At 63.1% G+C, this 113596-nt stretch carries 108 protein-coding genes, 1 tRNA gene and 1 pseudogene; 57 read left to right on the top strand and 53 right to left on the bottom strand.

Annotation, left to right across the window (positions count from 1 at the left end; genetic code table 11):
* Window positions 1–95: 95 nt before the first annotated feature.
* The 10 genes from DOM36_RS15965 (at window position 96) to DOM36_RS20340 (ending at window position 9795) form a co-directional block, all read left to right on the top strand.
* Window positions 96–172, top strand: a tRNA-Met gene (locus DOM36_RS15965).
* 173 nt (window positions 173–345) lie between these two features.
* The gene (rimP, locus tag DOM36_RS15960; RefSeq protein ID WP_075568549.1) at window positions 346–807 is read left to right on the top strand and encodes a ribosome maturation factor RimP; all 462 of its coding nucleotides are present in this window, start codon (window positions 346–348) and stop codon (window positions 805–807) included.
* Window positions 808–914: 107 nt separating this feature from the next.
* Complete coding sequence (gene nusA / locus DOM36_RS15955) at window positions 915–2408, top strand: transcription termination factor NusA (RefSeq protein ID WP_075568550.1); 1494 nt, start codon at window positions 915–917, stop codon at window positions 2406–2408.
* A 27-nt stretch (window positions 2409–2435) separates the two neighbouring features.
* The gene (gene infB / locus DOM36_RS15950) at window positions 2436–4958 is read left to right on the top strand and encodes a translation initiation factor IF-2 (RefSeq protein ID WP_075568551.1); all 2523 of its coding nucleotides are present in this window, start codon (window positions 2436–2438) and stop codon (window positions 4956–4958) included.
* Window positions 4959–5026: 68 nt separating this feature from the next.
* A complete protein-coding gene (gene rbfA, locus DOM36_RS15945) occupies window positions 5027–5479 on the top strand; it encodes a 30S ribosome-binding factor RbfA (RefSeq protein WP_075568552.1) in 453 nt (150 codons plus the stop codon).
* On the top strand, window positions 5479–6411 hold the full coding sequence (truB, locus tag DOM36_RS15940; RefSeq protein WP_110643689.1) for a tRNA pseudouridine(55) synthase TruB: 933 nt from the start codon (window positions 5479–5481) through the stop codon (window positions 6409–6411). The genes rbfA and truB overlap by 1 nt, the downstream gene beginning before the upstream one ends.
* Window positions 6412–6559: 148 nt before the next feature.
* Entirely contained in the window at window positions 6560–6829 is a 270-nt protein-coding gene (rpsO, locus tag DOM36_RS15935) for a 30S ribosomal protein S15 (protein ID WP_075568554.1), read from the top strand.
* A 196-nt stretch (window positions 6830–7025) separates the two neighbouring features.
* Window positions 7026–8447 carry an ethanolamine ammonia-lyase subunit EutB gene (locus tag DOM36_RS15930; RefSeq protein ID WP_075568555.1) on the top strand — a complete coding sequence of 474 codons (1422 nt, stop codon included), beginning with the start codon at window positions 7026–7028 and terminating at the stop codon, window positions 8445–8447.
* Window positions 8444–9265 (top strand): ethanolamine ammonia-lyase subunit EutC, encoded by an 822-nt coding sequence (eutC, locus tag DOM36_RS15925; RefSeq protein WP_075568556.1) that lies wholly within the window; start codon window positions 8444–8446, stop codon window positions 9263–9265. The genes DOM36_RS15930 and eutC overlap by 4 nt, the downstream gene beginning before the upstream one ends.
* Before the next feature lie 149 nt (window positions 9266–9414).
* Complete coding sequence (locus tag DOM36_RS20340; protein WP_198651310.1) at window positions 9415–9795, top strand: hypothetical protein; 381 nt, start codon at window positions 9415–9417, stop codon at window positions 9793–9795.
* A 185-nt stretch (window positions 9796–9980) separates the two neighbouring features.
* Here the strand turns inward: DOM36_RS20340 and DOM36_RS15915 are convergent, their stop codons facing one another.
* The 8 genes from DOM36_RS15915 to DOM36_RS15880 form a co-directional block, all read right to left on the bottom strand.
* Window positions 9981–10616, bottom strand: coding sequence for a response regulator transcription factor (locus DOM36_RS15915; protein WP_110643687.1), 636 nt, complete (start codon window positions 10614–10616; stop codon window positions 9981–9983).
* Between the two features lie 2 nt (window positions 10617–10618).
* On the bottom strand, window positions 10619–13756 hold the full coding sequence (locus DOM36_RS15910; protein ID WP_110643686.1) for a two-component regulator propeller domain-containing protein: 3138 nt from the start codon (window positions 13754–13756) through the stop codon (window positions 10619–10621).
* A gap of 138 nt (window positions 13757–13894) precedes the next feature.
* Entirely contained in the window at window positions 13895–14605 is a 711-nt protein-coding gene (locus DOM36_RS15905; protein ID WP_110643685.1) for an alpha/beta fold hydrolase, read from the bottom strand.
* A gap of 124 nt (window positions 14606–14729) precedes the next feature.
* On the bottom strand, window positions 14730–15551 hold the full coding sequence (locus DOM36_RS15900; RefSeq protein ID WP_110643684.1) for an alpha/beta hydrolase: 822 nt from the start codon (window positions 15549–15551) through the stop codon (window positions 14730–14732).
* A 113-nt stretch (window positions 15552–15664) separates the two neighbouring features.
* Window positions 15665–16369: a YoaK family protein gene (locus DOM36_RS15895; RefSeq protein ID WP_110643683.1), complete on the bottom strand. Its 705-nt coding sequence runs from the start codon at window positions 16367–16369 to the stop codon at window positions 15665–15667.
* 40 nt (window positions 16370–16409) lie between these two features.
* On the bottom strand, window positions 16410–18317 hold the full coding sequence (locus tag DOM36_RS15890; protein ID WP_110643682.1) for an amidohydrolase: 1908 nt from the start codon (window positions 18315–18317) through the stop codon (window positions 16410–16412).
* The gene (locus DOM36_RS15885) at window positions 18314–18640 is read right to left on the bottom strand and encodes a XapX domain-containing protein (protein ID WP_110643681.1); all 327 of its coding nucleotides are present in this window, start codon (window positions 18638–18640) and stop codon (window positions 18314–18316) included. The genes DOM36_RS15890 and DOM36_RS15885 overlap by 4 nt, the downstream gene beginning before the upstream one ends.
* Before the next feature lie 155 nt (window positions 18641–18795).
* A complete protein-coding gene (locus DOM36_RS15880) occupies window positions 18796–19476 on the bottom strand; it encodes a hydrolase (RefSeq protein ID WP_198651306.1) in 681 nt (226 codons plus the stop codon).
* 356 nt (window positions 19477–19832) lie between these two features.
* Between DOM36_RS15880 and betC the strand changes: the two genes are divergently transcribed.
* The 5 genes from betC (at window position 19833) to hemG (ending at window position 26972) form a co-directional block, all read left to right on the top strand.
* Entirely contained in the window at window positions 19833–21347 is a 1515-nt protein-coding gene (betC, locus tag DOM36_RS15875; protein WP_075568565.1) for a choline-sulfatase, read from the top strand.
* Between the two features lie 183 nt (window positions 21348–21530).
* Window positions 21531–23120 carry an ABC-F family ATPase gene (locus DOM36_RS15870; RefSeq protein WP_075568566.1) on the top strand — a complete coding sequence of 530 codons (1590 nt, stop codon included), beginning with the start codon at window positions 21531–21533 and terminating at the stop codon, window positions 23118–23120.
* 83 nt (window positions 23121–23203) lie between these two features.
* A complete protein-coding gene (locus DOM36_RS15865; RefSeq protein WP_110643679.1) occupies window positions 23204–23845 on the top strand; it encodes a cysteine hydrolase in 642 nt (213 codons plus the stop codon).
* Between the two features lie 252 nt (window positions 23846–24097).
* Window positions 24098–25441 carry an aryl-sulfate sulfotransferase gene (locus tag DOM36_RS15860; RefSeq protein WP_198651305.1) on the top strand — a complete coding sequence of 448 codons (1344 nt, stop codon included), beginning with the start codon at window positions 24098–24100 and terminating at the stop codon, window positions 25439–25441.
* A gap of 103 nt (window positions 25442–25544) precedes the next feature.
* Window positions 25545–26972, top strand: coding sequence for a protoporphyrinogen oxidase (hemG, locus tag DOM36_RS15855; protein ID WP_110643677.1), 1428 nt, complete (start codon window positions 25545–25547; stop codon window positions 26970–26972).
* A gap of 95 nt (window positions 26973–27067) precedes the next feature.
* On the opposite strand, the gene DOM36_RS15850 is transcribed toward hemG, so the two are convergent.
* The 5 genes from DOM36_RS15850 to DOM36_RS15830 form a co-directional block, all read right to left on the bottom strand.
* A complete protein-coding gene (locus DOM36_RS15850) occupies window positions 27068–27880 on the bottom strand; it encodes an HAD-IIA family hydrolase (protein WP_075568569.1) in 813 nt (270 codons plus the stop codon).
* Between the two features lie 123 nt (window positions 27881–28003).
* The gene (locus tag DOM36_RS15845; protein WP_110643676.1) at window positions 28004–28936 is read right to left on the bottom strand and encodes a glyoxylate/hydroxypyruvate reductase A; all 933 of its coding nucleotides are present in this window, start codon (window positions 28934–28936) and stop codon (window positions 28004–28006) included.
* 20 nt (window positions 28937–28956) lie between these two features.
* Complete coding sequence (locus DOM36_RS15840; protein WP_110643675.1) at window positions 28957–30564, bottom strand: gamma-glutamyltransferase; 1608 nt, start codon at window positions 30562–30564, stop codon at window positions 28957–28959.
* Entirely contained in the window at window positions 30561–31661 is a 1101-nt protein-coding gene (locus DOM36_RS15835) for a serine hydrolase (RefSeq protein WP_232823885.1), read from the bottom strand. Before DOM36_RS15835 ends, DOM36_RS15840 begins: the two co-directional genes overlap by 4 nt.
* Before the next feature lie 54 nt (window positions 31662–31715).
* On the bottom strand, window positions 31716–32693 hold the full coding sequence (locus DOM36_RS15830) for a TDT family transporter (RefSeq protein ID WP_110643674.1): 978 nt from the start codon (window positions 32691–32693) through the stop codon (window positions 31716–31718).
* 108 nt (window positions 32694–32801) lie between these two features.
* Here DOM36_RS15830 and DOM36_RS15825 point away from each other — a divergent pair, with 108 nt between their 5' ends.
* On the top strand, window positions 32802–33695 hold the full coding sequence (locus tag DOM36_RS15825) for a LysR substrate-binding domain-containing protein (RefSeq protein WP_110643673.1): 894 nt from the start codon (window positions 32802–32804) through the stop codon (window positions 33693–33695).
* Window positions 33696–33797: 102 nt separating this feature from the next.
* On the opposite strand, the gene DOM36_RS15820 is transcribed toward DOM36_RS15825, so the two are convergent.
* The gene (locus DOM36_RS15820; RefSeq protein WP_110643672.1) at window positions 33798–34262 is read right to left on the bottom strand and encodes a DUF2501 domain-containing protein; all 465 of its coding nucleotides are present in this window, start codon (window positions 34260–34262) and stop codon (window positions 33798–33800) included.
* 328 nt (window positions 34263–34590) lie between these two features.
* Here DOM36_RS15820 and DOM36_RS15815 point away from each other — a divergent pair, with 328 nt between their 5' ends.
* The 10 genes from DOM36_RS15815 (at window position 34591) to DOM36_RS15770 (ending at window position 44059) form a co-directional block, all read left to right on the top strand.
* On the top strand, window positions 34591–34779 hold the full coding sequence (locus DOM36_RS15815) for a hypothetical protein (RefSeq protein ID WP_075568575.1): 189 nt from the start codon (window positions 34591–34593) through the stop codon (window positions 34777–34779).
* An 89-nt stretch (window positions 34780–34868) separates the two neighbouring features.
* On the top strand, window positions 34869–36077 hold the full coding sequence (gene ubiM, locus DOM36_RS15810; protein ID WP_075568576.1) for a 5-demethoxyubiquinol-8 5-hydroxylase UbiM: 1209 nt from the start codon (window positions 34869–34871) through the stop codon (window positions 36075–36077).
* Between the two features lie 124 nt (window positions 36078–36201).
* On the top strand, window positions 36202–37104 hold the full coding sequence (gnd, locus tag DOM36_RS15805) for a phosphogluconate dehydrogenase (NAD(+)-dependent, decarboxylating) (RefSeq protein ID WP_075568577.1): 903 nt from the start codon (window positions 36202–36204) through the stop codon (window positions 37102–37104).
* A gap of 410 nt (window positions 37105–37514) precedes the next feature.
* Window positions 37515–37739 carry a glutaredoxin-like protein NrdH gene (nrdH, locus tag DOM36_RS15800; protein WP_071230919.1) on the top strand — a complete coding sequence of 75 codons (225 nt, stop codon included), beginning with the start codon at window positions 37515–37517 and terminating at the stop codon, window positions 37737–37739.
* Between the two features lie 79 nt (window positions 37740–37818).
* Window positions 37819–38223 (top strand): class Ib ribonucleoside-diphosphate reductase assembly flavoprotein NrdI, encoded by a 405-nt coding sequence (gene nrdI, locus DOM36_RS15795; RefSeq protein WP_075568578.1) that lies wholly within the window; start codon window positions 37819–37821, stop codon window positions 38221–38223.
* Window positions 38205–40382: a class 1b ribonucleoside-diphosphate reductase subunit alpha gene (gene nrdE, locus DOM36_RS15790; protein WP_075568579.1), complete on the top strand. Its 2178-nt coding sequence runs from the start codon at window positions 38205–38207 to the stop codon at window positions 40380–40382. Before nrdI ends, nrdE begins: the two co-directional genes overlap by 19 nt.
* A gap of 66 nt (window positions 40383–40448) precedes the next feature.
* Window positions 40449–41426, top strand: coding sequence for a class 1b ribonucleoside-diphosphate reductase subunit beta (gene nrdF, locus DOM36_RS15785; protein WP_110643697.1), 978 nt, complete (start codon window positions 40449–40451; stop codon window positions 41424–41426).
* Between the two features lie 371 nt (window positions 41427–41797).
* Window positions 41798–42562 carry a hypothetical protein gene (locus DOM36_RS15780; protein WP_110643671.1) on the top strand — a complete coding sequence of 255 codons (765 nt, stop codon included), beginning with the start codon at window positions 41798–41800 and terminating at the stop codon, window positions 42560–42562.
* A gap of 136 nt (window positions 42563–42698) precedes the next feature.
* Entirely contained in the window at window positions 42699–43319 is a 621-nt protein-coding gene (locus DOM36_RS15775; protein ID WP_110643670.1) for an NUDIX hydrolase, read from the top strand.
* A gap of 86 nt (window positions 43320–43405) precedes the next feature.
* Complete coding sequence (locus DOM36_RS15770) at window positions 43406–44059, top strand: tellurite resistance TerB family protein (RefSeq protein ID WP_075568582.1); 654 nt, start codon at window positions 43406–43408, stop codon at window positions 44057–44059.
* On the opposite strand, the gene DOM36_RS15765 is transcribed toward DOM36_RS15770, so the two are convergent.
* The gene (locus DOM36_RS15765) at window positions 44056–45291 is read right to left on the bottom strand and encodes an MFS transporter (RefSeq protein ID WP_110643669.1); all 1236 of its coding nucleotides are present in this window, start codon (window positions 45289–45291) and stop codon (window positions 44056–44058) included. The genes DOM36_RS15770 and DOM36_RS15765 overlap by 4 nt on opposite strands.
* 123 nt (window positions 45292–45414) lie before the next feature.
* On the opposite strand from DOM36_RS15765, the gene DOM36_RS15760 reads away from it, so the two are divergent.
* A complete protein-coding gene (locus DOM36_RS15760) occupies window positions 45415–45993 on the top strand; it encodes a TetR/AcrR family transcriptional regulator (RefSeq protein WP_110643668.1) in 579 nt (192 codons plus the stop codon).
* A gap of 3 nt (window positions 45994–45996) precedes the next feature.
* Here DOM36_RS15760 and DOM36_RS15755 read toward each other — a convergent pair whose 3' ends face one another.
* From DOM36_RS15755 to DOM36_RS15690, 14 genes are all read right to left on the bottom strand, one after another.
* Window positions 45997–47046: an EscU/YscU/HrcU family type III secretion system export apparatus switch protein gene (locus DOM36_RS15755; protein WP_075568585.1), complete on the bottom strand. Its 1050-nt coding sequence runs from the start codon at window positions 47044–47046 to the stop codon at window positions 45997–45999.
* Between the two features lie 26 nt (window positions 47047–47072).
* Window positions 47073–49949, bottom strand: coding sequence for a hypothetical protein (locus DOM36_RS15750; RefSeq protein ID WP_110643667.1), 2877 nt, complete (start codon window positions 49947–49949; stop codon window positions 47073–47075).
* A 137-nt stretch (window positions 49950–50086) separates the two neighbouring features.
* Window positions 50087–50905 (bottom strand): type III secretion system export apparatus subunit SctT, encoded by an 819-nt coding sequence (gene sctT, locus DOM36_RS15745; RefSeq protein ID WP_075568587.1) that lies wholly within the window; start codon window positions 50903–50905, stop codon window positions 50087–50089.
* A 76-nt stretch (window positions 50906–50981) separates the two neighbouring features.
* Window positions 50982–51251 (bottom strand): type III secretion system export apparatus subunit SctS, encoded by a 270-nt coding sequence (gene sctS, locus DOM36_RS15740; protein ID WP_075560538.1) that lies wholly within the window; start codon window positions 51249–51251, stop codon window positions 50982–50984.
* A gap of 1 nt (window position 51252) precedes the next feature.
* Window positions 51253–51912: a type III secretion system export apparatus subunit SctR gene (gene sctR / locus DOM36_RS15735; RefSeq protein ID WP_075568588.1), complete on the bottom strand. Its 660-nt coding sequence runs from the start codon at window positions 51910–51912 to the stop codon at window positions 51253–51255.
* The gene (sctQ, locus tag DOM36_RS15730; RefSeq protein ID WP_110643666.1) at window positions 51905–53188 is read right to left on the bottom strand and encodes a type III secretion system cytoplasmic ring protein SctQ; all 1284 of its coding nucleotides are present in this window, start codon (window positions 53186–53188) and stop codon (window positions 51905–51907) included. The genes sctR and sctQ overlap by 8 nt, the downstream gene beginning before the upstream one ends.
* Window positions 53185–53667, bottom strand: a complete 483-nt coding sequence (locus DOM36_RS15725; RefSeq protein WP_110643665.1) for a hypothetical protein — start codon at window positions 53665–53667, stop codon at window positions 53185–53187. The genes sctQ and DOM36_RS15725 overlap by 4 nt, the downstream gene beginning before the upstream one ends.
* Window positions 53664–55049 (bottom strand): FliI/YscN family ATPase, encoded by a 1386-nt coding sequence (locus DOM36_RS15720; protein ID WP_232823884.1) that lies wholly within the window; start codon window positions 55047–55049, stop codon window positions 53664–53666. Before DOM36_RS15720 ends, DOM36_RS15725 begins: the two co-directional genes overlap by 4 nt.
* Window positions 55046–55633, bottom strand: coding sequence for a type III secretion system stator protein SctL (gene sctL / locus DOM36_RS15715; RefSeq protein ID WP_110643664.1), 588 nt, complete (start codon window positions 55631–55633; stop codon window positions 55046–55048). The genes DOM36_RS15720 and sctL overlap by 4 nt, the downstream gene beginning before the upstream one ends.
* Window positions 55630–56403 carry a hypothetical protein gene (locus DOM36_RS15710; RefSeq protein ID WP_110643663.1) on the bottom strand — a complete coding sequence of 258 codons (774 nt, stop codon included), beginning with the start codon at window positions 56401–56403 and terminating at the stop codon, window positions 55630–55632. The genes sctL and DOM36_RS15710 overlap by 4 nt, the downstream gene beginning before the upstream one ends.
* On the bottom strand, window positions 56400–57164 hold the full coding sequence (gene sctJ / locus DOM36_RS15705; protein ID WP_075568593.1) for a type III secretion inner membrane ring lipoprotein SctJ: 765 nt from the start codon (window positions 57162–57164) through the stop codon (window positions 56400–56402). The genes DOM36_RS15710 and sctJ overlap by 4 nt, the downstream gene beginning before the upstream one ends.
* 60 nt (window positions 57165–57224) lie before the next feature.
* Window positions 57225–57680 carry a hypothetical protein gene (locus DOM36_RS15700; RefSeq protein WP_198651303.1) on the bottom strand — a complete coding sequence of 152 codons (456 nt, stop codon included), beginning with the start codon at window positions 57678–57680 and terminating at the stop codon, window positions 57225–57227.
* 91 nt (window positions 57681–57771) lie between these two features.
* On the bottom strand, window positions 57772–57969 hold the full coding sequence (locus tag DOM36_RS15695; protein WP_075568594.1) for a hypothetical protein: 198 nt from the start codon (window positions 57967–57969) through the stop codon (window positions 57772–57774).
* Between the two features lie 201 nt (window positions 57970–58170).
* Window positions 58171–58737, bottom strand: a complete 567-nt coding sequence (locus tag DOM36_RS15690; protein WP_075568595.1) for a hypothetical protein — start codon at window positions 58735–58737, stop codon at window positions 58171–58173.
* A gap of 236 nt (window positions 58738–58973) precedes the next feature.
* Between DOM36_RS15690 and DOM36_RS15685 the strand changes: the two genes are divergently transcribed.
* Window positions 58974–59756 (top strand): tetratricopeptide repeat protein, encoded by a 783-nt coding sequence (locus tag DOM36_RS15685; protein WP_158025848.1) that lies wholly within the window; start codon window positions 58974–58976, stop codon window positions 59754–59756.
* 47 nt (window positions 59757–59803) lie between these two features.
* Here the strand turns inward: DOM36_RS15685 and DOM36_RS15680 are convergent, their stop codons facing one another.
* From DOM36_RS15680 to DOM36_RS20335, 7 genes are all read right to left on the bottom strand, one after another.
* Window positions 59804–60253 carry a hypothetical protein gene (locus DOM36_RS15680; protein WP_075568596.1) on the bottom strand — a complete coding sequence of 150 codons (450 nt, stop codon included), beginning with the start codon at window positions 60251–60253 and terminating at the stop codon, window positions 59804–59806.
* A gap of 61 nt (window positions 60254–60314) precedes the next feature.
* On the bottom strand, window positions 60315–61637 hold the full coding sequence (locus DOM36_RS15675; RefSeq protein WP_083941440.1) for a type II and III secretion system protein family protein: 1323 nt from the start codon (window positions 61635–61637) through the stop codon (window positions 60315–60317).
* 188 nt (window positions 61638–61825) lie between these two features.
* Window positions 61826–63994, bottom strand: a complete 2169-nt coding sequence (gene sctV, locus DOM36_RS15670; RefSeq protein ID WP_110643662.1) for a type III secretion system export apparatus subunit SctV — start codon at window positions 63992–63994, stop codon at window positions 61826–61828.
* Window positions 63991–64365: a hypothetical protein gene (locus DOM36_RS15665; protein ID WP_083941442.1), complete on the bottom strand. Its 375-nt coding sequence runs from the start codon at window positions 64363–64365 to the stop codon at window positions 63991–63993. The genes sctV and DOM36_RS15665 overlap by 4 nt, the downstream gene beginning before the upstream one ends.
* The gene (locus tag DOM36_RS15660; protein WP_110643661.1) at window positions 64362–64775 is read right to left on the bottom strand and encodes a hypothetical protein; all 414 of its coding nucleotides are present in this window, start codon (window positions 64773–64775) and stop codon (window positions 64362–64364) included. Before DOM36_RS15660 ends, DOM36_RS15665 begins: the two co-directional genes overlap by 4 nt.
* 40 nt (window positions 64776–64815) lie before the next feature.
* Window positions 64816–65769 carry an FHA domain-containing protein gene (locus DOM36_RS15655; protein WP_110643660.1) on the bottom strand — a complete coding sequence of 318 codons (954 nt, stop codon included), beginning with the start codon at window positions 65767–65769 and terminating at the stop codon, window positions 64816–64818.
* A gap of 205 nt (window positions 65770–65974) precedes the next feature.
* Window positions 65975–66148: a hypothetical protein gene (locus DOM36_RS20335; RefSeq protein ID WP_167369271.1), complete on the bottom strand. Its 174-nt coding sequence runs from the start codon at window positions 66146–66148 to the stop codon at window positions 65975–65977.
* A gap of 957 nt (window positions 66149–67105) precedes the next feature.
* Between DOM36_RS20335 and mntP the strand changes: the two genes are divergently transcribed.
* Complete coding sequence (gene mntP / locus DOM36_RS15650; RefSeq protein ID WP_075568600.1) at window positions 67106–67687, top strand: manganese efflux pump MntP; 582 nt, start codon at window positions 67106–67108, stop codon at window positions 67685–67687.
* A gap of 132 nt (window positions 67688–67819) precedes the next feature.
* Window positions 67820–68422 (top strand): cyclodeaminase/cyclohydrolase family protein, encoded by a 603-nt coding sequence (locus tag DOM36_RS15645; RefSeq protein WP_110643659.1) that lies wholly within the window; start codon window positions 67820–67822, stop codon window positions 68420–68422.
* 23 nt (window positions 68423–68445) lie between these two features.
* Here DOM36_RS15645 and rhtA read toward each other — a convergent pair whose 3' ends face one another.
* On the bottom strand, window positions 68446–69339 hold the full coding sequence (gene rhtA, locus DOM36_RS15640) for a threonine/homoserine exporter RhtA (RefSeq protein ID WP_232823883.1): 894 nt from the start codon (window positions 69337–69339) through the stop codon (window positions 68446–68448).
* Between rhtA and DOM36_RS15635 the strand changes: the two genes are divergently transcribed.
* From DOM36_RS15635 to DOM36_RS15580, 12 genes are all read left to right on the top strand, one after another.
* A complete protein-coding gene (locus DOM36_RS15635) occupies window positions 69338–70006 on the top strand; it encodes an XRE family transcriptional regulator (RefSeq protein ID WP_232823882.1) in 669 nt (222 codons plus the stop codon). The two genes, rhtA and DOM36_RS15635, sit on opposite strands and share 2 nt — an antisense overlap.
* Window positions 70007–70239: 233 nt before the next feature.
* Window positions 70240–71562, top strand: a complete 1323-nt coding sequence (locus DOM36_RS15630) for an NAD(P)/FAD-dependent oxidoreductase (RefSeq protein WP_110643657.1) — start codon at window positions 70240–70242, stop codon at window positions 71560–71562.
* Window positions 71562–71981, top strand: coding sequence for a RidA family protein (locus DOM36_RS15625; protein WP_110643656.1), 420 nt, complete (start codon window positions 71562–71564; stop codon window positions 71979–71981). Before DOM36_RS15630 ends, DOM36_RS15625 begins: the two co-directional genes overlap by 1 nt.
* Complete coding sequence (locus DOM36_RS15620) at window positions 71978–72649, top strand: DUF1028 domain-containing protein (protein ID WP_110643655.1); 672 nt, start codon at window positions 71978–71980, stop codon at window positions 72647–72649. Before DOM36_RS15625 ends, DOM36_RS15620 begins: the two co-directional genes overlap by 4 nt.
* 47 nt (window positions 72650–72696) lie before the next feature.
* Complete coding sequence (locus DOM36_RS15615) at window positions 72697–73566, top strand: phytanoyl-CoA dioxygenase family protein (RefSeq protein ID WP_110643695.1); 870 nt, start codon at window positions 72697–72699, stop codon at window positions 73564–73566.
* Between the two features lie 65 nt (window positions 73567–73631).
* On the top strand, window positions 73632–74447 hold the full coding sequence (locus DOM36_RS15610; protein WP_075568610.1) for a transporter substrate-binding domain-containing protein: 816 nt from the start codon (window positions 73632–73634) through the stop codon (window positions 74445–74447).
* A gap of 12 nt (window positions 74448–74459) precedes the next feature.
* Window positions 74460–75116, top strand: a complete 657-nt coding sequence (locus DOM36_RS15605) for an amino acid ABC transporter permease (protein WP_110643654.1) — start codon at window positions 74460–74462, stop codon at window positions 75114–75116.
* The gene (locus DOM36_RS15600; RefSeq protein ID WP_075568612.1) at window positions 75116–75817 is read left to right on the top strand and encodes an amino acid ABC transporter permease; all 702 of its coding nucleotides are present in this window, start codon (window positions 75116–75118) and stop codon (window positions 75815–75817) included. Before DOM36_RS15605 ends, DOM36_RS15600 begins: the two co-directional genes overlap by 1 nt.
* The gene (locus DOM36_RS15595) at window positions 75814–76659 is read left to right on the top strand and encodes an amino acid ABC transporter ATP-binding protein (RefSeq protein WP_083941445.1); all 846 of its coding nucleotides are present in this window, start codon (window positions 75814–75816) and stop codon (window positions 76657–76659) included. The genes DOM36_RS15600 and DOM36_RS15595 overlap by 4 nt, the downstream gene beginning before the upstream one ends.
* A gap of 45 nt (window positions 76660–76704) precedes the next feature.
* Complete coding sequence (locus tag DOM36_RS15590) at window positions 76705–77691, top strand: LysR family transcriptional regulator (protein ID WP_110643653.1); 987 nt, start codon at window positions 76705–76707, stop codon at window positions 77689–77691.
* A gap of 147 nt (window positions 77692–77838) precedes the next feature.
* Entirely contained in the window at window positions 77839–78579 is a 741-nt protein-coding gene (locus tag DOM36_RS15585; RefSeq protein ID WP_075568614.1) for a class II aldolase and adducin N-terminal domain-containing protein, read from the top strand.
* A gap of 55 nt (window positions 78580–78634) precedes the next feature.
* Entirely contained in the window at window positions 78635–79633 is a 999-nt protein-coding gene (locus tag DOM36_RS15580) for a dienelactone hydrolase family protein (protein ID WP_110643652.1), read from the top strand.
* A 157-nt stretch (window positions 79634–79790) separates the two neighbouring features.
* Here DOM36_RS15580 and DOM36_RS20160 read toward each other — a convergent pair.
* A pseudogene (locus DOM36_RS20160) lies at window positions 79791–80003 on the bottom strand (hypothetical protein); the annotation flags it as partial.
* 178 nt (window positions 80004–80181) lie between these two features.
* Here DOM36_RS20160 and ampC point away from each other — a divergent pair.
* Window positions 80182–81369, top strand: a complete 1188-nt coding sequence (gene ampC, locus DOM36_RS15570) for a class C beta-lactamase (RefSeq protein WP_110643694.1) — start codon at window positions 80182–80184, stop codon at window positions 81367–81369.
* 81 nt (window positions 81370–81450) lie between these two features.
* On the opposite strand, the gene DOM36_RS15565 is transcribed toward ampC, so the two are convergent.
* A complete protein-coding gene (locus DOM36_RS15565) occupies window positions 81451–82533 on the bottom strand; it encodes an SMP-30/gluconolactonase/LRE family protein (protein ID WP_110643650.1) in 1083 nt (360 codons plus the stop codon).
* A 395-nt stretch (window positions 82534–82928) separates the two neighbouring features.
* Window positions 82929–84533 (bottom strand): malate dehydrogenase (quinone), encoded by a 1605-nt coding sequence (mqo, locus tag DOM36_RS15560; protein WP_075568619.1) that lies wholly within the window; start codon window positions 84531–84533, stop codon window positions 82929–82931.
* 369 nt (window positions 84534–84902) lie between these two features.
* Between mqo and DOM36_RS15555 the strand changes: the two genes are divergently transcribed.
* The 5 genes from DOM36_RS15555 (at window position 84903) to DOM36_RS15540 (ending at window position 88070) form a co-directional block, all read left to right on the top strand.
* Window positions 84903–85412, top strand: coding sequence for a DUF6438 domain-containing protein (locus DOM36_RS15555; protein WP_110643649.1), 510 nt, complete (start codon window positions 84903–84905; stop codon window positions 85410–85412).
* Window positions 85413–85543: 131 nt separating this feature from the next.
* Window positions 85544–85717 (top strand): hypothetical protein, encoded by a 174-nt coding sequence (locus tag DOM36_RS20155; RefSeq protein WP_157958664.1) that lies wholly within the window; start codon window positions 85544–85546, stop codon window positions 85715–85717.
* A gap of 246 nt (window positions 85718–85963) precedes the next feature.
* Window positions 85964–86500: a gamma carbonic anhydrase family protein gene (locus tag DOM36_RS15550; RefSeq protein WP_110643648.1), complete on the top strand. Its 537-nt coding sequence runs from the start codon at window positions 85964–85966 to the stop codon at window positions 86498–86500.
* Window positions 86501–86750: 250 nt separating this feature from the next.
* A complete protein-coding gene (locus DOM36_RS15545) occupies window positions 86751–87077 on the top strand; it encodes a thioredoxin family protein (protein WP_110643647.1) in 327 nt (108 codons plus the stop codon).
* Window positions 87078–87137: 60 nt separating this feature from the next.
* A complete protein-coding gene (locus DOM36_RS15540; protein ID WP_110643646.1) occupies window positions 87138–88070 on the top strand; it encodes a DUF808 domain-containing protein in 933 nt (310 codons plus the stop codon).
* A gap of 44 nt (window positions 88071–88114) precedes the next feature.
* Here DOM36_RS15540 and DOM36_RS15535 read toward each other — a convergent pair whose 3' ends face one another.
* Window positions 88115–88690: a gamma-glutamylcyclotransferase gene (locus tag DOM36_RS15535; RefSeq protein WP_075568624.1), complete on the bottom strand. Its 576-nt coding sequence runs from the start codon at window positions 88688–88690 to the stop codon at window positions 88115–88117.
* A 214-nt stretch (window positions 88691–88904) separates the two neighbouring features.
* Between DOM36_RS15535 and DOM36_RS15530 the strand changes: the two genes are divergently transcribed.
* Window positions 88905–89555, top strand: coding sequence for a hypothetical protein (locus DOM36_RS15530; protein ID WP_198651302.1), 651 nt, complete (start codon window positions 88905–88907; stop codon window positions 89553–89555).
* Between the two features lie 4 nt (window positions 89556–89559).
* Here DOM36_RS15530 and DOM36_RS15525 read toward each other — a convergent pair whose 3' ends face one another.
* The 3 genes from DOM36_RS15525 to DOM36_RS15515 all read right to left on the bottom strand — a co-directional run bounded on the left by DOM36_RS15525 (window position 89560) and on the right by DOM36_RS15515 (window position 91945).
* Window positions 89560–89832 (bottom strand): hypothetical protein, encoded by a 273-nt coding sequence (locus tag DOM36_RS15525; RefSeq protein WP_075568626.1) that lies wholly within the window; start codon window positions 89830–89832, stop codon window positions 89560–89562.
* Between the two features lie 120 nt (window positions 89833–89952).
* A complete protein-coding gene (locus DOM36_RS15520) occupies window positions 89953–91332 on the bottom strand; it encodes a nucleobase:cation symporter-2 family protein (RefSeq protein ID WP_110643645.1) in 1380 nt (459 codons plus the stop codon).
* Window positions 91333–91438: 106 nt separating this feature from the next.
* Window positions 91439–91945 (bottom strand): YkvA family protein, encoded by a 507-nt coding sequence (locus DOM36_RS15515; RefSeq protein ID WP_110643644.1) that lies wholly within the window; start codon window positions 91943–91945, stop codon window positions 91439–91441.
* Window positions 91946–92180: 235 nt separating this feature from the next.
* On the opposite strand from DOM36_RS15515, the gene DOM36_RS15510 reads away from it, so the two are divergent.
* A complete protein-coding gene (locus DOM36_RS15510) occupies window positions 92181–93446 on the top strand; it encodes a Zn-dependent hydrolase (protein WP_110643643.1) in 1266 nt (421 codons plus the stop codon).
* Between the two features lie 17 nt (window positions 93447–93463).
* A complete protein-coding gene (locus DOM36_RS15505; protein ID WP_232823881.1) occupies window positions 93464–94879 on the top strand; it encodes an amidase in 1416 nt (471 codons plus the stop codon).
* Window positions 94880–94896: 17 nt separating this feature from the next.
* Here DOM36_RS15505 and DOM36_RS15500 read toward each other — a convergent pair whose 3' ends face one another.
* Window positions 94897–95874: an AraC family transcriptional regulator gene (locus DOM36_RS15500; RefSeq protein ID WP_110643642.1), complete on the bottom strand. Its 978-nt coding sequence runs from the start codon at window positions 95872–95874 to the stop codon at window positions 94897–94899.
* A gap of 80 nt (window positions 95875–95954) precedes the next feature.
* On the opposite strand from DOM36_RS15500, the gene DOM36_RS15495 reads away from it, so the two are divergent.
* From DOM36_RS15495 to DOM36_RS15485, 3 genes are all read left to right on the top strand, one after another.
* The gene (locus DOM36_RS15495) at window positions 95955–97205 is read left to right on the top strand and encodes an MFS transporter (RefSeq protein WP_075568629.1); all 1251 of its coding nucleotides are present in this window, start codon (window positions 95955–95957) and stop codon (window positions 97203–97205) included.
* Window positions 97206–97369: 164 nt separating this feature from the next.
* Window positions 97370–99034 carry a phosphoglucomutase (alpha-D-glucose-1,6-bisphosphate-dependent) gene (gene pgm / locus DOM36_RS15490; RefSeq protein WP_110643641.1) on the top strand — a complete coding sequence of 555 codons (1665 nt, stop codon included), beginning with the start codon at window positions 97370–97372 and terminating at the stop codon, window positions 99032–99034.
* A gap of 221 nt (window positions 99035–99255) precedes the next feature.
* On the top strand, window positions 99256–101394 hold the full coding sequence (locus DOM36_RS15485) for a methyl-accepting chemotaxis protein (RefSeq protein WP_110643640.1): 2139 nt from the start codon (window positions 99256–99258) through the stop codon (window positions 101392–101394).
* On the opposite strand, the gene stpA is transcribed toward DOM36_RS15485, so the two are convergent.
* Window positions 101395–102672 (bottom strand): glucosylglycerol 3-phosphatase, encoded by a 1278-nt coding sequence (gene stpA / locus DOM36_RS15480; protein WP_110643639.1) that lies wholly within the window; start codon window positions 102670–102672, stop codon window positions 101395–101397.
* Window positions 102673–102917: 245 nt separating this feature from the next.
* Between stpA and DOM36_RS15475 the strand changes: the two genes are divergently transcribed.
* Together DOM36_RS15475 and DOM36_RS15470 are read left to right on the top strand one after the other, a co-directional pair.
* The gene (locus DOM36_RS15475) at window positions 102918–103406 is read left to right on the top strand and encodes a pyridoxamine 5'-phosphate oxidase family protein (RefSeq protein ID WP_075568633.1); all 489 of its coding nucleotides are present in this window, start codon (window positions 102918–102920) and stop codon (window positions 103404–103406) included.
* Window positions 103407–103574: 168 nt separating this feature from the next.
* Window positions 103575–104612: a CNNM domain-containing protein gene (locus DOM36_RS15470; protein ID WP_075568634.1), complete on the top strand. Its 1038-nt coding sequence runs from the start codon at window positions 103575–103577 to the stop codon at window positions 104610–104612.
* 94 nt (window positions 104613–104706) lie between these two features.
* On the opposite strand, the gene phnE (DOM36_RS15465) is transcribed toward DOM36_RS15470, so the two are convergent.
* The 4 genes from phnE (DOM36_RS15465) to phnD form a co-directional block, all read right to left on the bottom strand.
* Window positions 104707–105519: a phosphonate ABC transporter, permease protein PhnE gene (gene phnE / locus DOM36_RS15465; RefSeq protein WP_075568635.1), complete on the bottom strand. Its 813-nt coding sequence runs from the start codon at window positions 105517–105519 to the stop codon at window positions 104707–104709.
* The gene (gene phnE, locus DOM36_RS15460; RefSeq protein WP_075568636.1) at window positions 105516–106334 is read right to left on the bottom strand and encodes a phosphonate ABC transporter, permease protein PhnE; all 819 of its coding nucleotides are present in this window, start codon (window positions 106332–106334) and stop codon (window positions 105516–105518) included. The genes phnE (DOM36_RS15465) and phnE (DOM36_RS15460) overlap by 4 nt, the downstream gene beginning before the upstream one ends.
* A complete protein-coding gene (phnC, locus tag DOM36_RS15455; RefSeq protein WP_075568637.1) occupies window positions 106331–107128 on the bottom strand; it encodes a phosphonate ABC transporter ATP-binding protein in 798 nt (265 codons plus the stop codon). Before phnC ends, phnE (DOM36_RS15460) begins: the two co-directional genes overlap by 4 nt.
* Window positions 107129–107196: 68 nt before the next feature.
* On the bottom strand, window positions 107197–108207 hold the full coding sequence (phnD, locus tag DOM36_RS15450) for a phosphate/phosphite/phosphonate ABC transporter substrate-binding protein (protein WP_075568638.1): 1011 nt from the start codon (window positions 108205–108207) through the stop codon (window positions 107197–107199).
* A gap of 322 nt (window positions 108208–108529) precedes the next feature.
* On the opposite strand from phnD, the gene zigA reads away from it, so the two are divergent.
* Window positions 108530–109729 (top strand): zinc metallochaperone GTPase ZigA, encoded by a 1200-nt coding sequence (gene zigA, locus DOM36_RS15445; RefSeq protein ID WP_110643638.1) that lies wholly within the window; start codon window positions 108530–108532, stop codon window positions 109727–109729.
* 195 nt (window positions 109730–109924) lie between these two features.
* On the opposite strand, the gene DOM36_RS15440 is transcribed toward zigA, so the two are convergent.
* From DOM36_RS15440 to DOM36_RS15430, 3 genes are all read right to left on the bottom strand, one after another.
* On the bottom strand, window positions 109925–110869 hold the full coding sequence (locus tag DOM36_RS15440) for a T6SS immunity protein Tli4 family protein (RefSeq protein WP_232823886.1): 945 nt from the start codon (window positions 110867–110869) through the stop codon (window positions 109925–109927).
* Window positions 110823–112634 (bottom strand): hypothetical protein, encoded by a 1812-nt coding sequence (locus DOM36_RS20505; protein ID WP_110643636.1) that lies wholly within the window; start codon window positions 112632–112634, stop codon window positions 110823–110825. The genes DOM36_RS15440 and DOM36_RS20505 overlap by 47 nt, the downstream gene beginning before the upstream one ends.
* Window positions 112631–113596 (bottom strand): DUF2345 domain-containing protein (locus tag DOM36_RS15430; RefSeq protein WP_232823880.1); only part of this gene is annotated, 966 nt, incomplete at its 5' end. The genes DOM36_RS15430 and DOM36_RS20505, both read right to left, overlap by 4 nt.

The following is a 113596-nucleotide window of genomic DNA, read 5'->3' as shown; positions in this document are numbered from 1 at the left end:
AGCGATAGCATGACGATTCTTGCGAAAGAATCCGGCGATATCACGGCCTTCCTTGACCCATCTCAAGGACGTTCCTATAATCGCCAACCTGATGTTGCGGGGTGGAGCAGTCTGGTAGCTCGTCGGGCTCATAACCCGAAGGTCATCGGTTCAAATCCGGTCCCCGCTACCAAGTTTCTTGAAAGGCCCCTTCCTGAGAAGGGGCTTTTTGTTAGTAGCTTTGTCGTTTCAACGTTGGCCGTTGTCGACGTCGCTGCTGACGTCAATGCCAGTCAGCCACCTAGCACCTTGCATGTCTCTCAACTCCCGGTCAGGTGCCTGATGCAACTGCTGTAGGAGTCGTTTGTGGTCACCAAGGATGCAGCACTTTATGCGATCATCGAGCCGGTGGTAACCGCCATGGGCTTCGAGTTGTGGGGCCTCGATTATCTGGCTCAGGGCAAGCATTCCAAGTTGATGATCTACATCGACAGCCCTAACGGCATCTCGGTCGACGATTGCGCCGGCGTCAGTCGCCAGGTCAGCGGCATCATGGATGTCGAAGACCCGATCTCGGGCAACTACAGTCTGGAAGTTTCCTCTCCCGGACTCGATCGCCCACTTTATACGCTCGATCACTTTTCGCGCTTCAGCGGCCATGTGGTGCAGCTCAAGTTGCGCACCGCGTTCGATGGTCGGCGCAAGTTCCAGGGGCGTCTGGCCGGTATCGACGGCGATGAAGTGCTGTTGCATATCGACTCGGAAGAGTACTGCTTTCCTATAGAAAGCATCGATCAGGCTCGCGTCGTCCCGCAATTCGACGACTGATTCGACTCCCTGTTATTCGATGACCCAGTCATTCGAGGCTGACTCGGCTATTCGAGATCGATTCAGTTATTCGAGACAAAGAACCGGTTTTTCGGCGAGGCATAGGCATGAGCAAAGAGATACTGCTGGTCGTTGACGCCATCTCCAACGAGAAGAGCGTGCCCCGAGATGTGATTTTCGAGGCTGTCGAAGCGGCGCTGGCCAGCGCATCGCGCAAGCGTTTCGAGGGGCAGGACGTCAGCGTTCGCGTTCAGATTGATCGCCGCACCGGCGAGTACGATACTTTCCGTCGCTGGACTGTGGTCGAAGACGAAGAGTATCTCAGCGAAGATCGTGAAATTCCGGTCTCCGAGGCGGAGAAGCGTGACCCGCCGTTGGCGGCAGGGGATGTCGTCGAGGAGCAGGTCGAATCGGTCGCCTTCGGTCGCATCGCGGCACAGACCGCCAAGCAGGTCATCGTGCAGAAGGTGCGTGAAGCCGAACGCGCCCAGATCGTCAAGCATTACTCCGAGCGGGAAGGTGAACTTGTCGCCGGTATCGTCAAGAAAACGACACGTGACGGGCTGATCATTGACCTGGGCGAGAATGCCGAGGGGTTCCTGCCGCGTGGCGAGATGCTTCCCGGCGAACGCTACCGCATGAACGAGCGCGTGCGCGCGCTGCTGTGGAAGGTCGATGCCGAGGCTCGCGGTTCCCAGCTGATTCTGTCGCGAACGAAGCCGGGCATGCTGGTCGAGCTTTTCAAGATCGAAGTGCCGGAGATCGCCGAACAGCTGATCGAGATCAAGGGGGCCGCCCGTGATCCGGGGGCTCGCGCCAAGATCGCGGTCAAAACCAATGACAGGCGCATCGACCCCGTCGGTGCCTGTGTCGGCATGCGTGGTTCACGCGTGCAAGCGGTGTCCAACGAGCTGCGTAATGAGCGCGTGGACATCATTTTATGGGACGATAACCCCGCGCAACTGGTCATCAATGCCATGGCGCCGGCGGAAGTCGCTTCCATTCTCGTCGACGAGGACGCCCATTCGATGGATGTCGCCGTCGGCGAAGACAACCTCGCTCAGGCCATCGGTCGTAGCGGCCAGAACGTCAGACTCGCCAGCGAGTTGACGGGATGGACGCTCAACGTGATGACCGTTGACGAGGCCGAGGGTAAACGCGAGCAGGAAGTCGACAGCCTGGTCGAATATTTCATCAACCATCTTGAGATCGACGAAGACGTCGCCCGTATCCTGGTCGAGGAAGGGTTCACGACGATCGAAGAGCTGGCCTATGTGCCGCTCGAAGAGATGCTGGAGATCGAAGAGTTCGATGAGGATCTGGTCGAGGAACTTCGTGCAAGAGCCAAGGATGAGCTGCTCAACTTGGCCATCGCGACGGAAGAGCAATTGGATGGCGCTCAGCCCGCCGAAGACCTTCTCACGATGGACGGCATGGACCGCCACCTGGCTTTCATTTTCGCCAGCCGTGGCATCGTCACCATGGAGGACCTCGCAGAACAGTCCATCGAGGATTTGAAGGATATCGACGACGTGGACGAGGAGCGCGCAGCGGTACTGATCATGACTGCCCGTGCGCCTTGGTTTCAGAGCGAAGAGTAACGTGGTCACGGGTTCAGGAGGGTCGTAATGTCAGACATGACCGTAAAAGAGTTTGCCGGCAAGGTGGGACGCGATGTGTCTCGCCTGCTTGAACAGATGAAGGATGCGGGTCTGCCGCATCAGAAAGAAAGCGACGCGGTCTCCGAAGAGGACAAGCAGCGTCTGCTCGATCACCTGACCAAAAGTCACGGTGGCGGACGGGGTCCGCGTAACCGCATCACCTTGACGCGCAATACCCGCAGCAAGATTCGGTCGGGCGAGCGCGGCAAGACCATCGAGGTGCAGGTGCGCAAGAAGCGTACCTACGTCAAGCGGGATGCGGAGCCGGTCGAAGAAGTCGTGGCCGAGGAAACGGGGCCGCGGCAACTGGTCGGCGACATGGCCGACCAGGCGCAGCAGTCCGAGCAGGCAGCTGCCGAAGCGGCGAGCGCAGCGGCGCAAAGCCAGACCGCCGGGCAGGAAAGCTCCAACAAGGCTGCCGCACCGGCGCCCGAACCCCAGGCGCCGGGGAGCGACATTCCCCAGGAGCCTCAGGTCGAGGACAACGAGCCGACTTCCAACAGTCAGCCGTTCGTCGAGCCGCCGCCCAAGGAGCAGCGCACCGAAAATCGTCGCGCCCATCCCAAGAAGGACAAGGAGCGTGATCAGGGTCGTCGCGGCCGTCGTGACGACAATGACGATCGTTCCGAGCGTCGTCGCGGTAGCGGCGCCAAGAAGGTCAAGCGTGCCGAGCGTCGGGGTAGTCGTCGCGGTCGCGGTGACAACGAGCATGGCTTCCAGAAGCCGACGCAGCCGATCGTGCGTGAAGTCGCGCTGCCGGAATCGATCAGCGTTGCCGAACTGGCGGACAAGATGTCGGTCAAGGCCAACGAAGTGATCAAGGCCATGTTCAACATGGGCGCGGCGGTCACCATCAACCAGACCATCGATCAGGATACGGCTGCCATCGTGGTCGAGGAGATGGGGCACAAGCCCAAGCTGGTCAAGGAAGATGCGCTCGAGACCGAAGTGCTCGAAGGCATCTCCTATGAAGGCGACGAGATCACCCGCTCACCGGTCGTCACCGTCATGGGTCACGTCGACCATGGCAAGACGTCGCTGCTCGACTTCATTCGTCGCACCAAGGTCGCGACTGGCGAAGCCGGCGGTATCACCCAGCATATCGGCGCGTATCACGTCGAAGGCGAACATGGTGGCGTCACCTTCCTGGATACACCGGGTCACGCGGCCTTTACCGCCATGCGTGCTCGTGGTGCCCAGGCGACCGACGTCGTCATCCTGGTGGTTGCCGCCGACGATGGCGTCATGCCGCAGACGGTCGAGGCGGTAGAACACGCCAAGGCTGCCGGCGTACAGCTGGTCGTCGCGATCAACAAGATCGACAAGGAAGGCGCCGATCTCGACCGGATCCGCAACGAGCTGTCTCAGCACGGTGTGATTTCCGAAGAGTGGGGCGGCGATACGCAGTTCGTGCAGGTCTCGGCGAAAACCGGCGAGGGTATCGATCAGCTGCTGGAATCGGTATTGCTGGTTTCCGAAGTGCTCGAGCTCAAGGCCGTTCCCGAAGCTCCCGCGAAAGGCGTGGTCGTCGAATCGCGCCTCGACAAGGGCCGCGGGCCGGTAGCGACCGTGCTGGTACAGAACGGTACGCTCAAGCGTGGCGACATCGTCCTTGCCGGCCTGCATTACGGCCGTGTCCGGGCGCTGACCAACGAGCTCGGCAAGCAGGTCGAGTCGGTCGGCCCGTCCATGCCGGTCGAGATCCAGGGTCTCGACGGCACGCCGGAAGCCGGTGAAGACTTCATGGTCCTGACCGACGAGAAGAAGGCACGCGAAATCGCCAACTTCCGTCAGGGCAAATACCGCGAAGTCCGTCTGGCACGTCAGCAGAAGGCCAAGCTGGAGAACATGTTCAGCCAGATGGGCCAGGACGAGGTTGCCAAGGTCAACGTTGTGCTCAAGGTCGACGTGCAGGGCTCGTTGGAAGCGATCCGTGGCGCGCTGGAAGAACTCTCTACCGACGAAGTTCAGGTCGCTGTGGTCTCTTCCGGGGTCGGCGGCATCACCGGTACCGATGCCAACCTGGCACTGGCCAGTGAAGCGATTCTGGTCGGCTTCAACGTCCGTGCCGACGCCTCTGCCCGGGAAATCGTCGAGCGTGAAGGTCTGGATCTGCGCTACTACAGCGTCATCTACCAGCTCATCGACGAGGTCAAGCAGGCCATGAGTGGCATGCTGGCGCCCGAGTGGAAAGAAGAGATCGTCGGCATCGCCGAAGTGCGCGATGTGTTCAAGGCACCGAAGATCGGCGCTATCGCGGGCTGCATGGTCGTCGAGGGCTCCGTTCACCGCAACAAGAAGATCCGTGTCCTGCGTGACAACGTGGTCATCTATGAAGGCGAGCTGGAATCTCTGCGTCGCTTCAAGGATGACGTCAACGAAGTGCGTAACGGCATGGAGTGCGGTATCGGCGTCAAGAACTACAACGACGTCCAGGTCGGCGACAAGATCGAGGTCTTCGATCAGGTCAAGGTCGAGCGTACCCTGTAAGTGACTGGACCCCGCAGGCGCCCAGATTGTCTACGACATAGGCGCCTGCGGGATCTCGAGAGGCAACGATGCGCGAATTCAAACGAACCGATCGGGTCGCCGACCAGCTGCAGCAAGAGCTGGCCGTACTGATCCAGCGCGAGATCAAGGATCCGCGCCTGGGGATGGTCACGGTCAGCTCGGTCACGGTCAGTCGGGATCTCGGCTACGCCGATATCCACGTGACGCTGCTGGGCGAAAACGATCCGGCTCGGGTCAAGGAAAACCTGGCCGTGCTCAAGCGGGCCGCCGGCTTTCTGCGCTCGCAGATCGCGCGCCGCATCAAGCTCCGCCACGTTCCTGAACTGCGCTTCCACTACGATGAAAGCGTGGTACGCGGGCACAAGCTGTCGGCGCTGATAGAAGAAGCCGTCGCCAGCAACCGGCCGCAGCAGAGTGACGAAGCGGAACTGGCAGACGAGGTTCAGAAAGACGAGCCTCGGTCAGACGGTACGCGGAGCGAGGACGGAGAGTCTCGCTGATGGCAAGGCGTCGCAAGGGGTTGCCCATCAACGGCGTGCTGCTGCTGGACAAGCCCAAGGGCGTGTCGAGCAATCACGCGCTGCAGCGCGTCCGACGGCTGTTTCAGGCGCGCAAGGCGGGCCACACCGGTACGCTCGATCCCATGGCGACCGGGCTGCTGCCGGTCTGCCTGGGTGAAGCGACCAAGTTCTCCGCCCACCTGCTCGAAGCCGACAAGGTCTACCGGACCCGAATCAAATTCGGTGAAGTGACCACGACCGGTGACGCCGAAGGTGACGTGGTGGAACGCCGTTCACTGCCGACAACGCTGGACCGGGATGCCGTCGAAGCCGTTCTCGAACGCTTCCGAGGTGAGATCGACCAGGTCCCGCCGATGTATTCGGCGCTCAAGCACCAAGGGCGCAAGCTCTATGAACTTGCGCGTGAGGGCGAAACGGTAGCGCGTGCGCCCAGGCGCGTGACGATATATGATATGCGCCCGCTCGGCTGGGAGCCCGATGGTGTCTGGTTGCAGGTGCGCTGCAGCAAAGGCACCTACATACGGACGCTGGCCGAGGATATCGGCGCAGCGCTAGGGCTTGGCGCTCATATCACGGCGCTGGAGCGGCTGGAAACGGGCCCTTTCGACAGTGAAAGACGACTCTCCCTCGAAGCCCTCGAGGCGATGAGTGACGAGGAGCGACTGGCACAGCTGCTGCCGGTCGACGTGATGCTCGAGCATCTGCCGACGCTCAGCGTGGCGGAGATCGTGGCCCAACGCCTGCTGCTGGGGCAGCGGGCGGAGTTGGCCGATAGCCAGCTGGCACCGGGCACCACCGCCAGACTGTATCGCGACGAATCCTTTCTGGGATTGGTCGAATTGACCGCGCAAGGGGAGGTTACTCCCCGGCGTCTGGTCGATACGACAGCCTTGAACTCGGGAGGCGCCTGAACCGGGACGAGTCCTGGCAGGTGCAATCGGTCAAGCTGTCAGCATCGATTCGATGCGCCCGTCCATGTGACGGTTAACCGGGAGGCTGCAAATATGCGTGGTCTCCGACATTCATCATTCAGGCATATTGCTTGCTGGAGAGTTTTTCATGGCACTAACTGCTGAAAAGAAAGCCGAGATCGTCAAAGAGTTTGGTCAAGGCGAAAGCGATACCGGTTCCCCGGAAGTCCAGGTTGCACTGCTGAGCGCCAACATCGACGGTCTGCAGAGCCACTTCAAGGATCACAAGCAGGATCACCACTCTCGTCGTGGCCTGATCCGCATGGTCAACCAGCGTCGTAAACTGCTGGACTACCTCAAGGGCAAGGACTTCGAGCGCTATCAGGCGCTGATCAAGAAGCTCGGCCTGCGTCGCTAAAACGCCGGGCTGCCGATGTCGGCGGCCTGGCACTAGCGATGATCGATGGCCTCGTGCCATCGGCGAAAGCCCTATCGACCTGGTCGGTAGGGCTTTTTCCTTGTCTGGCGCTCCGCATTTTCTTGTCGCAGGAGAAGTCTCTCTCATGGCATAAACTGAGACGACCGTATCACGACAATGATCCCGGGAGTGTGCCATGGCTGAACACGTCATCGACATCGGCGGTCGACGCTATCGCTTCGACACTCTTGGCGCGCTGATGGCTGCGGCTTCGCCCCGTCGTTCCGGGGACGAACTGGCCGGCGTCGCCGCCACCAGCGCCGAAGAGCGGGTCATTGCCCAGATGGCGCTGGCGGAGCTGCCGCTCACCGCCTTTCTGGAAGAGCCGCTCATTCCCTACGAGGAAGATGAGATCACCCGGCTGATTCTCGATCGCCACGACCGCGACGCGTTCGCGCCGATCGCCGCGCTGAGCGTCGGCGAGTTTCGCAACTGGCTGCTCTCCGAGCGTGCCGATAGCCGGTCACTGAAGGCGTTGGCACCCGGCCTGACGCCGGAGATGGTGGCGGCGGTTTCCAAGCTGATGCGCGTGCAGGATCTGGTGCTGGTCGGCCGAAAATGCGAGGTCGTCACGCGCTTCCGCAATACCATCGGCCTGCCGGGCCGGCTGTCGACGCGGTTGCAGCCCAATCATCCCACCGACGACGCTTCCGGCATCGCGGCCAGCATCCTCGATGGCCTGCTCTACGCCAGCGGCGACGCCGTGATCGGCATCAATCCCGCCACCGACAACACGTCCACGGTGGTGACGCTGTTGAAGATGCTCGACGAAATCATCTCCCGCTACGAAATCCCCACCCAGAGCTGCGTGTTGACCCATGTCACCACCGCCATCGAGGCGATCGAGCGCGGTGCGCCCACCGATCTGGTATTCCAGTCGATCGCCGGCACCGAAGCCGCCAATCGCGGCTTCGGCATCGATCTCGCGCTGCTGCGGGAGGGGCGCGAGGCGGCACTGTCGCTGAATCGCGGACCGCTCGGCAACAACGTGATGTACTTCGAGACCGGCCAGGGGAGCGCGCTTTCCGCCGACGCCCATCATGGGCTCGACCAGCAGACCCTGGAAGCACGCGCCTACGCGGTCGCGCGCGAGTTCGAACCGCTGCTGGTCAATACCGTGGTCGGCTTCATCGGCCCCGAGTATCTGTTCGACGGCAAGCAGATCATCCGCGCCGGGCTGGAAGATCACTTCTGCGGCAAGCTGCTCGGCGTGCCGATGGGTTGCGATGTCTGCTACACCAATCACGCCGAGGCCGACCAGGACGACATGGACATGCTGCTCACCCTGCTCGGTGCGGCGGGATGCAGCTACATCATGGGCATTCCCGGTTCCGACGACATCATGCTCAACTACCAGACCACCTCGTTTCACGATGCACTCTATCTGCGCCAGGTACTTGGCCTGCGCCCGGCGCCGGAGTTCGAAGCCTGGCTGGAAACCAGCGGTATCTATCGTCACGATCGCGGCATCGCCTTTGATCGGGACTTGCCGTCACGCTTCCAGCACGTGTTGGGGGCGATGGGCTTGGGCACGGTTGATACGGGAACAGCACGATGAACGACGAGGATCTCCACGATGGCGATGCGGGTATCACCGTCATCAATCCCTGGCAGCGGTTGCGCGAGTTGACCGATGCCCGCATCGGGCTGGGGCGCGTCGGCGGCAGTCTGCCCACGGCAGCACAGCTGGCGTTTCAGCTGGACCATGCCCGGGCTCGCGATGCCGTGCACCTGGCGCTGGATACGGAGCGTCTGATGCCGGATCTGGACGCACGCTTTCCGCTGGCGCTGCGGCTGCAGAGCCGTGCCGTCGACCGCGACGAATATCTGCGTCGGCCGGATCTCGGGCGGCGGCTGTCGGAGCAAGCCGAGCAGGAACTTGCCGCCATCACCCCCGAACCCTGCGACGTCTCGATCTGTGTGGTCGATGGTCTTTCCGCCAGGGCGATTCATGAACAGGCGATAGCGTTTCTCGATGCGGCGCTGCCGGAGATCGAACGGCTCGGCTTGTCGCTGGGGCCGGTGGCCCTGGTGGAGCAGGGACGGGTCGCGATCGGCGACCCGATCGGTGAGGCGCTCAAGGCGCGCATGAGCGTGGTACTGATCGGCGAGCGTCCCGGTCTCAGCTCGCCGGACAGCCTGGGCCTCTACTTCACCTGGGCGCCTCAGAGTGGCCGGCGCGACAGCGAACGCAACTGTATCTCCAACATTCGCCCCCGCGGCTTGCGTTACGCCAACGCTGCCAGGCTGCTCGGCTATCTGATGCGCGAAGCGCAGGCGCTGGGTACCTCCGGCGTGGCGTTGAAGGATGACAGCGAAGTCGACTCCCGTCTCGGCGACGGTCGCCAAGGCAACTTTCTGCTGCCGCCCGCCTGAGCCTCGGCGGCGAATTCGAACGATGTCGGGCGCGTTACGGCGCCGATGACCGGTGCTGTAGGGGCAAGCTCCTGGACGGCATCGTTACCGAAGTGACGTCGCCACTCGCTCGGACTGGTACCGGTGACCCGGCGAAACAGTCGCGTGAAGTGAGACTGATCGCAAAAGCCACAGATCAGTGCAATGTCGGTCAACGGCGTCTGCTGATGCTGCATCAATGTTTGCGCCTGCCGAATACGCTGACGAAGGACGTAGTGACATGGGGTTTCGCCAAAAGTCATCTTGAAGGCATGGGTGAAGTGACCAACGCTCAGCCGGACGAGAGCCGCCAGATCCGCCGTGCGTATCCGGTCCTGAAGATGAGTCTCGACGTGAGCGGTAAGGCGCCGCGTTTGCCATCCTGCCAGTTTGCCAGGGTCGGTTTCATTCGAGAGCCGTTCTTGCAGCAGCGTCATGGCTCGGGAAAGACCGAGCTGCGCGGCAAGACGCTCGTCGTCGAGGCTATATACCGCCTGGGAGAGCAGGGATAGCACGAGCGCTACCCTTTCCGCCTTTACCGTTCGAGCAACCGGGGGTAGCGTCGATGCAGGGTGGGAACGCCTCATGGTCGAACTCCGGTTGTATCGGTGGCATCAATGATGAAACGCTCTCGTCGGGAAGTTAATCCTCTTTGGGCGAGGGCGCGCCTCCCCCTAAAGAGGGAGGCGCCGGTCTCTTACGCCATATCGATGATGCCGCGTCTCAGTGCAATGGCCACGGCATGGGTGCGATTGCCGGCGCTGAGCTTGGCAATCAGGTTCTTGACGTGTGCCTTGATCGTCTCCTCGGTAAGCCCGAGTCGACGCGCGATCGCCTTGTTGGAGTCTCCTTGTGCGATCCAGCGCAAGACCTCGACTTCGCGCCGGCTGAGTGGCTCGGCACCCAGGTGGCTGGCCAGGTCGGACGCAATTTCGGCGGGGAAATGAGTCTTCCCCATCGCCAGTGCCCGGATGGTGTCGATGAGCGACTTGCGTAGCGTGCTTTTCAATAGATAGCCGGTGGCGCCCGCCTGAATGGCGTGCAGGACCCGGACATCCCCTTGGTAAGTGGTCAGAATGGCGATTCGTGCCGCAGGGAACTCGTCGCGAATGGCACGAATGGCAGCGATGCCATCCAGCTCCGGCATCTGCAGATCCATCAGCGTGACATCGGGCTGCAGGCGGCGATAGCTGTCGATGGCCTCGATACCGTTGCTGGCTTCGCCGACCAGTTCGATATCCGGTTGACCCGCGATCACGGCGGCGATTCCCTCTATCAGTAGAGGATGATCGTCGACGACCAGAACACGGATCGGCAAATGGGCTGGGGGCATGCTCAGGTTCTCCCGAATCGCCAGCGGTGGCGTCGCGAGGGATGATGTCGCGAAGGGTGATATCGATAGGCTAGCGCTGCCGGAACGGTCAGTCGAACCGTGGTCCCGAGGCCGGCCTGGCTGTCCAGTTCGAGGTTTCCCCCTAACTGGCGGGCGCGCTCCTGCATATGGGGCAACCCCCAATGACCGGGGCGCCCCGACGGTGTCAGGTAGTGGCCGGGAATCCCCGTACCATCGTCGCTGACCGACAGGCTGAAGCCATCCGGCGCATGACACAGGGTGACGGTGATTCGCGTCGCATCGGCATGATGAAGCGCGTTGCACAGTGCTTCATGACCGATCCAGTAGGCTTCGTTTTCGACTCGGGTGCGGAGCGGTTTCGGATTGCCCTGAGTGGTGACGTGGCAGGTCGGGTATCGGGCGTCTGGCCGCTCCCGGGACGCCCGCGCCAAGCGTTCGGCGAGACCGGTGTCCGCCGAGGCACGATGCAGTGACATCACGCGATCACGGCCCTCATCGATTACCTCATCGGCACGGTCGAGCGCCCGCGCCATCGCCTGACGAGCCGGGTCGTCGATGGGCATTCTGTCGGCGGCGGCCTGAAAGTGCAGCACCAGTGCCTGGATGCTCTGAAGCAACGTGTCATGGAGCTCGCGGGCAATGCGTTCGCGTTCGGCGTGGCGCGCCTCGAGTCGTGCGCGCAGCTGAGCCGCCGCCAGGCGCATCCGGTAACGGTAACCGACCCACAGCAAGACGCTGATGATCAACAGGCACAGCCCGCGAAAGGTCCAGGTCTGGTAGAAGGCGGGAGCGATATGCAGGGACAAGCTGGCCGGCCGCGGATTCCAGACACCGCTGCTGCTGGAGGCTTCGACCTCGAAGCGGTAATCGCCAGGTCCCAGCCGAGTGTAGATGGCCTGACGTCGATGTCCGGCGTCGTGCCACCGGGTATCGTAGCCGCGCAGGCGGTAACGAAAGCGTACGCTCTCGGGCCGGGACAGATCGATCGCCGTATAGTCGATAGCGATTCTTCGCGGCCGTGCTGATAATGACGCTTGGGAGGCGATGGGCGAAGCCAGAGGATAGCTGCTGGTATCGGCCGAGAGTGCCGTGAGTCGAGGCTCGGGCGGAGGAGATCGAGCCTGGGTCCGGCTTGGGTCGACCGAGACCACGCCAGTGACGGTGGCGAACCAAAGTCGTCCATCCCGCCCCTGGATGGCACTGGGTACCGGGTGAATACGAAAAGCATCGTTGGGGAGATCATCATCCCCTTCGAAGCGGCGGAATCGAACGCGATAGCCGGGCTCCCCGAGCACTCTGGTGATTTCTCCCGCGGGTATCTGGAGAACGCCGGTTTGGGTGTGCAGCCAGAGATCCCCCCACGCCGGCGTTGAGCGCGGCGTTGAGCGCGGCGGCGAGTCGCCAAGGTGATCGTCGGCGATCTCGGCCGGAGTTTCGATGATGGCGTGAATGCCAGTGAACGGCCCTCCACTGGCGATGGCGTGAAACCGTTTACCATCGAACAGAGCCGCGCCGTTCGTGCCGCCCAGCCAGAGGTGCTGCCGGGTGGCCGAGATCGCCGCCACATTGCCGATATCCAGGCCGTCCTGCCGCCCCCACTGGCGCACGTCGTCTCCATCGCGCATGACCAGTAGATCATCCCGGTAGCCGAACCAGACCCGGCCTTGAGCATCGCTGGTCGCGCTGACGGGCATGGTCTGACTCGGATGGGTCGTCGGTGGAGACGTGAGTTGCCAGGCTTCCCCATACCAGCGGAACAGCCCCGACCGATTGATCGAAACCCACAGCGCGCCGTCGCCATCGCGGGCCATCGCGCGCACGCTCGCTTCGGCCTGGGCCGTTGGCGGCAACGCGGTGACGCGGCGCAACACGCCTCGATGTGCCCGCCAGATACCGTTCGGACCACCCAGCCAGACGTCGCCTTTCGCATCGCTGAAGGCGTTGGTGATGGGCGGCGGAACGTCGCTCGTGTGCCACCGCCCCGCGAACCGGTGCATGAGCGGGCGGTTGCTGGAGCCTGCCCACAGCATGCCGGATGCTTCCTCGGCCAGCGCGATGTTACGGGCGCCGCCGGGCAGATCCGCCGGCACCAGAGTGGCATGACGAAAGCGGTCCAGGCCGGCACTGGTGCCGACCCAGACATTACCGGCCGCGTCCTCGAAGACGGGTTCGATGTCATCGGCGCTGAGACCATCGAGATGACCGTAATGCTGCACTGCAGCGGCAAGCGAGTTGGTGGAGGTCGACAGGTTGTGCCCGGCATCGGGCAGCCGCAGCAGACCCTCGCCCTGGGTTCCGATCCACAGGTTGCCGTCGCGGTCAGCGGCCAAGCCCGCGGAGACGACGTCGAGGGGTTGCGGGGCTTCGCCCGAGAACAGGATCGGGCGCACCCGGCCGGGGTGAAGTTCGGCGATCCACAGCGTGCCGTCACGGGTCTGGGTGATCTGGCTGACCCAGCCCACCGGTTGATCGGCATCAAGGAATCGATGGCTGCCGCGGGGCAGATAGAAAAGCCGGCTCTCGCTGGCGGCCCATAGCGTACCGTTGCGGTCGACGAAGACGGCGCGGGCGTTGTTGCCGGGAAACCCCCAATCGGTCGAAACGGTATGCCAGCGAACCCCATCGAAACGCGCCAGGCCGTCGTTGGCGGCAGCCCAGACGTCGCCGTCGTGATCCTGCGCCAGCCCATAGACCGCTCCGGTCGGGAAGCCCGATCCCGGTCCATAATCGGTGAGTTCGCCGTCGCGAATCAGGCTGACACCGCCGCGGCGAAGACCGACCCAGAGCCCACCGCCCGGGATCGCCAGCAGGGAGGAGACGGTCGCCACGGTCTTCCCGTCAGTGGTGGCGTAGCGCTCGAAAGCATTGCCGTCGAAACGAAACAGCGAGTAGTGGGTGCCCAGCCAGAGATAGCCATCCGAGGTCTGGGCGATAGCGCCGACCTGGCCGGGTCCGTTCTCTTCGGCAGTACCGCTCCAGCTGCGATGATGGAGCTGCTGGAGCGTCAGGTTGGAATCCAGCGCCAGTGCCATCACGGGCATCAGCCAGATCCACCACAACCAGAGGGCGGCCGATCGTCCCATTGGCACGTTCAGCCAGGCCGATAAAGCAGGTTTCATGCAGGTATTCCCACGGCCAGGCACTAGCTTCGCCCTCACCGGTCGATTGTGTCGAGAGCCCGAGGAAACTCGATATTACACCGAGCGCCTGGCATTGGCGTCATCGGCGATTCCGGTCGTGATCGATGCATCAAGGTGTCAGAGACGAAGCGCTACCCGTTGTGCCCAGTCGAGCGTGGCGTCGGCCACGGCCTCCCAGCCGGGTTCGACGATCAACCCGTCGCCGTGTTGGGGGAACGCCAGCAGGGTAGTGGTGGCCATCGAGCGGCGATGGCGCCGGTAGCAGGCCTCGACCCGGGCACTCGATACTCGACGACTCCTGCCCGCGCTGACCAGTAGCAGCGGGCTCCGCTCGTCGTTGGCATAGTCGATGACGGTGCCGATCCCCAGCGCGGCTTCGAGCAACAGCCGGCGGGGCGTGACGGGCGCTTGGCGGCCGTCGTGGCTTGGCGCGATCGGCGAAGGCGGCGGTGGCGCAAGAAGCTGCCAACAACCCCGGCGCGGTGTCGGGCTCAGCGCGATGCCGGCGGCGCCCAGGCCGCGATCCAGTAACAGCTGGACGATGAGTCCACCGAGGCCGTGACCGACGAGCAGCGGCGGTGGCGGCCCTCGATCGAGTCCGTTGGCGTAGTGATCGACGACGTGTCGGATGTTGAGTCCACGCCATCCAGCGCTCGAGCAGGAAGCGGATGGCGCTGGCCGGGATGAGGCGTCGTCGGGCGCGGTCGAAAGAGGGGGCCAGGCCGGTGCCTGGCAGAGATAGCCACAGGCGCCATAGCGGCCGATGAAGGGGCTCCAGCAGGCGGGCGTCTGGCCGACATCGTGGATGAAGACGACGAGCCGCTTCACGCCGGGATCGCCCAGTGGATATGCATGATGCGAGGCTTCGCCCTTGCCGTGTCGGTCGCGCCGATGGTGGTCATCGCTACCAGTGGGAAGATCGGGGCCGGCGCCGTGGGGCGCCGGCCGGTCGTCAGGAACGAGCGAACGCCAGCAGGTCGGCGTTGAGCTGGTCCTTGTGAGTGTCCGCCAGCGCGTGGCTGCCGCCCTCGTAGACCGTCAACCGGGCGTCGGGGATCAGCTCCACGCTCAGGCGGGCGGCACCCTCGATGGGCACGATCTGATCGTCGTCGCCATGAATGATCAGCGTCGGCACGTCGAAGGCTCGCAGGTCCTCGGTGAAATCGGTCTCCGAGAACGCCTTGATGCAGTCGTACTCGTTTTTCAGACCGCCCATCATGCCCTGCTGCCAGAAGGCATCGCGCTGGCCCTGGCTGATCTCCGCCCCGTCGCGGTTGGCACCGAAGAACGGTGTGGTCAGATCCTGGAAGAACTGCGAGCGGTCCTTGGCCACGCCTTCCCGGATACCGTCGAAGACCGCCATCGGCAGGCCGTTGGGGTTATTGGGGCTCTCCACCATGATGGGGGGCACCGCGCCCATCAACACGGCCTTGGCGATGCGGCGGGTTCCGTGGCGTCCGATATAGCGCGCGACTTCGCCACCGCCGGTGGAGTGGCCGACCAGGATCGCCTCCTGCAGATCCAGCGATTCGATCAGTTCGGCCAGGTCATCGGCGTAGGTATCCATCTCGTTGCCGTGCCACGGTTGGCTGGAACGTCCATGGCCGCGGCGGTCGTGGGCGATGCAGCGAAAGCCGTGCTCGGCCAGGAACATCATCTGGCTCTCCCAGGCATCGGCGCACAGCGGCCAGCCGTGGCTGAAAACCACGGGCTGACCGGCCCCCCAGTCCTTGTAATAGATGTCGGTGCCATCGCGTGTCGTGATCGTTGTCATCGGAAGCACTCCTCTTGGCGTGTCGAGTTGTCTTGACGTCGGGTCGGAATTTCCAGCCCGGTGGCACTCGGTGACTTTGTCACCGAGAAGGGGGAACGCTGGTGCGTATCGCCTCAGCTTTCATTGACCGCCCCGGCTGAGTCGCGCTGGGCCAGTGGACGTCGGCGCCAGGCGACCATCGTCATCGCAGCGAGCAGCGCCACGGGCAGTAGCAGCGCGACGAACAGCATCTCGCGATAGGCGACGGCACCGGCGATGGCGCCGAGCCCGAATGCCGCCACCGCCGGCAGGGTCCTGGAGAGGCGACCTCTGGCCTTTTGCCGCACTTCCAGCGAGCAGCGCCGTCCGATCAGATCGACGATATCGAGCACGGCCTGGGTCACGTTGCCGGTCATCACGGTGTTGGGGACGCCGACTCGCACGATCAGTCGACTATGGGCGTTCTGTATGCCCATCGCCGTGGCGCCGGTCATGCCGCAGAGGATGACGCTCATGTCGTCGGGATCGACGACCGGTGAAACCTGAATGCCCATCAGGCAGAAGGCGAGCAGCAACATCGTCTGGGTGGCGTAGAGCACGCTGGGCGCCAGGGGCCGCGGCAGCCATCTGACCAGAAAACTGCTCAGCACGACGCCGGCCACGAAGGCAGGAAACGCTAGCAGCTTGATGAGCGCACCCTCGGCGAAGCCACCGGCCTGCGCCCCGATCAGCACGAAGTTGCCGGTCACGTGGGCCGTGAACAGCCCGAAGAGGGCAACGAAGCCGAGCGTGTCGACGTAGCCCGCGATGCCGGCGAGTATGGTGTCCTCGTGCTTCATGACCACCTCCGCGCGATGACCTGTGGCGAATGGGGATATCTCACACCGCCCAGCAGGCGCAGCCAAGCGCGCCCCAGAAGGCTTTCAGGTCCGAGGCCGGCGCCTGGCTGGCCCAGGCGCGCGCATGATCGTGGCCGTGGACGGCGCAACCGGAGGCGCAGCCGCATGCGCTGGCGGAGACGCGCATCACCGGTGTCGGGTTGGCGGCCGCTTCCGCCTCCTTCCAACCGGCGTAGCCTCCGTAACGGTTGACCGGCGACCAGTCCGGCATGGCCGGGGGCGGCGTGTCGTCCAGCCCTGCGAAACCCGCCGTTGCGTAGACCACGCGTCCGCCGACCACGGTCAGTTGCGAGCTGGCATGGGCGATCTCGTCTTCGGCGCAGGTAAAGAAGTCCCGGTCCGGAACGATCAGATCGGCCAGTTGGCCCGCAGCGATGCGCCCCTTGTTGCCCTCCTCGTTGGAGAACCAGGTGACCTTCTCGGTCCACATCCGCAGCGCCGTATCGCGATCCAGGCAGTGATGCCTTGGGTAGAGTCGCAGGCCGCCGACGGTCTTGCCGGTCACCAGCCAGGCCAGCGAGACCCAGGGGTTGTAGGAGGCGACACGCGTGGCGTCGGTGCCGGCCGAGGTGCGCACGCCCAGTTCCAGCATCCGCGCGATCGGCGGCGTCGCCTCGGCGCTCCCGGCGCCATAGCGCTCGACGAAATACTCGCCCTGATAGGCCATGCGATGCTGCACCGCAATGCCGCCCCCTAGCGCCGCGATCCGCTCCATGGAGCGCTCGGAGACGGTTTCGGCGTGATCGAAGAACCAGTGGATGCCCTCGAGCGGGATCTCCTGGTTGACCTTTTCGAACACGTCCAGGGCACGACTGATGGTCTCGTCGTAGGTGGCGTGCAACCGCCACGGCCAGCGATTCTGGGCGAGCACGCGGACCACTTCCTCGAGCTCGCCCTCCATCTCCGGCGGCATGTCGGGCCGGGGTTCGCGGAAATCCTCGAAATCGGCCGCGGAGTACACCAGCATCTCGCCGGCGCCGTTGTGACGGAAATAGTCGTCGCCCTGTTTGTAGGTGGTCGAGCGGGTCCAGTTCAGGAAGTCCTGCTTTTCCTCCTTGGGCTTCTGGGTAAACAGGTTGTAGGCGAGACGCACCGTCAACTGGCCATCGTCCGCCAGCTTTTGAATCACCGCGTAGTCTTCGGGGTAGTTCTGGAAGCCACCGCCGGCATCGATGACGCTGGTGACGCCGAGCCGGTTGAGGTCGCGCATGAAGTGACGCGTCGAGTTGAGCTGGTAGTCGAACGGCAGCTTGGGGCCCTTGGCCAACGTCGAGTAGAGAATGGTGGCGTTGGGACGCGCCAGCAGCAGGCCGGTGGGGTTGCCCTTGCCATCCCGCAGGATTTCGCCGCCCGGAGGTTCGGGCGTCTCCCGGGTGTAGCCCACGGCGCGTAGCGCGGCGGCATTGAGCAGCGCGCGGTCGTACAGATGCAGAATGAAAACCGGGGTGTCCGGTGCGACGGCATTGAGTTCGTCGAGCGTCGGCAGGCGTTTCTCGGCGAACTGGTTCTCGGTGAATCCGCCGACGACTCGCACCCACTGCGGTGGCGGGGTGATCGCGACCTGTTGTTTGAGCATGCGCATGGCATCGACCAATGACGGCACGCCGTCCCAGCGCAGCTCCATGTTGAAATTCAACCCGCCGCGCACGACGTGGGTGTGGTTGTCGATCAGTCCCGGCAGCGCCGGCTTGCCTTGCAGGTCGATGACCTGGGTGCTGGCATTGGCCAGCGCCGTGATGTCGCGGGTCGTGCCCACCCTCGAAAAGCGACCGCCCTGGATGGCGACGGCTTCCGCTTGCGGTTGGGAGGGATCCAGCGTGGTGATCCTTCCGTTGACCAGAATCAGATCGGGGACTGACGGAGAGGCGGTATTGCCTGATCGGTTCATGACGGACGTTCCTCCGAGGCTGACTGGTTGTCGTCGCTGTGGGCCGACGGTTCGCACGGCGTTGGCTCCAGCGGGCGCTGGCCGTTGTTTCTGCCTGGTAGCACGCCAAGGATGTGATTGCTGCAGTCGGACCGGTGCCAGGCCGAGGCCAGCGAGGTGCCCGCCAGAACGTGTTTGGCCACCGGAATCACCTGCTCGCCGCAGAGCATGCCCAGCAGCCCCAGGAGCGCCACGATCGGCGGGGCCGGTGAACGAACCTGCAGCAGGCTGTAGAGGATGCCGACCAGTACGCCGGCACCGATGGAGAGCAGATAGAGCTTCATGGCCGTGCTGACCTCGCGGGACGAATGGCGGAAGGTGGGACGCGCGAGCCGATCCGCTCTCGACCTCGCCTTCCAGGCGAGCGTCGAAAGAACGGGACTTGCCTGGCGTGAGCGCCGGATTGGTCGTTCTGGTTTTGTCTCAGTAGGGCGAGCGGTCAGCGCGCGGGAACCGGCTCCTCGGTCGGGCCATGTTTCACCCGCTCGTCTGCGCCGTGCACCATGGTGTAGGCGTAGTCGACCCCCATGCCGTAAGCGCCGGAGTGCTCCTTGACCAGTGCCATGACGGCGTCGTAGGTATCCTTGTGCGCCCAGTCGCGCTGCCACTCCAGCAGTACCTGCTGCCAGGTCATCGGTACGACGCCGGCCTGGATCATGCGCTGCATGGCGTAGTCGTGAGCGTCCTTCGAGGTACCGCCGGAGGCGTCAGCGACCATGTAGATCTCGTAGTCCGCGTCGTGCATGGCGGAGAGCGCGAAGGTGTTGTTGCAGACCTCCGTCCACAGACCGGCGACGACGACCTTGTTGCGGCCATTCCTGGCCAGGGCGTCGCGCACTTTCTGGTCGTCCCAGGAGTTCATGGACGTACGTTCGAGGATGGGAAGGTCTGGAAAGACGGCGAGCAGTTCGGGAAAGGTATGCCCGGAGAAACTGAGCGTTTCCACCGTGGTGATGGTGGTGGGAATGCCGAAGATGCTGGCGGCCTTGGCCAGCCCCACCACATTGTTCTTCAGCACCTGACGGTCGATGGACTGCACCCCGAAAGCCATCTGCGGCTGCTGGTCGATGAAAATGATCTGACAGTTGTTCGGCGTCAAGACTTCCAGTTTCGGTGACATGATCAGCCCCTTGTCGATGAGTGATGTTGAAAAGCCGCGATCGAATCGAGGGCGGACGGCACCTTGGCCCTTCCCGTGCCATGAGTCGCTCGACGCTTGGCGACCAGATTACGCAGTGGCGCCAGGCGAGAATTGGACGAAACGCCGACTTTTGGAACGACTCGGCGGTGTCGGGTCAAGATCCACTGACATCGAGGAGGTCTCTGTGGCAGGAGCGGGTGGCGATAGCGCGAGCGGAAACCAGCCCAAGCTTCGCTTGGCCTCAGGCGTCGAATTGATCGTTTGCGCCAGTCCTTGTCTGGCGCGCAAGCTGGGGCGTATCTCGAACGCCCAATCCAACGACGCAGGGAGGGAGCATGACGCGACCGAATATTCTGGTACTGATGGCCGATCAGGTGAACGGCACGCTATTTCAGGATGGGCCGGCGGACTTTCTGCACGCGCCCAATCTGAAGAAGCTGGCCAGGCGGGCGGTGAATTTCAATAACGCCTACACGCCGAGCTATCTGTGTGCGCCGGGTCGTGCGGCCTTCATGTCGGGCCAGTTGCCGTCGCGCACCGGCGTCTACGACAACGCCGCCGAATTCCGCTCCGCGGTGCCGACCTGGGCCCATCATCTGCGTCGCGCCGGCTACTCGACCTGTCTCTCCGGCAAGATGCACTTCGTGGGGCCGGACCAGTTGCACGGCTTCGAGACGCGCCTGACCACCGACGTCTATCCCGCCGACTTCGGCTGGACGCCGGACTATCGCAAGCCCGGCGAGCGCATCGACTGGTGGTATCACAATCTGGGCTCGGTCACCGGCGCCGGTGTCGCCGAGATCTCCAACCAGATGGAGTACGATGACGAAGTCGCCTTTCACGCCGAGCAGAAACTGTTCGATCTCTCTCGCGGGCATGACGCGCGCCCGTGGTCGATGTGCGTGAGCTTCACCCACCCCCACGATCCTTATGTCGCGCGGCGCAAATTCTGGGATCTGTACGAGGATTGCGAGCATCTCGACCCGGAGCAGGGCGTGGTGCCCTTCGACGAACTCGATCCGCACAGCCAGCGGGTCTTCGAGGCCAACGACTACACAAAATTCGATATCCAGCCCGAGCACGTGCGCCGGGCAAGGCGCGGTTATTTCGCCAATATTTCCTATATCGATGACAAGGTCGGTTCGATTCTGGACGTGCTGGAACGGACCCGGATGCTCGACGACACCATCATCGTGGTGACCTCGGATCACGGCGACATGATCGGCGAGAAGGGGCTGTGGTTCAAAATGAGCCCGTTCGAGGGCTCCTCGAGAGTGCCGCTGATGATCGCCGCGCCGGGACTGGAGCCGCGTTCGGTGGAGACGCCCGTGTCGACCATCGACATCAATGCCACGTTGGCCGATCTGGTGGGCATCGATCTCTCCGAAGTCGAACCCTGGACCGATGGCGAGTCGCTGCTGCCTCTGGCGCGTGGCGGCAGCCGCGAGACGCCGGTCTACATGGAGTACGCCGCCGAGGGCACCCAGGCGCCGCTGGTCACGATTCGCGAGGGCCAGTGGAAGTTCAATCACTGTGAGATCGATCCGCCGCAGCTGTTCGATCTCGAGGCCGATCCGCACGAGACCCGCAATCTGGCCGACGACCCGGACTATGCCGAGACGCTGGCGGAATTCCAGGCCAAGGTCCGCGAGCGCTGGGACATGCAGCGTTTCGACGCCGAGGTTCGGGAGAGCCAGGCGCAGCGCCTGATCGTCTACGAAGCGCTGCGCAACGGACACTACTATCCTTGGGATCACCAGCCGCTGCAGGATGCCTCCCAGCGTTACATGCGCAACCACATGGATCTCAACATCGTCGAGGAGTCCCAGCGCTTCCCGCGGGGCGAGTGAAACGGCGGCTGCATCAGACCGAGGCGGCAATCATTTCGCTCGCGCCGTATGAGCGGGCACTGCATCCGCGTATAATCCACCTATACGAACGTCCAAGACGCCAGTAGAGCTCGCCTCGGCTTGCGTCGTGCTATTCATCCTGTCGTCGTTTCATTCACGTCGTTTCCCGCGAGATTCCCCGCTGTGCTCTCTACTGCCAACATCACCATGCAGTTTGGCCCCAAGCCGCTGTTCGAGAACGTTTCCGTCAAATTCGGCGGTGGTCATCGCTACGGCTTGATCGGCGCCAACGGCTGCGGCAAGTCCACCTTCATGAAGATCCTGGGGGGCGACCTGGAGCCGTCCGGCGGTCAAGTGATGAAGGATGCCACCACGCGACTGGGCAAGCTGCGCCAGGACCAGTTCGCGTTCGAGAACGAGCGCGTGATCGATACCGTGATCATGGGGCATGAGGAGCTGTGGGAAGTCGCGGCGGAACGCGAGCGGATCTACTCCCAGGCGGAGATGAGCGACGAGGACGGCATGAAGGTCGCCGATCTCGAAGTGCGCTTCGCCGAACTCGAAGGGTATACCGCCGAATCCCGCGCCGGCGAGCTGCTGCTGGGGCTGGGCATTCCGCTCGAACAGCACACCCAGCCGATGAGCGTGGTGGCGCCGGGCTGGAAGCTGCGCGTGCTGCTGGCGCAGGCGCTGTTCTCGGACCCCGATGTACTGCTGCTCGACGAGCCCACCAACCATCTGGATATCAATACCATCCGCTGGCTGGAAGAGATCCTGCGGGCGCGCAGTTCGACGATGATCATCATCTCTCACGATCGTCACTTCCTGAACAGCGTCTGCACCCATATGGCGGATCTCGACTACGGCGAGCTGCGTCTTTTCCCGGGCAACTACGACGAGTACATGATCGCCGCGACCCAGGCTCGCGAGCGCCTGCACTCCGAGAACGCCAAGAAGAAGGCGGAGATCGCCGAGCTGCAGCAGTTCGTCAGCCGCTTCTCGGCCAATGCGTCCAAGGCCAAGCAGGCCACCTCGCGCCAGCGCAAGATCGACAAGATTCAGCTGGACGAAGTGAAGCCCTCTTCGCGAGTCAGCCCGTTCATTCGCTTCGAGCAGAGCAAGAAGATCCATCGGCACGCGCTGACGGCGGAAAAAATCTCCAAGGCGTGGGACGACAATGTGCTGTTCGACCGCCTGGGACTTCAGATCGAGGCCGGCGAGCGGGTCGCGATCATCGGCCCCAACGGGATCGGCAAGACCACGCTGCTCAACTGCCTGGTCGGCACGATGACGCCGGACGCCGGCGAGGTGAAGTGGACCGACGCCGCGGAAGTGGGTTACTTCGCTCAGGACCACGCCGCCGATTTCGAAAGCGGTGACACGCTGTTCGACTGGATGCGCCAGTGGACCACCGAAGGCGAGCAGACCGTACGCGGTGCGCTGGGGCGGATGCTGTTCTCCAACGATGACATCGGCAAGTCGGTCAAGGTGATCTCCGGTGGCGAGCAGGGTCGGATGCTGTTCGGCAAGCTGATCCTGCAGAAGCCCAACGTGCTGGTAATGGACGAGCCCACCAACCACCTCGACATGGAGTCGATCGAGGCGCTCAACCTGGCCCTGGACAACTATCCCGGCACGCTGATCTTCGTCAGTCACGATCGGGAGTTCGTCGGCTCGCTGGCGACGCGCATCATCGAGATGAAAGAGGACGGCATCGTCGATTTCAGCGGCAACTACGACGACTATCTGCGCAGTCAGGGCGTGTACGGCTAGCGTTCGTTTCGAGACCGCTCTCCGGCCGGGTATGGGCTACGCTGAATGACAGCGAGCCCATTCCCGTTCAGGAGCGCCCCGTCATGTCAGCCCATCCAGCCCACCCCGCCAGAACACTCGATGCCGCCAGGACTGCCCTGGTGCTGATCGAATTCCAGAACGATTTCACCTCCGAAGGCGGCGCGCTTCACGACGCCGTGAAAGAGGTCATGGCGCGCAATGACATGCTGGCCAAGACCCGGGATCTGGTCGCCAGAGCGCGTGCCGCGGGCGTCAGCATTCTCCATGCGCCGATTCAGTTCGCGCCGGGGTATGGCGAGATCACGGCCCGGCCCTACGGCATTCTGGCGGGGGTGGTGAAGGGCAGTGCATTCGTGAAAGGTGAATGGGGTGCCGAAATCTGCCAGGCACTCACGCCGCAGCCCGGTGACATCGTCATCGAAGGCAAGCGCGGGCTGGACACCTTCGCCTCGACCAATCTCGATTTCATCCTGCGCAGCAAGGGCATCGAAACGATTGCCCTGGCTGGCTTTTTGACCAACTGCTGTGTCGAATCGACCATGCGTTCCGGCTACGAGAAAGGTTTCGAGGTGTTGACGCTGACCGACGCCGTTGCCGCCACCAGCGAGGCCGAGCACGATGCTGCGATCGCCTACGATTATCCGATGTTCTCCAAGCCGATGACGACCGCCGAGTTCGCTGGACTGCTGCCCGGCGTCGCATAGCCGCGAATGTTCCGGGGCAGGGAGAGAAATGCCGTCGCCAGGGTCTTACGTAAAGGTCTATCGTAAAGGTCTATCGTAAAGGTCTAACGTAAAGGCCTATCTCAAAGGTCCACCGTAGAGCCGATGGCGATCAACGACTTTCATCATCGGCCAGGTGGATATCGCCGACACCGCAGTGCCGGCCAGACCCGCGCACGGCGGGACTCGACGAAGGAGCGACGAGCGATGATGTCACCGGCAAGATCCGTTTCGATGTTACTGGGTGCCCTGTTGACGGCAACGGCCACCACGGCGTTTGCCCTGCCCAGCAGCTTTCCCACCGGCACCACCTACTACGACCCCGAGCGGGCCTACAACGGCTTCGTGCTGTTCCCCGGCGGCGATCGCAAGACCCACCTGATCGATATGAACGGCAACGAAGTGCACCGTTGGGACTACGAGAGCTTCCCGCCCATTCCGCTCTCCGCCGACCAGGCCGACGGCGAAAAAGGCCATCTGCTGGTGCAGTTAGCCAGGGCCGACAAGCTCCCCGAGCACGCCAGTCCCGGCAACGGTCTCACCAATGCCTCCGTGGCGGAGGTTAACTGGGACGGCGAGGTCAAGTGGCAGTGGGGCAGCCAGCAGGATCCGGTCTACCAGCATCACGATATGCGCCGCCTGCCCAACGGCAACAACCTGGTGATGACCGCCGAGATGCGGGAACTCAACGGCTTCGATTATCCGATCATCGAGAACGGTATCGAGGAGGTCGATGACGAGGGCCGGGTGGTATGGGAGTGGAAGTCAGGCGATCATCTCGACGAGATGGGGTTTTCCGACGCCGGACTGCGCGCGCTCAAGGACTCCGAGGATCCCGACTTCCTGCATCTGAACACGGCCGTACCGGTGGGGCCCAACCGCTGGTACGACGCTGGCGACGAGCGCTTTGCGCCGGACAATATCCTGGTCAATTCGCGCAACGCCAACGTCACTTTCATCGTCGACAGGCAGAGCGGCGAGATCGTCTGGCGTATCGGCCCCGATCTGCCGGCCCTGCAGCTCAATGGCAAGCTTGGCCGCCCAGTGGATCAGACCGTGGGCTCGCATGACGCGCACTTCATCCCCGAGGGTCTGCCGGGCGCCGGCAATCTGCTGATCTTCGACAACCAGGGCAATGCCGGCTTTCCGCCCTCCAGGCAGGGGTTTTTCTCGTCCTCCCGCGTGATCGAGGTCGATCCGAGCAGCGACAAGATCGTGTGGCAGTACACCGGCAATATGTCGGGACGTTCGCCCTACACGTTCTACAGCTCGTTCATCTCGAGTGCGCGTCGGCTGCCCAACGGCAATACGCTGATCGACGAGGGCCAGAACGGCCGGCTGTTTCAGGTCACGCCGGAAGGCGATATCGTGTGGGAGTACGTGAGCCCGTTCTTCGGCAAGTCGATGCCGAGCGACGACTACGTCACCAATCAGGTCTACCGCGCGCAGTTGGTGGATTACGACTGGGCACCGGACGGGACGCCCCACACCGAGAACTCGGTGATGCCGGACTGCGACATCTATGTGGCGGCGCCCGGCTGTCATCCGGGCGAGTCTGACCAACCCGGCAACGAATAACCCCGGAGCGGCCAGCGTGACGGCAAGCTGTCGCACGTTGGCCGGATGCAGATGACGTGAGGTCTGCGTAGACTGCGTAACCCATTTCCTCGCACGAGCGACCATGTCCAGCCACGTCCCCGACGCCTTGAGCGCGCCCCCCCATGCCCGTCCCGAGACGCCACCCGCCACTTTGATCATTGGCGGCGGTGCGACCGGCCTGGCGGCGGCCTGGGCGCTGGCCAAGCGCGGCCGGAGCGTCACCGTGCTCGAGAGCAACGACCAGGTTGGCGGCAACCTGCATACCGAGCGCGATGGCGAATGGCAGATCGAGCACGGCCCCAATACCGTGATCATGAAGCCGCCGCTCCATGCGCTGCTGGACGAACTCGGTCTGCTCGGGGAGGCCCAGCCAGCCAACGCCATTGCCAACAAGCGTTACGTGGTACTGAACGGCCGCCCCGTTGCGCTGCCGATGACACCGCTCGAGGCATTGACCAGTCCACTCATCGGATGGCGTGGCTGGGCGCGCCTTGCGCGCGAACCCTTTCTGCCCCGGCGCAACGCCCGCGAAGAGACGCTGGCTGCTTTCGTCGAGCGGCGACTCGGCCCTCGGATCCTGGCGCGGATGGTCGATCCCTTCGTCTCCGGCGTCTACGCGGGAGATCCGGCCCAGCTGTCGGTGCAGGCCGCCATGCCGCGCCTGGCCGCTATCGAACAGGAACATCGCTCGCTGATCATCGGCGGGGTCAAGCGTCTGCGTCAGGCGCGCCGCGATCCCGCTGGCGTGCCGGCCGAATGGCGCGGCAAGCTGGTGAGTTTCCCCCGGGGCCTGCAGCATCTTGCCGATCGGCTGGCGGAGCGTATCGTGGCCCAGCCGACGGCCGCCATTCATACCGATTGCTCTGTACATAGCCTGCGCCGTGAAGGCGAGCAGTGGGTCGTGGTAGATGATCAGGGGGGGGAGTGGCGAGCCGAGTCGCTGGTGCTGGCGGTACCCGCGCCGGTGGCGGCGCAACTGCTGCGACCGCTGGACGAGTCGCTGGCCGATCCGTTGGCAGCGATCGCCTATCCGCCGGTCAACGCCATCGCGCTGGGTTTCCGCGAGCAGGATGTCGCGCATTCGCTGGACGGATTCGGCATGCTGATTCCACGCGACGAGCGCCGTCGCACCCTGGGGGCGCTGTTCTCGTCGACGCTGTTTCCGAATCGCGCACCGGCCGGCCACAAGCTGCTCAGCGTGTTCATCGGCGGGCGTCAGAGCCCGGAAGCGGCGGCCGGGGACGATGCGACGCAGGTGGCGCGGGTGCTTGACGATCTGCGTGACCTGCTGGGCATTCGCGACGAACCGGTGTGGCAGAAGGTGACGCGTTGGCCGCAGGCCATTCCGCAGTATGAGCTGGGGCATCTGGCGCGACTCGAGACGCTGGATCTCGCGCTCGAGACATATCCCGGACTGCATCTGGCCGGCAACTGGCGGGGCGGTATCGCAGTGGGGGACTGTCTCGAGAACGGCCGGCTGCTCGGTGAGCGGCTGTCGGCGCAGGGGTAAGCGGCAGAGGTAAGCGGCAGAGGTAAGCGGCAGAGGTAAGCGGCAGAGATGAGCGAGGGCGGTGCCGGTCGCCGCCCCGCTTCTTGTCTATCGGGCTACTTGTCTACCAGGTCGGCCACCGATGACATGATCTCCTTGGGCCGGAACGGATAGCGCTCGATCTCGGCCTTGTCGGCGATGCCGCTCAGCACCAGCACCGTGTGCATGCCCGCCTCGATACCGGCAACGATATCGGTGTCCATGCGGTCGCCGATCATGCCGGCACTGTCCGAGTGGACGCCGAGCTTGTTCAGCGCGGAACGAAACATCATCGGATTGGGCTTGCCGACGATGTAGGGTTTGCGACCGGTGGCTTCGGTGATCAGCGCCGCGATGGCACCGGTGGCCGGCAGCACGCCTTCCTGGCTGGGTCCGGTGGCGTCGGGGTTGGTACAGATGAAACGCGCGCCCTGAATGATCAGACGGATCGCCTTGGTGATCGCCTCGAAAGAATAAGAGCGAGTCTCGCCCAGCACGACATAATCCGGCTTGGTATCGGTCATGATGAAACCGGCTTCATGGATCGCCGTGGTCAATCCCGCCTCGCCGACGACGAAGGCCGAACCGCCCGGCGCCTGATCGCGTAGAAACGCCGCGGTGGCCAGCGCCGAGGTCCAGATCTTGTCCTCGGGAACCTCCAGGCCGTTCTGCCGCAGGCGAGCGCTGAGGTCGCGAGGCGTGTAGATCGAGTTGTTGGTCAGCACCAGGAACGGAATCTCCCGTTCTCGCCACTGATTGATCAGGTCCGCGGCGCCGGGGATGGCCTTGTTCTCGTGAACCAGGACGCCGTCCATGTCGGTCAACCAGGACTTGATGTTGCGGCGACTCGCGGTGTTGTCTTTCTTGCTGGCCTCTTTATGGCTGGACATGTGACCCCTTAGCGTGCGCGTGAAGAGAAGAACGATATCGAATCGCCTGTCCGATCAGTTTAGCAAGTTGTCGCCTCAGCGTGCGGACGAGGTGTACGACAACTCTTTATCCGTGTTGCCGACTCAATAGCCGCGCCCGGCATCGGCCAGATCCTCGACATGCCCGGTGGCCTCGAAGCGCTCGATATTGGCGGCGACGATGCGGCTGCCGGTAGGGGCATCGATCAGCGAGGCGATGTGCGGGGTCACCGTGACCTGGGGATGCGTCCAGAACGGATGCTCGCTCGGCAGCGGCTCGAGATGGAAGACGTCCAGCGTGGCGTGATACAGCTGTCCACTCTCCAGCGCGGCGAGCAGATCGTCGTCGACCAGGTGGGCGCCGCGCCCGGCATTGATCACGCTCGCGCCTCGGGGCAGACGGGCAAAGAGCCTGGCATCGAGTATGCCTGTCGTCGCCTCGGTCAGCGGCAGCAGGCAAACCAGGATCTCGCAGCGAGCGAGAAAAGCATCGAACTCGGCCTTCCCGGCGTGAGTCGTGACACCCTCGATATCGTGTCGGGTGCGCGACCAGCCCAGCGTCTCGAAACCGAGCGCGGCCAGCGTCGAGGCTGCCGTGCCACCGAGATTGCCCAGCCCCATGACGCCGACGGTGCGACCGGTGGCGGGCGGCACCACCAGCGGTTTCCAGCGCCGCTCGCGCTGATTGGCGGCGATCGTCGGCATATCGCGATGGTGACGCAGCACGTGCAGCGCCACGTACTCGCGCATGCGCTGGGTCAGGTCGGTGCCCACGGTGCGGATGATGGGCATCCGGCGCGGCAGCTCGGCATCGGCCAGCACGTGATCGATACCCGCTCCCAGCGAGACGATCGCCTTGAGATTGGGGAAGGCCAGAAAGGCGCCGGTCGCCGGTTTCCATACCACGGCATAGGTGACCGCTTCGGCGTCCCCCGGATCATCGATCGGGCGGATCGTCCAGTTCGGGAGCAGGACTTGAAGTTGCTCGATCCACCAGTGTGTTTTATCCACACCCGGTATTGATACGACGATAGACATGTCGAAATCCTGGTAGTGAATCAGGGGCGCACGGCCGGCTCGTCATCGCCGAGCGGTTCGAGCTGAAACGGTGCCGGCGTGGCGGCGCCGCCGACCGGCTGCGTCGGGTCGTTCAGGCCCACGCATTCGCCGGTGGCCGGGTCACGCGAGAGCGCCGAGACGCAGGCGTAGAGTTTGGGGAACACCCGTTGCGGGGCGATCTCCAGTTCGAAACGCTTGGCCAGTGTCGCCAGCGTCTCGGGACTGAAACGTGGATCGATACGCACAGAACCCCGGAAGCTGGCATCGAGACGCGGATGGTGTATCGCCTCTTCCACGGACATGCCGAAATCCATCATCAGCGCTGCGACCTGGGTCACCGCCGGCATGATCAGGTTGCCGCCGGAAGCGCCCACCGAGAATCGCGCCTCGCCGTCTTTCACGGCCACCGTGGGGCACATGTTCGACGAGTTGATACGCTTGCCGCCTTCCATGGTGGTGGGGTAGCCGGGGCGCGGGTCGAAGTAGCTGACGCTGTCGTTCATCAGCATGCCGGTCGAGGGCAGGGTGACGCCGGAACCGAAGCGGTTGAGCAGGGTGTAGGTGAGCGCCACCATGTTGCCTTCGGCGTCCACCGATGACATCGATGACGTGCAGGCGCCCTGCTCAGTGATGACACCGTTGCGAATCTTGTGCCGCTTCCAGCAGTGCTCCAGCGCTTCGGCGTAAACCCGCCAGGTCTCCGGTGTCGGCTTTTCCGGCGGGATCGGCATCGCCGCCAGCGCGTGCGCCAGCATCTCGCGCTGGCGCAGGCCGCCGGAGCGCGCTCCCGACGTGTAGAGCGTGTAGCCGCGATGCTCGGCGGCCATGGGGGCATATTCGAACACCTCGTAGGCAGCGAGATCCTGCCGCGAAATGCGCGAGCCGCCGGCCTGCAGATCGGCAACGATCTTCTCGGCCAGCGCGCCGCGATAGAAAGTCTCGCTGCCGCCTTCGGCGATCTCGCGCAGGGTCGCGGCCAGAATCGGAATGCGCAGCCGGCTCTCCGGCGTCGCCGGGTGTCCGCCGGGCAGATAGATCGAACTCGATACCGGGTCGCGGGCCAGCGTTCTGGCGCAGACGCCGATCTGCAGGCTGGTGAACCAGTCGACATCCAGACCCCGTTCGGCCAGCGCGATTGCGGGTGCCATCACTTCGGGACGCCGCTTCGTGCCATACCGGGTGAGCGCGTGATCGAGCCCGGCCACGGCGCCGGGCACGGTGATCGAGTGATAGCCTTCGATATTGGCGTTGTCGACCACGCCGGGGAACCCCATCGGCGTCGCCGGCAGCGACGGATCGACCGGGTAATCCTCGAGTCGCGTGTCGCCGGCCAGCACGCCCTGGAAATCCAGCGTCACGGCGCGCTGCGCCTTTGCCAGCCAGATCACCATGAAACCCGCGCCGCCAAGTCCGCTCATCCACGGTTCGACGGCATTCAGCGCATAGGCGGTGGCGACGATGGCATCGACGGCGTTGCCCCCGGCGTCGAGCTGGGCCGCTCCGGCCTGCGCGGCGATTCGATGCTGCGCCGCCACCACGCCATTGCGGGAGCGTGCGGCGGGCGTGGTGAGGGTCCAGTTGTCGCCCTCGCGATCGGAAAGTGTCATGGGGAAGGTTCCGGGTCGGACGGGTTCGTTGCCTCGATCAATTCTGCAATCAGTGCCTCGACGTCGTCCAGATAGTCGCTGCCGCGGGAAGGTGGCGTCGGATCCGAGGTCATCACCACGGTCATGGCACGGGAGGGGATGACGTAGAGCAGTTGGCCGCCGTATCCCCAGCCGTAATAGACGGGGCGGTCGGCGATGCGAGTGATGAACCAGCCGTAGCCGTAGTCGTCGCCGTTGAAGAACGAGCGGGTGCGCGGCTGCCAGGCGCGCTCGATCCAGTCGGCGGAGAGCACTGTCCGGTCGTCGCGCCGACCCCGTTGGCGGACCATTTCGCCGAAGCGCAACAGCGCCTGCGGGGTCAGGCCCATTTCGTTGCCGCCGAAGTAGATCCCCTGCGGATCCCTTGTCCACGGTGGAATGGCGATGCCGAGCGGAGCGCCCAGCCAGTCTCGCGCGAGCGCCAGCGTGCTGCGCCCGGTGACCTCGGTGAGCGCGGCGGAGAGCAGGTGGCTGTTGCCGGTGGAGTAGAGCATGCGACCGCCGGGTTCGGCGACGAAGGGTCGCTCTAGCGCATCGGCGACCCAGTTCGAGCTCGCCACCCAGGCGCCGTAGTTACCGCCGGAGGTGCGTTCCAGCCCAGCCTGCATCGACAGCAGGTTGCCGACGGTGATGTCGCTGACGCGTGGGTCGACGTCCGCGGGAACCCGGTCGCCCAGCAGCTCGACCACCGGCTGATCGACGCTCTCGATCACGCCACGGTCGATGGCGGCACCCACCAGGGCGGAGATCAGCGTCTTGGAAAGCGACTTGATGTTGGCCGTCTCGTCGGTCGCGTGGCTGCGAAAGCCTTCGTCGATCACGGTTTCGCCGTCGATGGCGACCAGCAGGGTGTGGCTGCGCGACAGGTCACGCGCGCGTGTCGTGACGTCATCGCGAGTGGCCTTGGGCAGAGCGTCTTCGGACAACGTGTCTGCCGTGACCAGCGGCGACAGCGCCGTCAGCATCAGGCTGATGGCAACAAGCCGCCAGCGAAACCGGGCGGCGACGGAAAAGGGGCGGAGAGAGCGGGAAATCGGCATGCGTTGAGTCTGGCGCATGCAACCGGGTTCTTCCATGCCGTCAGGTTCTTCCATGCCGTCATGCAGTGCGCGTCACACGGTGCCGGGCGTGGCGCGTTCGCGTCCGGCGTAGAGATGGAAATCGAGATAACGCAGGGCCACGTAACCGACGATGACGCTGGCGACGATGACCTCCAGCGTCGCCAGGCCGTGGACGATGGCGACATCGTGCGCGCTGAAACCTTCCTTCTGCATCCACGCAGCGGTCTTCGAAAGCGCCGTGGCACCGATCACCATGGGGAAGGTGAACGCCGCGTAGCCCGGGCTGTAGGGCAGGCGCAGCAGCTTGAAAAAGGCCAGATAGATGATCAGGGTCATCAGCACCGCGATGCCGCCCAGCAGCGCGATCATCAGCGGCGACGGTTCGGCCATCACGGTGAGATAACCGGCCAGCGACAGGCTGGCCGGTGCCGCCATGATGGCGATGGTCGGCTTCGCTGGATCGGGGATCTCGCCGGCGAAGATCAGCCGATAGATCATCACCGGCAGCAGGATGGCGTAGAGCCCCATGCCCAGGTAGAGCAGGCCGACGGCCAGCGGGTGCAGCGCCGCGACGCCGGGAACAGCCACATCGGCGACGATGATCCCTACCGGCGGTACGAACCAGGCCGGCACCATGTGGTGAAGCTCGAAGGCTTTGGCGCGGTGCGCCACGAAAGCAACGAGAAAACTCAGATGCAGCGCCACCGCCACCAGCCAGAGCGTGACCCCGGCGGCTGGCATCAGCCACTCCCCGGCGGCTTTCGACAACACCATCAGCGCCATGGCGAACGTCGGCACGACGCTGCCGACCACGGGGTGCGCCAGGTCTGCCCACAGCAGGCGAGGATGGAGGATGAACTTGGCGCCGAGAAGCAGCAGCAGGAAGGAGGCGACGGTCGCGCCGGCAAGCTGGGCGAACCCGCCGAAAGAGGCGAAGCTCTCCCAGCTCCAGCCCAGGCTGGAGATACCCAGCGCCAGGCCGGCCATCGGAGTGGGGGCAGTCTGAAGCCGCTGGCACAGGGGAATCATTGGCGTTCTCCTCGAGATCGGTGGAGACACCTTATGGCATTTAGCGCTATCGTTATATTTTAACTTTTTTCACCATTCGTTTTACGAAATTTAACCTCGGCGAGAGCGATGGCAATCACGTTTCGGCAACTACAGGTCTTCGTCGCGGTGTCGCGGGAGCGGACGCTGACGGCAGCGGCGGCGAGGCTGTTTCTGACCAAGCCGGCGGTCAGCATCGCGCTGGCAGAGCTGGAGAAGCAGTGCGGCCGCACTCTCTTCGATCGTCACCGTAACCGGCTTTACCTCAACGATCAGGGGCGGCGGCTGCTGCCAATGGCGGACGAACTGTTGGCCCGCAACGCCGCAATCGAACAGCTGTTCGACAACGACGCGCTCGGCGGGCGTCTCCATATCGGTGCCAGTTACACGATCGGCCATCAGCTGTTGCCGACGCTGCTGCGGGACTTCCGTCTCGACACCGGGCATCGGGATCAACGGGTCACCATCGCCAACAGCGCGGCGATCTGCGCGTCACTGGAGGCGTTCGAGCTGGACGTCGGGATGATCGAAGGCCGCGTCGCGGGAGAGCGTTTCCATGTGCTGCCGTGGCGTCGCGACCGGATGTTGGTGGCGGCTTCCCGCGACCATCCGCTGGCGCAGCAGGCCCGCGTTGAGATCGGCACCTTGGACGAGTTCGGCTGGTTGCTGCGTGAACCGGGATCCGGCACGCGCGAGCAGTTCATGCGTTTCATCGCGCCACGACTGCCGCAGTGGGAGCTGAGTCTGGAGGTCAACTCGGCGGAGGCGATCATCAATGCCGCCGCGGCCGGACTCGGGCTGACCTGCCTGTCGGCGCTGGAAGCGCATCACGCGCTGAAGGACGGTCGCCTGGTCGAGATCGATCTGGATCTGGAAATGACGCGGGAATTCAGCCTGGTGCTGCATCGCGATAAGTATCGCAGCCCGCTGCTCGAACGATTCATCGCGTTCTGTCTGGCGCGTGGCGACAGGCGCGATGACTGAAGGATCGAGCAACGACAGGCATGGCCCCTCGACGGACGTCCCGGGTGCATGACGCCATGAGCTCGGGGGCCGGTTCTACAAAAGGCGATCCGACGCCAGGTATCAGCCGCCGAGGAAAGAGGACATGGCTTTGTCGGCGACCATGCCGCAAGCCTTCTTGCCTACCTGCTCCTTGAGGTTGGTCAGGCTGAAGGTTTGGCCATTGCCGCCCTGCAGCAGTCCACTCAGGCCCTGCTGATAGCCGTCACTTTTCTCGGCCTGACGCTGGCCGCCGATCTTGTCGAGCAGGCTGCTTTTGACCTTGTCGGTGGTGCTTTCGGCATAGCCCTGATCCTGGCAGTAGCCGAGAACACCGGCCACGTTCTGCATGCTACCGAGGTTCATGGAGCCGGAGCCCAGCGAGCTGAGCAGTGAGGCGCCACCGGCGGTACCGGTGCTCTGCGAGGACTGCCCGGACATCATTTCGCCAGCGTTTTTCTTGACGCTGTCGAAGCTGAAGGCCGAGGCCATCGGTGAAGCGGCTATCGAGGCGGTCAACAGGGCGGCGGACAGAAAACGAAAATTCATGGACTAAACACTCCTGGCTGAAAAAGAGACCCTGCAGACGAGGGTTCGGTGAAACGATCCGCGGATGTCGCCACTGGGCGATGGGACGCCACCCTAGCGATGTCCTACGCTAGGCACTGTTTGAAAACTGTTAGCTACGCGTCCCGGTCTTGCCTTCGCTCGTCGACTTTTCAGACAGCGCCCAGGGTAACCATGAGTGGCAGTGACGGACCTGGCGAGACGATTTTCGGCAGATCACATTGGCCGAAGACGACATCCCAAACCGGCGTCATGGTCTAGGCTTGGAGTGTCGGAAGGACTTCGACGTTCCCTCGATAAAGGAGATGTCATGATTATTACCGTTGGCGAATTCAGAAAATTGCTCGAGGAGTACGACGATGAGCTGGAGCTGAGCTTCAGCGGTCTGGAGTACCATCGCCTTGGGCGCAGGGGTGACAAGCACCTGGAAGTGGAATTCGAGGAAAAAATCTTCAAGGATAAGCTGGGTCACACCAAGATTTTCGACGAGAAGCATTGAGCGTGTGCGTCAAGTGCCATGGGCGGTGCTTCGCCGTGACCCCTTTTTCCGTTACGGTTACGCCCCATTGACGCTAGGGAGCGGCACGAATGGATGATTCAACCCCCACCACCCGGGTCGATGTGGTCATCGTCGGGGCCGGGCCGATCGGTCTGTGTTTCGCCAATGCGCTGTCGCGACAGGGTGTGAGTTCGATGCTGATCGATCGCCAGCCGCGATCGGCGATGGCGGAACCGGCCAGCGACGGGCGAGAGATCGCGCTGACTCGCGCCTCTCAGCAGATTCTCGATCAGCTCGACGTGTGGTCGCGGGTCGGTCCCGCCGAACGCGCCCGCATGCGTGCCGCCAAGGTCTTCGATGGTCAGTCGCTGTTCGCGATGCAGATCGCGCCGCAGGCGTCTCTTGAAGAGCCGCTAGGCTGTCTGGTGCCCAACCAGGTGATCCGGCGGGCCGCCCATGCGGCACTGCAGAATACCTCGACGGGCGCCGGCGCAGTGCTGTGGCGCGACCAGCAACAGATAGCGCGCTTTCAGGCCAACGATGGCGAGGTCGACATCGTTCTCGCCAGCGGCGAGCGGATTCAGACTTCGCTGCTGGTGGCAGCTGACAGTCGCTTTTCCACCACGCGTCGCGCCATGGGCATTCCCGCCCATATCCATCAGCATGGTCAGCAGATGCTGGTATGCCGAATGCATCACGACCAACCTCACGATCAGACGGCATGGGAGTGGTTCGGCTACGGTCAGACGCTGGCGCTGTTGCCGGTCGACACCCACTGTTCGTCGCTGGTGCTGACACTGTCCCCTGCGGCAATGGAGCAACAGCTGGCGTTGAGCGACGAGGCATTCGATGCCGACATCACCCGTCGCTTCGGCGGTCGGCTGGGTGCGATGCGCCGTATCGCAGAGCCGCATCGCTATCCGCTGGTCAGCGTCTACGCCGAACGCTTCATCGGCCATCGTCAGGCGCTGATCGGCGATGCCGCGGTGGGCATGCATCCGGTCACCGCGCATGGCTTCAACCTCGGACTGCAGGGGTTGTCACGGCTGGCGGAGCTGATCGGCGAGGCGCGCACCGCAGGACAGGATATCGCCTCGCCCACGCTGCTCAGGCGCTATCAGCGCGAGCAGCGTCTGGCGACGGCGCCGCTGTTTGCCGCGACGTTGGCCATTGTCGGGCTCTATACCGACGATCGAACGCCAGCCAAATGGTTGCGAAAGGCAGTGTTGCGGGCTGGTGAAGCGGCCTGGCCGGCCAAGCGCCTGATCGCGAGTCACCTGACCCGATCGATCGGCTAGCGGCAATCCTGCCTTACGCAGTACCCTCAGGCGCCGAGCGCGGGGCGAATCTCGGCACACGACGCCTTCTCAAACGACGCCGTTCTCTCTCAAACGACGCCTATCTCTCTCAAGAGGAGTTCGTATGGATCTTGCAATGGTGGGACTCGGGCGCATGGGCGCCAACATGGCCGAGCGTCTGGTGCGCGGCGGGCACCGCGTGGTAGGTCACGATCCCAGCGAGGAAGCGATGACGAAAGCGGCGGAGAAAGGTATCGAGCCGTCTGCATCGCTGGCGGCGGCCATCGACGCATTGCCATCGCCTCGAATCGTCTGGCTAATGGTGCCGGCCGGGACGCTGGTCGACAAGCTCATCGCTGAACTCGAACCGCTGCTGTCGAAGGATGACATCGTGATCGACGGCGGCAATTCGATGTACAAGGACAGCGTGCGTCGGGCCGAAGCGTTGCGCCAACACAGGATTCATGCCGTCGATGTCGGCACCAGCGGCGGCGTCTGGGGTCTGCAGGAGGGCTACAGCATGATGGTCGGCGGCGAGACGGCGATCGTCGAATCGCTCAAGCCTCTGTTCGAGAGTCTGGCGCCAGCGGCCGACAAGGGGTGGGGGCATGTCGGTCCCAACGGCGCGGGCCACTTCACCAAGATGGTCCACAACGGCATCGAGTACGGCATGATGCAGGCCTATGCCGAAGGCTTTGCGATCATGGAGCGCAAGGATTTCGATCTCGATCTGCACCAGATTGCCGACATCTGGCGTCATGGCAGTGTGGTTCGTTCCTGGCTGCTCGATCTGACCGCCGACGCGCTGGCGAAGAATCCGTCGCTCGAAGGCATCGCCCCTTTCGTGTCGGATTCCGGCGAGGGGCGCTGGACCGTGGCCGAGGCGATCGAGCTCGACGTCAGCGCCCCGGTGATCACGCTGTCGCTGCTCGAGCGCCTGCGATCCCGCGAGCAGGATTCCTACGGCGATAAGCTGCTGTCTGCCATGCGCAACGAGTTTGGTGGGCACGCGATCAAGAAGGGCTGATCCGCGATCCGCGGTGGCTGGCGCATCGTCGTTTTGCCACTTCCCTGTCGATCCTCTGTCGCTATCAGATCGACTTTTTTCACTACCAGGCCGGTCTGCCTTTTCTACCAGATGGTGTGTTGCGACGCGTCGATCGGCACAAGCCATCGGCGCGTTTTCGCGCCTCGGGGTAGCACCTTTTTACCCTTGACAGGGCGGGAGGCCGGCTACCATGCGGGCTCTACGAGGGTACAAAATTATCCACAGGATGTTTACAGAAAAAGAGCACATCTATGCTTGGAAAATCGCATGGCTACCATATATAGTGTTTTCCAGAAGCGGCGGGCACGGTCAGAAAGCGTGATTCCCACGTCGCCCAAGCCTGCACCATCGGTCATCGATGGCGTCTTTTTCTGTGAAGGATGGTTACCATGAGCATCACGATTTATAGCAAGCCTGCCTGTGTTCAGTGCAACGCCACTTATCGCGCTTTGGACAAGCAGGGCATCGACTATACCGTGGTCGACCTGACACAGGACGCCGATGCGATGCAGCGCGTCCAGAATCTGGGCTATCGCCAGGTGCCGGTCGTGGTCGCGGGTGAAGATCACTGGGCCGGGTTCCGCCCGGACAAGATCAGCACGCTGGTTGCCTGATCGGATCCTTTTGAAATTCTCCGGCTAGCGCGGTTCTCGATCCGCGCTGTCGATATCGCGCAGGGCGCAGGAGACCGTCATGGCTGAACTGGTCTATTTCTCGACCAAATCAGGCAATACGCGTCGCTTCGTCGAAAAGCTGGGTTTATCGGCAAGCCGGATTCCGCTGAACCGAAGCGACCCACCCCTGCGGGTTGAAGCACCCTATATTCTCGTTGTACCGACCTATGGTGACGGCGATCCGCGTTCTGCGGTGCCGGCGCCTGTCATTCGCTTCTTGAATGACGAACACAATCGGTCCCTGATTCGCGGCGTGATCGCCGGCGGCAACACCAACTTCGGCGAGTCCTTCGGCCTGGCCGGGCGAGTCGTTGCGCAAAAGTGTCAGGTACCGCTTCTCTATCGCTTTGAACTGATGGGCACCGTCGAAGATGTCCATCGAGTCCTCGCAGGAGTGACCGAATTTTGGAAACGCTCAGCCTAGATACCGGTACGGTAGCGCGACCCGCCGCCGGCGCCGAACATAACGCCAAGGCGCTCGACTATCACGCGCTCAACGCCATGTTGAACCTGTATGACGCCAACGGCCGTCTGCAGCTCGACCGCGATCGAGAAGCGGCGCGTCAGTATTTCCTGCAGCACGTGAACCAGAACACGGTGTTCTTTCACTCGCTGAAGGAAAAGCTCGACTACCTGGTGGAAGAGGGTTACTACGAGCAGCAGGTCCTGGATCAGTACGACTTCGGCTTCGTCTCGGCGCTGTTCGATCAGGCCTACGCAGCGAAGTTCCGCTTCCAGAGCTTCCTGGGCGCGTTCAAGTACTACACCAGCTACACGCTCAAGACGTTCGACGGCAAGCGTTATCTCGAACGCTTCGAGGACCGCGTCTGCATGGTCGCGCTGAGCCTGGCGCGTGGCGAGGAAACGCTGGCCAGGCAGCTGGTGGAAGAGATCATCCACGGCCGTTTCCAGCCGGCGACGCCGACTTTCCTCAACTGCGGCAAGCGTCAGCGCGGTGAGCTGGTGTCATGTTTCCTGCTGCGTATCGAAGACAACATGGAGTCGATCGGGCGCTCCATCAATTCGGCGCTGCAGCTCTCCAAGCGCGGCGGCGGCGTCGCGTTCTCGCTCTCCAACGTGCGGGAATCCGGCGCGCCGATCAAGCGCATCGAGAATCAGTCCTCCGGCATCATCCCGATCATGAAGATGCTGGAAGATGCCTTCTCCTACGCCAACCAGCTGGGCGCACGCCAGGGCGCGGGGGCGGTCTATCTCAATGCGCACCACCCGGACATCCTGCGGTTCCTCGACACCAAGCGCGAGAACGCCGACGAGAAGATCCGGATCAAGACGCTGTCGCTGGGCATCGTGATGCCGGACATCACTTTCGAGCTGGCCAAGCGCAACGAGGACATGTACCTGTTCTCGCCCTACGACGTGGAGCGCATCTACGGCGTGCCGTTCGGTGACATCAGCGTCACCGAGAAGTACGAGGAGATGGTCGCCGACGGGCGTATCCGCAAGAAGAAGATCAACGCCCGCGAGCTGTTCCAGACCATCGCCGAGCTGCAGTTCGAATCCGGCTATCCGTATCTGATGTTCGAAGACACGGTCAATCGTGCCAACCCGATTCACGGCCGGATCAACATGTCGAATCTTTGCTCGGAGATTCTGCAGGTCAACACGCCGACCGAGTACGACGACGATCTCGGCTATCGCCATATCGGCGAAGACATCTCCTGCAACCTGGGTTCGCTCAATATCGCCAAGGCCATGGATTCGCCGGACTTCGGCACCACGGTGGAAGCGGCCATTCGCGGGCTGACCGCGGTCTCCGAGATGAGCAACATCACCTCGGTGCCGTCGATCGCCGAAGGCAACGCCAAGTCTCACGCCATCGGCCTGGGACAGATGAACCTGCACGGTTATCTGGCGCGCGAGCACATTCTCTACGGTAGCGAGGAAGGGTTGGATTTCACCAACCTCTACTTCTATACCATCGCGTTTCATGCCATTCGGGCGTCCAATCGCATTGCCATCGAGCGCAATCAGCGTTTCGCCGGTTTCGAGCAGTCGACCTATGCCAGCGGCGAGTACTTCGACAAGTACACCGAGCAGGCGTGGGTGCCCAAGACCGAGAAGGTGCGTGGCCTGTTCGAAAAGAGTGGCATTGCCATTCCGACCCAGGACGACTGGCGCGAGCTGAAGGCCTCGGTCATGGCTCATGGCCTGTTCAACCGCAATCTGCAGGCGATCCCGCCGACCGGTTCGATCTCGTACATCAACAACTCGACCTCGAGCATTCACCCGGTGACGGCCAAGGTCGAGATCCGCAAGGAAGGCAAGCTGGGGCGCGTCTACTATCCGGCGCCGTACCTGACGGACGAGAACCAGGAATACTATCAGGACGCCTACGAGCTCGGTCCGGAGAAGATCATCGACACCTACGCCGAGGCGACGCAGCATGTCGATCAGGGCCTGTCGCTGACGCTGTTCTTCCGCGACACGGCGACCACCCGCGACGTCAACAAGGCGCAGATCTACGCCTGGCGCAAGGGTATCAAGACGATCTATTACATTCGTCTGCGTCAGGCCGCCCTCGAGGGGACGGAAGTCGAGGGCTGCGTTTCCTGCACGCTGTAAGCCTGAATCTGTTTGAACGCGCCGGGGCCACTCCGGCGCCAACCGAACGAGAGCACTCTCATGGATATGCCCACCTCTGCCGCCCGTCATCTGAACCGGGTCGACGCGATCAACTGGAACCGTCTTCAGGACGACAAGGACCTGGAGGTCTGGAATCGTCTCACCGGCAACTTCTGGCTGCCGGAGAAGATCCCGCTCTCCAACGACATTCCGGCCTGGAACACGCTGACCGAGCATGAACAGCAGCTGACCATCCGCGTCTTCACCGGTCTGACGCTGCTCGACACCATTCAGGGCACGGTCGGCGCGCCGGTGCTGATCGAGGATGCGATCACCCCGCACGAAGAGGCGGTGTTCACCAACATCAGCTTCATGGAGTCGGTTCACGCGCGCTCCTACAGCTCGATCTTCTCGACGCTGTGTACTACCCGCGATGTCGACGACGCCTATCGCTGGAGCGAAGAGAACCCGTTTCTGCAGAAGAAGGCGGAGCTGATTCTCGAGCGTTACCGCAGTGAGGACCCGCTGATGCGCAAGATCGCCAGCGTGTTCCTGGAGTCGTTCCTGTTCTACTCCGGCTTCTACCTGCCGATGTACTGGTCGAGCCGCGCCAAGCTGACCAACACGGCCGACCTGATCCGCCTGATCATTCGTGACGAGGCGATCCACGGCTACTACATCGGCTACAAGTTCCAGCGCCAACTGGCCCAGCTGCCGGCGGAGCGTCAGGAAGAGGTCAAGATCTACGCCTACGAGCTGCTCCACGAGCTCTACGACAACGAGGTCAAGTACACCGAAGCGCTCTACGACGACGTCGGTTTCACCGAAGACGTCAAGAAGTTCCTCCATTACAACGCCAACAAGGCGTTGATGAACCTGGGCTTCGAAGCGCTGTTCCCGGCCAGCGTCACCGACGTCAGCCCGGCGATTCTCGCCGCGCTCTCGCCCGGCTCCGACGAGAACCACGACTTCTTCTCCGGCTCCGGCTCCTCCTACGTCATCGGCAAGACGGTCAGCACGGAAGACGACGACTGGGCGTTCTGAGGGAAGCACTGACTAAATGTCTGCGCGGGAAAATCACTGCGTTGTGCGGTGCCGGGGCGCCGGTCCGATCGGAATCCTCACCTATACCCCATAGGCTCCGGATCCTGTGCTCCGTACGCCTTGTGCTTTAACCCGCTCGTCGATTTATTCAGCACTTCCCGAGCTATTGCAGCCATTCTCAATTGCGCCTTGAAGAACCGCTCCGACAGGAGCGGTTTTTTTATGCCTGTTGGCAGCGACGGTGCGAGTGGTGGATCTCATCACTTGCCGATTCGATGATTCACCCTTCCATGCTCACTGCACACTGCCTGCACGAAGCCACGAGATAGTGCTCCTGCACCGCGTCTCGGTGCGCAACCGGAGTCGAAGTCATGAAATTTCATCAAAAGTCACTCATCGCGCTGGCCATCGCCGCTTCCACCCTGTCACCGCTGGCCATGGCTGCCTCTACTGAACAATCCAGGCAGTCCGCGCCTCACGAGGCACGGATGACGCACGGCAATCCGCTCAAGGACGCCGTGGTCGCCAGCTGGCACCTCGATGAGGACAAGCTGGCCAGTCTGGCTCGGGCCGACAGCGAGTTCCGTGCCGGTCTTCAGCAACTGCGTGCAGACGCCGATGGTGCTGACAACAAGGTTGCGCCCGAGCAGCGCCGCGCCGCGATGGAATCCCTGCTCGAGCAGCAGCGTGAGCAGCTGGCGGATGTGCTGACCGACGAACAGTTGCACGCCTACCAGATGCTGGAGCGTCCGCTGCCTTCGATGATGCGTCATCACGGTGGTCCGCAGATGGACCCGGAGCGCATGACGGCGCAACTGGAGCAGCGCTATGCGCCGCTGTTCGCGACCTGGGATCTTAGCCAGGAGCAGAGTGCCAAGGTGCTGAATGCCGAGCGCACCTTCTTCGACGGGCTGCATCAGATGAAGCGCTCCGATATGAAGGGCGACGACCCATCACGGGATTTGCGCGGTGCGCAGTTCAAGCAACTTCTCGAACAGCGCCATAGCGCACTCGCCTCGGTGCTCGACGACGAACAGGTCACCGCTTTCGAAGCACTGACGAAGCCGCCGCGCGGCCCGAAGGGTGGCCCGCAGCATGGTCCGCAGTCGGAAGGCGAGGCACCCAAGGCTGGCTGATGCCGACTGTCCTGACGACACGAGCCCTTCTTCGGAAGGGCTTTTTCGTGCGCCGTAGCCTGACGTCTCCCGCAGCAGTTGTTAGTCTTTAGGTGGAGATACATCGTCATTCACCCTCTGCGATCGGAACCGTCTCATGGAAGATCAATGGCTCGCCTGGGCCAAGCGGCTGTCGGCCCTTGCCGATACCGGCCTGCATTACTGTCGCGACAAGTTCGATCGCGAACGCTATGAAGAGATCGCCGAGATATCGACATCGATGATGGCGGCGTTGGGCGATATCCCCATTGGCCGGGTGAATCTGGCGCTGGGCGAGGGGGAGGGGCACGTCACACCCAAGATCGACGTGCGCGCGGCGATCATCGACGACGGCAAGATCCTGCTGGTCAAAGAGAAGATGGACGGACGCTGGACGATGCCCGGCGGCTACGCCGAAATCGGGCTGTCGGCTGGCGAGAACACGGTCAAGGAGGTGTGGGAGGAAGCCGGGGTCAAGGTCGGGATCCAGCGCCTCTACGCCATCCGTCACAAGGCCAGGCATGCCTATCCGGCCGACGTGCTCGATTTCTACAAGCTGTTCTTTCTCTGCGAGCGGCTCGACGGGGCGCCGCTCGATCCCGGTCATGAAGTACACGATGCGGCCTACTTTTCTCCCCATGAACTGCCGCCGCTTTCCGAGCCCCGAGTCATCGCGCGGGACATCTTTGATGCCTTCGAATTTCACGCCGATCCCCGGCGCCCGGCGCTGATCGATTGAGAGAATCGGCGCTGGCGTTAAACCTCCTCGCTTCAAGGCGGTCTATTCTATGCAGGATGACATGCAACGGGGTGACGGGAGGGCCAATGAACGCACAGAAAATTCTTTCGCAAATCATGAAACAGGCCGGGGGCAGCGGGAAACCGTCCTCGAGCGGGGGCGGTGGTTTTGACGCCAAATCGCTGCTGGGCGGCGGCGCGCTGGGCATGCTGGTCGGCAGCAAGCGCGGTCGCAGCATGGGCGGCAAGGCGATCAAGTACGGCGCCCTGGCCGGACTGGGGGCGCTGGCCTGGAAAGCCTGGCAGGCCCATCAGCAAAAGTCGTCGGCACCGACCGCCGCGCCGAGCGGTGCCGATCAGCCGCTGGAACAGCTCTCCGGCGAGCGGCAGGAGACGCGCAGTCTGGTGATTCTGCGCGCGATGATCGCCGCCGCGCGTGCCGATGGCCACATCGATGCCGAAGAACGGGCGGCGCTGGCCGAGCAGATCGATGCCCTGGGCGCCGACGACGAACTGCATGCGTGGGTCGAGCAGCAGATGTCAGCCCCGCTGGACGCCGAGGCGATCGCCCGCGATACCGACTCGCCACAGGCGGCGCGGGAGGTCTATCTGGCCAGCGTGGCGATCGTCGACGAACAGAATCCGATGGAACGGGCCTGGCTCGATCAGTTGGCGGCCGCGCTCAAGCTCGACGGCGATCTCTGCCGCACGCTGGAGCGCCAGGCGGTAGCAGCTGTCTAGGCGGAGGCCTGACACCGAGCCCGGGGTTCGGCCTCGGGCTGGCGCTGCGTCAGGGTGCCGAGAAAGGCAGCGAGCGAGAGCAGCGCCACCAACGTGCCATAGGCGTAGGTGGTGGGGATCAGTCCCAGGTGCTGGGTCGCGATACCGCCGCACAGCGCCAGCGTGCTGGCCGACAGATAGCAGATCACGTAGAACGCCGCCATCAACGCCGAGCGTTCCGTGGGCGGCGCCAGCGGCATGACCACGCGCATGGCACCCATGAAAGCGGCGCCGAAGCCGATGCCGGCAATCGCCGTTCCCACCAGCAGGATCGCGACCGTCCTGTAGTAGACCCCCAGCAGCAGCCCGGTCATGCCGACGATGAGACAGGCGGTGCCGAGCAATACGGCCAGGCGTGGCGGCTTGGCGCGCAGAATCATGACGCTGATCCCGCCAATGAAGGGCAGCAAAAAGGTGATCAGGCAGCCGACCAGCGGGTTGTGAACGCCGCTGATCGTCTCTACCAGCGTCGGCCCCAGCGACAGCGAAAAGCCTCCCAGCGCCCACGATGAAACCACCGCCGGGATCACCCGGAACAATGGGTCACGCACGGCCGGCGGGATCGTCGCGCGGGGGCGGAGCGCTGCCAGCGCACCGGGGCGTGGCGTCACGCTCTCCGGGATCCGGCCAAGCCACAGCCCCATCACCACGAGCAGCACGATCAGTACGCCGTAGACCAGGCGCATGGGTGCCGGGGCGTACGTCACCAGAATGCCGGCGATCAGCGCACCGATGCCCATCCCGGACAGCGGCGCGATACTCGCCAGTACCGGGCCGCGGGTGTGGTCGCTGTCGAGCATCGCCGCGGCCAGTGCGCTGGTCACGATGCCGGTGGCCACCCCCTGCAGGATCCGGGCCGCCAATACCCACATCAGCCCGTCGGCGACCAGAAACAGTCCCAGCGACAGGATTTCGCCGACGATGGCGACGGCCACGACGGGGCGACGGCCGATGTAATCGGACAGCGAACCGGTCGTCAGCAGCGCCAGCAGCAGGGCAAACACGTAGCTGGCGAACACCAGCGTCAGCCAGGTGGTCGAGAAGTGCCAGGTGTTCTGGTAGATCCGATATAGCGGTGTGGGCGCGCTCGAGGCCGCGAGGAACGTCACCATCAGTACAGCGTAATAGACCAGCGAACCGAGCCGGGGAGCCGGATAGACATTGGTCGTCGACGAAGACGCGGAAGGTGACATGAGAGAATCCATTAATGCTAAAATTTAGCGTTAGTGAAGTCTGAGCTTAGCAGGCTCATAAAGCAAATATTTTGCGTTTGGGCTTTTTCGTTTCTCGTGCCGTTTTTCGTCTAGTGGATAGCCATGCCGATCAAGGAAGCCGTCAGACCGGGCGGACGTAGCGCCCGAGTACAGGAAGCGGTCCATCAGGCCGTGCGCGAGCTGCAGGCCGTAACGTCACGCGATGACCTGACGGTACCGCAGATTGCCGAGCGGGCCGGCGTCACGCCGTCGACGATCTATCGCCGCTGGGGCAATCTCGCGGAGCTGGTTGCCGACGTCTCCGTCGAGCGCATGCGCCCCGATGACGATCCCGTGGATACCGGCACCCTGACCGGCGATCTGCAGGCCTGGGGCGAACAGTATCTCGAGGAGATGACATCGGTGCCCGGGCAGCGCGCGCTCAACGACGTCATGGCCAGCGCCGACTGCGAGCGTCGGGAGCGCTGTTACCGCTACAGCGAGTCGCTCATGAACACGCTGCGGGAGCGTGCCCTGGCTCGCGGTGAATTCGCGCCATCGGTGTCGCAGCTCATCGATGGCGTGGTCGCGCCGATGACTTACCGCCTGCTCTACGATCGCGAGTCGGCGACTGTCGACAATCTGCGAGGTTGGATTGCCCACACCCTGAGCAGTGCGCACTTCAGGCAGCGCCAGGACTGAGGATCAAATCAGCCTGGCCGCCACCAGCAGGTCAGCCACCGACTGGAAGGTTCCGTCGGGTATCGGGTCGCCGTTGCCCGCACGAGTGGCGATGCGCTGGGCCAGCACCGCATCCGGCGCTCTCGGGATGTGGCGCGGATCTGCACTCGCCAGTAACCCGGCGGCCTGTTGCGGGTTGGCCTTGCAGGTAACCAGCGGCACCGGCGTTTCGCCGCGCACGTAGCGAATGCCGACGAGCCAGCCGTCTTCCGTCCCGATCATCATCGACGTGTGCTGCACGCCGACCTTGGCGTTGAGTTGATGCATCTCGCGGCGCCGCTTGCGACGCTCCTGATTCATGGTGGGATCGCCTTCCTGATCCTTGCGCTCACGTTTCTGCTCGGTCTTGGTCATGCGCTGATCGCGCCGAAATAGCCAGCGCTGAAGCATCACGTCGAAGCCCCCCACCAGCAGGAACGCGATCAGTGCGGTAATGACCAGCGGCTGCAACAGGTCGATGAAGGTGCCCTGAATGCAGCTGAAACCGCAGCTGGAAGACTCCATCAACGACTGCAGACCGAGTCGATAGACAACGATCAGCGCCACGCCCAGCGCCACCATCTTGAACAGCGACTTGAGAAATTCGGTCAGGCCGCGCACCGAGAAGATGCGCTTGAAACCCTGGACGGGATCGATCTTCTCGGGTTTGGGCAGCACCGGTTCCGTGGCGAAGACGAACCCTTGAGAAACCACGAGGTTGGTCAGCACGATGATCAGCAAGGTCAGAGCCACCAGCGGTACCACCGAGAGCAGCAGCACTTCACCGGCCTCGGCCACCAGGCGTGGCCACAGCGTGTCGAAAGGCTCGGTGTAAAGCCGGGCGGTCATGTCGAGCAGACCCCGCACGCGAGCGATGATGTCGCTGGCGCTGACGGCGATATAGAGCGTACACGCCAGCAGCACCATGGCAGTGACCAGGTCCGCGCTCTTGGAAACCTGGCCTTTCTTGCGCGCATCGCGAAGCTTCTTCGTCGACGGCGGTAGTGTCTTCTCTTCGCTGGGTTGGTCGCTCATGCGCTCAGGGTGTCGTGTCAGGCCCGTCAGGCCATCTGGGTATCGAGATTGCTGCCGTCACCGGCATAGTCCTCGTGGTCGAAATCGTCCCAGCCGTCTTCCGGGAGGTGCCCTTCCCGGACGTAAAATTGATACTCGTCGCTACGGTAGTCGAAGATGCTCTCGTCGTCGGGCGCATCGCGCTGGCCGTAGCTCCGGACGTACGCTTCGAGGAACTCATAGCGATTCAGGCCATCTTCGGCCAGTAGACCATCCTCATCGAGAGAGGTGAAGAGTTCCTTGAGGTCGGCTTCATGTCCTTCCAGCGCGTTGGTGCGCTTGATGTCCTGAACGATGGAGAACGGCAGCGTCGCCAGCGTCAGGCCGGCGGATATCCAGAACAGCGGCCCGGTGGCGGCGCGGGCGACGGCAATGCCCTTGAGCGCCGCCAGCGATGATGCGCCGCCGGCAAGGCCGAAGGCGCCCGCCGCAACGGTGACGGCACCCTGACCGATGGTAGCGCCGTCGCCGCTGTCCGCGCCGCGCTTGATCATCAGCCCGCCGAGGGCGATATCCAGTGCCCCGGCGGCGGCGTTGGCGGCCCCATCCAGCACCCGCAGGAATGAGCTGACGGTGCGCGTCGTGGTCGTGGCATCGGGTAGGGCCGGGTTCCTGGCGTATCCATCCTCGATGCCCTGTACGATCTTGCCTGTATCGGACTCGCTGAGATCCAGCTTCTGACTCAGTTTCTCGCGATCACCCACCGGGGCCTCGTCGATGATCTGCTCGATATTCTCGACGAACTTGAGGCCCTTGCCCTCGGTGAACGGGCTGCCGCCGGCGGTGTCCCTGCCCCAGATCTGCGGCAGTGTCTTGTCCAGACCCAGCATGGCGTTGACGTTGGTGCCTTTGACCTTGTCGACGATGTTGCTGCCGAGATTGACGAAGTGCTGACTGGCACCCAGGAAGCTGATGAACTCCTTGGCGATCGCCATGCGCTCTTCCATGGTGTCGGCGAGCGAGCCGCCCTTGCCGGCCAGTTGATAGATGCCCGAAGCGAGCGAGATCAGCCCGCCGGTCGAGCCCAGTGCGCCGTTGCTGTTCAGCGTGCCGATCAGCGACATCATGCCGCCGTTGGTCTGCTCGTTGAGCGCCTTGTAGACGCCGTTCTTCATCAGGCCGTCGATGTCCGACTGGGTGATGGCGCCATTCTTCTGGAAGCGATCACCGAGCTCCTGCAGCGCCTTTCCGAAATTCTTCGCCGTCTGCTGATCGTTGAGATACTCGTTGACGAACTTGTCGATCGACTCCGCCGTGCGTCGTGGAATATCGACACCGGCACGCTTGAGCGCCGTCAACACCATCTTGACCACGTCCTGTGTCGCGGTTGCGGTGTTGGCATCGTTGATCCGATCGGGATTGGCGATCAGGTCGTCGAGATCGGTGATCATCGAATCGAGCTGCAGGCTCTGGGCGAATTCGGCCGCCTTGTCGCTCTCTTCGGCCGCCTTGTCGCTCTCTTCGGTCGCCGGGAACAGCGCCGAGAGCGCATTGTAGGTCCGCGAGATATCCTGCTCGGCGAGTTCCCCCTGGCCGCTTTCGCGCAGGTCGTTGATGTAGTCGATGTATTCCTCGCCAAACGCGGTCTCTTCCAGTCGCGAAGCGATGCTGTCCTTGTCGGCGACCTTGTCGATCGCGCCTTCCTGGGCCGCCATGTAATCCTTCTGCACGGCATCGGAGGCGAACAGTTCGCCGAGACTGGCATCGAGTGCTTCGCCATCGATGATCGACGACAGATCACCGCCGGTAACGTGATCGAGGCTCAGCCCCTCCGAGATATCGAGGCCGACCAGATCCAGGCCGTTGTCGAGTGCGCCCTGGGCGCGCAGGGCGCGGTAGAACTGGGCGCGCTCGTCGTTCTTGTCGATGCTGCCGTCCTCGATGCCCGCTTTCCAGTCGGCTACCAGGTTTTGCCAGGTCAGTTCGCTGACGGTGAGCTTGCGCGAGCTGTCGTCCGGGTCGGTTTCGCTGGTTTCCATCGACTGGATGTCGACATCGCTGAAGGCCGGCAGATCGTGATCGCGACGCGCCGTATCCAGCTCCGCGTTGTCGGACAGACGCTGGACGTTGGTCTCGCCGCCGTGCCTCGACCAGTAACCGTCGAAGACATTCTGGACCGCCTTGCCGTCGTCCCCGGCCGCGCTCCCGATCCGAGCGCGCAGGTCATCGTTGACCTGGGCGGTGGCATCCTGGCGGGAGACACCGTCGCTTACCTTGCTGTCGATCAGATTCTGGTAGAGCTGCGACAGCGTTTCCGAGCTTTCAATGTGCAGAATCTGGCGCGTGTCGGTCAACGTGCCGCCGGCCATCCCCAGGGCCAGCGCGTTGAGATTGTCTTCGTAGTCGACGTTGTCGGTCAGCGTGGTCTCTGCCAGAAAGCTGTCGTAGGCGTCATAACCGGCGTCGATCGCGGCATCCTGCCCACCATGACGCTTCCAGTAACCCTCGAAGACATCGAGACCCTTGTCGGCATCGCGGCCGTCATTCGTCAGCGCGTTACCGATACGATCGAACAGGGCGTCCTTGGCCTTGTCGATGGCGGCACCCAGATCCGGCCCATCGCCTCGCTCGCGTTGGGCATTCAATTCGGCCGAGACGAGACGCTGGAACTGGCTGGCAGCCTCCCCCGTCAGCGGTCTCACGGTGCGCGTATCGGTATCGATCCCGCCGGCCATCGACACCGCCAGCTCGTTGAGTGCGTTCTCGTAGTCTTCGCTACCGGGCAGCAGCGGATCCTTGTTGCCGCCGTTGCTGGTGCTTTCGGCCAGACGGGTGGCGATACCCAGCGCGGAGGAGAAGGCGGTGCCGAAGCGAGACGACGGTGAATGCTGCTCGAGAGTGTCTGCGTCCTGACCAATGCGCATGGCTTTCTCCTTCCGACCGGGTTCGAGGATGGAAGGCCAGTGTGGAAAGCGGGTATGACGACCCGATGGCAACTTGGCAACGCCGTGTAACTCTGTGTGTGGATTCGATGCTCGCAGGGCCGGGGCGTGATCCGCCATCAGCGCATCGCACCAAGAATGGCTTCGAGTCGATCCATGTTGAGGCTGACGACGTCCAGCTGATCGATCATCAACGGGATCAGGAAGACTACGTAGATCAGCATCAGGAAGGCGAACAGCAGGTTCTTGATCGGCAGCGACAGGTCGAAGGCGTGAAGGTTCGGCGCCATCCTGGCGACGTAGGCCAGCATCAGATCGGCGATCAGCAGTGCGATGACGAGAGGAGCGATCATCAGCACGCCGATCTGCATCACCTGGTCGAGCAGACCGAGCACGGCCAGGGCGGAGGTTTGCGACAACAGCGGGACGAATTCCACGGCCGGCCACAGCGCGTAGCTACGATAGAACCCGTCGAGCAGCAGCATGAAGCCACCGGTCATGAAGAACAGTGCCAGCAGCGTGATCGTCATCAATGTCGAGGTCACCCCGGACTCGGTGGCCCCCATCGGGTCGACGATCTGGGCCATGGTCGAGCCGCGTTGCAGATCGATCAGTTCTCCGGCGACCTCGGCGGCCCAGAATGGCACACCGAAGACCAGCCCGATCGCCACGCCGATCAGCAGCTCCTTGATCACCATGCCAGCGACGGTGACGGAGGAGAGCGACTCCGCGTTCACCATGGCATCGAAGAGCGGCACGATCAGTGGAATCGAGATCGTCACTGCCACGGCGGAACGGATCATGCCGGTCAGCCCCAGACGATTGAAAGCTGGCGTCACCAGTACCATGCCCAGCGCCCGCGCCACGCCGATGGCCGCCGCCGCGATCATTGGATAGGCGAACTGGGTCAGGAACTGGGCAAAATCGTCGTAATTCATAAGGGTCGTTCACAGGGCGTCTGGTACAAGGCGCTATTTGAAAACCGGCGAGCGCAGCGAGTTTTCAAGGAGAGACTCAGCGCGACCAGGCGGCAAAATTGTCCAACACCTGATCAGTAATATTGACGATCTGCCCGGCCAGCAGCGGCCCTGAGACGATCAGCACCAGCAGCACCGCCACCAGCTTGACCGCCTGGGGCAGGGTCTGGTCCTGAATCTGGGTCAGCGCCTGCAGCAGGCCGACCCCGAATCCGACGGCGATCGCCACCAGCAGCGCGGGCGCCGATACCAGCAGCACCGTCCATAGCGCGTTCTTCATCAACGAGAGGAAGATGTCGTCCGTCATCCTAGCCGCCTCCGTAACTCAGAATCAGGCCGTGCATCAGTCGTGACCAGCCATCCACGGCCACGAACAGGAAGATCTTCAACGGGATCGAGATCAGCGTCGGCGACACCATCATCATGCCCATCGCCATCAGCACGTTGGAAACGATCAGGTCGATGATCAGAAACGGAATATAGAGCAGGAAGCCGATCTCGAAGGCACGGGTCAGCTCGGAGCTGACGAAGGCCGGGATCAGCACGATCAGATCGTCGCTCTGCAGGTCCTCGCGCGCCTCGTCCGACCACAGCGTGCGAGTGGCATCGATGAAAAAAGCGCGCTCGTGCTCGCTGGCGTAGCGCGACAGATACGCCTGCAGCGGCCCGCGTATCGCCTCGCCGGCCTGCTTGATCTCCTCGACGCTGGCCAGCCCCGCCGAGCGCTGTTCGAATTCATGCGCCATCTCGCCCACCAGCGGCGTGGTGATATAGACGGTGAGAATCAACGCGATGCCATAGAGCACGAGATTGGGGGGTGTCTGCTGAACGCCGAGGGCGTTGCGGATCAGGAACAGCACCACCGATATCTTGAGAAAGCCCGTCATCGTGACCACCGCCAGCGGTACCAGGCCGATGGTGGCGACCACGATGATGATCGCGATCAGGTTTGGCTGGAACTCAGTCATCCCCGGCGCGTCCTTCCCCGAGCGCGAGCCTCTCGATCTGTACACCGATGGCATCGCCGATCGCGACCAGACGTCCACGCCCCATCGTCCGGCCGTTGACGACAAGGTCAACAGCCTGATCGGGGCGACGCTGAAGCGGCAGTACGCTGCCTTCGCCGAGCTGGCGAAGTTCGCCGAGAGACATCTCCAGGCGACCCAGCTCACAGGTCAGCCGCACCGGCAGATCGTTCACGCCAGCACCATTGATGTCAGCACCGTTCATGTCAGCACCGTTGACGTTGGAACCGATCGCCGTCTCGTTCTTGAGGCTCGAGTCATTCCGATCCCGGTCGGCGAGTGTCGTCTTGTCCACATCCGGTTCGGGTGGGGCGGTTGAGGTTTCGTTATCCACAGTGTCTTCGTCCTCATGGGTTGCCGTGACGTCGGGAGTATCAATGGCGCGCGCTTCGCGTGGGGCGCTCGGGACCGGGCGTGGAGTCATCCGCTGCAGCGGCTCGCTCAGGCGCAGTCCGGTTTCGTGGAAACGAATGCGGCAACCGAATCGATCGGCCAGGTTCAAGCGTGCCTCATCGGCCGCCGCGGCCTCGAGCATGACCATGTCGCCGGGGCGCAGGCTGCGCCATTCGCCCAGCGTCAGCGTCTGTTCGCCAGTCTCGACCCGCAGGGTGGCAACGACGGCATTGGCCGGGGCTGGCTCGGCCACGAAAGCGCGATCGAATAGCGGCAGCAGCATCTCGGCGGCGGAAAGCGGCAGATCGAGCGCCAGCGGGTGGGACTCATCACCGAGTTGGAAGACGACGCTGACGCGCATCGTGGGTTCCGACAGCACCGGTGGCGAGGGCGCCAGACGGATATCGGCGCCCAGCGTCGCTTCCAGTGGCTCCAGCCACTCGAGCCAGACCACTTCGAGCCACATCGCGGCCAGCTCGGGATCGACCTCGTCCAGGGTGCGCCGCCGGTCGGGATGCTGGCCGAGCCGATCGAAAGCACGAGCGCTACCGCTCAGTACCACCGACGTCTTACCCACCCGGATGGCGATCTTGCACGCCTCGGGGATATCCGCCGTGTCCGGCAGCAGGTGCAGGCTGGCGGCGCGGCCGTACCAGTCGAACGCGAGCGGCCGACGCGCCACGTGCAAGGCATTGTGCAGTGCCAGCCGGGCGGGATCGATCGACGGCAGGTCCGAGAGCGAAAGCGGTGCCGAGCGCGAGGATAGCCAATGGCCTGCAGGAGCAAGGTCGGAAGTGGAAGGGTCCGAAGCGAAGTCGATCGTCATCTCCGGTCTCCTCGGCCCGGCGACATCTCTTCCATCTCCAGTTCCGCCAGGCGCTCGGCATCGACGATCCGAGCGTGATGACGGTCGTCCCCCAGTCGCTCCAGCGCTTGCTTAGCGCGCCGACGACGTGCCCAGTCGGCAGCCAGGCCGTCACGTTCCTGTTCGGCGGCGCGAAGGGTCTGTGCCTGGGTCCGGCGCTGCCGAATCAGCGATTCGCGACGCTCGGCGTCATCGGCCAGCGTCTGTTGCCACTCGGCCAGGGCGTTGGCATCGAGCGGCTGGTGCTGGCCGGCCTCGAAGTGGGTCTGTTCCCGTTGAGTGGATGTGCGCTGGTGTTCGATCAGAGATGCTTCCAGCCTCTGGCGTTGTGCGGCAAGGTCGTGGCAGTGACGCTGACCCGCCGCCAGTGCCTCCTCGGCCAGACGCGTGCGCTGGCGCCGCAGTCGAATCAGACGCTCGAGCTGATGCGACGAGGTCATTGGGCGAGCTCCTTCAACCGCTTGAGTGTCTCCGCAAAATCGCTGTGGTCGTCCCGGGGCTGGCGCAGGAAGGCATCGATGGCGGCGTGTTTGTGAATCGCCTCATCGGTAGCCTTGTCGCTGCCCTCGCGGTATTCGCCCACCTGCAGAAGCAGTTCGACATCGCGATAGCGTGCCATCAGATCACGAATCTTCGCGGCATCGCGGCGGTGCGCCTCATCGGCGACGCTCTCCATCAGGCGGCTGCGGCTGGCCAGTACGTCGATTGCCGGAAAGTGATCGCGGCGGGCGAGTTCGGCGCTCAATACGATATGGCCGTCGAGAATGGCGCGGGTCTCCTCGGCCACCGGGTCCAGCGTACCGTCGCCTTCGGTCAGCACCGTGTAGATCGCGGTGATGGTCCCGCCGACGACACCACCGGGGCCGGCACGCTCGAGCAGACGGGGCAGGGCGGCGAACAGCGACGGTGGGTAGCCGCGCCGGGTCGGCGGTTCGCCGGCAGCCAGACCGATCTCGCGCTGGGCGCGGGCAAAACGGGTGAGGCTGTCGACCAGCAGCAGCACGTCGCGACCCTGATCGCGGAAGTACTCCGCCACGCTGGTGGCGACCAGCGCGGCGCGGGCGCGTTCGATCGCCGGCCGGTCCGAGGTCGAGACGACGCACACCGTGCGGCTTCGGGCTTCGGCATCCAGCTGCACGTCGAGCAGTTCCCGGACTTCGCGCCCGCGCTCGCCGACGAGGCCGAGCACCACCACTTCCGCGCTGCTGCCTTTGACGATCGCCGAGAGCAGCGAGGATTTGCCCACTCCGGGCTCGCCGAACAGACCCACGCGCTGGCCTTTGGCGACGGTATTGAATGCATCGATGGCGCGCACGCCCAGCGCCAGTGGATGTTCGATCAACTGGCGGCTCAACGGAGCCGGCGGCTCGGCATGCACCGGATATTCGCGCAGGGACGCAGCGCAAGCGCCGGCGGGTTGTGTAGGGCCAGCGGGTGTCGCTGCGTCGTCCAGCCACTCGCCCAGCGGGCTGATGACACGTCCGAGCAGGGCTTCGCCAACGCCCACGCCTTGAGCGCGGCCGGTGGCGATCACTTCGCTGCGGGTCGACAGGCCCTGCAGCTCGCCGATCGGCGACAGCACGGCATCCTCTTCCTCGAATCCGATCACTTCGGCAGCGATACGGCGGCCGCTGACAGGATCGCGGAGATAGCAGAGCTCGCCGATGCTCACGCCTTCGATGCTGGCATGGATCAGCAGGCCCCGAATCCGGCGGACCCGGCCGTTGACCTGACGGGTTTCGGCGTGGGTGAGACGCGCACCGAGTTTCGGCAGCAGCCCCTCGAGTGTCGACAGCACGTCGTCAGGGGGGGCCATGCTCATGCCGGCTCCTGATCGCGCGACAGCGCCTGATGGAGGGCTTCCAACTGCGAGTCCACGCCGATATCCATCACCGCGATCGGGCTGACCAACAGGCACTGACTGGGTCCGAGCTGGGCATCCGCCTCGACCTGATAGTCGATCGCCGCCGGTGGCCGGTCGGCAAGCAGTGCGGCTACGCGGGTTTCCAGTGCCGGCGCGACCCGAATACGGAGACGGTGCTCGTGGCGCCATTCGCTCAAGGCGTGGCGCACGCAGCGGGCCAGCAGCTCGGCTTCATCGAATTCGCCGAGGAGCCGGCGAACCAGATTCAGCGATAGTTCGGTCAGGGCCGGCTCGAGACTCCCCAGATAACGTGCGACGTCGCCCTGGGTCGTCGCCAGCAGCGCCGCGGCCTCGATTTCCCCATCGCGGCGACCCGCCTCGAAGCCTGCGGCGTAGGCATCTTCCTGCGCTTTCTGAACGGTCTCTGTCTGCCTGGCCGCCTGCTGGCGAGCCTGTTCGAGAAAGGCGTAGCCATCGATCCAGGCCTGCGCTTCTTCGGCGCGGAGAATGATCTTGCCGGGGCGGGGTGGAAGCGAGTTCATGCCGGATCGCCCCCTTGTCGCTCAATCCCTTGCTGCGCAATTCTGTGTCGATCACCCTCTTGTCGATCTCGACCGGGTCGATCGCGCGAGGTATCCACTTCCTGATCCTCGGCGCGCGACTGCACGCAAGCTGCCGCCAGACGCGCGATCTCAACGGCGTCGTCGGCCGCGTCGGCATCGGCGCCGTCGTCCGCCAGTTGACCAAGCCAACTCAAGCGCAACCAGGCGCGCAGTTCGGCAGGCTGCGAATCGCCCCACGCCCGCAGGCAACGTCTGCCGTCGCGTTCGAGTCTGGCCTCGAACGCCTCGAGGTCGTCTCCCACCTTTTCGCCGACATGGCTGTGAGTGCGATGCGCCAGCGTCAGCGCGTAAAGATCATCACCGAGAAGCCGCTTGAGCGCTGCCACACGCGGGGCATGGATCTCCTGTGCCACGGCGTTGGCATGGGCGATGACGCCTGCGGTGCGGATACAGGCCGGCAAGGTATCGGCATCGAGCTGGCACAGCGTCCGATCGGCAGCATCCTGCCCAGGCAGGAGATCGATGGGCGCCAGGTCATGCCGGTAGCGCAGACGTTCTCGCAGACGGTGCTGGAAGCGCGGCTGGGACACCCATCGGTACAGTGTCGCTTCCGTAGCCATGCCGTCGAGGCTCTCGATCCAGACCGCCGGGTCGATGTTCACCGGCAGTGGCGCAGCGGGCGACGAACCGGCGATCGACTCGGGCGCGTTCGCTTTGCCAAGGTCGCGATGTTCGGCAGCCGCCGTCATGAGGGTGTCACCAGGGCGTACGGACGTTGACGACGCTGGCGCCAGATCAGCCAGCCCACCGCGCCGGACAGAATGACGACCGCCATGATCAGCAGACCGAAAAGCCAGCCGGCGCTGGCGACGCTGGCGGCCGGCATCGCGATGCCGAGGAAGGAGCTCATCACTGGCTGCGGCGCCGACCGCGTCTCTTCCGGTAAGTTGGAGACGACCGGCACCACCGAGACCTTGTCGTAGGAGAGCCCGGAGATGCCATTGGCGACCAGCGTCTTGATCTGAGGAATCAGCGGATCGATGTCCAGCGACGGAATGTAGCGCACGAAGACCGATGCCGAAGAAGGCGTGCTGTTCTGTTGCAGCAGGTCATTGTCCGGAAGCACCACATGGACCCGCGCCGACAGAACGCCATCGATCTGGGATACGGTGTGGGAGAGCTCCTGGCTCAGGGCGTAGATCATCTGAGCGCGCTCCTGAACCGGCGACGAGACCAGACCGTTGCCCTGGAACACCTCTCCGAGGTTGGCGAACTTGCGCTCGGGCAGGCCAGCGCGATCGAGCACATCGACCGCCTCGGCGAAGCGGTCCTCGTCGACCGTCACCTTCATCCGGCCTTCGTCTTCGGCCTGTCGACTGGCGGGGATGCCGTTGCGTGCCAGCGTTGCCACGATGACGTTGGCCTCGCGCTCGTCGAGACGGGTGTAGAGATCGGTATCACAGGCCTGCAGCAGCAGCGCCATGAGAACCAGCGTGATGGCCTGCAGCATGAGCCTTGAGCGGCCCGGAGGCCTACGCTTTCCGCTAGCGCGTCGATCGAGAGACAAGTGTCATTGACCTTTGAGCAGAGTGTTGGCCGAACCGGAAACCTGAGTGGCACCGCGCACCACCATGGTGGTTTCGATGGAGTGGTCGAAGACCTGGCTCAGCGAGTCGACGACCCGGGTCATCTTGTCGTCGCCGAGCGCGGAGGGGATATCACCGGCATCGGGGGCCGGCGACGCCTCTTGTGTCGTCACCTTGGCGAAGCGGTCTGGCGCCTGGGTGTCCGATACCCTGGCCTGCTGCGCAAACGTGTTGACCCGGTCGACGAAGCCGTCGAGGTTGTCGATCAGGTTGGAACCCAGTTCGCCGGGGCTCGCGCCGGCGGGAGCGGCACCGGCCTGACTGGCCATGTGCTCGAACAGATTCTGCGATGCCAGCGCCTTGGCGCTCGTATCGGATGTCGGTAGCGCGGGTGTCGGCGTCAGGGCCCCAGCACTCGGTGGTGTCACGGGAGTCATCATTCACCTCATCATCTGGCTCGTGGCGAACGGCGGCAACCGACAGTCGTGTCGATCTCGAATGACGGTTGCCGCCAGCGATGGCAATTTTGTGTCAGTCCTCACCGCCCGACATGGCCTCGCTTAGAAGATCCTTCATCATCGGCATGAGGATCAACTGCCCGCCGACCTGGACCATTCCCTCGCTCATCGCCTCCTGAAACTGGGCATTGTCGATGGCGTCGTCGAAAGCCTGGGAATCGGTCGTCGACTCGCCAGTAACGTTGCCGTTGCCTACTGCATCGATAGCCATGTGTTGTCTCCTTCGGGTTTCGCATTGACCGATCGGCAAGTGTGCCATCGGCGAGTCATCGCGCAGCTCCCAGGAACGGCGCTTCAGAAACGGCCAGCCATGATCGATAACGGCCGTCTACCGCGTTTTCATCTGTCCGCAATGCTCATTCGCTCATTCGCTCATTCGCTCATTCGCTCATTCGCTCATTCGCTCATTCGCTCATTCGCTCGCCGTCGGCGCTGCCACGCTGCCGCGAAAGACCCTGACCTCTCCCGGCGTCGAGGGCGAGGGTGTTCGACGAAGTGATTCGACGCGCTGCGCCACCTCCTCGAGCCAGGATGGCGGGCCCATCGCCTCCAGCCGATCGCGGCCGTCGAGAAAGTCGATACTCAACGGTGCGCCGATCGCTGCCGCCTCGAGGTCGTCTCTGAGAAGCGGTATTTCCACGTCATCGAGATCGAAGCTGCGCCGGGCCAGCTCTTCACGCGCGGCAACGTGCAGCACGTACCCATCGAAAAACCACGCCAGGCCGTTGGACTGGCAGACCTTCTCCAGAAACTCCCCGGCAGTGGTGGCATGGATATCGCCACGCACCTCGCCGTCCACGGCAGCGCTGACTTCGACCGGGAGCGACAGGTTGCGGCCGAATTCCTGAAGCACATCGCGCACGCTCTGGTCGATCACCACATAGCGGTAGCTGCGTTCCGCCCAAGGTGCCTGCGCTGCCAGCGCGCTGCCCCAGGGGGCCGTCAGCATCGTCAGTAGCAGCAGGATGGCGGCTGACATCGATCGACGACGCCGATTTTCTACCCTAGCAAGATCGCGGTGACCGTTTTGCGGCGGCTTGTATCTCTTTTCGTGGCTTTCGCTTATGTTTTGTAACGGTGCGTCACGGTTCATTGACATGCCGTCTCGCCCCAAGCGACGGGTTCTCGGGTACGCTGTCTTCCCCTCTCTCTTGCTGCTGGACTGACTCACGGATGAAGGCATTTTTGACGCATTCTCGGATTGATGATTCTCGCGTGAAGTGCACGCTGACGGCACTCTGCCTGAGCCTTGTGCTCTCTGCCTGTGCGTCGACGCCTACCGACAGCAGCGAAGCCCGTCTGCTCAAGCTGGCCGACGATATCGATCAACGTGGCGATCACGCCACGGCGGCGGCGATGTACCAACGCGCCCTGGCGCAGAACGGTGCCTCTCCCGACATTCAGATTCGTCTGGGCAACGCGCGCCTTGCTGCCGGTGAGCCCGCTGCGGCCGCAGAGGCCTTTCGCGCAGCGTTGAGCGACGATATCGATCTGGCGCCGGCACTGCTCGGTCTGGGGACGGCGCAATTGCGGCTTGGCGAGCCCGAAAGTGCGCTGCGAAGCCTGTCTCGCGCCGCTCCCGACGTCGACAGTGTGGCCGGATGGAGCCGGCTCGGCGCTGCGCAGGCCCTGGTGGGGCGCCCCTCGCAGGCCGTCGAGGCGTTCTCCAGAGCCCGGGCGCTCGCACCGCGAGACCTGGATGTGCTGGCCAATCTGGCGCTGGCCGAGTCGCTGGCCGGTGATCACGCCGAGGCGATTGCCGCGATGCGCCAGATCACCGACTCCCCGTTGGCCGAAGCGCGTCATTACCGCAACCTCATTCTGGTCCTGGTGCTCGCCGGCCAGACCGATCAGGCACGTCGGATCGAAATTCCCGACCTGGCGATCGCGAAGCGTGAATCGCTGATTGCCAGCGCCGAACGCCTCGCCGCACTGCCCGGCGCTGCCGAGCGTGCCCAGGCGCTGGGCATGGCCATGGCCTCCTTCAACGAGCCTTGAGCGGGGATCGGGGCGGCCATCCGTCGTGCAGCTCATGTCCCGAGCCTTCACAGGCCACCGGTCGTCGCGGTATTGCCCATGGCACTGCGGGCTTCGTTTTCCAGCATGGCGCGCCGCTCGTTGGCACGGGCGCGATCATCGAGGCGCTCGCTGGCGGCCTTGGCGACCGGTCCCGCCATCGCCGGTCCCATGTCTCGACCGTGGGTCAAGTCCCGGGGATCGGCGACCATCAACTGAAGATTGAGATCGTTGGCGCAGCCCGGAGGGAGCGTGATCAACCCCTCGTCCTCCGGCTGCGACTGGCAGAGATTGGGCAGCGTCGCCATCTGCCCGACCGTGACGTCAGCCGATTGTGGATTGGCCACGGCCACCTGGCGATAGCCGCTGGTCCAGCTCATCGGCCCCATCGAAGACTGGCAGCCGGCCAGTAGCGTCAGCACCAGCAGCGGTGCCAGGCGTCGGCTCACCTCGGCCGACAGGATCAATACTCGAGACATGAGGGGTTCTCCTCGGTCATTGCGGTGTCTCTCATCGCCACTCGCTGTATCGCCACTCGTCTCATCGCAGGTAGAAGCCGAAGGGATCGTCGGCGCCCGCCGACCTCGCGTGCTGCGCCGGGTCATCTCCCAATCGCGGATCACGACTGACCCGGGCCTGATCCAGCGGCGTTCTCGGGGCCGGCGAGGAGGAGGGGCGGACCAGGTACGGCGTGATCAGGATCACCAGTTCGGTCTCGTTGCGCTGGAAGCGGCGTGACCGGAACAGCTGGCCCAGAATCGGGATATCGCCCAGCACCGGGACGCGCTCGATCTCGTTGGAAGCCTGGCGCTGGAACAGCCCGGCGATGGCGAAGGTCTGGCCGCTGCCGACTTCGACCACGGTGTCGGCCCGCCGCACCTGCAACGATGGCACGTCGTAGCCGGCGATCTGGACATTGTCGCTGGTCAGGCTGCTGACCTCTGGCCGGACTTCCATCGAGATGCGGCCGTTAGGCAGCAGCGTCGGCGTGCTCAACAGAGAGACACCGAATTGCTTGTACTGGATGCCTACCAGATCACTGTTGACCGGTACCGGGATCGGCACCTCGCCGCCGGCCAGGAAACTCGCCGTCTGCCCCGAGACCGTGGTGATATTGGGTTCGGCGAGAATCTGCAGCAGATTGTTCTGCTGCAGAGCCTGCAGCAGGCCATCGACGCCCTCACTGGTCGGCGAGCTGGCGATATTGCTGGTCAGCACGCCGAACGAGAACGAACCGTTGTTGATCAGCGCATTCCAGCTGATGCCGTAGCTCAGCAGCTCCTCACGGGCGACCTCGGCAAAACGCACCCGGATATTGATCTGGTTGGCGCCCTCAAAGGTCGAGCGGTTGAGGGCGCCGCCGGCTGGCGACTGGGCGTCGAGCGTCGACTGTGTCGCCATGGCGCCATCGACCGAGGCGCTACTGCCATCGGCCACCAGCTGATTGCCGGCCATGTGTAGCCGGACCTGACTGTCGCCATCGAGCCCCCGCAAGGCCTGTCGGGCTTGCCCATCGCCGTCGCGGACCAGCAGGCGCAAAGACGCCTGGCTCTCGTCGTCGGCGCCGAGGGCGATCAGATTGGTATCGCCACTCTGCTTGCCGAACAGGTAGATCACACCGGGGGAGACCACCTGCACATCGGCGATTGCCGGGTTGGCGACGAACACCGAAGCGACCTGCCGATCGAATCGCAAGACACGCCCCTGGCCGGTCTCCAGCGTCATGGCTCCGCCCGCATCATCGATGGCGACGTCGCCGCTGGCGGGCAAGGCGACAACGGTGATCAGCAGGATCAACAATTGCGTGAGGAGGCGCACGCTCGTCTCGATGAAACTCGCGCCGGAGATTGCGCCTGCTTTCATGAAGCTTTCTGCCACTGTGTCACGAGCGTATTCCATCCCTGTCGTTGTCCATCGCTGTCGTTGTCCATCGCTAGTTGCGTTATCGCGGCTCGGCAACGCGCGCGTAGTCGAGCTTCGACACCGGAATCCAGAGTCCTGTCATCATGTTACGGCTTTGTCAGCGCTTTCTGTCACTTTGTCAGCGCTTTTTATCCCTTTGTCTGAGCCTCGGTCTCTCTTCTCGGCGTCGGCTTCGGCAGCCGTACCTGGGCGATGGCCTGAAGACTGAATTCGGGGGCGATTTCGGTCCAGGCCATGGCCGCGAGGTCGATCTCCTGTTGCTTGAGCCATTGTTGCAGCGACGCGCGGACGTCGCCGGCGACCACGACGACCGGCTGCAGGTCGTTATCGAGAGCCGCCAGCTGCTGTTGGAACCAGGCGCCTAGCGCTCGAGACAGCGGTGCCGGTAACCCGCTGCGCAGCGGCTGATCCTCGGCATGCCGTTGGGCGGCGCGCAGCGCTTCTTCCAGCGGTCGGGTGGCGACCCAGGCCGGTAGCACTCTGTCGCTCCGTGCATGGCGGTGACAGATTTGGCGCGCCATGGCAACGCGGATGCGATCGGCGAGCCTTGCGCTGCTGGATTCCTGCGGTCCCCAGGTCACCATCGCCTCGAGAATGGTGCGCATCGAGCGGACAGGGACCCCTTCGTTGACCAGGCGCCGCAGGATCTCCGCCATCTTCTGCAGCGAGACGACGCGAACCGCTTCGGTGACCAGTTCGGCGTAATCCGTTTCCATTCGGGCGAGCAGCGCACGCGCTTCCTGAATACCGACAAAGTCACCGGCGTAGCGCGTCAGCGTGCGCTCCAGGCAGTGCTCCAGTACCTGATCCGGCGTGCGATAGCGTATGCCAGCATCAAAGAGTGCGGTGCCAGCGGAGGCCGGTAGCCACTGCCAGGTGCCGCGGCCGACCAGCGCCGGCTCGGTTTCCGGCGTCAGCTCGAGGAGCTCCAGTGTGCTGGCGTCGTCATCCAGCAGCAGCCGAGATGCCGCCAGCTCGCCGTTGAGCACCGGCACTTCGTCCAGTTCGACGGCGAAGCGGCGGGCGGCAAGGCCCGGCTCGATTCTCAGTCCGACCGAGGGAATGGCAATTCCCAGGTCGCGCTCGACGCGCTCGCGGGCGGCCTGCACGCCTTCCCGCAGGACATCCAGCGATAGCGTGTCGGCCAGCCCGGCACCCAGGCACAGCATGACGCGATGTTGGCGGGGATCGTCATCGGCCTGCCGGGAAGAGGCGTCGCCCTGCGACTCGGCGGCGGCATCACCGGAGGTCGACGATGCGCCGTGGTCGGCATCGGTGTCGCTCTGATCGGCTTGCTCGGCCGCCTGCTCGCGCAGATGGCGTCGGCGCAGGAAGTAAGCGGCGCTGCCCAGCAACCCCGCCAGGGCCAGGAACACGCCGGTGGCGAAGCCCGGCACGAAAGCGGCGCAGAACAGTACCGCGGCGGTCAGGCCCAGCGCTCTGGCGTTGCTACCCAACTGGCCGACGATCTCGCTACCCAGGTCGCTGGCATTGTCGGAACTGACGCGGGTCACCACGGTGCCGGCGCCGATCGAGATCAGTAGCGCCGGGATCTGGGCGATCAAGCCATCGCCGACGGTCAGCAGCGAGTAGGTTTCCACCGCATCGCCGAATGGCATGTCGTGCTCCAGCATCCCGATCAGCAAGCCGCCGATCAGGTTGACGAAGAGAATCACCAGCCCGGCAATGGCGTCGCCCTTGACGAACTTCATCGCCCCGTCCATGGCCCCGTAGAGCTGGCTTTCGCTCTCCAGCAGCGAGCGTCGCCGGCGAGCCTCGACGTTGTCGATGTCGCCGTTGCGCAGTTCGTTGTCGATGCTCATCTGCTTGCCGGGCATGGCATCGAGGGTAAATCGGGCGGCGACCTCGGCGACGCGCTCCGAGCCTTTGGTGATGACCAGGAACTGGGCCACCGTGATGATCAAGAACACCACCATGCCGATGACGACTTCTCCGGCAATGACGAAGTTGCCGAAGGCGTTGACGATCTGGCCGGCATCGCCTTCGAGCAGGATCAGCCGGGTCGTGGTGATCGACAGGGCCAGACGAAACAGCGTCGCCAGCAGGATGATCGGCGGCAGCGAGGAGAACTCCACCGGGTGCGAGATGTAGAACGCCACGATCAGAATCAGCAGACTGAAACCGATGTTGATGCCGATCAGCGCATCCACCATGGCAGTGGGGAGCGGAATGATCATCATCACCACTGCCAGCACCATGAACGCGGCGATCACCACGTCGCTGCGCTGGGAGGCGCGGCGGGCCAAGGTGTTGAGGCGACCGAGAAACTTGTTCATGGCGCGGATTCTCCGCAGGCGGTGTCATCGTGACGGCGCTGTTCGAGGTAACGCTGGAAATGACGTCGGGCCAAAGCGCGCTCGCCGGTCAGCCATTCGGCACGGCTGCGCAGCAGGATCAGCGTGGCGTCGTGTTCGTGGTTCGCCTCGAGCCGCGCTATCACGTTGAGCGCGCGCGCGCCATTGCCGCTGGCCAGAAACCCCCGGCATAGCGCGCGCAGAACGCCGGCGTGATCCGGCGCCATGCGATTGGCGATCAGCAACATGACCATGCCGCGTCGAGTCTGGCCGCTTTTAAGATAGAGATGGCCCATCAGGTGCAGCAGATCGACGGCGTCGCGATCGTTGACCGAGCCAGGGGACTGGTTCAAGTGAAACGCTCCTCGTCGAGATCGTCGCCTGCCGGGGCGAGTGTGGCGTCGGTCAGGCGGCTCTCCCAGGCCTGACGCCAGTCGAGTTCTTCACCCATGATGATCCTGGCCGTGGAGACGGTGTCATCGTCTGCATCCATCGAGGGCAGGACACTATCGATCACATGCTGAAGGAGTTCGATGCTGCGCTGATTGTCGTAGCTGCGAGCATCGTTGGCCTCGGGGCTCGCCAGGGCATCGAGGCGCTCGGCCAGGGCGGGGCGGTCGGCGTCGCGTCCTCGGGCCTTGCTGGCCGCGCGGGTGAAAGCCTCATCGCGGGCCGCGATCCTGTCGGCGTGCCGAGTCGATGTGACCTCGACGCTCGTGGCGCGATGGCGATCATCGGGAATCGGTCGATCGGTGATCTTCATGAGGCGGTAGCCAGGTCAATGCATCAATCGTGGTTGTCGTTCAGAGCGTTAGCGCGAACTGGTCGTCACCGCGACGCAACAACACCTGCTCGGGTTGAATGGCGGAAATCACCCAGCCCGATGCCAGCGCCGCGCCGGGATAGAGCCGTTTTCCCCGGTTGTCGATGACGTAGGGGTTGGTTCCAAGCCAGACGGCTTGCAGTTTCAGGTCGGGCCGGGCAGGAGCCACTCGTGGCCGCGCGGTGTTGAGCAGCACCTGGTGGCTTCCGAAGTGCTGATCGAACCAGCGCTGCGTCTGATGCCAGGCGTCGACCTGATTCGCGGCGTAGTCACCGGACACGCTGAGATAGGCGCCGTGGTCGGTCACGGAGAGCGAGGCGAGACCGGCATCGGCCAGGTGCTGGCGCAGCGCTTCTGCCTGGCCCGGGCGCGCGTCGGCTACCATCTGGCTGACCCCCTCGAGCACCTGTGGATCCAGCTTGGCCCTGAGGGGGTAGCCGCCGATGTTGGCACCCGCCTGATTGACGTCGATGAATTCATAGACCGCCAGCACCCCCAGCGTCGCCACGAGAGCGAGCATCGTCGCGCCACGGTTAAGGGAGGTTCGCCAGCGTGGCGACAACGGCGGTAGCCTGGGCAGCGTCGGCATTATCGCGGGTGCCTCGGGTCGCGATAACGTCAGCGTCACGCCACCACAGCACAGTTCTGCGGGGAGCTCGCTACGCAGCCCAGTGCCTTGAGTGACGGTTCGACCGTTGATGACGATATCGCCGCCGACGGCCTCGACGGCCATTTGCCGGCCGTGAAAACGCAGCACCAGGTGCTCTGGCGCTATTCCGGCGTCGCTGAGCAGGACGTCGGCAGTGTCTTGGCTGCCGATCCGACAGACGGTGTCGGTCAGATCTACCGCGGCGCCACGATGCAAGCCGGCGGTAACGGTGAGCGTCGTAACGATTTCGCGTGCCGACGCCAGAGAGGAGGTGACGGATTCCATGCGGTTAACTCGCTAATGTCGTACGAAGCAGTGAGAGATCCCTTGGCTATTCGTGCCGCAATCACCGGGCGGATAGCCAAGAAAACTCCGAAGAACGGTATCCTTTTCGCCACTCGACCTGGTCGCCTCGATCGCGAGGGCCACGACGCAAGGTGTGGTCGATAGGGCGTCGCGGGCAGCGTGGCGCTCCCCGCGACTTTCCGCATCAGTTCTGCGGGCGCTGCTTGGTCGCGTCGAGCATGGTTTTCTTCTCGGTCGTGACCTTGGTGATTTCCGCGGATTTCTCGATTGCCTGATCGAAGACTGCCTTCAACTGACTGATGGAAGAGTCAGCGCTGTCATTCGAAGTTGACGGATCGATTGCAGGAGTATCAGCCATGGTATTTCTCCTAATAGCGTGAGATTCAAAGTCCGCAGTATCCGCGGCTCGACAAAGAACGCCAGAATGATTCCCAGCTCTCGGCGAATAATCAGGAATCCAATCTAACAGGATCAAGACTACTGGGTAGCCATGACATCGCAGCGGCCAGGAAGTAAAACTTTGATGTGTTGTGTGTTTTTGAGTAACCAAAAGAAATCCTAGGATATTCTTCAAGTGTCTGAAAATTAATATTTTTATCTTTTTTGAATGCTCGTTCAACTCCCGCTGGGTATGCAATAATTACAGGATATGACATTTAAATGAGCGTTTAAATTGCCTGTCGAGCCATCTATGCCGATTCCGATTTGTGGAATCGCTACCGAGTTTGTGCAGTAAAATGCGCAAATGGATGAATTCCTGGTGCGGGAAGTGACGGCTCATTTAAATAATCATAATTTTCTTAATTAGCAGAATTCATTTCTCGGATAGCTGTCTTTAATGGCAGACAATTGGCGATGGGGCGTGTCGTTCAATGGCGTCACTCGAGGATTTATGATCTGCACGAGTCGAGGGCAGGCGTAACGAGACATCCGTCTGAGGCCGTACCAATGCTCTCCCGTTGCCGCGTCGACCTATCGTTCTTGCCGGAGGCTTCCTGCCGATCGTCTGCAACCTCGTCATCAATGTCCAACCGACGTTAACTTGATTAACGTCAACGACACGAATTAACCGTGGTGAATTTTGTCTTTAAATTCAATCATTTATTGATGTTCGTGTGAGGCGTGTCTATAGTCGAACTCCTCCTTGGGGAGTAGCCGATCACCGCTGCGTCAAATGCTGGCGGTGATGCTCGTGTCAACAGACCCGGCAATGCCGTGGCACGAACGCCGAGTCCGGTTGGCGAGACCATGGACACCCGCAGCGCAAAGTCGGTCTTTGCGGGTGTCGTGGCGACATTACCGGCTGGACAAGACCATGAACCCTGCATCCCTCCTGTTGCTCGCTTTCGCCATGTCGACCGATGCCTTCGCCGCATCGATCGGCAAGGGAGCGGCCCTCAAGCGTTCGCGCTTTCCTGAAGCGCTGCGAATCGGCGTCATCTTCGGCACCGTCGAAACGATTACACCGGTTATCGGCTGGGCCATCGGCCTGGCGGCGACGCGATTCGTCTCCGAGTGGGATCACTGGATCGCTTTCGTGCTGCTGGGCGCGCTCGGGGCGCACATGATCCGGGAAGGATTCAAGACGGCCGACAGCGAGACGGATGAACAGGAGGCGCCGGCGCGTAAATCGGTCTGGCTGCTCGCGGTGACCGCGCTCGCGACCAGTATCGATGCCATGGCGGTCGGGGTGACGCTGGCATTCGCCGACGTCAACATCCTGGTCGCGGCAGCGGCTATCGGCATCGCGACCACGGTCATGGTGACTGCCGGCATCATGCTCGGACGGGTGATCGGCGCGATCATCGGCAAGCGCGCCGAGATCGCGGGCGGATTCGTGCTGATCGCGATCGGCATCGCTGTCCTCTACGAGCACCTGTTCGCCCATATGGGCTGACGCCCGTCATCCGGCCCACCAGCATCTGCCACGGCTGTTGAATCCGGGCACCGCTCGTTCTGGGTCGACGACTCGCGCGCTGCCGCCGCGCCCCGGCTATGCTTAACCGTGATTCCATCATGGAGTGGCGCCATGCCGTCCTCGCTCTGGCGACAATCGCTCGCCGATTTCCAGCACGCCGTTGAGACCCGTTCCACGCCGGGTTGTGGTGCCGCTGCGGCAGTCAATGGCTGCCTGGGATTGTCATTGGTCCTCAAGGGGGTGCGGCTGCATCGCGGCGAACCGCAAGCGGATCGGCAGCGTCTCGTCGCCGAGGGGGATGCGCTCCAGAGAGCACTGGCTGAAGCCGTCGACGATGACGCTGCGGCATTCGCCGAGTATCTCGAAGCGCAGCGCCTGCCGAGCGATACCGACGCCGAATCGAACCAGCGCGAGGGCGCCTTGAACCAAGCCCGCGACGCTTCGATCCGGATTCCGCTGGCGGCTGCCGAGCGGTGTCAGAAAGCATTGGAACTGGCGGTCGAGGCGCTGTCCCTGACCTCTCGGGCGATGCGTAGCGACACTCTGGCAGGTGCGACGATGCTCAGGGCCGCGCTGGACGCGCTACTGATCGGTATCGAGGCCAATCTCGAGGCGCTGCCCGATCAAGGCAAGCGTCGCGAGCTCGAGATTCGTTGTGGCGAGCTCCGCGATAGCGCCCAAGCCCAATGCCAGCGACTTGGTCTCGCCGGCTGATCCATTTCCCAGGCGCCGGCGGCTCAGTCCGGCACCGGCGTCTCGAAGGTGTCGCGCCGCCGGATCGACAGCGTCGTGCCGATCGACGCGGCAATCACCAGCCCGATCGCCATCCATTGCAGGGTGCTCAGCAACTGACCCAGGAACAGCAGCCCTGAGAGGGCGCCAACTGCTGGCTCCAGGCTCATCAGCGTGCCAAAGGTCTGCGTCGGCAGCCGCGGCATCGCGATCATCTCGAGCGTGTAAGGCAGCGCGGTGGAGAGCACCGCCACCGCCAGCGCGTAGGGCAGCACCTCGGGCGCGAACATCGCCGTGCCCACATCCAGCAACCCCACCGGAGCGATGACGACGGCGGCGATGGTGATGCCAAGCGTGGCGCTCTGAGCGCCGTTGATGGCTCCGGCCTTCTGTCCAAACAGAATGTAGAGCGCCCAGCAGACGCCGGCGCCGAGGGCGCAGGCCGCGCCATAAGGGTCGATCGGGTCGCTGCCGCCATCGCCCAGCAGCAGCAGGCAGATCAGGCCGAGTACCGCGAGTGCCACCCATAGCAGGTCCAGCCAGCGCCGCGACGAGAGCATCGCCACCGCCAGCGGCCCGGTGAATTCCAGCGCCACGGCGATACCCAGCGGTACGGTCCGCAAGGCCTGGTAGAAGAGGAGATTCATGACGCCGAGGGAGACGCCGTAGATCAGCGTCGATTTCCAGGCGCGACGGCTCAGCGGCTGGCGCCAGGGTCGCATGACGATCAGCAGCAGCAGGGCGGCGATGATCAGGCGAATCGAGGTCGTGCCGGTGGCACCGATGACCGGGAACAGCGACTTGGCGACAGAAGCGCCGCTCTGGATCGAGCACATCGCCACGATCAGCATGGCCACCGGCCAGATCCTGGCAAGCATTTCGCGCATGGCGACTGACATGACACCCCCTGACGTCTGCGGCATGATGGCTCGCCAGACGTTGCCATTCGCCGCTGGTGGCGAGTGGCATTCGACGAGAGCCGCGATTGTACGGATGGGCAATATATTGCACAAGTCTAACGAGCGTCCCGACGTACTGGTCCACGTGGCTGCCAATGTCAGGCGTCGGCGCCAGGCCGCGGGGCTGAGCCAGCAGGCGCTGGCCGATCAGGCCGGGGTGAGCCGACGCATGCTGGTCAATATCGAAAAGGGCGATGTCAACGTCAGCCTGAACACGCTCGATCGCCTGGCCGAAGTCTTGGGAGTGCTGTTCTATGCGCTGGTCCAGCCGCCCGATAGCGAGGACTCCGCGCGTATCGACGAGGTCGCCTGGGTGGGAGCGCACCCCGACAGTCGTGCTCGACTGCTGGCGAGCAAGCCGGCACGGCAGGAGGTCGAACTGTGGTCGTGGTCGCTGGAGCCGGGAGACGTCTACGAATCGGCTGCGGACGACGCCGGCTGGCACGAGATGCTGGTGGTGATCGAGGGGACGCTGACCCTGAACCTCGGCGAGCGTGAGGTGACGATCGAGGCCGGCGACTTCCACGTCTATCCCAGCGACCAGCCCTATCGCTATCGCAACGATGGGGCTGGTCGACTGCGCTTCATTCGCAACGTGGTGTATTGAGCAACGCTGACGGGCACGCCGTTGCTTTCCGGCTGCTGGCATAGCCTTACCAGCGGTGTGGGAAAGCCGCTACCTTGGGAATCCGTACTGCTGTCGCCACCGCGCAGGCTCGTCTGTCTTGCATTGGTTTTTCTGATCCCAAAGAACGGATAACAATATTTTAACGATGCATCATACGTCTTTAGTGTTAGGTGAAGGGCATCAATAACAACTTCACGCACGCTGGAGCCACAATGAGCACTTCCACCGACACGCTTGTGGTCGGCGCCGGGCAAGCTGGCATTGCCATGAGCGAACACCTGAGCCGACACGGCGTTCCCCATCTGGTACTCGAGCGCGATCGCATCGCCGAACGCTGGCGAACGGCGCGCTGGGACTCGCTGGTGGCCAATGGCCCAGCCTGGCATGACCGCTTTCCTGGGCTGACCTTTCCCGCCATCTCGCCGGACGGCTTCGTGCCGAAGGAAGAGGTGGCGGACTATTTCGAAGCCTATGCGCGGAAATTCGACGTTCCCGTTCGCACTGGTGTCGAGGTCACTCGCGTGACACCGAATCAGGGACGGCCGGGATTCACGGTGGAAACCTCTCAGGGCACGATCGACGCACAGCGGGTGGTCGCAGCGACTGGCGCCTTCCAGACGCCGGTCATCCCCGCCATCGCGCCTCAGGACGAGCGCTTCACGCAGCTGCACACGGCCGATTATCGAAACCCCGAGCAGCTTCCCGAGGGCGCCGTTCTGGTCGTCGGGGCCGGCTCGTCAGGCACCCAGGTGGCGGCAGAGCTCAATCGTGCAGGACGTCAGGTTTACTTGTCAGTGGGGCCGCATAACCGCCCGCCGCGGGCCTACCGCGGTCGGGATTTCTGCTGGTGGCTCGGCGTGCTGGGTGAGTGGGACAACGAGGTTCGCAGGCCCGGATCGGAACACGTCACCATCGCCGTCACCGGTGCGCGTGGCGGCTACACCATCGATTTCCGTGAGCTGGCGCATGCGGGCGTGACGCTGGTAGGACGCACCGAGTCCTTCGTCGACGGCGTGGCGCGATTCGCCTCCGACCTCCGCGCCAACCTCGATGCCGGCGATGCCAATTATCTGGCCTTGCTGGACGACGCCGATGCCTATGCCGAGCGCAACGGGCTCGACTTGCCGTCGGAGCCGGAAGCCCGAGTGATCCCGCCCGATCCGGATTGCGTCTCCAACCCGCTTGCCGAACTCGACCTGGCGAAAGCCGGCATCACCACCATCATCTGGGCGACCGGGTTCTCGCAGGATTATCGTTGGCTGGAAGTCGATGCCTTCGATGCGGATGGCAAGCCAAGCCACCAGCGCGGGGTCTCGAGCGAGCCCGGCGTCTACTTCCTGGGCCTGCCGTGGCTCTCCCGTCGCGGCTCCAGTTTCATCTGGGGCGTCTGGCACGACGCCAAGCTCATCGCCGATCACATCGCCAAGATGCGTGACTATCTCGCCCGCTACGACTCACCCGGTTCCGTCTCGGCGACGCCGTCAGCCAGCGATGCCGCGTCCTCGACCGATTCTCGTCCTCGGAGGGTCAGCTAATGCCGACGCATACGCGCATCCGCATGTTCAACACCCAGGAAACCTACCCCAATCAGACCCTGGACAACGATCTGTGCCAGGCCGTCCGAGCAGGAAACACCGTTTACGTACGCGGTCAGGTGGGAACGGACTTTCACGGCAATCTGGTCGGGCTGGGCGATCCTGGCGCCCAGGCCGAGCAGGCGATGAAGAACGTCAAGCAACTGCTCGAAGAAGCCGGCAGCGATCTTTCGCACATCGTCAAGACGACCACTTATATCACCGATCCGCGCTTTCGCGAGCCGGTCTACCGTGAAGTCGGCCAGTGGCTGCGTGGGGTCTTCCCGATCTCGACCGGACTGGTCGTCGCCGGTCTGGCGCAGCCGGAGTGGCTGATGGAGATCGACGTGATCGCGGTGATTCCCGAGGAGGAAGCATGACCTTTTCGATCGCGGCGCGCTGTGCCGAGACGGGCGAAACCGGCTGTGCGGTCAGCTCATCGAGCATCTGCGTGGCGGCGCGCTGCGCCTTCGCCGGCCCCGGCGGCGCGGTACTGACGCAGAACGTCACCAATCCGGCACTGGGGCCCGAGGGATTGGCGCTCATGGCACAGGGCCTGTCGCCGCAGGCGGCGCTGGCGCGGCTGATCGAGGGGGAGCCTGCCCCGCAGTATCGGCAGTTGCTGCTGATCGACGGTGAGGGCCGCACTGCCGTCCATGACGGTGACAATGCCCTCGGCGTGGTCGGCCGTGCCGATGGCCTCGACTGCGTGGCAGCCGGCAATCTATTGGCCGATGCCGAGGTGCCACGGGCCATGGTCTCGGCGTTCGAGCAGAGCGAAGGGCCGCTGGCGGAGCGGCTTCTGGTCGCCATGGAGGCAGGCCTGGCCGCTGGCGGCGAAGCTGGCGCGGTGTTTTCTGCCGGCCTGGTGGTGGCGCGCCCCGAGGCGTCCTGGCCCGTCGTCGACTTGCGCGTCGATTGGCATGACGCCCCGATCGCTGAACTGCGTGGGCTGTGGACGCGCTACGCGCCACAGCTCGAGGCCTATGTCACGCGCGCGCGCCAGCCGGATGCGGCGCCGAGTTACGGCGTCCCGGGGGATCAGTGAGGCAGACCCCGACAAACTTCCGAATTGACAAGAAAATGGGTGACAACATGTTGACCGAATCTCAGATCGAACAATTCCAACGAGATGGCTATCTGGTCGTCGAGAATGTCCTCAGTGCCAACGAGCTCGAAGCGCTCAATGTCGAGTTCAACGGCTGGGTCGATGAGAGTCGCGAGCAGACCGCGGCCTATGGTGAAACGCTGGATCATCGGCCGCGTTTCGACGTCGGTGGCGATCACAGTGCCGAGCACCCCTCGCTGCGCCGGGTGGCATCGCCGACCGAGATCTCGCCGGCCTATCTGCAGGTGGCGACGGATTCGCGCATGACCGACATGGTGCACGCGCTGATCGGGGCGGGTGGCGTGCGTCTCCACCACAGCAAGATCAACTCCAAGCTGCCGGGCACCGAGACCCAGGTGAAGTGGCACCAGGATTTCCTCTTCACGCCTCACAGCAACGACGATCTGGTCACTGCACTGCTGATGGTGGGCGAGGTGACGGCCGAGAATGGCCCGCTCCAGGTCATTCCGGGCAGTCACAGGCAGCCGCTTTATTCCCATTGGCAGGGCGGCCGCTTCACCGGCAGCGTCGACGACGATGTGGTCAGCCGCGAATGTCAGTCACCGGTCGAATGCGTGGGTCCGGCAGGTTCGGTCTGCTTCATGCATACCCGCCTGCTGCATGCTTCCGCACCGAACGCCTCGACGCTGCCGCGAACGCTGTTCATCACGGTCTACGCGGCGGAAGATGCGCTCCCTTACGGCGAGAATCCCTTGCCGAGTCAGCACCAGGGCATGTTGCTACGCGGCAATGAGAGTGGCGAGGTCCGCACCACGGCCAACGTGATGAAGCTGCCGCAGAAGCCGAAAGGAGCCTCGTTCTTCGTGCAGCAGGCAGGTATGGACGCCACGATGTGATCTGGCGTTATCGAACAACTGGTTAGGTAGCACCCCAACAACGATAAAACCCGGTGGAACGAACCATGAAAAAATTGGCAGCAGCAACGCTCTTGATCGCACTTGGTGCCTCGGCAATGGCGTCGGCTCAGGCGGATACGCTCGATGACGTCAAGGCGCGCGGCGTGCTCCGCGTCGGCACCGAGATGCAGTTTGCGCCGTTCGACTATCTGGAAAACGGCAAGCAGACAGGATTCAACAAGGCGGTCTTCGAGGAGGTCGGCAAGGCGCTGGGCGTCGAGGTCGGATTCGTCGACCTGCCGTGGCCGAGCGTTTTGCCCGGCCTGGAGGCGGACAAGTACGATATGGTCGCCGGCCCGCTGATCATCACCAAAGAGCGCATGCAGCGTTATCGCTTTACCGACCCCGTTGCCGAAAGCTCCGTTGCGTTGATGGTCCGTGCCAACGACGACGACATCTCGGCACCGGAGGATATCGCCGGCAAGACCGTCGGTGCCGGCAAGGCATCGGCTCAGTTGACGACATTGCAAGCCTATGCCGAGTCGCTCGATCCGCCGGTCGACATCCGGGAGTACGTCGACAACAACCAGGCCTACGCCGACCTGGCTGCAAGGCGTCTTGATGCCGTGGCGAACTCCCTGCCCAATATTGCCTATCTCGCCAAGCAGCGACCCTCGTTGTTCAAGGTCGTGACCCCGTCCTTCGGACCCAAGAGCTATTTTGCCTACATCGGTCGTGGCGATGACGACTCCCGACGGCTGATCGACACGTTCAACGATGTGCTGGCCAAGATGCGCGACGACGGTCGATTGGCCGAGCTGCAGGAACAATGGATCGGGCAGAAGATGGACGTACCCGATCATCCGGTGGCTGCCCAGTAACGGGGACATTCGATGTTCGATCTTGCGCTGTTGGTCCAGGGTCTGCCGCTGCTGCTGGCAGGCCTCTGGAACACGGTCTGGCTGTCGGCCTGCGGGCTGGCGCTGGGCTTCCTGATCGGGATCGGGGTCTGCTCGCTGAAGCTCTCCGAGCGAGGCGCTCTGCGGCGGCTCGGAGGCGCTTATATCAGCGTGTTCCGAGGCATTCCGCTACTGATCCAGTTGCTCTTCATCTATTACCTGCTACCTCGTCTGGGGCTCGATGTCCCCGCCTGGGTGGCGGCGATCGCCGGACTGGCCTTGTGTAGCGGCGCCTACCTGGCCGAAATCCTGCGGGGTGGTCTGCTGACACTGCCGGCGGGGCAGGTCGAGGCCGCTCGGTTGCTGGGGCTCAGTGGTCGCACCACCCTGACCCGAATCAAGCTGCCGCAGGCGTTGCGCGCCACGCTGCCCGCGCTGCTCAACGAGGTGATACTGCTGATCAAGGCCTCCTCGCTGATCTCGGCGGTCGGGCTGGCGGAGTTGACCCGCACTGCACAGAATCTCGCGGCCAGCAGCTTCCTTCAGTTGCAGTTCTATCTCGCCGCGGCGGCGCTCTACTGCGTCGTCAACATCAGCCTGGCGTTACTTGCCGGGCGGCTGGAACGTCGCTTCGCGAAGGGGAGAGCGTAATGGACTTCACCGTTCTGACCGATCATGCCAGCGAGATCGGCAGCGGCTTTCTCGTCACGCTCTGGACCTGGGGTGGCGGGGTGCTTGCCGGTGTGATCGCGGGGCTGGTCATTGCCGTGATCCAACTCAGCGCCGGTCCTTGGGTTCGTGGCGTGCTGCGTTGCTATATCGAGGTGATTCGAGCGACGCCCTTCCTGGTGCAGCTGTTCCTGCTCTACTACGGGGGGCCGAGTCTTGGTCTCTCGCTGTCACCCATGACCGCGGGCCTGGTCGGCCTGGGGATCTATGGCAGCGTCTACTTCGCCGAGATCTTTCGCACCGGCTTCACGTCGATTCCGCGTGGACAGCAGGAAGCGGCCGCCATGCTGGGGATGACCGCCTGGCAGATCATCTGGCGCGTACAGATACCGCAAATGCTGGTCCTCATCCTGCCGGCGCTGGTCAACTTCACCACGATCCTGGGCAAGGAGACGCCGGTGCTGTCGATCATCACGGTGCCTGAACTGACCTTTGTCCTCACGGGCGTCGGTGCCGAGACCTTCGCCTATGTCGAAACCCTGCTGGCGCTCTGTGTCGGTTACTTCCTTCTGGCCGAGCTCTGCTCTCGTCTGGGCCAGTGGCTCGAGCGCAGAGCCAGTCGTTATCTCACCCAGGGTGTGCAGCAACGACGCGCCCTCAAGCCGCGGGAGTCAGCCGCATGAATCATTCAGCAGCGAAGCGGGGAGGCGGCGACGTCATGCTCGAAGCCAGGGGCATGAGCAAGCGGTTCGGCGAGCATACGGTGCTGCAGGACATCAACCTGTCGATCCAGCGTTCCGAGGTCGTCTGTCTGATCGGGCCTTCCGGATCGGGTAAAAGCACGCTACTTCGCAGCCTCGCCTTTCTCGAAAATTACGATGACGGCGAAGTGTTCGTCGAAGGGGAGCTGCTGGGCTACGACCGCGCAAGCGACGGCCGTCGCGTGCGCTCGCGTCCCTCCCGCTTGAGCGACGTGCGTCGCAACATGGGTATGGTTTTCCAGCAGTTCAATCTGTGGCCGCACCTGAGCGTTCTCGAGAACGTCATGGAAGCGCTGCTGCGAGTGCGTGGAATGAAAAAAGACGCGGCCCGCCGACTGGCACTGGCGACGCTGGAGAAGGTGGGGCTGGCCGAAAAGGCCGATGCCTGGCCGAATCGTCTCTCCGGCGGGCAGCAGCAGCGCGTCGCCATCGCGCGTTCCCTGGCGATGTCGCCGGCCATCATGCTGTTCGACGAGCCGACCTCGGCGCTCGACCCCGAACTGGTCGGTGAGGTGTTGCAGGTCATGAGACAGCTCGCCGAAGAGGGCATGACGATGGTGGTCGTGACGCATGAAATGGGCTTCGCCGCCAGGGTCGCCGATCGCGTGCTGTTTCTCGATCAAGGGCATATCGTGGAACAAGGCCCACCCATGACACTGTTTAAAAATCCCCAGTCACCCAGGCTTGCGCAGTTCCTCGGCAACTATCTGGAGCGAAACTCCCTGTTCGAGGCGGCGCCAGCGTTGAACCGTGTCGATGACTGAGCAGGGACGGGATTGGCATGGACGTCCCACCAGCGGGGGCGCAAGATGCTGAAACGCATCGTCATCTCCACGCGAGATGATGCCCGTTTCCATCACTCCAGGCTGTGCCAGGGAGCCCAGATGCTGCATGCCACCCTGAAGCAATTGCGATACTTCGTCGTTGCCGGTGAACTGAAAAGCGTCACCCGCGCGGCGGAACAGCTACACGTGTCTCAGCCCTCGATCTCGGCCGCGATCGCTCACCTCGAGGAGGCCTCCGGCGTTCAACTCTTTGTCAGGCACCATGCACAGGGGCTGTCGCTGACCACGGCGGGTACGCAGTTGCTGGGGCGGGCGCGCAGCCTGCTCTACGATGCCGACAGCCTGATGCAGTTCGCGATATCGCTGGGTGAAGAGATTGCCGGTCCGCTGAACATGGCGGCGTTTCACACCTTCGCGCCCATTTTCATGCCGCGCTTGATGCAGTCATTCCTTACCCAGTTCCCCCGGGTCGTGCCCCAATGCGACGAGGGGCATCAGGTCGATATCGTGGAGGGGTTGCGGGAAGGTCGATATGAACTCGGGCTGATCTACGACATGCAGGTGCCGGAGGATATCGAGTTTCAACCGCTGTGCCGCTTTCCACCCTACGCGGCGGTCGCCCCCGATCACCCGCTGGCCGCGCATGAGCGGCTGACCATCGACATGCTCAGCGAGTATCCGATGGTGCTGCTCGACTGGCCCATGAGTCGGGACTACTTCCTGTCGCTGTTCATCGATGCGCCGCGCCAGCCAAAGATCGCACATCGCGCCACATCGCTCGGCATGGTGCGTGGCCTCGTGGCCAATGGTTTCGGCTTCTCGCTGCTCAACGTGCCACCGGGTCGACATCTGGCGCTGGATGGCAAGTCGTTCCGCACGATCCCGCTGGACGGAGAAGTCCGCGCGCTGACCGTCGGCATGGCCACGTTGAAGGGCGTTCGCTCGAGTCCGGCCGCTCAGGCCATGGGCGAGTTTCTCAAGCACAGCGAGTTGAGCCAGGCCGAGACATGAGCCTGAGGCGTGGATAGGAAAAACTGATGCCGAAGAGCGAATAAAGATATTTTAAAAAATCAACGCGGCTCAGTAGCGTGACAGCAGTGAGACGAAAGTCGATAGGTGTTCGACTGCGTCACCAGAACAATGACAAGGATCTCCATCATGTCCAACGTGTCGCTCCCCGATGAAACGCAGCTCCGTATCGACATGGCGGCGCTGTTCCGTATCGTCGCCAGGCAGGGTCTCCACGAGGCCGTCGCCAACCATTTCAGTGCAGCGGTGTCCGCAGACGGTCGCCGCTTTCTGATGAACCCCAAGTGGAGGCACTTCTCCCGCATCCGCGCCAGCGATCTGGTGCTGTTCGATCTCGATGGCGAGGCCCCGGACCTCGACAAGGTCGTCGATCCGACGGCCTGGGCCATTCACGGCCAGATGCATCGCCTGATGCCGCAGGCGCGGGTCGTCCTGCATCTGCATCCCCCTTATGCCACCACGGTCGCGACACTGAAGAACCCGACGGTATTGCCGATCGACCAGAACACGGCGCGCTATTTCAACCGTATCGCCATCGACAGTGGCTTCAGCGGCATGGCCAACAGCGAGGCGGAGGGAGAGCGGCTGGCAGCGCTGCTCGGCGACAAGACGCGTCTGATGATGGGTAATCACGGCGTGATGGTCGCGGCGCAGACCGTGGGCGAAGCGTTCGACGACATGTACACCCTCGAGCGCGGATGCCGCACGCTGGTGCAGGCGTATGCGACCGGCCAGCCGCTGAACGTGTTGCCTGACGACGTCGCCGAAGCCACGGCGCGCGACTGGGAATCGATCCGCGATTTCTCGATGGCGCATTTCGAAGAGATGAAAGCCATCCTGGATCGCGAGGATCCTTCCTACGCGGATTGAACGTGTTTTCCTTTGGGGCCTGGTGCCACAACTCCTGGATAGAGACATCAAAATAATGACAACCCCAGTCACAGCAAAACAGTCAGTTCTTGGCCTGTTGGCGCTCCTGTTTTTTGGTCTTTTTAGCCTGAATGCCTTTGCCGGCGTGGCGAGAGTCGAGGTCGTGCCGTTTTCGACCCACACGTTCAGCGATGCACAGTTTTTGACGACAGACGTCGGAGATGAGCAAACGATCGCCGGCGTGTTGAGACTTCCTCAAAAGCCAGCGTCTGACGCGAAGCTCCCCGCTGTCATTCTCATGCATGGGTCCAGCGGTTACGGTGGCTACGTCGACGATTGGGTTCAGCGGCTCAATGCTATGGGTATTGCGACTTTCGTCCCTGACAGTGTGACCGGGCGCGGCTTGGTAGGCGGTGTCGGCAGTCGCCAAGCCGCGCTTGGGCGGTTGGCAACCGTGGAAGACGCCTATCGTTCACTCGAAATTCTTGCCCAGGATGCACGTATCGATCCCGATCGTATCGCGCTGATGGGCTTTTCACGGGGTGGACAAGCTGCGCTCTATGCCGGGATGACGCGTTTTCAGAAGCTCCATCTGCACGGTGATGGGCATTTTGCCGCGATCGTCGCATTTTACCCCAACTGTCTCTATCGCTACTTGCAGGACGAGCAGATGGCTGACATTCCCATTCGAATTTTTCACGGCGAGGCTGATGACTACAATCCGTTCGGTGTGTGCCAGTCTTACGTCGAGCGGCTGCAAAAAGCCGGCGTCGACGCCGAGATCACGGGTTATCCGGATGCCTATCACGTCTTCGACTGGCCTGGTCAGCCTGAGCCCGCATTCGAACCCGAAGCGCAGTCGGCACGCGCCTGCAGAATCGAAGAAACGAGTCCGGGTGTACTGACCAATCTCGATACGAATGCGCCTTTTACCTACGCTGATGACTGCGTGCAAAGAGGTACGACCTACGGATACAACGCGGCTGCGGCAACGCAGGTCGAGCAAGTGGTACCTGCATTTTTCCGGCAGGTTCTGAAATTGCCCGAGAACTGATTACAACCATCTGCACGATAGTTCAAAGTGACGAAAAGCCCCGAGCGTCGAGAATGCTCGGGGCTTTTTGCCTGAGGTGTCTCGATATTTGAAGGAAATCCCTCCGTTCAGGAGAGAAGGCTGGGCTAGGCGCGCTCGCATCGTGACATGTTTACGCTCACTTCACCCCCAGACAGGTCATCAGGCAGGCGCCGGGCAGGTGGGGAATGCGCAGCGGCAGATAGTCGAACTCGCGGTTGGTGCCGTCCGGCATTCGCATCGCCTTGCGGCCAATGGTCAGGTCGAGCACGCCCTGCTCGGCCCAGCGTTCGCGGAAGGCATCGCTGGCCTCGAGCAGATCATCGATCAACCGGCGTCGGCGCGGCGGTGGCCAACGCGGTCTACAACGCCTGCGGCAAGCGCGTCCGCAATCTGCCGATCACGCTGGACAAGCTGCTGTAGCCGATCGACGACGGTTTCGATTTGCCCGGTTTTTGCGCATGATTGGCGGCACCGTTTTCGCGCCCGACGATGCCCGTCGGCGCGCACTGCCGAGGATCGTTATCGTCATGAAAGGAATCGCGCTAGGGGTGTCGTTGCTGCTGCTGGGTTCTTCGACCGCCGTATCGGCGCAGAGCGCCGGGACGGACATGGAGGGCGTCATCGATCCGATCGTCGAATCGCTGATGCGCCAGCAGAGCATTCCCGGCATGGCGGTGGCGGTGGTTCGACCGCAGGGGACACAGATTTTGAATTACGGCGTCGCCGATCGTGACGACGGCACACCGGTCGACGACGAGACGCTGTTCGAGATCGGCTCGCTCAGCAAGACATTCACCGCCACGCTGGCGTCACTTGCCGCCGTCGAGGGCAAGCTCGATCTCGAGGCGCCGGTCAGCCGCTATCTGCCGGCGCTCGAGGGCAGCGCGTTCGACGAGATATCAGGGCGCAACCTGGGCACCCACACCACCGGCGGGTTGCCGCTGTTCGTGCCTGACGAGGTGACGGACCGCGACTCGCTGATGACCTGGTATCGGCAGTGGCAGCCCACCGAGGCGATCGGCAAGGTGCGCACCTACTCCAACCTGGGCATCGGCCTGCTGGGCGTCGAGACCGCCGCCAGTCTCGATCAGGCGTTCGTGCCGGCGATGCGGGCCCACGTGCTGGAGCCGCTGGGGTTGCAGCACACCTGGTACGACGTCCCCGAGGCGCAGATGGCGCATTACGCCATGGGCGAAGACAAGCAGGGCAAGCCGATTCGCGTGGCGCCCGGCGTGCTCGATGACGAGGCCTACGGCGTCAAGACCACCGCCGGCGACCTGGCCCGGCTGGTCCAGGCCAACCTCGGTCTGCTCGAGATCGACGACGACCTGCAGCAGGCGATCGACGTCACGCGCCAGGGCAATTTTCAGATTGGCAACATGACCCAGGATCTGATCTGGGAGCAGTACCCGCTGCCGGTCTCGCTGGATACGCTGCTGGCGGGCAACGGCTACGACATGATCCTGAAACCCAACGCCGCCGAGGCGATCGGGCCATCTCACTCCTCGCAAGTTCAGGCGCCGCGAAACGACGTCTGGGTCAACAAGACCGGCTCCACCAACGGCTTCGGCGGCTACGTGGTCCTGGTGCCCGGCAAGCAGGTCGGACTGGTGATGCTGGCCAACCGCAACTATCCCAACGATGCGCGCGTTGAGGCGGCCTACGAGATGCTGTCGAAGCTTGGCGTGATCCAGCGGGTCGCGGCGACGCACTAGACGCATCGCGTGGGTCGCAGACCCTGAGAGCCGGCTGCAAATCGCCGGCTCGGCCAACCCCCGTCCTGCTGTCAGCTCATGTCACACGTCTGGCGCGAAGCCAGTTCCCTGTGTGTTGACGAAAATCGCGTAAAGGGAGTGACTGCTGGCCATGAAAAGGCGGTTGCCCTGAGCGCCGCCAAAGCAGACGTTAGCGCAGCGCTCGGGTAGGTGGATGTGCCCGATAGCTTTGCCATCAGAGTTGAAAATCCTGACGCCGTCGAGTGCTTCCGGATTGCCTTCCGGGGAGCCACTGCTCCCCCATCCTGCCCAGATATTGCCATGAATGTCACAGGAGATTCCGTCAATGGCGCCATGGTTTTTCGCTTCTATCAGTTTTTTCTTGTTGCCCAATTTTCCGTTGTCGTGCTGAAATTCCCATAGGATCCGGTTAGGCTTGGCCCTACCTTCGACGAGAAAGAATCGACTCTCGTCCTGAGAAAAAGCGAGGCCATTAGGGCCGGCAATATCGTCCAATATCTTGTTTAGCTCGCCCGTTTTTCCATCGATACGATAGACCGCAGCCGGCAACTCCTGCTTCACGATGCGACCTTCATAGTTGTTACCCAACTGGAAGGGCGGATCGGTAAACCAGATGTCGCCATTGCGAGTGCACACTACATCATTGGGAGAGTTGAACGGCTTGCCATCGTATTGATCCGCGAGGACGGTGATGCTCCCGTTATACTCCGTGCGAGTGATTCGGCGACCGATGGAACCCTCGCAGGTGATCAAGCGCCCGACATTGTCTCGTGTATTCCCATTGGAGTAATTGGATGGCTCGCGAAAGGTGGACAGCACTCCTGACGTTTCGTCCCATCGAATTAATCGGTTGTTAGCGATGTCGCTGGCAAGTAGGTATCTCCCATCACCGAACCAAACCGGGCCTTCCAGCCATCGGAAGCCGGTGGCAAGGCGTTCGACACTAGCGTTGAACAGGCGGTAGTCGAGAAATGATGGGTCGAGAATTTCGATCGCGGGATCTGGATAGCGCAGCGACGGTGACCAGTCTGCACGAACCTGATCGATACCGAAGGCCGCCGTTGCGGATAGCGCGGCACCGGCGGTTAAAATCTGGCGCCGTGAAAGAAGATTCGATGGTGTAAGCGTTTCCGATTCTTTCATGGCGGTAATCTCTCTGAGGAAGTTTTGATTGTGATTGGTTTGATTTCAGAGAGGTTAAAGGTTTACGCATTTTCTGGGAATAGCGCAAAAGTCGTACAAAGTTTTGGCGGCTCTTGCAGATTGCTGAGACCGCTTCTGAGGCGTTGACACGATCGGGTATCAGCCGCTGATCGGCATGACAGGATCTACGGGAATGTGTCCAGCGACCGATGAGATGGCAGTGGCGAGTGGGTCGAATTGGTCGGAAGCTCCCGGCATGGCATTCGTCATGCTGGTGTTGCAGCTCCAAGGCAGGTAGTACGCGGAAAGGTGACGCATTCTCTTGCTGCTGAAAACACGGAACGCCCGCCTTGGTGAAGACGGGCGTTCTGTCGCTTGCCGAGGTCCGATCCGGCTCAGCTGCTGCTGATTTCCGTTTCGGACTCCGTCGCGGGCGTCGTGGTCAGATCCGGCTCGCTCAGCTCCAGCAGTTCGCGTGACATGGCGCGAACCTCGTAGAGCAGTTGCGGGTTGTCGGTCAGGGCCTTGCCGTAGGAGGGAATCATCGCCTTCAACTTGGCCTGCCACTCTTCGCTGGCGACCTGCTCGGGGAAGACTTTCGCGAGCAGCGTCAGCATGATCGAGGGAGCCGTCGAAGCGCCGGGAGACGCGCCCAGCAGCGCGGCGATGGAGCCTTCGGCACCGGTCACCAGTTCGGTGCCGAACTGCAGGGTACCGCCCTTGCCTTCGATATCCTTGATCGTCTGAACCCGCTGTCCGGCGGTCCACAGCTTCCAGTCGTCGCGGTTGGCTTGCGGATAGTAGTTCTGAAGCTCCTTGAACTGGCCGCTCTCGGACATGCGCAGCTGGCTGATCAGATACCGCACCAGATCCAGGTTGTTGATGCCGACCTTGGTCATCGGCCACAGATTGTTGGGCGTGATCGAGCGCATCAGATCGGTCCAGGAACCGTTCTTCAGGAACTTGCTCGAGAACGTCGCGAACGGGCCGAACATGATCGCCGGCGTGCCGTCGAGAATGCGCTTGTCGATGTGCGGTACTGACATCGGCGGCGAGCCGGCGGGTGCCAGGCCATAGACCTTGGCGTCGTGCTTGGCGACGATTTCTGGATTGGTGGTGAACAGGAACTGGCCGCCCACCGGGAAACCGCCGTACTGCCGCGCTTCGGGAATACCGGATTTCTGCAGCAGCGGCAGCGCCGCGCCTCCTGCGCCAATGAATACGAAACGGGCATTGACGCTACGCTCGTTCTCGCCGTCGCTGGTATTGGCGACAGTCACTTTCCAGCTGCCGTCCGCATTGCGCTTGAGATCGCGCACCTGCGTGTTGACGGAAAGGTGGAAATTATCGCGGCGAGCCAACGAGTTCATCATCTGGCGGGTAATCTCGCCGAAATTGACCTCGGTGCCGATCGGCATGCGCGTCGCGGCCACGGGTTCGTCGGTATCGCGGCCCGTCATGACCAGCGGTATCCATTCCGAGATCTTGTTCGGATCGTCGGAGTAGTCCATGCCGGCGTAGAGTGGGTTCTGGCGCATCGCCTCGAAGCGCGTCTTCAGGAACGACACGCGTTCGCCGCTCCAGACGAAGCTCAGGTGCGGGACGGTGTTGATGAAGGAACGCGGGTTGGCCAGCACGCCTTCACGAACCTGGCTTGCCCAGAATTGCCGGGAAACCTCGAACTGCTCGGTAATGGTGATGGCGCGCTGAATGTCCACGCTGCCGTCAGGCTGAGGCGAGGTGTAATTCATCTCGGCAAAGGCCGAATGGCCCGTGCCGGCGTTGTTCCAGACGTTGGAACTCTCTTCGGCCGCCTTGTCCAGGCGCTCGTAGAGATGAATGGTCCAATCGGGCTGCAGTGACTGGAGCAGGGTTCCCAAGGTGGCACTCATGGTACCGCCGCCGATGAGAACGACGTCGACGTTTTGGGTGTCGCTGGATTCGGCTCCAGACTGGGTCTGCAGGCTGGAACAGAATGTCATGCCGTGGCGCAATTTCATGAAGGTTCTCTGTCTGATGGATACGGACAGGCGCGAACGCGACTAGGACGACAGTTTAATGAGGTCGTGGCGTAAGTGCCATGACTATGACGGGGGCAGGCGCAAGGAAACGGGGGGCTCGACACCTTTTTGCGATGGTTTATCAAACAGTTGTAGGTCAATGACGAAGTTTTTACCACATTGAAGGGAACGCGGCGCGCCTGCCATCGAAAGGGGGTAGGCTGGCGCTGACGCATGTGGCATTCAAAACCTCAGCATTTGACACATCTATCCTGCGCGATTGGATCGAGCCGCCGGTCATTTTCGCCTGCCGGTCCGGCCAATCGGGCACTCAATCGGGCTCCCCCCCACGAAACGTCGAGGAACTTCATGAAACGACAAACGGCATGCTCCCTGACGACGGCGATCACGATCCTGCTGGTGGCTGGATGCACCCAGCAGCCAACGCGCTCGAGCGTCGAATCGACAGGCAGCGCTTCCCCCGTGACCGACATTCGCTATCAGGTCGGACCGTGTCATGGCACGTGCCCGGTGTACAGCGTCGATATCGGCGCAGACGGTACGACTCGATTTTCGGGCGAGCAGTTCACGGCGGTGGACGGCGAGCGGGTGCGTGCCAACGACCCCGAGCGCTTCGCCCTTGTCAGACGCCAGCTTTCCTCGTGGCAGCCAGCCATGGGAACCACGATCGATACGCCGGACTGTGGCCCTAGAGCCACGGATCTATCCCATTACACGGTGACGTGGACGAACCGGGAGGGGCAGCAGGCCGTGCTGAACCATGACAGTGGATGCCGCGCGGAAGACGCCCGCCAACTGACGGATAGCCTGCGTTCTCTGCCGCAGGCATTGGGTATCGATAGCTGGGTCGGGCATTGATCTGCGATGGGCAACGCCAGGAACCCGACGAAATGAGGCCTTTCCGAGCTTGACGAATGGCAATTCGTTTAGCATGCTAATAAGGCGTCGCGACAAAACGTCGCAGGGCGCTCTATTTTCAAGGAGTGGTCATGAAAGCGTTCAACAAACTGTTTTCGATGTTGGCCGCCATCGTTGTCTCCGCGGTATTGCCGTTTTCCATGGCAGCGGAGAGCGAAGCCAGCCAGCATCAGAGTTCCTACAGCGGCACCAGCGTTACCTCTTCCGTGACCAGCGAGGACAAGCAGGACGACGAGTCGGCCTGAGCCGCGAGTGCGTGATTCCGAGCGAACTATTCTGAACCGGCTGTGGTGAATTAGCGGCTCTGAACCAGCTGCTCCAGGCGAGTGACGAGGCCCCGGCGTCGATCCGGCATCGGGGCCTCGTCGTCAATCAGGGATTCGATACTGCAACGCCGATGCCGAGTCTCGGATGTCTGTGGCTAAAGTCGGCTGGCAGCGCGTGCCGACGCGAGCGAGGATGACATTCACTGTTCTGCCGGAGTCGTGCCCATGTCTGTCTATGCCTATTTCGATGCGGTGCCGACGCTGCCCGACAAGGCGCGCTACTGGATCGCGCCGGGGGCCCACGTCATAGGCCAGGTCGAACTCGGCGAAGACGTGGGTATCTGGTTCAACGTGGTGATTCGCGGCGACAATGACCGCATCGTGATCGGCGAGGGCAGCAATATTCAGGAGGGCAGCATGCTGCACACCGATCCTGGCTTCGTCCTGCGTGTCGGTCGAGGTTGTACCATCGGACATCATGCGATCCTCCACGGCTGCACCCTGGGCGACAACACGCTGATCGGCATGGGAGCCACCGTGCTCAACGGTGCCGAAATCGGCAACAACTGCCTGGTCGGCGCCAACGCCCTGGTGACCGAAGGCAAATCCTTTCCCGACAATTCGCTGATCGTCGGCGCACCGGCGAAAGCGGTGCGTACGCTGGACGATAAAGCGGTCGAGGGATTGAAAGCGTCGGCAGCGCACTACGTCGAACGCTGGCAGGCATTCGCCCGCGGGCTGAAACGCCTCGACATCGATTGAGACGCCGCCAGACGAGACGCCACTGAGACCCCGCCGTCTACCGATATCGCCGGCTGGTGCCATCTTCCGGTCGACGCTTCGGCATTATCCCGACAAGCCTTTCGCTACCGACGAGGGTCTTGTCGTTTACCGCTACATTGTCGTTTACCGCTACATTGCTCTTTCACCGCTACAGTGTCGTTTACCGCTACATTGGTCTTTCACCGCTACAGTGTCGTAAGGACGAGACAATCACGTTCAAGGAGCGAGCATGACAAGCGACTACACGACCGACGAGCCCAGCCGCAGTTCGCTTTACGACATTCGCGGCCCGGCAGTCGTCGAGTTCGGCGCGCCCTGGTGCCCCTGGTGTCAGGCCGCCCAGCCGCTGATCGCGAATGCGTTCGAAGGGCTCGATGATCTGCCGCACGTCAAGATCGAGGACGGCAAGGGCCGACCGCTCGGGCGGGCATTTGGCGTCAAACTCTGGCCGACGCTGATCTTCCTTCATGACGGCGAGGAGATTGCGCGCTGTGTGCGGCCGGAGTCGGCAGAACCCTTGAAGCAGGCGTTGGCGAAAATCGTCACGTCTCCTTGAGAATTTCCGCTACGCTTGGCGCTCTCGCCCGTTTCTTGACCGACCGACAAAGGATTCTTCGTGGCCGCAGGCAGTCTACTGACACTACTCGACGATATCGCCACGTTGCTCGACGACGTCTCCCTCATGACCAAGGTGGCCGCCAAGAAGACGGCAGGCGTGCTGGGCGACGATCTGGCGCTCAACGCCCAGCAGGTCACCGGCGTCCGCGCCAACCGTGAGCTGCCGATCGTATGGGCAGTCGCGAAAGGGTCGCTACGCAACAAGCTGATTCTGGTGCCGGCGGCGCTGTTGATCAGCGTGATAGCCCCCTGGCTGATCACGCCGCTGCTGATGGTGGGCGGCGCGTTTCTCTGCTACGAAGGCGCGGAAAAGCTGGCACACAAGTTCCTGCAGGGTGGCGCAGAAGCGAGCAAGGAGGACGTCCGAGCGGCCGCGCAGCTGAAATCGAAAGAGGAGCGGCTGGCGTTCGAGAAGGACAAGATCAAGGGTGCCGTACGGACCGATTTCATTCTCTCGGCGGAAATCATCGCCATCACGCTAGGTTCGGTGGCCAGTGCCAGTTTCACCCAGCAGGTCGTGGTCCTGGCGATCATTGCGATTGCCATTACTGCGGTCGTCTACGGTCTGGTAGCGGGGATCGTCAAGCTCGACGATCTCGGTGTCTATCTCACCGAGCGGACCACCCAATTCGCGCAGTCGATCGGTCGGGGGATTCTGTGGGCGGCGCCCTATCTGATGAAGCTGCTGTCGATCGTCGGCACCATCGCGATGTTCCTGGTCGGCGGAAGCATCCTGACGCATGGCGTCCCCTTCATTCACCATGCCATCGAGGATCTTGCCGAGTTGCCCGGTGATATCCCGGGCGTCGGCGCGATCATTCAACCGCTGACGCCGATGCTGTTGAACTTCGGCTGCGGTCTGATCGCTGGTGCGGTCGTTCTCGGCGTGGTGCAACTGATCAAGAAACTCAGATCCGGCCGCGGGCACTGACGAATGGCCTGGTCACCCACCGTGGGAGTGATCGGAGCCACCCCTCACTCCGCGAGCAGGGCGCGTTCGAGGGCAAACACATGGGCGTCCTCGAACCCCAGCTCTCGCAACGCCGCGGCCAGGTTGAGCAGATAGTCGCGGTTGGGGCCGCTGGGGCCATGCGATTCGGCAATCTGTCGGGCGATGGCCGCTTCCTCGGCGGGCCCGAGGTAGGCCGCGTTATCCTCGCCTGCCAGATACACTACACCCTCGGCCTGTTCGACACCGTCTGCGGCACCATCTTCGAAGGTCATATCCGTCACGACGCGCAAATAGCCGTTCTTCTCGCGGATATCCAGCGGCTCGAACACGCGAGGAGGAATGCGATAGGCCATGCCGTGACAGGTGGCCCCGGCGTCCGCCACCAGCGTCACTACTCGCCCCGGCGCCTCCGGCGTGCCGCGGTGATCGTGCGAACCCTGCCAGAAGCGTCGCACCCAGCCGCGAATCGAGGCCGGCCGACGCTCCAGATAGTCGAAGTCCGCTTTCCAGATCAGCGAACCGTAACCGAACAGCCATACCGATTCATGCTCGTCGAAGTAGGTCATCCGGCGGTTGTGGGCAGTGGTATCGAAAGACATGGGACTCCGGTGTGGAACGCTGATGAACGGGCAATATGCGGCGTCGAGCGGGCTATCTCAAGAGGATGCGAGTGACTGTTTTCTTCCGTGACGGGTCCAGGACGTCATCTGCCGATTTGACAGTCGGCGCGGCGATGCCATGTTGAAACTCTGTCAGCATCATCGTTGCAGTGCTGTCATCGTTGAAACCGAGTCATCGCTTCCGGGAGCCATCATGGCCAGTCAGAAACGGATCATCGAGGCGCTGATGCAGCGTCATGGCCGAACCTTCGCCAGTGAGCTGGGCGTCGATCTGGGCAGGAACACGCCGTCACCGCTGTTCCGGCTGCTCTGCTACTCGCTGCTGACCAGTGCGCCGATCAGTGCCGACCTGGCGATGCGCGGTGTCAGGGCGATGGCCAAGGCCGGCTGGACGACGCCGCGGAAACTGGCAGCGAGCGACTGGGCGGCGCGAGCGCGAGTGCTCAACGAGTCCGGCTACGCGCGCGTCGACGAAAAGACGGCGACCCAGTTGGCGGACATGAATGGCGCGTTGCTGGAGACCTACGGCGGCGATCTACGCAAGCTGCGTGAAGCGGCGGAGGGCAGCCCCAAGGCGTTGCGAAAGCGGCTCAAGGCGTTCAAGGGCATCGGTGGCACCGGCGCCGATATCTTTCTGCGCGAGATCCAGCTGGTGTGGGACGAATGCTACCCCTATGCCGACAAGGCGGCACTTTCGGCCGCCGAGAAACTGGGGCTCAAGGCCGATGCCGCCAAGCTCGCCAACAAGGTCTCCCGCGAGGATTACCCCCGGCTGATGGCCGCGCTGGTGCGTTGCAAATTGGCCAAGGACTCCCGAGAGGTACTGAAAGCGGCCTCGGAGTGATTCTCTACCACCGGCGCTGCGAGTCGTTCAGCCATTGGCTCGCCGGTCCGATGCCATCGGTGCACCAGGGCTCGCTCAACCGGGTAATGAAGAACCGGGTCTGGTTGCCGAATGCCCGACTCAACCGCGAGCGCAGAAACTCGATCGGGTCGGTCGACTCGATCAGCCAGGTCGTGCGAAACAGCGGAATGGATTCGAACCGTCTCAGCATCGACTCCAGCCGGTGACAGTCCATTCTTCCCAATGGCTTGTCGAAGGTCAGGCAGTAGATACCCATGGCATGCTCCTTGCTGCCGAATTAGCCAGATCCCGTTCAGGGTAGCCCGTCCGGGGATCGATTGTCCTTGTCGCGGATGAAATCGCCAACTCCCCGCTGAAGGCCGCAGGGCGATGCGGCTCAGGACTCGGTAGGATCCGCCGCTGCGGCCTCGCCGTCCGCCCTGGGCAGAATCAGGTTGAGAATGATCGAAGCCAGTGCGCCGGGGATCAGGCCCGACTCCAGCAGTACGCCGATCTGTTGCGGTGCACCCTGGTAGAGCCCGCTCTGGGCCGGCAGGCCGATCGCCAGGGCCAGGGATATGCCGACGATCAGCATGTTGCGCTTGTTGAAGGCAGCGTGGGAGAGCATTTTCACTCCGGCGCTGGCGATCATGCCGAACATGATGATTACCGCTCCGCCCAGTACGGCGGCCGGGATCGCCGATACCAGCGCGCCCAGTTTGGGAAACAGGCCCGCCAGGACGAGAACCCCGCCGCCGATGGCGACGACGAAGCGGCTGGCGACACCGGTGAGGGCGACCAGACCCACGTTCTGACTGAAGCTGATCTGCGGGAAGGCGCCGAAGAGTGCCGCGAAGCTGCTGGAAAGACCGTCCGCCATCACGCCACCGGAGAGTTCGCGCCTGGTGGCCTCGCGCTCGGCACCGCCGATCGCCGTTCCCGAGATGTCGCCGATCGATTCGGCGCAGGTAACCACCGACATCAGTGTGATCGCCACAATCGCCGCCGGATCGAAGGAAAGGCCGATCTCGAACGGTATCGGAAGCTGGAACCAGTCGGCTTCGGCGACGGGGGCGAAGTCGAGCAGCCCCATCGGGGCCGCCGCCACGCAGCCGACCAGGATGCCGATCAGTACGGCCGCCTCGGAGAGAAAGCCGCGGCAGAACTGGTGAAACGCGACGGTAACGGCGAACACCAGCGTTGCCAGCAACAGATGATGCGGTGCCCCGAAGTCCTCGGCTCCGATGCCGCCGCCGACGTAGGCGAAACCCACCGGCAGCAGCAGGATACCGATCAGCAGGACGAAGGTGCCGGAGACCACCGGCGGGAAGAAGACGCTCAAGCGTTTGTAGCAGAGCCCTACCACGGCCATGGCCAGGCCGCCGATCAGTGCGCCGCCGAAGACCGCCGGCAGGCCCTGGGCGGCGGCGATCGGAATCATCACCGGAACGAATCCGAAACTGGTACCCATGACGATCGGCAGGCGCGCGCCCAGCGGCCCGATGCCCAGCGTCTGGACCAGCGTGGCGATCCCCGCCACGAACATCGCCATCTGCACCAGAAACACCGTATCCGTGCCGGAAAGGCCCGCTGCACCGGCAATGATCAGCGGCACCGCGGCATTGCTGACGAACATTGCCAGCACGTGTTGTATACCCAGAGGAATGGCCTTTCGCAGCGGCGGGAGATAGTCGACGTCTCTTAGGCGATCACTGCCGGCACCGGCGTGTCGACATTTGCCCAACCGGCGAGGCGCCGAGGTCTTGTCCTGGTTCATCGAATACTCCGCGGTCTATTGTTGTTGGCTCTTCTTGGAGAACGACTCTAGAGCTTTTTTGTGTACAAAAAAACCGCTGCCCCTCAACTCGGCGACAGCAACGGTTTCAGGGGGCGTGGTCGCCCGGCCACCAGCGCGCCAGGGCAGACTCCGCCTGACGCTTGACGTCTTCATCGATGTAGATCGATACCGCCACCAGCGCGGCGGCCAGTACGCTGGCATCGTCGGTATAACCGACACCAGCGATGAAATCGGGAATCGCATCCAGCGGCGAGATGAAATAGCCGAGCGCCCCGATGATGGTCGACTTGGCCCACAACGGGACATCGGGGCGCTTCAGCACGAAGTAGAGCTGCAGCGCCTTCAACGTCACCTCACGGCCGGCGCGTTTGCCGAAGCGGATCATCTTTCGCCAGAAACGCCCGTCGCTGTAGATGTCGTGATGCGAACTCACGTCCTGGGGGCCGACGGTCTGTTTACCCCCGGTCTGTGTATCGAGAGTCTGTGTCTCGACGGCATGTGTCGGCAGCCGAATGGTGTCGTCGTGCACGATATCGCCCGGGGATTCGGGCGTTCGCCCGCGAAAAAGTCGGTCACGGTTAAACAGAGGCATGATGGTGATCCGTCGTGGCAGGCAATGGCCACAGTCTAGTTAGCACGGCGGGGACAGCACAACGATCCCCCGGAAAGCGTCGATCAGGCCTGGCCGTGTGAAATTGGCGTTCGTCGACCGGCGTCGGCCATTAATGGAACCGCGAGGACATGCTAATGTGGAAAATGACGTCGACTGTCGACAACTTGCAAGCAGTCGGCTCGAATCGATAGAGACCCATAACAAGGATAATCGCATGACCATTGCATCGACCGGTATGTCCCCGATACAGGCCGCCATCGATGGCGAACGCCTCTGGCAGACATTGATGGATCTGGCCGTGATCGGCGCAACGCCCAAGGGTGGCTGTAATCGCCAGGCGCTGACCGATCTCGACCGAGAAGGGCGTGAGCTCCTGATCCGCTGGTGCGAAGCGGAAGGTTTGACCGTGCGCTTCGATGCCATCGGCAACCTTTTTGCGCGCCGCGCCGGACAAGACAACGCCGCCGATCCGGTGGTCATCGGCAGCCATATCGACACGCAGCCCACCGGCGGCAAGTACGACGGTTGCTTCGGCGTGCTGGCGGCGCTGGAGGTCATCCGAACGCTCAACGCCAACGGCATCGAGACCGAACGGCCGATCGAGCTGGTGTCCTGGACCAACGAGGAGGGCTGCCGCTTTGCCCCCTGCATGATGGGTTCCGGCGTGTTTGCCGGTCAGCTCACTTTGGAAGATGCGCTGTCGCGCACGGATATCGACGGCATCACCGCGGGCGAAGCGCTCGAGGCGATCGGCTATGTGGGGGACGACGCTGATCGCCCAGGCCGGTTCGCCGCCTATCTCGAAGCGCATATCGAGCAGGGGCCGATCCTCGAAGACACCGGCGACACCATTGGCGTGGTCACCGGGGCGCTGGGACTGAAGTGGTTCGATGTCACGGTGACTGGCATGGCGGCCCACGCCGGCTCGACGCCGATGCACCTGCGCCGAGATGCGCTGCTGGGCGCGACCCAGGTAGTCGAGGCGGTCAACCGGATCGCGCTGGCGCACCAGCCGGACGGTCGCGGCACGGTGGGCGCGTTTCAGCTCCTGCCCAACTCGCGCAACGTGATTCCCGGCCAGGTGATGCTGAGCGTCGACTTCCGGCACAGCCAGGCCGAGGTGCTGGACACGATCGTCGCGGACTTCCGCCGGACGCTCGATGCCATCGCCAGCGAGACGGGACTTTCCATCGAGATCGCGCCCACCGCCGATTATCCGCCGCAGCATTTCGACGCCGATTGCATCGCCGCGGTGCGCCAGGGAGCCCAGGCCAACGGTTACGCGCATCGGGATATCGTCAGCGGTGCCGGCCACGACGCCGTGTTCATCGGCGATATCGCGCCGACAGCGATGATCTTCATTCCCTGTGAAAAGGGGATCAGTCACAACGAGAGCGAATACGCCACCCCGGAAGATGTCACCGCCGGTGCCAATGTATTGCTGCATGCGACGCTGAACCTGGCTGGAGCGGCCCGATGAGCAGACGGGATAACGACGTGAGCGATATAGCGACCACCGCCATGGCCGATCTCACCGCCCTCGAAGCGCTGGCGCTGTTCGAGCGGGGCGAGCTCTCGCCGGTGGAATTGACCCAGGACTGCCTGGCACGAATCGAGCGCCACAATCCCAGCGTCAATGCGCTCTGTCACGTCGACCACGACGGCGCACTGGCGGCGGCGCGAGCCTCGGAAACCCGCTGGCAGCGCGGCGAACCTGTCGGTCCGCTGGATGGCGTGCCCAGTACGATCAAGGACCTGACGCTCACTGTCGGCATGCCGACTCGAAAGGGCTCGACGACGACGTCGCCGGATGGCCCCTGGGCAATCGATGCGCCTTTCACGGCGCGGATGCGCGAGGCCGGTGCCGTGCTGCTGGGCAAGACCACCACGCCGGAGTTCGGCTGGAAAGGCGTCACCGACAACCCGCTCTACGGCATCACCCGCAATCCGTGGAATCTCGAGCTGACCGCCGGCGGCTCGTCCGGCGGCGCCGGCGCCGCCGCGGCGCTCAATCTGGGCATGCTGCATCAGGGCAGCGATGCCGGCGGCTCGATTCGGATTCCCTGCGCCTTCACCGGCACCTTCGGCATCAAGCCGACCTTCGGCTGGATTCCCCAGTGGCCGGCCAGCGCCATGACGACCCTGTCGCATCTCGGGCCGATGACCCGCACCGCCGCCGACAGCGCGCTGATGCTCTCGGTGAGTGCCCAGCCGGACGTGCGGGATGGCTACGCCGGCCCGAGCTGTCCGCTCGACTGGCTGGCCGAGCCGCCTATCGATCTCGCCGGCATGCGCATCGCCTACAGTCGTGACCTGGGCTACGTCTCGGTGGCGCCGGATATCCTGCGCGCCGTGGATGCGGCCGTCGAACGGCTGAAGGTGCTGGGGGCGGACGTGGTCGAGATCGATCCCGGCTTCGCGTCTCCCAAGGCGACCTTCGACACGCTCTGGCACGCCGGTGCCTCGCGACTGCTCGATGGTTTGCGCGACGCGCAGATCGACGCGCTCGACCCGGGCCTTCGCGCCATCGCCGAGCACGGCAAGACGCTGTCGCTGACCGATTATCTGACCGCTCGCGAGCAGCGTTCGGCACTGGTGGCGCAGATGGCCGACTTCCATCGGCACTACGACCTGCTGGTGACCCCGACGCTGCCATTGTCGGCCTTTGCCGCCGGTCATGAAGTGCCTCCCGGCAGCGACTATGTCGACTGGGTGGACTGGACCCCGTTCAGCTACCCCTTCAACCTCACCCAGCAACCCGCCGCCTCGTTGCCCTGCGGTCTGGACGACGCTGGCTTGCCGGTTGGCCTGCATCTGGTGGGGCCGCGCTATCGTGACGATATCGTCATGGCCGTGGCCCGGTTGCTGGAGACGCAACTGCCCAGGCTGGTGCCGCCGATGGCGATGGCGTGACCCGGAAGGCATGGTTGTCAGCCGCCCCGCGCCCCGCCTGGGGTCTTGCCGGTGGCGCGCTTGAAGGCGCGGCTGAAGGCAGCCTGGGAGCCGTAGCCCAGACGCCAGGCGATCTGGTCGATGGAGAGCTGCCGCTCGGTGATCCACTGCGTGGCCAGGCGCATGCGTAGCTGGGTGACGTAGCCGAGCGGCGAGACGCCCAGCGAGCCGCGGAAGCGTTCGGCGAACACCGAGCGGGAGCAGCCCATCTCCGCCGCCATCGCAGCGACCGTCCAGTCGCGTCCGGGCTCGCGGTGGACGGCGGCGATGACCTTGCCCAGGCGCGGGTCGCGCAGTGCCTCGATCCAGCCGTCGATATCGGCGCAGTCGCACTCGACCCAGCCGCGCACGATGCTGGCAGCCACCACGTCGGCCAGCCGGGACAGAATGCCGGCGGCGCCGGCCCGTTCGAGACTCGCTTCGCGCACCATCGCCTCCAGCATCGGCAGCATCTCCGGGTAGCGGGAGAGCAGCGTGCCCACGTGCATCACCGCCGGCATCAGCGTCATCAGCGGCTGCATCCCGCCCAGATCGAACTGCATGCAGCCGCTGAACAGGCGCACCGGCGGCACCCCGTCGGGGATGTCGACACATTCGTCGACGCAGCTGAAATCATTGCACAACGGCAATGAATCGATCTGCTCGATGTCGCGACTCTGTACCTCCGGCGAGGAGAGCAGGCAGTGCTGCCCGCCCCGGGGCAGCAGAACGGCATCACCGGACGCCAGGATCTGTTCGTCGTCGCCGAGCCGCAGCAGAACGGGCCCCTGGGCGACGAAGTGAAACTGCGCGCAGCTGGCATCGGTATCGAAGCGAATGCCGAAGGGCGGTGCCATCTGGACGCGGCGATAGCTGAGCCCGGAAAGACGCATGCCGAGAAGCAGTTCGTTGATCCACTCGCTGGAGCTGGTTTCAGCGCCTTGGGTGGCTTCAATTTCGGACTTTTGATCAAACATGTCGGAGTTTTAGTGATAGAAGATCCTGGGATACTACTTTAGTCTACGCGCTATCCCAAGTCTTGATCGGAAATCTCGAAATGACGACACAAGAAACTTCACCCCCGACGCACGATTCGCCAACGCCGTCACGCTGGGTGGCCGTGTTCTCGCTGACGATGGGCGTGTTCAGCCTGGTGATGGCCGAATTCCTGCCGGCGAGTTTGCTGACGCCGATGGCGGATTCGCTCATGATCAGTGAAGGTCAGGCCGGACAGGCCGTCACGGTGACAGCCGTGGTGGCGCTGCTCTCCGGCTTGCTGGTGACCGCCGTCACGCAGCGACTCGATCGCCGCCACGTGCTGCTGGCGTTCTCCGTGCTGATGATCGCCGCCAATCTGGTGGTTGCCTTCGCACCGCACATGGGTTGGCTGCTGGTCGGACGGGTGCTGCTCGGCGTGGCGCTGGGCGGGTTCTGGGCGCTCTCCGCGGCCACCGTCATGCGGCTGGTGTCGGAGCACGACGTGCCGCGGGCGCTGTCGCTGCTGTTCACCGGCGTTCCCATCGCTACCATCAGCGCCGCCGCGCTGGGCAGCTACCTTGGCGACATGATCGGCTGGCGCAACGTCTTCCTGCTGGCGACTGCGCTCTCGGTAGTCACTCTGGTCATGCAGTATGTCACCCTGCCGCGAATGGAACCCGGACGGCCGACACCGCTGGGGACGCTGGTGAGCGTAATGAAGCGACCGGGCATGGCGGTCGGCATCGTCGCCATCCTGCTGGTGTTCTGCGGCCACTTCGCCTTTTTCACTTACGTTCGACCGTTTCTCGAAGGCGTGTCGCGGATGGGCATCAACGAGCTCTCATCGACGCTGCTGGCATTCGGCGTGGCCAACTTCGTCGGCACCCTGGCTGCGGGTTATCTGCTCGAGCGCAGCCTGCGCCTGACGCTGCTGCTGATGCCGCTGGTCATGGGGGTGCTGGGCTGGTTGCTGGCCACGCTGGGCGGCTTCTCGATGGGCACCGATGCCGTCATGGTCGCGCTGTGGGGCTTCGCTTTCGGGGCAGTGCCGGTCGCCTGGTCGACCTGGATCACCCGCGTCGTGCCAGATGAAGCCGAAAGCGGCGGCGGCCTCATCGTTGCTTCGATCCAGCTGGCGATCGCACTGGGCGCTGCCGTCGGCGGGGTGATGTTCGACATCAGCGGCGTTCTGGGTGTCTGCGCGACAGCCGGCACGCTGCTGCTGGCCGCTGCCGCGCTGGTACTGGTCGGCGTGAGAACGCGACCGGCCGCAATGGCCGATGACGACACCGCGGTAACGGGTATCAGTCAAGCGACTTCGTGCCGGTGAGGCGATCACTTCCGTGGAAAAGCGATCGCTTCAGGTCAGAAGGAACGGTCCGCCAACCGGCCGAGCAGGGCGGCAGGGGAGCAGGTAGTGAAGGTTGCTTGTCGGTCGGGGATGATGGTCTGCTATAAGGAACATCATCCCAAGACCATCGAAAGGAACCGACGATGAGTATCGATCCCCAGGCAGGACGCTTGCCCGACGAAAAAAGCCTCGCCAACATTCCGCGCCTGGTGTCGCGCTATTACAGCGAACGCCCGGATGCCAGCGACCCCGGCCAGCAGGTCGCCTTCGGCACCTCGGGCCATCGCGGCTCGTCGTTGAAGACGAGCTTCAACGAGTGGCACATTCTGGCGACGACCCAGTCGATCTGTGAATACCGCCAGGCCCAGGGGATCGAAGGACCGCTGTTCATCGGCATGGATACCCACGCGCTGTCCGAGCCGGCGTTCGTCTCCGCGCTGGAAGTGCTGGCGGCAAACGGGGTCGAGACCCGTATCGACGTCGGCTGCGAGGAGACCGGCGGTGATGTTGGCTACACGCCGACGCCGGCGATCTCCAACGCGATTCTGGTCTACAACCAGGGCAGGACCCAAGGTCTGGCCGACGGCATCGTGATCACCCCGTCTCACAATCCCCCCACGGACGGCGGCTTCAAGTACAACCCGACCAACGGCGGCCCGGCCGATACCAGCGTCACCAAGTGGATTCAGGAGCGCGCCAATGAACTGCTCGCTGCCGGGCTCCAGGGCGTTCGGCGGGTCAGTTACGCCGAGGCATTGAAAGCCCCGACGACCCAGCGTTTCGACTACATCGACAGCTATGTCGGCGGGTTGGACAAGGTCATCGACATGGCCGCAATCCGCGATTCCGGGCTCAAGTTCGGCGTCGATCCGCTGGGCGGGGCCGGCGTTCACTACTGGCCTCGGATCGCCGAAAAGTACGATCTGCCGCTGGAGGTGATCTCCACCACGGTCGATCCGACCTTCCGTTTCATGCGCGTCGATTGGGACGGCAAGATCCGCATGGACTGCTCGTCGCCCTACGCCATGGCCGGGCTGATCGAGAACAAGGATCGCTTCGACGTCTCGTTCGCCTGCGACACCGATCACGATCGCCACGGCATCGTCGCCCGTTCCACCGGATTGCTGAATCCCAACCATTATCTCGCCGTCGCCATCGAATATCTCTTCACCCATCGTCCCCATTGGGGCGACAAGGCCGCCATCGGCAAGACACTGGTCTCGTCGTCGATGATCGATTATGTCGCCGAAGGCCTGGGGCGAGACGTGGTCGAGGTGCCGGTGGGCTTCAAGTGGTTCGTCGATGGCCTGATCGAGGGTAGCCTCGGCTTCGGTGGCGAGGAGTCCGCCGGGGCGTCGTTTCTGACTCTCGAAGGCAAACCGTGGTCCACCGACAAGGACGGCATCATTCTCGGCCTGCTGGCCGCCGAGATCACCGCTGTCACCGGCAAGGATCCGGGGGAGCGCTACCAGGCACTCACCGAGCGCTTCGGCGCGCCGGTCTACGAGCGCGTGGATGCGCCGGCCAACCGCGAGCAGAAGGCCAGGCTCGGCAAGCTCTCGCCGGAGCAGGTCACTGCCGATACGCTGGCGGGCCATCCGATCACCCGCAAACTGACCGAAGCGCCCGGCAACGGCGCCGCCATCGGGGGGCTGAAGGTGGTCACCGACGCCGGCTGGTTCGCCGCGCGCCCCTCCGGCACCGAAGACGTCTACAAGATCTACGCCGAGAGCTTCGAAGGCGAAGCGCATCTCAAGCGTATTCAGCAAGAGGCCAAGGCGCTGGTCGACGAAGTGCTGGCGGGCTGAGGTCCCGTACGGAACCGGGANNTCCCGGTTCCGTACGTGGGTTGCTCGGGCGTCATTCGAACCATCCAGGCGCCAGGCGCTAAGTCGCGACTCAACGTCGTATTGCCGAGCGCGAGCCGTTTTTGCCAAAAGCCTAAAGTTGCCTTTGACGTGGGCGATATCTCCTCTGTCAATTTCTATGCCGTGCCTCGGGCGGCGCCTTCCTCTGGCAGGGATATCCCATGCATTTCAAATCTATACGCACACTGGTCACGCTTCTGGTGGGCGCTTGTATCGTGCTGGTCGCCGCTGTCCTGGTGGGCTACTCCTTTTATGCCGACGCGCGCTCACAGGCCCTGGTGGACGCTCGCACCCATGCACTGCTCGAGTCGAGCATCGACCGGCGCCTCTCCGCCGTGGCCGGTCGCCAGGCCGAGGGCATCCGGGCCCGGCTCGAGCACGCATTGACCCTGGCGCGAAACCTGGCGAGTACCAATGCCCTGATGGGCGAGGTCGACGATCAGGGCCGGCGTCGGCTCCTTCTTGGTCGCGATGAACTCTCCAACCTCGTGCGCCAGACGGTCGTCGACAATCCCGATCTGCTTGATGCCTTTATCGGCTGGGCGCCCAATGCCTTCGGCAGTGACCGCTACTACACCGGGCGAGAGGATAACGGTTACGGCGGGGATGGTCGCTTCATGCCGTGGTGGTATCGGACCGAGGATGGCAAGGTCGCGGTGCTGCCGCTGGGCGAGACGATGGACAGCACCAAAACAATGGACAGTGGTGTGCGAGAAGGGGAGTACTACCTCTGCCCCAAGGAGACCGGCAAGCCCTGCATCATCGATCCGGCACCCTACGACTACAATGGCCGTACCCTGATGGTGACCTCCTTCAACGTGCCGATCATGGTCGATGGGCAGTTTCGCGGCAGTGCCGGCGTCGACCTCTCCGTCGACTTCATCCAGGGGCTGCTGGCCGATGCCAGCCGCTCGCTCTACGACGGCGCCGGCGACTGGACCCTGGTCGCCCCGCAAGGCGGAATTACCGCCCGCACTGGCGATCCCTCCGGCGTGGGCAAGAGCGCGGAGACGTTCTTCGATGCCGCTATCAATACCCGGCTTGCCGAGGCGCGACAGGGGCAGCCGGTTCTCGGCAGCCACGATGGCCAGATCGAGATGCTATGGCCGTTTACTGTCGGCCCGGTCGGCGGTAAGCCATGGGTACTGATGATCCGGCTGCCCCAGAGCGTGGTTATGGCCGGGCTGACTGACCTGCGGCAGCAACTCGCCAGCCAGCGCCACCACGACACGCTCGCGATGTTCGCGGTGGGTGTCGGCGTGGCGCTGTTAGGCCTGTTTGCCGGTTGGCTGCTCGGCGGTAGCCTGTCGCGGCCGCTTAGACGGCTGGCGTTACGCATGCGCGAAATTGCCTCCGGCGATGGTGACCTCACCCAGCGCCTGCCGGTGCGCGGACGTAACGAAAGCGCCGAGTTGGCGATCCAGTTCAACGCCTTCGCCGACAAGATGCACGAGGTCATGCTCGAGGTGCGCGAGAGCAGCGAGTCGGTACGCGCCGCATCACAGGAGATTGCCAGCGGCAGCGAAGATCTGTCGCGCCGCACCGATGCCATGGCGGCCAGCCTGCAGCAGACATCGGCCTCGATGGAGGAACTCACCAGTACGGTCGACCACACCGCGCAGTCGGCGCGCCAGGTCGATCAGATGGCGGTATCCGCCACCGATGCCGCGCGTCGCGGTGGCGAGGTCGTCGGTGACGTCGTCAATACCATGGGTGAGATCGAAGCCTCCTCGCGCCAGATCGCCGAGATCGTCACAACCATGGATGGCATCGCGTTCCAGACCAACCTGCTGGCACTCAACGCCTCGGTGGAGGCTGCTCGCGCCGGTGAGCAGGGCAAGGGATTCGCGGTCGTCGCCCAGGAAGTGCGCAATCTTGCCAGCCGCAGCGCCGACGCCGCGAGCCAGATCAAGTCGCTGGTGGATGTCGCCAGCGGCAAGGCGCAGCTTGGCACGGCGCGCGTCCGTCACGCTGGCGAGGCGATGGCGGAGATCGTTGCCAGCATCGCCCGTGTGACCGACGTGCTGAGCGAGATCAGCGCGGCGACCAGCGAGCAGAGTCAGGGTATCGGCCAGGTCAATCAGGCAGTGGTGGAGATCGACCAGGTCACCCAGCAGAATGCAGCGATGGTTCAGCAGACCGCGACGGCAGCAGCCGAGCTGCGCCATCAATCGCAGCGTTTGGCCGTGACGGTGGGGGCTTTCCGGCTCGCCGACGTGCCGGCGCACGCCTTGAGCGGGGAGGCGGCATCGACGCAGCCGCGGCTGCAGCCGTCGCGGCGCGCGGTGCCGGCCGTCTGATCAGCGCCGCGCGGCCAGCTCGCAGAAGAAGTCGACATACTGGGTGTGGCCTTCTGGAAAGATCACATCCAGCGTCAACGGATCCTCGGCGTCGCTGATCCCCTCGAGCGCCGGCCAGACTTCGAGGCTCGAATCCTCGCCGTGTCGCGCCAGCCGTTCGGCATCGACGCCGGCGCGGCGAACCTCGCCACCGCTGCTGTCGACATAGAGCACCCGATTGCCGCTGTCGAAAGCGTCTCCCAACTGTTGAACCAGGGTCAGGAAGCCGCGGTCGCTGCCACCGCGCAGGCGCTGTGATCCGCTCTCTGTCTTGTCCGTGTAGGACGTCACGGTGTCGCCGACGCCGACGATGCGGGGCATCATCGCGGGATCGAAACGATCGCGAGCCAGTGCCAGCAGCGCAGCGTGATCGCGAGGCGCCTGCCGGGCGTTGAAGCCTTCGCCCAGCGGATAGCGGCCGGTATGGCGGTGGTAGTAGCGATTGAGAATGACCAGCACGCCGACTTCCTTGACCGCACCTCGCAGCATCAGCTGAAAGTCGGTGGTGCCGGCCGTCCCTTCACCGCTGCTGCCATCGCTTTCTCGCAGGCGTTCGTTGCCGTGCTCGTCCTGACCGGCATTGGGGGCGTAATGCACGAAAAAGGCGTCATCGAGATCGGCCTGACGGGCGGCGTCCAGGCGCTCGCGCATGAAGCCGGCAACGGCGTTCTGTAGCGTGCGATAGGCCGCGGGATCATTTTGCCAGTGACGGTAGAAGCCATTGAGGTTGAGCGTCGGCGACGCCAGGTTGTCGAGCACGGCGGCGGCGATCAGGTCCCGTCGCACGTCGACCGGCAAGTCGTAAGGGGGGCGGGACAGCAGCGACTCGAGAAACGCTTCGGCCTGATCGGGAAACGCTTTGAGGAACGCCAGTTCCGCATCGCTGACACCCGGATGGCTGACGCTGCCGAAGCGGTCCTGCCACTGCACGCCGCCGGCCGCCAGACCGGGCAGATAACGACCCTGCTCGGCGGCACGATCGGGCGTCTCGAACAGCGTCTCGACGATGCCGTTCACGCCACGCGAGCCGATGTGCTCACCGTTGGTCAGCACATAGAAGTGACCATCGAACTGACGCGCGGCATCGAGATAGCGGCGCTCCAGGCGCCGGGTCAGCGGATCACCGACCAGGCCCATGCAGACGCCATCGAGGTCCTGAATGATGAGCAGGTTGTCGGTAGCCGCCAGTTCGTCCAGCAGGGCTGCGTGGTCGAGCGAGAAGGGGCGAGTCAGGGGCATGAGTAGGCGTCTTGATCGGAGGCGATGGGAAGTGGATCGAGAACCGGGATTCGCCACCAGTATACCGAGTGTCATCGCGAGGAATAGCGTCGGTTTGCTCCACCGGCAAGCCGCGACTAGGCTTCTACCAAGCGCCCTGGCTGCAGGACGTGATGGAAGCTGCAGGACGCTCACGCCCGGATGGCGTGATGACAGCCCCGACGAGGGAGAATCCCTGGAAAGGGCAACATTAGCAGGAGGCAACGATGTCCAGTCCCGAACACAAGCAGAAAATCTGGAAGCTGATCGAGAAGATCAAGGTCGGCATGTTGGTCACGCTCGACGATGGCGTTCCCCGCTCCCGCCCCATGCACCTGGTGCAGGATGCCTACGACGGCACGCTCTGGTTCTATACGCGTCGTAGCGCCGAGAAGTCGTTCGAAGCGAAGCAGGATCAGGATGTCTGTCTCACGTTTTCGGATCACGACGATGGCATCTACGTATCCATGTCGGGCACGGCGCGACTCAACGACGACCCCGGGCTGATCGAGAAATACTGGAATCCGTTCGTGGCCGCCTGGTTTACCGGTGGCAAGGAAGATCCAGACATCACCATGATGGAGATCGATATCGATTTCGGTGAGCACTGGCAGTCGCGGGAGAGCAAGACCTTCCAGCTCTACGAATTCGCCAAGGCCAACATCAAGAAGGATCACAAGCCGGATATCGGTGAAAACGAGAAGTTCGGGCACTGACCTGTGTCTTCTCGTTCCACCCGCCGTCGGCTTGTCTAGTATCGGCGTCTATGTCTACCCGGTGCTGCCAACGTCGAAGCGACGTTGGCAGCATTTGCACGTCTGATCATTGACAGTGATGTACCAAGTCTGGATAAAGAGTCCTCACAAGTCACATAGCGACCCCCCATGTTTCTGTTGACGGCATTCGTCGTTCTCTCGATCGGTTTTTCCTTCATCTGTTCGGTGCTGGAAGCCGCGCTGCTCTCGCTGACACCGAGCTATATCGCGCAGCTCAAGGACACCCGTCCCCAGCTTCACGACAGGCTCAACAAGCTCAAGTCCAATATCGATCGTCCGCTGGCGGCGATCCTGACGCTCAATACCATCGCGCACACCGTGGGCGCCACCGGTGTCGGGGCGCAGGTCGCGGTGGTGTTCGGCGATGCCCACGTGGCGATCGCCTCGGCACTGATGACGTTCGGTATTCTGGTGTTCTCTGAAATCATCCCCAAGACCATCGGCGCCAGCCACTGGCGTACGTTGGCACCACTGTTGCCGCGAATTCTGCGCTTCATGGTCTGGGTGCTGCTGCCGTTCATCTGGCTCTCGGAGATGATCACCAACCGCATCGCCAAGAACGAACAGGACGTCGACATGCGTGGCGAAATCAAGGCGCTGGCGCGAATCGGTCTGGAAGAGAAAGCGCTGGATGCCGACGAAACGCGCACCATCACCAATATTCTCAACCTGCATGAGATCCCGGTGAAGAGCGTGATGACGCCGCGCACCGTGTGCGAAACGGTGACGCCCGACATGACCGTGGCCGAGTTCGATCAGCGCTATGGCAAGACCCAGTTCACTCGCTTTCCGATCATGGACGGCGCCGAGGATGCGCTAGGTTATATCCACAAGTCGGATACCTACCACGCCGAAGACGAGCAGACGCTCAAGGCGCTGATGCATCCGGTCGCGATCGTCGATGAAGCCGATAGCGTCGAGCATGTCTTTGCCGCCATGCTCAAGGATCACAATCACCTGCGAGTGGTCTACGACGATCATGGCAACTGGGTGGGCTTGATCACCATGGAAGACGTGATCGAAACGATCCTGGGGCAGGACATCGTCGACGAGACCGACAACGTGCACAACCTGAGAAAGTACGCCAAGCAGCGTTGGCTGAAGCGTATCAAACGCGGCGAATCCGTCCAGCCGCCGCCGGGCTGATGCCGGCGGCAGCGTCCTCATGGCGGGGCAAGTTCTGTCATGGCAGGACACCTTCTTTCTTTCATGGCAGGGCAAGCTCCCGGTCGCGGGGCAATCAGATGACCTTCTTGCGCAGCCAGGCGGCCAGCGCTTCGCCCAGGATGACCAACGCGATGATCGCCAGCAGAATGGTCGCCACGGTCTGCCAGGCGAGCGTATCGATGGCGCCCTGCAGGATCACGCCGATTCCGCCGGCGCCGACCAGACCCAGCACGGTCGACTCGCGCAGGTTGATGTCCCAGCGCAGCACGCTGACCGCGAAGAAGGTCGGAATGACCTGCGGCACGATCGCGTAGAGCACCACCTTGGCGCGCGAGGCGCCGGTCGCTTCCAGCGCTTCCACCGGGCGGCGGTCGATCTCCTCGATCGCTTCGCCCAGCAGCTTGCCCAGAAAGCCGATCGAGCGAAACATGATCGCGATGATCCCCGCCAGCACGCCGGGGCCGAAGATCGCCACGAACAGCAGCGCCCAGATCAGCGTATTGACCGAGCGGCTCGAGACCAGGATGAAACGCCCCAGCCACAGGGTGAAACGGTTGGGCGTGGTGTTCTGGGCCGCGATATAGGCGATCGGCAGCGACACGAAAACGGCGACGAACGTGGCGATCGTGGCGATATTGAGCGTCTCGACCAGGGCCCACAGGATGGCCTGTAGATTGCTCACATCCGGCGGCACCATGCGTCCGAACAGATCGCCGACCTGGGCCGGGGCATCCCACACCCACGGCCAGATGATATCGATGCTCTCCACTGCCCATACCACGGCAGCGGCAACCACCAGCATCGTGGCAAAGCGCTTCCAGCGTTGCTGCGGGGTGTAGCGGGCCCAGGTGCGCTCGGCAACGGTCGTGGTCGTCTGTAGGGTCATCCGATGTTCCTCCTGATTCGACCACTGACCGCTTCGCTGACCAGAATCACCCCGATGATGACCAGCGTGATCGCCAGGGCGAAATCGTAATCGTAACGGCCGAAAGCGTTCATCAGCGTGGAGCCGATGCCGCCGGCACCGACGATGCCGACGACTGCCGAGGCGCGCAGGTTGCTGTCGAGCTGATAGATGCCGAGGCCGATCTGGCGCGGCATGATCTGCGGCAGCACGGCGAACTGCAGCACACCGATATAGCGTGTGCCGCTGGCACGAAGCGCTTCCACCTGACCCCAGTCGATCTCCTCGATCCGCTCGGCCAGCATCTTGGCGACGAAGCCGATCGAGTAGAGCGTCAGCGTCAGAATGCCGGCGACCGGGCCGAACCCGACGGCCTTGACGAACAGGATCGCCACGATCACCGGATGGAAGCTGCGGGCGAGGATGATGATCGCTCGTCCGATCAGGTAGATCGGTTTGGCGGCAATGTTGCGGGCCGCCATGAACGCGATGGGCACGCTCAGCGCAAGGCCCAGCAGCGTTGCCAGGATGGCGATCTGCAGGCTCTCGAGAAAGCCGTCGATCAACAGCTCGTAACGATCGAAGTTGGGTGGAAAGGCGCCGGAGAAGATGCGAGCGGCGCGAGTCATGCCCTGGCTGATCCGATCGAGATCGAACGGCAGGATCGAGATCGCCCAGATGGCATAGATTGCCACGCCGACGACCAGCCCCCAGCGCAGCAGCGGGTTGGCGATGAAAGGCGGCTTGCGCCAGTGGCGGCGCGATGACGGGACGCCCCGTTCGGCGCTCCCGCTCATGACACGACCGCCTGCGCCTGCGCCGGGCCAACATCGGCTTGTTGGCGCTCTTCGCCCGGCGTACCGCTGTAGACGGCATCCATCGCTTCCTGGTCCAGATCGGCCGGGGCGCCATCGAAGATCAGTTTTCCGAAGCGCATGCCGACGATGCGCTGGGTGTATTCACGCGCCTCGGCCACGTTATGAATATTGATCAGCACCGGTAGCGACAGCTCCTGAGACAGGTTCTGCAGCAGCTCCATGATCTGGCGCGAACTGACCGGGTCCAGCGATGCGGTGGGTTCGTCGGCCAGCAGGATCTCGGGCTGCTGCATCAGTGCCCGCACCACGCCGACGCGCTGACGTTCGCCGCCGGAGAGCGCATCGGCGCGTTTGTTGGCGTAGTGGGCGATACCGACCCGCTCCATCAAGTGATAGGCACGTTCGATATCTTCAGCTGGATACTTGCGCAGCGCCGCGCGCCAGTAAGGGATGTAGCCCAACCGCCCGCATTGGACGTTTTCCATGACCGTCAGACGATCGACCAGATTGAAGCCCTGGAAGATCATCCCGATCCGCCGGCGGGCCTTGCGAAGCTCTTCGCGTTTCAGCGTGGTCAGTTCAAGGCCGTTGAGCTCGATGCTGCCTTCGCTGGGTTCGACCAGACGGTTGATGCAGCGCAGCAGGGTGCTCTTGCCAGCCCCCGAGGCACCGATGATCGAGACTACCGATTCGCCGGCCACGTCGAGGTTGAGACCGCGCAGCACCGGCTCGCCATGGCCGTAACGCTTGACCAGATTCTGAATGCGCAGCATGGGAGATCCTCTTTTGACGGCGCCATCGACCATGATGTCAGACGGCGCCATCGGGCGGTTCGGCAGGGTTATTCGACGTTTTCCTGGGAGTAGACGATGCCGTTGGCATCCTGAATGTCGCGAATCACTTCCCAGTCCTTCTGGTAGGTGACCGGCACGAACTTGGTCACGCCGTCGAACTCCTCACCCAGTTCAGTCCCCTTCATGTCAAAGCTGAAGAAGGCTTCCTTGATCTTGTCGATCAACTCCGGCTTGAGGTTGTTGGCGTAGGTGTAAGAGGTGGTGGGGAAGCGCTTGGATTCGAACACGATCTTGACCTCCTCCGGATCGTAAAGACCGCGCTCGGCCATGCGATCGACCACTTCGGAAGCGACCGGCGCTGCATCATAATCGCCGGCCACCACGCCGAGCATCGACTGGTCGTGAGAGCCCGAGTAGACCACCTCGTAATCCTCGTCCGGAGTGATGCCCTGCTTGGGGAACAGTGCGCGAGGCGCCAGATTGCCGGAGTTGGACGTGGGCGAGGTGTGCGCGACGCGCTTGCCCTTGAGATCGCTCAGCTCGTCGATGCCGCTGTCCTTGCGGGTGTAGACCTGCAGGGTGTAGCCGAACTCGCCATCGTCGCTGCCCATGATCGCGAACGGCACCGCCCCGGCCAGGTTGACCGCGAACGGCGTCGGCCCGGTGGAGAAGCCCGCAACCTGGATGCGGCCGCTACGCATCGCCTCGATTTCCGCCGCGTTGGACTGCACGGCGTAGAAGCGAACGTCCTTGCCGGTCACGTCGCGCAGGTGCTCGATGAACGGTTCCCAGATATCGGCGTAGATCGCCGGATCCTCGACTGGGGTGTAGGCGAAGACCAGCGGATCGGGATCGATCAGTTGGGATTCGTCGCTCGGTGCATCGGCGACCAGGTCGCCGTCGGCATCGCAGTACATGGGTGCCAGATCCCCGCGCTGCGGGCACTCATCCGCGGCCTGTGCCGCGAAGGCAATGCCGCAGCCGAGCGTCAGCGTGGTCAAAAGCGAGAGAGGGAGGCGGAGCGAACGGGACTTGGATCGTTTGAGGCGTCGTAGCATGGCGTGTCTCCTGAGGCGGAGGTTGTTATAAGCGACATCGAACGTGCGTGTCGTCTGTCTGGTCAAGCCGCGTTCGCTGTCATGGTTTTGTCACAGTGTGCGCAAAATCCGCCAAGAAGCGCATTCGACCTTCGCTAATGACTGCATTTCATGTTCGTTTCCGAGCAGCAAATCTAAAATTGACCTTATTGTTATGATATAACATAATTTACAGGGCTCGGCTGAAGCCATTGCCGCCATCAGAGTCCGAGTCGACGCAAACACGTCAGCGTCAGCAGTCCTGGTGGCTGATCTACCGTAACCTTTGGCCTCGAGAAAAATCATGAATCCATTACCCGTTACCGTCCTGTCCGGTTTTCTTGGTGCCGGCAAGACGACGGTGTTGAATCATCTGCTCAACAATCGCGACGGCCGGCGCATCGCGGTGATCGTCAATGACATGAGCGAAATCAATATCGACGCCGCGCTGGTCGAGCGCGAGGTCGATCTCAACCGTGCCGAAGAGAAGCTGGTCGAGATGAGCAACGGCTGCATCTGCTGCACGTTGCGCGAGGATCTGTTGATCGAGGTGAGTCGGCTCGCCGACGAGGGGCGCTTCGATTATCTGGTGATCGAGTCCACCGGCATCTCCGAACCGCTGCCGGTGGCCGAGACGTTCACCTTCGAAGACGAGCAGGGGCGAAGTCTGTCCCAGGTCGCCCGACTGGACACTCTGGTTACCGTGGTCGACGGGGCCAACTTCCTCTCGCAATACCATGAGGCCAAGTCGCTGGCGGAAGCCGGTGAGAGTCTGGGCGACGAGGACGAGCGCAATGTCGCCGACCTGCTGGTGGATCAGATCGAATTCTGCGACGTGCTGCTGATCTCCAAGTCCGACCTGATCGAAGCGCGCGCCCTAGGCGAACTCGAGGCGGTGCTGAAAAGCCTCAACCCCGACGCCGAGATCATCGCCATTCAGAACGGACAGGTGCCGCTGGAGAGGGTGCTGAATACCGGCCGGTTCAGCTTCGACAAGGCGCAACAGGCGCCAGGCTGGCTCAAGGAAATGCGCGGTGAGCACGTGCCGGAAACCGAGGAGTACGGAATCTCCAGCTTCAGCTTCGAGGCGCGTCGGCCGTTTCATCCGCAGCGTTTTCACGCCGTGCTGCACGGCGACTGGGGCCACGGCAAGCTGCTGCGCTCGAAAGGGTTCTTCTGGCTCGCCAGCCGGCCGCAGTTCGCCGGCCAGTGGAGCCAGGCCGGTGGCATCGCCCACCATGGCTTCGCCGGCCTGTTCTGGCGGGCGGTGCCGGAATCGCGCTGGCCGCAGGATCCCGAGTATCGCGCGTCGATCCTGGAAAAGTGGCAGGAGCCGTTCGGCGACATGCGCCAGGAACTGGTCTTCATCGGCCAGGGCCTGGATGCCGTCGGGATTCGGCAACGGCTCGAGGCGTGCCTGCTAAGCGACGACGAACTGGCTCGCGGCAAGGACTACTGGGTGACGTTGCCGGACCCGTTCCCCGAGTGGAGCAATGCCGCCTGAGCATATCGCGGCCGACTCGCGGTTGCCGCTTCGCTATGGTCTGGTCTCCACCGGAGCTTCCCCGGCCACTTGGCTGGGGTTTTTTATGGTGTATCCACGTCACTGATGGCGGAATAGCGAGAGAGGGCGCCAAGATCGAAAAACGGCTCCTTCAAGTGCATGAAGGGGCCGTCGATGTCATGCCGACGAGTGAGATCAAAAAGCGCCGGGGCGGGGCTTGAACGTCCGCGTGATCGCATCCCAGAGTCCCACGGCCTCGGCATCGGTCAGCGAGGCTTTGTCAATCGCAGGGTGATCTTCACCGTGAGCAAACTGACCGTTGCGCAGCGAAATATCAACATAGGGGGCGCCGGGTGAGCCTATCCGGCTATTGGCCTCGAGATTGAAATAATTGCCTTTGACGTTTTCGTCAGTCGTGCCTGCACTGAGCCATTCTTCCGCCTGATCTATACCATCGAGATCCACTTCACCTTTTCTCAAAACTGAGAAATCTTGATCATTGGCTAATGCCCGTTCAGCCTGATCGGTACGATCCAACAAAGTGTCTTCTTCAGCAATGGTGCTATCCGTGTAGAAATGAATGTAGATATCCCGGTTTTTGTTATCTGAAAATCTCATTCCAATCTGTTCCTTGCGTGTCGGTACCGCAGCGCCGGGAATCGCCTGATCGGAGCCCCCGGCCAGAAAGCCGTGTGCGAAACACAGGCCGGGGCGTTCGGGAATCTCCCCCGACTTCCGGGGTGACAGGTGGTTCAACAAGTATTCGACCTGTTTTAGGCGCTCGGATTTGTTGCTTTGGCGGAGCTTCCTCTGCTCTCTGTATTTTTCATCATCCACATCTATGGCAGTCAGTTTCACGCTGAACATGGTCAGCCCCTCGAACTTGTAACCCTCCAAGAGCCTTGCCGCGTCTGGCTTATGGGGGCTTTCGTTACGATCGATGATGACCATGTCGTCGCTGACCTGGATGAGCCGCTTGAGGAAGGGCTGATCCCCGGCATCCACGGTATGCATGGCTTCCAATTCAGCTTTGCGCTTGTCAATAAAGCGCCGGAACATCTTCCGACTATTGGGTGTGGCACTGATTTTGGCCTCATTGACGGTCAGGCTGCTGAAGCTCAGCTTTAGTTGCGACGGCATATCGACCTGAAAGCGGCCAATGCAAACCGGCGCTTGCGTGTCGGTATAGGCCTCGACGGTCTGGCGTTCCTGGTCGCTCATCTCGGGGACTCCCTGTTCCGGTGCGCCACAGGCCGTGGCCAGCAGTAATAGCCCGCCCATGAGCGGCGCTCGCAATCGCGTGATCATCCGTGACGTCCTGACTGTTTTCATTCCCATTGCTCGGCAATCTCGAGAAGCGAGGCCAGCGTGAACCAGCGTGCGACCTCCTGGTTATAGGCTGGCTCGTGCTCGGTGGCGACGGCCAGGCTCTGCCGTGCCTGGGACACCCCCTACTGCCGGAGCGCACGGGAACGGTCCCATCGCCAGGCTCATCCGCGTCACTGATGGTGTACTGGTAAAAGCGCGGGCGGCCACGCGAATCGCGCTCGGTGATCATCCGGCGTTCGCCATATTGATCCATCATTCTTGCGCTCATCAGGGTGTCGGAGCCATAGCTGGCCTCTCGTCCGTGCCAGGTGACGGTGCCATAGCTGGGGTGGGCATCGCTGTCCGAATAAAACAGATAGGTATAGGGGTGAAACTGTCCTGCCATTGACATATGAAACGGCCGAACGGTATCCAGCACGATATTTAGGTAACTATTCCAGGATTCATCCAGCTCCCGCTGCCGATTAGCCGCGCCCAACCCCAGCTCCGGCATGGCCAGGGTCTCGTCCATCATGCCCCACCAGTGGTCGCGCTCGAGATAGATGTCCGTGTAAGGGTCGTTGGCCGTCGGCAGCGTCAATGCCGACTCTCCAGGCTTTTCGATACGCAGCCAGCCGTTGCCATACTCCGGTGTCGGCACCAGCTGCAGCGGACCTGGGGCCTGCGCCAGCACGGCGGTCATCTCCCGTGACGAGGCTCCCAACACTTGGCTGGTGGCCCACGATGATGGACTGAACGCCTGGCTTTCGGTGCCGGATTTCATCCGCCGGTAGAACACCGCCGCGCCCGTGGTGGGCATGACGCCATGGACGATGCCCAGCAGGTTGGCGTTACCCCCGGAAACCTCCGAATAGTACCGCGCGACCAAGCCACCCATGGAGTGGGTGATGAGAATGGCTTGCCTACACGTCATGCGTGCCTGGCGATAGCCCGCGATGATCTCATCGACTCGTTGAGCCAGTTCGGCCGCCGAATCCGAATTGGACTGCAACCAGTTATAGCCGCAGGCATGGACCGGAAAGTTGAAGCGCCCCAAGGTCTGGGCGTTGCGTTTGGCTCGTGCCTGGGCTTGTTCCTCGCTCAGGCCTCGGGTCCCGATATAGTGGCGAGTCAGGTTGCTCTCGAGCGTGCTGAACGCGCTGTTGGCTTCGATATTGAGCTGGTTCTCGAGCCACACCAGAAAGTCGCCGTAGGACATGTTCGCCACTTCGCCCCAGCCGCGCTCTCGAAGTAGCTCATCCGTCGGAATCGTGTCTCCGCTCCGATGATCGATATAGCGACGTGCGATGTCTTGTGAGACGTCCCCCTCAGAGTCGACAACGGTTTGCGTGGGATTAAGTATACGTTTTCTGGCTTGAGCGCCTTTGATCAGCCACGGGGAAGCGCTCAACTGGCTATCAAGACGCCATGTATCGTCTGACTGAGTATTTACCAGATTACTCCCCATCACACCCGGTACGAAAACGATGGGGATGACGCCTTCATGCACGATTACCGGGGTGACATGGTTTTCCGCACTGGGCCGCATGAAGCTGGTGGCCATATCGAAGATGTCGTAGATATCGTACTGGCTCATGCCGACTGCCCCCGGAAGTGAATGGTCATCCCTTCGACGAATTCGCTTTTCTGAACCTGGGTGTCGCCCTGGGCATCCGTCGTACCGGTATGGATGACCTTGCCATCGCGGAGCAACTCGAAGGCCACATTAGGGAGAGGCGTTCCATCGGGGCGCGTGGCTTTGTACGTTTCCTGATAGGCGGTGGTCGGGAAATCGTTGAAGGTGTGCGACAGACTGGTCGGCCCCCCAAAACTCTTCGTCGCGCCCTTGACGGTAACCTTGCCCGGCGCATGCAGCTCGATATTGCCGCCCTTGATACGCACGTAGGCGCCGCCGCTGACCAGCAGAATCTCCTCGGCGGCGGCGAAGTCGATCTTGTCTTCCGTGGAGGTGACCCCGAGATCCCGCCGCGCGGTGGCTTCCAGATTGTCCGACTGCGCCTGGATGTCCACCTTGCCCCGGGCCGCGAACAGCTTGATGCCGGCTTTCTGCACGAACAGCGACAGCTTCTCGGAGATCGACGCCACCAGGCTCTTGCCGGTGGCGATATTGACGTCTTCGCCGCTGGAGATACTGAGCGATCTGCCCTGGGCCAGGTGGGTCGATTCCGGCGTGCTCAGGGTGATGCCGGCCGGGGAGGCCATGTACAGCCAGGGGGCTTTCATGCGTGCCGCTTCGCCACGGCCGCCGCTGTCGGAGGCGCCACGGGCGTTGTCCTGCTTGGCTTGACCTTGTGAATCGACGCGCTGCTCGCTGTTGCCGTAGCGGTCGTCGGCGTCATCCCCGGCCTGCTTGAGATGCTGGCGGGCGTCGAGGGCGTCGGCGTTGTGGTCCTGGGCGCTCTGGCTGAGGCTGTCGCTGAGGTGATAGGCGCTGTCGAGCTGCTGCCTGGCCGGGGTGAGGTCGAGCTGGTCGCCGCTGGCGCCGAGCTGGTCGCCACCGCAGTCGCGCAGGTGTTCGGCCAGCGAGCGGCCGGTATC

This window comes from Salinicola sp. CPA57 (assembly GCF_003206035.1).
Lineage (GTDB): Bacteria > Pseudomonadota > Gammaproteobacteria > Pseudomonadales > Halomonadaceae > Salinicola > Salinicola socius.
Note: the sequence above shows the minus strand (reverse complement) of the source record. Positions and strands in the feature narration are given on the sequence as shown.

Excerpts from the sequence above, each read along its gene's own strand:
- nusA (WP_075568550.1), top strand. The coding sequence starts at position 915 with ATGAGCAAAGAGATACTGCTGGTCGTTGACGCCATCTCCAACGAGAAG.
- infB (WP_075568551.1), top strand. The coding sequence starts at position 2,436 with ATGTCAGACATGACCGTAAAAGAGTTTGCCGGCAAGGTGGGACGCGAT.
- rbfA (WP_075568552.1), top strand. The coding sequence starts at position 5,027 with ATGCGCGAATTCAAACGAACCGATCGGGTCGCCGACCAGCTGCAGCAA.
- truB (WP_110643689.1), top strand. The coding sequence starts at position 5,479 with ATGGCAAGGCGTCGCAAGGGGTTGCCCATCAACGGCGTGCTGCTGCTG.
- rpsO (WP_075568554.1), top strand. The coding sequence starts at position 6,560 with ATGGCACTAACTGCTGAAAAGAAAGCCGAGATCGTCAAAGAGTTTGGT.
- DOM36_RS15930 (WP_075568555.1), top strand. The coding sequence starts at position 7,026 with ATGGCTGAACACGTCATCGACATCGGCGGTCGACGCTATCGCTTCGAC.
- eutC (WP_075568556.1), top strand. The coding sequence starts at position 8,444 with ATGAACGACGAGGATCTCCACGATGGCGATGCGGGTATCACCGTCATC.
- DOM36_RS15915 (WP_110643687.1), bottom strand. The coding sequence starts at position 10,616 with ATGCCCCCAGCCCATTTGCCGATCCGTGTTCTGGTCGTCGACGATCAT.
- DOM36_RS15910 (WP_110643686.1), bottom strand. The coding sequence starts at position 13,756 with ATGAAACCTGCTTTATCGGCCTGGCTGAACGTGCCAATGGGACGATCG.
- DOM36_RS15900 (WP_110643684.1), bottom strand. The coding sequence starts at position 15,551 with ATGACAACGATCACGACACGCGATGGCACCGACATCTATTACAAGGAC.
- DOM36_RS15895 (WP_110643683.1), bottom strand. The coding sequence starts at position 16,369 with ATGAAGCACGAGGACACCATACTCGCCGGCATCGCGGGCTACGTCGAC.
- DOM36_RS15890 (WP_110643682.1), bottom strand. The coding sequence starts at position 18,317 with ATGAACCGATCAGGCAATACCGCCTCTCCGTCAGTCCCCGATCTGATT.
- DOM36_RS15885 (WP_110643681.1), bottom strand. The coding sequence starts at position 18,640 with ATGAAGCTCTATCTGCTCTCCATCGGTGCCGGCGTACTGGTCGGCATC.
- DOM36_RS15880 (WP_198651306.1), bottom strand. The coding sequence starts at position 19,476 with ATGTCACCGAAACTGGAAGTCTTGACGCCGAACAACTGTCAGATCATT.
- betC (WP_075568565.1), top strand. The coding sequence starts at position 19,833 with ATGACGCGACCGAATATTCTGGTACTGATGGCCGATCAGGTGAACGGC.
- DOM36_RS15865 (WP_110643679.1), top strand. The coding sequence starts at position 23,204 with ATGTCAGCCCATCCAGCCCACCCCGCCAGAACACTCGATGCCGCCAGG.
- DOM36_RS15860 (WP_198651305.1), top strand. The coding sequence starts at position 24,098 with ATGTTACTGGGTGCCCTGTTGACGGCAACGGCCACCACGGCGTTTGCC.
- hemG (WP_110643677.1), top strand. The coding sequence starts at position 25,545 with ATGTCCAGCCACGTCCCCGACGCCTTGAGCGCGCCCCCCCATGCCCGT.
- DOM36_RS15850 (WP_075568569.1), bottom strand. The coding sequence starts at position 27,880 with ATGTCCAGCCATAAAGAGGCCAGCAAGAAAGACAACACCGCGAGTCGC.
- DOM36_RS15845 (WP_110643676.1), bottom strand. The coding sequence starts at position 28,936 with ATGTCTATCGTCGTATCAATACCGGGTGTGGATAAAACACACTGGTGG.
- DOM36_RS15840 (WP_110643675.1), bottom strand. The coding sequence starts at position 30,564 with ATGACACTTTCCGATCGCGAGGGCGACAACTGGACCCTCACCACGCCC.
- DOM36_RS15835 (WP_232823885.1), bottom strand. The coding sequence starts at position 31,661 with ATGCGCCAGACTCAACGCATGCCGATTTCCCGCTCTCTCCGCCCCTTT.
- DOM36_RS15830 (WP_110643674.1), bottom strand. The coding sequence starts at position 32,693 with ATGATTCCCCTGTGCCAGCGGCTTCAGACTGCCCCCACTCCGATGGCC.
- DOM36_RS15825 (WP_110643673.1), top strand. The coding sequence starts at position 32,802 with ATGGCAATCACGTTTCGGCAACTACAGGTCTTCGTCGCGGTGTCGCGG.
- DOM36_RS15820 (WP_110643672.1), bottom strand. The coding sequence starts at position 34,262 with ATGAATTTTCGTTTTCTGTCCGCCGCCCTGTTGACCGCCTCGATAGCC.
- DOM36_RS15815 (WP_075568575.1), top strand. The coding sequence starts at position 34,591 with ATGATTATTACCGTTGGCGAATTCAGAAAATTGCTCGAGGAGTACGAC.
- ubiM (WP_075568576.1), top strand. The coding sequence starts at position 34,869 with ATGGATGATTCAACCCCCACCACCCGGGTCGATGTGGTCATCGTCGGG.
- gnd (WP_075568577.1), top strand. The coding sequence starts at position 36,202 with ATGGATCTTGCAATGGTGGGACTCGGGCGCATGGGCGCCAACATGGCC.
- nrdH (WP_071230919.1), top strand. The coding sequence starts at position 37,515 with ATGAGCATCACGATTTATAGCAAGCCTGCCTGTGTTCAGTGCAACGCC.
- nrdI (WP_075568578.1), top strand. The coding sequence starts at position 37,819 with ATGGCTGAACTGGTCTATTTCTCGACCAAATCAGGCAATACGCGTCGC.
- nrdF (WP_110643697.1), top strand. The coding sequence starts at position 40,449 with ATGCCCACCTCTGCCGCCCGTCATCTGAACCGGGTCGACGCGATCAAC.
- DOM36_RS15780 (WP_110643671.1), top strand. The coding sequence starts at position 41,798 with ATGAAATTTCATCAAAAGTCACTCATCGCGCTGGCCATCGCCGCTTCC.
- DOM36_RS15775 (WP_110643670.1), top strand. The coding sequence starts at position 42,699 with ATGGAAGATCAATGGCTCGCCTGGGCCAAGCGGCTGTCGGCCCTTGCC.
- DOM36_RS15770 (WP_075568582.1), top strand. The coding sequence starts at position 43,406 with ATGAACGCACAGAAAATTCTTTCGCAAATCATGAAACAGGCCGGGGGC.
- DOM36_RS15765 (WP_110643669.1), bottom strand. The coding sequence starts at position 45,291 with ATGTCACCTTCCGCGTCTTCGTCGACGACCAATGTCTATCCGGCTCCC.
- DOM36_RS15760 (WP_110643668.1), top strand. The coding sequence starts at position 45,415 with ATGCCGATCAAGGAAGCCGTCAGACCGGGCGGACGTAGCGCCCGAGTA.
- DOM36_RS15755 (WP_075568585.1), bottom strand. The coding sequence starts at position 47,046 with ATGAGCGACCAACCCAGCGAAGAGAAGACACTACCGCCGTCGACGAAG.
- DOM36_RS15750 (WP_110643667.1), bottom strand. The coding sequence starts at position 49,949 with ATGCGCATTGGTCAGGACGCAGACACTCTCGAGCAGCATTCACCGTCG.
- sctT (WP_075568587.1), bottom strand. The coding sequence starts at position 50,905 with ATGAATTACGACGATTTTGCCCAGTTCCTGACCCAGTTCGCCTATCCA.
- sctS (WP_075560538.1), bottom strand. The coding sequence starts at position 51,251 with ATGACGGACGACATCTTCCTCTCGTTGATGAAGAACGCGCTATGGACG.
- sctR (WP_075568588.1), bottom strand. The coding sequence starts at position 51,912 with ATGACTGAGTTCCAGCCAAACCTGATCGCGATCATCATCGTGGTCGCC.
- sctQ (WP_110643666.1), bottom strand. The coding sequence starts at position 53,188 with ATGACGATCGACTTCGCTTCGGACCCTTCCACTTCCGACCTTGCTCCT.
- DOM36_RS15725 (WP_110643665.1), bottom strand. The coding sequence starts at position 53,667 with ATGACCTCGTCGCATCAGCTCGAGCGTCTGATTCGACTGCGGCGCCAG.
- DOM36_RS15720 (WP_232823884.1), bottom strand. The coding sequence starts at position 55,049 with ATGAGCATGGCCCCCCCTGACGACGTGCTGTCGACACTCGAGGGGCTG.
- sctL (WP_110643664.1), bottom strand. The coding sequence starts at position 55,633 with ATGAACTCGCTTCCACCCCGCCCCGGCAAGATCATTCTCCGCGCCGAA.
- DOM36_RS15710 (WP_110643663.1), bottom strand. The coding sequence starts at position 56,403 with ATGACGGCGGCTGCCGAACATCGCGACCTTGGCAAAGCGAACGCGCCC.
- sctJ (WP_075568593.1), bottom strand. The coding sequence starts at position 57,164 with ATGCTGCAGGCCATCACGCTGGTTCTCATGGCGCTGCTGCTGCAGGCC.
- DOM36_RS15700 (WP_198651303.1), bottom strand. The coding sequence starts at position 57,680 with ATGATGACTCCCGTGACACCACCGAGTGCTGGGGCCCTGACGCCGACA.
- DOM36_RS15695 (WP_075568594.1), bottom strand. The coding sequence starts at position 57,969 with ATGGCTATCGATGCAGTAGGCAACGGCAACGTTACTGGCGAGTCGACG.
- DOM36_RS15690 (WP_075568595.1), bottom strand. The coding sequence starts at position 58,737 with ATGTCAGCCGCCATCCTGCTGCTACTGACGATGCTGACGGCCCCCTGG.
- DOM36_RS15680 (WP_075568596.1), bottom strand. The coding sequence starts at position 60,253 with ATGTCTCGAGTATTGATCCTGTCGGCCGAGGTGAGCCGACGCCTGGCA.
- DOM36_RS15675 (WP_083941440.1), bottom strand. The coding sequence starts at position 61,637 with ATGAAAGCAGGCGCAATCTCCGGCGCGAGTTTCATCGAGACGAGCGTG.
- sctV (WP_110643662.1), bottom strand. The coding sequence starts at position 63,994 with ATGAACAAGTTTCTCGGTCGCCTCAACACCTTGGCCCGCCGCGCCTCC.
- DOM36_RS15660 (WP_110643661.1), bottom strand. The coding sequence starts at position 64,775 with ATGAAGATCACCGATCGACCGATTCCCGATGATCGCCATCGCGCCACG.
- DOM36_RS15655 (WP_110643660.1), bottom strand. The coding sequence starts at position 65,769 with ATGGAATCCGTCACCTCCTCTCTGGCGTCGGCACGCGAAATCGTTACG.
- DOM36_RS20335 (WP_167369271.1), bottom strand. The coding sequence starts at position 66,148 with ATGGCTGATACTCCTGCAATCGATCCGTCAACTTCGAATGACAGCGCT.
- mntP (WP_075568600.1), top strand. The coding sequence starts at position 67,106 with ATGAACCCTGCATCCCTCCTGTTGCTCGCTTTCGCCATGTCGACCGAT.
- DOM36_RS15645 (WP_110643659.1), top strand. The coding sequence starts at position 67,820 with ATGCCGTCCTCGCTCTGGCGACAATCGCTCGCCGATTTCCAGCACGCC.
- DOM36_RS15635 (WP_232823882.1), top strand. The coding sequence starts at position 69,338 with ATGACACCCCCTGACGTCTGCGGCATGATGGCTCGCCAGACGTTGCCA.
- rhtA (WP_232823883.1), bottom strand. The coding sequence starts at position 69,339 with ATGTCAGTCGCCATGCGCGAAATGCTTGCCAGGATCTGGCCGGTGGCC.
- DOM36_RS15630 (WP_110643657.1), top strand. The coding sequence starts at position 70,240 with ATGAGCACTTCCACCGACACGCTTGTGGTCGGCGCCGGGCAAGCTGGC.
- DOM36_RS15625 (WP_110643656.1), top strand. The coding sequence starts at position 71,562 with ATGCCGACGCATACGCGCATCCGCATGTTCAACACCCAGGAAACCTAC.
- DOM36_RS15620 (WP_110643655.1), top strand. The coding sequence starts at position 71,978 with ATGACCTTTTCGATCGCGGCGCGCTGTGCCGAGACGGGCGAAACCGGC.
- DOM36_RS15615 (WP_110643695.1), top strand. The coding sequence starts at position 72,697 with ATGTTGACCGAATCTCAGATCGAACAATTCCAACGAGATGGCTATCTG.
- DOM36_RS15610 (WP_075568610.1), top strand. The coding sequence starts at position 73,632 with ATGAAAAAATTGGCAGCAGCAACGCTCTTGATCGCACTTGGTGCCTCG.
- DOM36_RS15605 (WP_110643654.1), top strand. The coding sequence starts at position 74,460 with ATGTTCGATCTTGCGCTGTTGGTCCAGGGTCTGCCGCTGCTGCTGGCA.
- DOM36_RS15600 (WP_075568612.1), top strand. The coding sequence starts at position 75,116 with ATGGACTTCACCGTTCTGACCGATCATGCCAGCGAGATCGGCAGCGGC.
- DOM36_RS15595 (WP_083941445.1), top strand. The coding sequence starts at position 75,814 with ATGAATCATTCAGCAGCGAAGCGGGGAGGCGGCGACGTCATGCTCGAA.
- DOM36_RS15590 (WP_110643653.1), top strand. The coding sequence starts at position 76,705 with ATGCTGAAACGCATCGTCATCTCCACGCGAGATGATGCCCGTTTCCAT.
- DOM36_RS15585 (WP_075568614.1), top strand. The coding sequence starts at position 77,839 with ATGTCCAACGTGTCGCTCCCCGATGAAACGCAGCTCCGTATCGACATG.
- DOM36_RS15580 (WP_110643652.1), top strand. The coding sequence starts at position 78,635 with ATGACAACCCCAGTCACAGCAAAACAGTCAGTTCTTGGCCTGTTGGCG.
- ampC (WP_110643694.1), top strand. The coding sequence starts at position 80,182 with ATGAAAGGAATCGCGCTAGGGGTGTCGTTGCTGCTGCTGGGTTCTTCG.
- DOM36_RS15565 (WP_110643650.1), bottom strand. The coding sequence starts at position 82,533 with ATGAAAGAATCGGAAACGCTTACACCATCGAATCTTCTTTCACGGCGC.
- mqo (WP_075568619.1), bottom strand. The coding sequence starts at position 84,533 with ATGAAATTGCGCCACGGCATGACATTCTGTTCCAGCCTGCAGACCCAG.
- DOM36_RS15555 (WP_110643649.1), top strand. The coding sequence starts at position 84,903 with ATGAAACGACAAACGGCATGCTCCCTGACGACGGCGATCACGATCCTG.
- DOM36_RS20155 (WP_157958664.1), top strand. The coding sequence starts at position 85,544 with ATGAAAGCGTTCAACAAACTGTTTTCGATGTTGGCCGCCATCGTTGTC.
- DOM36_RS15550 (WP_110643648.1), top strand. The coding sequence starts at position 85,964 with ATGTCTGTCTATGCCTATTTCGATGCGGTGCCGACGCTGCCCGACAAG.
- DOM36_RS15545 (WP_110643647.1), top strand. The coding sequence starts at position 86,751 with ATGACAAGCGACTACACGACCGACGAGCCCAGCCGCAGTTCGCTTTAC.
- DOM36_RS15535 (WP_075568624.1), bottom strand. The coding sequence starts at position 88,690 with ATGTCTTTCGATACCACTGCCCACAACCGCCGGATGACCTACTTCGAC.
- DOM36_RS15530 (WP_198651302.1), top strand. The coding sequence starts at position 88,905 with ATGGCCAGTCAGAAACGGATCATCGAGGCGCTGATGCAGCGTCATGGC.
- DOM36_RS15525 (WP_075568626.1), bottom strand. The coding sequence starts at position 89,832 with ATGGGTATCTACTGCCTGACCTTCGACAAGCCATTGGGAAGAATGGAC.
- DOM36_RS15520 (WP_110643645.1), bottom strand. The coding sequence starts at position 91,332 with ATGAACCAGGACAAGACCTCGGCGCCTCGCCGGTTGGGCAAATGTCGA.
- DOM36_RS15515 (WP_110643644.1), bottom strand. The coding sequence starts at position 91,945 with ATGCCTCTGTTTAACCGTGACCGACTTTTTCGCGGGCGAACGCCCGAA.
- DOM36_RS15510 (WP_110643643.1), top strand. The coding sequence starts at position 92,181 with ATGACCATTGCATCGACCGGTATGTCCCCGATACAGGCCGCCATCGAT.
- DOM36_RS15500 (WP_110643642.1), bottom strand. The coding sequence starts at position 95,874 with ATGTTTGATCAAAAGTCCGAAATTGAAGCCACCCAAGGCGCTGAAACC.
- DOM36_RS15495 (WP_075568629.1), top strand. The coding sequence starts at position 95,955 with ATGACGACACAAGAAACTTCACCCCCGACGCACGATTCGCCAACGCCG.
- pgm (WP_110643641.1), top strand. The coding sequence starts at position 97,370 with ATGAGTATCGATCCCCAGGCAGGACGCTTGCCCGACGAAAAAAGCCTC.
- DOM36_RS15485 (WP_110643640.1), top strand. The coding sequence starts at position 99,256 with ATGCATTTCAAATCTATACGCACACTGGTCACGCTTCTGGTGGGCGCT.
- stpA (WP_110643639.1), bottom strand. The coding sequence starts at position 102,672 with ATGCCCCTGACTCGCCCCTTCTCGCTCGACCACGCAGCCCTGCTGGAC.
- DOM36_RS15475 (WP_075568633.1), top strand. The coding sequence starts at position 102,918 with ATGTCCAGTCCCGAACACAAGCAGAAAATCTGGAAGCTGATCGAGAAG.
- DOM36_RS15470 (WP_075568634.1), top strand. The coding sequence starts at position 103,575 with ATGTTTCTGTTGACGGCATTCGTCGTTCTCTCGATCGGTTTTTCCTTC.
- phnE (WP_075568635.1), bottom strand. The coding sequence starts at position 105,519 with ATGACCCTACAGACGACCACGACCGTTGCCGAGCGCACCTGGGCCCGC.
- phnE (WP_075568636.1), bottom strand. The coding sequence starts at position 106,334 with ATGAGCGGGAGCGCCGAACGGGGCGTCCCGTCATCGCGCCGCCACTGG.
- phnC (WP_075568637.1), bottom strand. The coding sequence starts at position 107,128 with ATGCTGCGCATTCAGAATCTGGTCAAGCGTTACGGCCATGGCGAGCCG.
- phnD (WP_075568638.1), bottom strand. The coding sequence starts at position 108,207 with ATGCTACGACGCCTCAAACGATCCAAGTCCCGTTCGCTCCGCCTCCCT.
- zigA (WP_110643638.1), top strand. The coding sequence starts at position 108,530 with ATGAATCCATTACCCGTTACCGTCCTGTCCGGTTTTCTTGGTGCCGGC.
- DOM36_RS15440 (WP_232823886.1), bottom strand. The coding sequence starts at position 110,869 with ATGCCGTCGCAACTAAAGCTGAGCTTCAGCAGCCTGACCGTCAATGAG.
- DOM36_RS20505 (WP_110643636.1), bottom strand. The coding sequence starts at position 112,634 with ATGAGCCAGTACGATATCTACGACATCTTCGATATGGCCACCAGCTTC.